Source organism: Methylobacterium sp. BI1, assembly GCF_056680125.1.
Genome location: NZ_CM155267.1, coordinates 1937183 through 2051580, shown reverse-complemented (window position 1 = coordinate 2051580; position 114398 = coordinate 1937183). Strand labels below are relative to the sequence as shown.

Below are 114398 nucleotides of genomic sequence, written 5' to 3'. Positions count from 1 at the left end.
CTAAAAGTTCGAGGCGATTAATCTTCGCCTAAGTATTAATACTATGTAAAATATATGATTTTGTAGCGTTTGTGATTTTTTTTGTTGGATATTACACAATACCATCAGTAGAGTACGTCAGCGCTCAATCCTTATCTGAAGAGAGGGATGCTCAAAAAGCTCCCCGCTCAAATCTCGAAGGAGATCCAGAGCGATTATCTGATCATTTTGATTTGACATACACTTAGGCAGCTTCAAATTGACACAGATTATTCTGTTGATGCAGGCTAAGAATGGCCGATAATCACAGCACTTCATAGGTGTTTTGATTATGCTAAGCCATTGTCTCAGAGTAGTTGTGTCCGAACGGATGCTCGCGGCCATCCATGAACTTGTAGAACGGCGTAATGCCGAAGCCATGGGGACACGCCACTCGACTTCGAGTGTCGTTCGCGAGGCAGTGGAGAGGCTGATCACTGCGTCTGATTGCAACCAGTTGCAAAAGGAGGCCGGTCGTGGCCGTTAAACTCATCCAGGTGGCCAGCAAAGCCGACAATACCAGCGCTGATGCGCGCCGGTCCACTGAGAATGCCCGTAAGGGCGACAACATCGATTTCGCTCTGAACGCGTTCAGAAGTTCCATCGCACAGAAGTCCGACATCGCCCCGGTCGTTCGGTCCTCGAACGGCACCCAGAGCGTGCTAGGCGGCGCCGGCCTCGACATGATTGCCGCGCCCCGCACTCAGGTTGCCCGGAAAGCCGATCTTGACCGCACCGCACTGGACCCGCGTGTCCAGAAGATCGACGGTCTAAGCGATGACGCTGCTCGCCTTCTCGACCTGATACTGAAGGCGCACGAGAGGTCGTCCAGCCGTGAACCCGTCGATGCCACTTCCACCGACATCGCTCGTGCTCTCGGCATAACCAACACACAGGCTGAAGTCGCCCGAAATGAGTTGTCGATGCGGGGGCTTATCCGCGAGGCGCTGAATGGATTTGGCTCCCGCGAAGGATGGGTCCCGCGCTTGCCCCGGTAATTACGGACACCGATGCCGCTGTTTCCCTCGTCGTTCCATCTTGGAGCGAGAGCGGCATTGGTTAGGGGAGCCATGGTCGCTCCTCATTGCCATGGCTCCCCGCACCCATCGTACCTGCGCCCCGTGACACCGCAGGTACGATGAGAAGGTCTTGCACAGCCCGCCGCCGTAGGACCTCCTCACATCCTTTGAGGTCGCCCCCGTCTCAGGACAGGGCGTCAGACGCTGGCACTGCCGCGAAGCTCGTCACCCTCCCCGGTGCCAGCGTCTTTCCCAATCCCTGCACGCATCAGCCCCCGGCCCGTTGCAACGGGTTGCACTCAGCACCTGCGTCCGGGTCCGCAGCAATAAGACCGATAGAGAGTAAGATGATTAGAGACTTCCAATACCTGTCGCCCCTGGCAGCGCTGCAACCCGTTGCATTTCCTACTGAGAGCTTGTCGATGCCTATCGACCGGACCAAGCCGGTGAACCGGCACAATAGCTGGCTCATGCGCGAGTACCTGGGCATCGAACCGGTTGCGCTGGACGACGTATGCTGGGAGAACACCTGCATCTCCCTCATCGAACTTGGGCTAGACCACGATTGCATCGAAACGCGTGCAGCCGCGCTGATGCTACCTCCGGGGACCCCTCTCGACAGCGATCAACTGTCTGAAAGTGGCCTGAGCCCCGAGATCGTAGACCGCCGGCAAAAGTGGCTCGGCCTTACAGGCAAGACTGATCCTGCCCTTGCGCTCCGTGACACGCTGATCGCCAAGGAGCGTTGCCAGCGCGGCTTGGGGTTGGTCCCTGACATGATGCCTGCGGATGCGGCTACGCCAGCATCTCGGCCTGTCGCATCTGAGCGCGGCCCATCCATTGCTGGATCACTGATGCAACCCGTTGCAACGACCATCGACACCGACCTGAGTGAGCACGACCTACGATGCCTGGATACCCTTGCACGTGTGCGCCAGGGTGCAACGCACGTGACGCTGGCCGAGGCATTCGGGAAGGACCCTCGGACGATCTCTCGGTGGATTATCCGCGCCCGTGAAATCGAACGTAATCACCTCAATGCAGCGCGACCGGCCGATATCCTCGCTGATACGAACGCGACCATGGAGGCTAAGTGCGCCGATCTCGAACAGTTGTATGCCAACGCACTTGCGGCAGGCTCTGTTTCCCAGGCCGTGGCGCTCTCCCGCGAGTTGCGTCGATGGCACCGAATGCGGTTCGACCTCGCGCACCGTTCAGGATTGTTCAATGGCTACATGCACCCCGCTGTCTCAGCGTCAGATCATGATGCTGAGATGCAATCGAGTAGGGCTCTTTGACCCCTCTCCGCAGTGAAAGCCATCACCCCTCTTGGTAGTCTGGCCAGGACCGAAACAGGGTGATGATGTCCGGCAATGTCCGGATTAGCAGAAATCTTCGTGTCCGGTCTCGGACTGCCAGCCCGCTTATTGCAACCCGTTGCAGCACGCCGGCACCCCGTGCCTCTATAGAGCAACACAAGATGACCTTGCAGAGCACGAACACCAGCACGAGCAGCGCGTCTCTGCCCATCATTCGCCTACGCTCACGCACCGGCATGAAGAATATCCGCTCCCACAGCACAGCCGTTCTATTCGCGGCTGGCGATGCGCGGCACGATAGGATTAAGGCCAGCTACACGGCACGCGTGCTGGTTGACCCCGCGTCCATGCCGGACATGCTCTCCGAGATCGGACCCCGCGATGATGAAGGCCTTTTCGTGGGTACGGTCCTACCGAACAGCCTCAACATGCGCCTTCGGCCTCGTCTCAATGCGTCTCGCAAGCCCATGTGGCTCGTGAATGGGCGAGGCAACGCAAGGTGCCGGCCCGAGGCCGGCTTCATCGACATAGACCTGGAGCTTGACCTGAACCCAACGCGCTTCCTCGCGCACCAGCCAGATCCATCGCTTGCCGCTATCTCAGAGCGCGACCCTTTCGAGGCCCTTCGGGTTAACTCATTCACACGCCGCCAGCTTGCTCTCACGACGCTTGACGGCAACGACAACATCTTGGTTGGGCTAGATCGGCTCGGAGGCGAACGCTTCGAACGTCGAGCCATGCAGTGGCAACATGTCCTAAGTGCCTATCTAGCCCATCTGCGCTTGGCGCTGCATGCCACGATCATGCCCGAAGGCTTCGCGACGGCGCTGGACCAGGAGAAGCTGACGCTCACACAGGTCGAGACCTACTACGAGTTCAGTGCCGCCGATGCTGTGTCCACGGTAGGCGACCTGTCCAGATTGCTCATGTCAGCCGATGGAGCGGGCCGGCTGTTCCAGCGTTCCGAGATCGGCGGCACCTCGAATGCACGATGGATGAAGCTGCCCCTGACGGAGGACATCGTCGCCAAGGTCTACGCCAAGACCCACAACCGTGTGCGCGTCGAGATCACTTACACCAGCAGGGTTGAGCAGGTCGTGGAACGCGCTGGCGTAGCTCGGGATGCCAGTCCGATCGTCAAGCTGATGACCCTCAATACCGACGCGGCGCGCCGCCTCGAAACGTTCTGGGACGCCCTCATGACCCTCGATGCCTTTGATGCTTCCGCTACCGACGTGTGCGATTTTATGGCGCGCCTCAACCGCGCAGTGCCGGAGGCCAACCGACGGCTCATGCTGTCCCTAATCGCCAACAACCGAGGTGTGACCGCCACGGCCAGTGAAGGGTTCGCGCCGCCAGCCGTATGCCGTGCGCTTGTGCGTGAGGGCATTCTGACCCCAGCGAGGGCGCGGCAGCGCGCCGAGGCCAGGTTTGCGCTCACGCCAGCGTGGTCAGGCATGTTCGACCGGCTTTTGGACCGGGCAGACGCGTCCCCACCACGAGCCTTCCATTGATCCGGTGCAACGGGTTGCAAAATGGGTCCCCCACGTTCATGCACTGCGCGAGTGGATCAAATCAGATGTTTGGTATCACCGTAGAAGGTCCGCTGCGGGTGTATTTCCGCCAGTCCGCTCTCAGGCAGCAAACGTTCGAAGCAGGCGTTACGCGGTCACCCCAAGCGAGCGCTCCTAAGGGTTCGCTTGTCACCTACCGAGCACACAGACCCGGAAAGTCTCGAACCGGCATTGACGCTGTGTCGCCTGATGAGGCTCCTTGTGCCTGACGGTTCCTCCTTGGAGGATCAAAAGGGAACGCGGTGAGGGCTTTGGCCCGATGCCGCGGCTGCCCCCGCAACTGTAAGCGGCGAGCCCATCATCAACACGTCACTGGATCTGCGAGGATCTGGGAAGACGATGAGAGGGCTGTGACCCGCGAGCCAGGAGACCTGCCGTCAGTCGTGGTCACACGCGAAACGCATCGGGCGGGGTGTCCTGGTGGGTGTCGAGGCGTTCGCATGTCGCGGGCGGACCGGCGTCTTCGCGGTGACGTGCCACAGACGTCGCCCGAGGTCCTATGTCGCCCATTCGTTCACGGCCCGCCTACCAAGCCCTTCTGCTCGCATCCTGCGCCAGCCTCGTACCCTACAGCGCTCAGGTTCAACGAGCCTCTTCCCAGGCAGCGGAAGCCAATCTTGCCGAACTCTCGGTGACGGCGGAGGGGCCACCCACCAATACGACCGGGCCTGCCGCGAGCGCAGGGTACGTCGGCGGTGTCACCGGCATCGGGGGTAGCCTCAGAACCGTCGATGCGGCGAGCGCTGGAGTGATTTCAGGCGCACAGATCAACAGCCGCCCCATCACACGACCCGGCGAGGTGCTGGAGAGCGTGCCGGGCCTAATCGTTACCCAACATTCCGGAGAAGGGAAGGCCAACCAGTTCTTCCTGCGCGGGTTCAACCTCGACCATGGCACCGACATCGCCATCTCGGTCGACGGCATGCCGGTGAACATGCGGACCCATGCCCATGGGCAGGGCTACGCCGACCTCAACTTCCTCATCCCCGAACTTGTCGGCGCGGTCGAGTTCCACAAGGGGCCGTACTTCGTCCGCGACGGCGACTTCGCCTCGGCCGGGTCGGTGCGGATTGATTACCTCGACAAGGTGGACCGTAACCTCGCCCTGACCTCGTTCGGCTCCTTCGGTTTCAAGCGAGCGTTGACCATCGCCTCCGCGCCGCTCGGCCAGGGCACCCTCCTCGTGGCCGGCGAGGCCCAGACCTATGACGGTCCGTGGGACGTGCCGGACCGCCTACGCAAACTCAACGGCGTCGTCCGCTACAGCCAGGGCACGGCGCTGGACGGGTTCTCGCTCACCGGAATGGCCTACTGGGCCAAGTGGAATGCCACCAACCAGATCCCGGAGCGGGCGGTCTCGGAGGGCATCCTCGGCCGCTTCGGCACCCTGAACCCGACCGACGGCGGCGACACGGGCCGCTTCTCGCTCTCTGGGCGCTGGAGCCAGACCAGCGATATCGGGATCACGCGGGCCAACGCTTACGTCATCCGCTACCAGATGAACCTCTTCAACGACTTCACCTACTTCCTCAACGATCCCGTCAACGGTGACCAGTTCCGCCAGCGCGACAGCCGGGTACTCGGCGGCGGCGAGGTCGGCCATACCTTCCAGGGCGACCTGTTCGGGATGCCGATGGAGAACGAAATCGGCGTCCAGACCCGAACCGACAGCATCCGGGTGGGCCTGTTCAACACCACGAACCGGCAGTATCGCTCGACCGTCCTCGACGACCGCGTGCTGGAGGCGAGCGGGGCGTTCTACTACGAGAACCGGCTACGCTGGACCGACTGGCTCCGCACCAGCGTCGGCTTCCGGGCGGATACCTACTACGCCGACGTCGTATCCGACACGGCGGCAAACTCCGGCAAGGCGCACGATAGCATCGTCAATCCGAAGCTCGGCCTCGTGCTGGGTCCCTGGTTCGATACCGAGTTGTTCGTGAACTACGGCGGCGGCTTCCACTCGAACGACGCTCGCGGCGTGACCGCCACCGTCGATCCGGCAAGCCCGCTGTTCAACATCAGCCGCTCGCCCTTCCTGGTGCCCTCGACGGGGTCTGAGATCGGCCTGCGCAACCGGACCATCGCCGGCCTGGAGACGGCGGTGACGCTATTCCAACTCGACTTCGCCTCCGAGAACCTGTTCCAGGGCGACACCGGCACCACCGAGCCGAGCCGCCCCACCCGTCGCTTCGGCGTCGAGTGGACCAACCGCTACGCGGTCACACCCTGGCTTTCGCTGGAAGGGGACCTGACGGTCACCAACGCCCGCTTTGCGGACCGGGACCCTGCCGGCAACCGGGTACCCGAGGCCCCGACCACCATCGCGTCGGCCGGGTTCACCTTCGGCGAGGGCCTGGGCTGGTTCGGCTCCATGCGTTTTCGGTACTTCGGACCGCGCCCCCTGATCGAGGACAACTCAGTCCGCTCCAAGCCGACAGCGCTGCTCAACGGCCGGGTCGGCTACAATTTCGAGAACGGGATCAGCCTGTCCCTCGACGTCCTCAACCTCACCAACGCCAAGGCCGACCAGATCACCTACTTCTACACCTCGCGCCTACCCGGGGAGGCAGCGGACGGTGTCGCCGACCGGCACTTCCATCCGGTCGAGCCGACGGCGGTAAGGCTGACCCTGGCGGGTCGGTTCTAGCATCTTCGAACGTCCGATATCGGGGAGGACGGAGATGGGCTACTTCGCCCGGGTCGGGTCATGAGCAGCCCCCTCGCGTGGTCAAGCCGATTAAGTATTGCCCCTTCCCCGGAAATCTTATCAGAACTGCGATGACGCCTAACTTAAGTTACTGATATACATAGTTTTTTATGGACGAACACTTGGGAAGCTGTAATATCAGGTTCAACGTTCGTTGAGCCAAAGTTTGCAACCCGTTGCAATGGCTGGCATCGCAGCGGGAAGCAGGATGGCAGGGACTTACGTCTCATATCTTCGGGTCTCGACTGACCGGCAGGGCCGCTCCGGCCTCGGCTTGGAAGCACAGCGTCGGGCAGTGACAGATTACCTCGATGGGGGACGATGGACCCTCATCACCGAAATGGTGGAGATCGAGAGCGGCGCCCGTAACGATCGGCCCTGCCTCGCCGAAGCAATGGCCCTCTGCCGCCTCTACGGCGCCACCCTACTCATCGCCAAGCTCGACCGCCTCAGCCGCGACGCGCACTTTCTCCTTGGTCTTCAGAAGGCTGGCGTCCGCTTCGTGGCGGCTGACATGCCGGAGGCCAACGAGATGGTGGTTGGCATCATGGCTGTTGTGGCCCAGGCCGAGCGCAAGATGATCTCAGCCCGCACCCGCGCGGCACTCGTTGCGGTGAAGGCCCGCGGCAAGACCCTCGGCAATCCCGCCAACCTAACGAACCAGGCTACCGGCCGGGAGCGTAGTGCAGCCGTTCGCATTGAAATCGCCGATAGGCGGGCTGCGGACCTGGCGCCGATCGTGGCCAGCATCAAGCAGGCAGGGGCCGCTTCCCTCCGCCAGATTGCAGCGCACCTCAACGAACGTGCCATCCCAACAGCACGCGGAGGCGCATGGTCCGCCGCCCAGGTGCAGCATCTGATAACCCGCATCGAGCAGGCTGGCCGGTGAGCCCCGATTGCAACCCGTTGCAACGGCGCCGCCGCAACCGGCTGACGCCCTTCGGTACGATCGAGGCGACCCCGCACCGGGGCACGCTCCTGGCTAACCGCGGTGATCTACACGCCCCAGATGGCAGTGTCCGTCATCTCTGGCGTCGGCCAGCCTGGATAACGTGCACCCTCGCGGAGGTGTTCGGCCAGCGGATCACCTTCGACACGCCAGGCCACTACACGCCGTTGTTCGCCCTCGATGAGGCTGTCGCCCTCGCGGCCGGTCACCGGCCCTGCGCAGCCTGCCGGCGCCGCGCCTTCGACTGCTTCGTTTCGTGCTGGAAGGCCGCTCACGGCATCCCTTCCGATAGCTTCATCGGTGCAAAGAATATCGACCGCGTACTCCACCGAGCTCGCATCGTTCACAGCCAACAGCAACGCTATAATTCCAAGGGCGAGGACTTGCCCGATGGCACGTTCGTTCTGCTCTCAGAAGCTCAGGAACGCCCCGCGCTGCTTTGGCGGGGATGCGCTTATCCCTGGGACCACAGGGGCTACGGTGAACCCGCCAAGCGCCTCGCAGGGGCAACGGTGACTGTACTTACCCCTGCCCCCACGGTTGCAGTTTTAGCTGCTGGCTACCGGCCGATGATCTCTATAAATGCTATTCCATGATCGGCCGCATCGTACCCGCTGTCTGCGTTACACTCGTATCCATCGCGGACTTGTGTGCGCAGAGTATGATGCTCGACCCGGCAAGTCCCTCGGTGATGCCCGTACCCGCCTCTGAATACGAGGAGCTCGACCATAGTCCGCCCTATACTAAGGGCCACAATGCGCTTGGACTGCGGGCCGACGATACCGAGGACGTGCGCTCTTGCCAAAAGTACGAGGCCAGGATGGCCATCGTACAGGGCAAGGAGCCAGAGGCTTGCGCCATCCGAAAGTGCGCCATCCGAAAGATCTTGCTTCGTATCTGGCACTGCTAAGGAGTAATTTGGGCATACGTTGCAACCCGTTGCAATGCCATTTTAGCGATCCAGTTTGATTGCTGGCACCCATAGCAGTTGCTGCTCTTCCCCTCGCTCTGACAGTCCATCCGTGTGGGTGCAATGTATGTTGCCGACCCGAAACAAACATTCGAACCACTAGCGTCGAAGGTCCGGATGGGGGGCAAAACGGAAGTTGGATGACTTCCAGTTTCAAACATCCGCAATCGGCTTCGGGAGACGAACGCTAGCCCTCGTCGCGAGAGAGCGACCCAATGGCGTCGAACGCTGAGCCGTGTGCCGCTGACCGCGCCCCGCTTCAAACCGCCTGGAGCGCGCCGCCCCCCCCCCTTCGCATCAAGGATTTTTTCTGAAACAGCCTCGATAGTGTCGCCAGTGTCACGACCGGCCAGGGAAGCCTTTCGCTTGGTCGGCCTGGGGTTGGTCCGCACTTGAGCTTCGGCTTGCTGCGGGTCTTATACGCTGGGGACAGGGCGCCGGACCGGCGCCTCGATGGAACAGGTTCGGCTGGATCGGCACCGCGATTGAGCGTAAGGTGCCGCATGGAGCGCTGATTGAATGCCGAACAAGAAAATCCTTCTTTTGGAGCCGGGATACCGGAATAAGTATCCGCCGCTGGGTTTGATGAAGATCGCCCAGTACCATGGGCCGAATGGCAAGAAGGACCAGGTCCATTTCGTGAAGGGCGTTGACCGCTCGCTCATGGCGACGGCGTGGGATCGCATCTATATCACAACGTTGTTCTCGTTTGAGTTCAAGGCGATTGCGGAGACCGTCGATTTCGCGGTCGACCTCGTCCAGGGGCAGACGCAACGGATCTTTGTTGGCGGGATCGCTGCATCCCTGATGCACGAGCGGTTTCTTGCCGAGCCGAGGTGGCGCGGCATCCGGTTCATCAAGGGCCTTCTAGATAAGGCGCCCGCCACCTCCCTCGACCTGGACGCCTTCGACGGAGATTTCTACGCCGACGACACCGCGGGCAAGCCGATCGAGGACCTCATCCCCGATTACGACATCCCCGAACAGTCGAGCTACAAGTACCCGGTCCGGGACGCTTACTTCGCCTACGCGAGCCGCGGCTGCATCCGGAAGTGCCACTTCTGCGGTGTACCGAAGCTGGAGGGCGCGCAGAGGGACGCGACGGCGTTGACTGAGTTCGTACGCGGAGTTGACGCCATGTACGGACCGAAGCGCGACCTTATTCTCATGGACAACAACGTCGTCGCCTCAGCGCGCTTCAAGGAGATTATCGCCGAGATCCGCGACCTGGGCTTCCTGCCAGGGGCGAAGCTCAAGCGCGAGGGTGAGCGGGTCCCCTCCCAGCGGCGGGTCGACTTCAACCAAGGCGTCGATGCTCGCATTCTGAGCAAGGACAGGATGTACCTGCGCGAGCTATCCTCAATCTGCCTCAGCCCCCTCAGGATCGCATTCGATCATCTCGGGCTGAAGGACCCCTACGAGAAGGCGGTCCGCTACGCGCACGAGTTCGAGCTGAACGACCTCTCGAACTACATGCTCTACAATTTCCACGACAGCCCACAGGACTTGTTCGAGCGCATGTTTCTGAACGTGCGCCTCAACGAGGAACTCGGCATCCGGATCTACTCGTTCCCGATGCGATACCAGCCGACGAACCTGCCGGACCGTTCCCACATCGGAGCCAAGTGGAACCGGTACTACCTACGCTCGGTCCAGACGGTGCTTCAGGCCACACACGGCGTGGTCTCGGGGGAGCCGGACTTCTACAAGGCTGCGTTCGGGAGCAGCCACGAGGCCTTCGAGGAGATCCTCTCCCGCCCTCACCACATGATCTTCAACCGCCACTACTACGAGAAGTACGAGGGCCAAGGCGAGTTCAACGAGTTCCAGGCTGCGTCCGCGAAGCTCTCCCCCTCGGAGCGTACGGAGCTTCTCGCCTTCCTATCGGCCCGCAACCCGGCAGAGTATGCCCGAGACCTGAGGGACCTTCCGCCGAGCATCGCGCGCGTCGCACGCTTCTACCCGCCCCTTTCAAAGGACCGGGAACTTGCGATCCGGCTAGTGCAGAAATCGCGCCTAAAGAACGAGCCCGTGGTCGACATCCGCCTCACCGTCGAGGAGGTCGTGGAGGACGCGGGTCTAGACGACGACGGCATCCTGCCGGCAGAGACCTCACCGCCCGAGACGACACGCCGCCGGCCGAGGCAGGCAAAGGAGGCCGCCTAATGAAGCCCAGCGTTGTTCAGGGGCGGGACCCCGCCCTCACGCCGACGCGCGTCGAGGAGGACGTCGTCCGGATCGGGAAGGACGTCATCGAACTCATCACGTCCGGGATGTACGTCTCGCCGGTCACGATCTACCGTGAGTACCTCCAGAACGGCGCCGACGCCATCGACGCGGCTCGGAAGGCGGGGTTGCTAGCCCCCGATCAAAGGGGCGACGTCGACATCAAGATCGACCACGGCACCCGCTCGGTCACCATCCGCGACAACGGGGTCGGCATCCTCCCCAAGGAGGCCGTCGCGGTGCTGCTGGCGATCGGCGGCTCGCCCAAGCGCGGAACGTCCGCGCGCGGCTTCCGAGGCGTCGGCCGCCTTTCTGGGCTTGCCTATTGCCGTGAGCTAGAGTTCCGCACGAAGGCCGCCGGTGAGACCTCAATCGTCTCGGTCACCTGGGATTGCCGGCTCCTCCGCAGCCGGCTCGCGGACGGGACGTTCGGCGGCGATCTCCGGCGGATCGTGGCCGAGGCGGTCTCGATCCATTATGAGATGGCCTACGAGCCCGACGACCACTTCTTCGAGGTCGTCATGCGTGACGTCGCCCGGCACCGCCAGGACATGCTCCTGAACGAAAAGCTGATCGGGCAGTACCTCGGCCAGGTCGGTCCCGTACCCTTCGATCCCGGCTTCTCTTCAACGGAGATCGAGGCGCACCTCGAGCGATATGGGGCTCGGGTCCCCCCCGTGAACCTCACGATCCAGGGCGAGCCGGTTTACCGGCCCTACCTCGACGAGTTGATTGTCCCGGGGACGACCGTCCCGCTTCGGATCGAGAACATCGAACTGCTGGAGTTCGCCGATGTCGATGGCGAGGTCGGAGCAGTCGGATGGCTCGGACACCATGGTTACACCCGCAGCATCCCAGTTGGCCTCGGCGTGCGAGGCCTCCGAGGCCGGATCGGGGACGTCCAGATCGGCGAAGCCAACCTCTTCGAGGACGTTTTCAAAGAGACCCGATTTAACGGCTGGACCATCGGCGAGATCCACGTCCTGGATCGCCGCATCGTACCCAACGCCCGACGCGACAACTTCGAAGTGACCCACCACTCCTACAATCTGCTCGCGCAGATCGGCCCAGTCACGTCGCAGATCGCTCACCGATGCCGAACCTCGTCCGTGTCTCGGAATGCTGCGCAGATCATCCGGAACGTGCTCGCGGAGGTGGATGCCCGCTTGGCAGAGGACAGGCCGTTCGACCCGGCCGAGGCGTCACGGCTTCGCTCTTCGGTTATCAGAGCTGAGGTCAAGCTGAAGGGGGTATTCGAGGAGGATGACCGCACGGAACTGGCAGCCGGCCTCGCCGACGCTAGCTCCGAGTTGGCCGCGATCCGCCCCGCCGCCGGCGCGTCGGTGATCGCACTCGACGAGGCGCTCGCGCTCATCACCAAGACGGTCACCAATAGGGAGCAAGCAAAGAAGCTGGCGGAGCTGTTCCGCCAGCTTTGCGGATAAGCCCGGCGGCTACTCGGCCGCAGCCTGCGTTGCGCCGGCATCCTCCTGAGCAGGCTCCGAAAGGTATCGCTTGTTCGGAATGAGCTTTTCGCCCCCAGCGATGTGGGTTTTGACGAGCTCGTACACCTCTCGAACGAACGCGACCTCGCTCTTCGAGAGTGGGCCCTTCTCTACGTGGTGGGTTACGTTCCTGGCTTTGTTCAAACGTCCAAGCCAGCGGGGGAGCAGCGTTTTCTTGCCCTTTCCAATGAAGTTGTAGTGATCTTTGAAAAGATCCCAATTGTCGCCATTGATAACGATGTCGGAGTAGTTAGAGAAAGTCAGGTAACGCCACCGCTCCAGCTCCCCCTGCTGGTCGTTGCAGCGACTATCGCAGTCTTTACGGATGGACGTGGGGACGCCCTGGAACCACCACTTGTCGCCGGCGAGCCCGTACTTCTCCTGCAGGCGATGCAGCACGTCCTCGAAGATCACGGTGTTCATGTAGTCGATCTTATCTTTAGCGTCCTTCGTTCCTTGAACGTCGCGGTTGGCCATGTGCGCGGCCACCTTCGGCGGGTTGAAGTCATTCTTTACCTCGGAAACGAGGCTCATCATGTAGAGACAGTTCTCAGTCACGCTCTGGAGAGAGCTGCCGCGCCGCCTGTACTCGTTGATGCTGGCAGCATCTGAGTTCTTAAAGAAGTCGACGACAGGTTGCGTGTAGGGTTCCACAAGCTCGACGATGTCCTCGGCTGTCAAACTCTCGCAGCTCACGCTCTCCTTGTGCTCGATAAAAATCATGAGTTCCTTGAAAAGCTCAAGCAGCGCACGGATCCCATTATTGGTGCACAGATAGCCGCCCTTGGCATCCCCTAGCAGCCAGTGCTCCTGCAACTGCGACGCAAAGATATTCAGGTATTGTGAGATGGCCGACACGGCCTTCTCCATCGTAGCCTCGGAGGCTCCCGAGAGGTCGGAAAGCCTGCCGCCCTTGATCGAGGTCGAACTCTTGTGAGCAGACCCGAGCATTGCCTGGTGGCCTATCCCGTCGGAGATCGAGACCAATGAGAGGCACCGTTCACTCGACTTGTCCTGGCCGATCGTGGCGATCCTGCCGCGTATGGGGGACATTTTATGCTTATTGAGCTGCAGGGAGACCCTGGCTAGTAGGGCGTCTAGGCGCTTTTTCGGATCGACGTCGTCGATGTTCAACCCGGAGATGATTTCCTCGACGAGGCCTCGCTGGACGCGAACCTGTTGGGTATTGATGTCAACGAATAGTTTGATCTCCTCTCTTACCGGCAGATTTTCGTAGGCGAGCACTGTCACCACCGACTTGTCGTTCTGCGCTTCACGGCTCGCGTGGGCGTAGCCGTAGAGCCGGTGTTGCCCGTCAATGACCCACGCGGATCCGTATAGCCCCGGGAGCGACAGAGAGCCGGTGGCGGTGTCGTCAAAGCTCTCCTTGCGATCAAAGTTTAGCTTCCCATCGACCTTAAGGTTCACCACGATGTTGGTGGGGAACTTCCCCCCATCGTCGATGTACTCGCCGATCGCCTTCAACCGCGATGCCTTGACCATGCGCTGATAGGTCTTGAAGTCGTCGTTGGATACGGCAGACCGGTGGCTGATGTAGGCGATTTTGAGCAGATCATGCGGGGACATGAGGAAGTTGTAGAACGGCTTGCCACCCATGAAGCCCCTTGTGGCGGGGACCTTGGTGCGCAGTCCCTCGATCCGCTCGCCGGCGAAATAGCGACCCAAGAACTGATACCGTGCTGCGTGCTTCAGCAAGCCGGTTAGATCCGCGAAATATTTAAGATCCGCATCGTCGATTATGGCGATCCGGTTCTCGATTGCGCGCTCGCGGTCAGCTTTGCGCCAATCGACGTTTCGCGTCGCTATCGCGAACTTGACCTTTAATTTTGGATCCTTCCCGAACTGCTTGTGAACCGCAGCGATGACCTCGTCACGGAAGCCGCAAATCTTGTCGATGAGCGCTTTGACCGACTTCGGCCCCACCTCCTTCGAATGGGTGCACTCGACGATAATGGCTGTCTCGTCATCTTTGGCAAAGACGTCGAGTTGGCGAGCAGGTGCCATCGGTCCGGTCTGGACCAGAAACTGCCGCCCCTCGTTCAGCGCCTTAAACCCCATGCGGTAGAGCAGGCACCAGACATCGTCTTCCAGCTGCCTGTCGATCGGCTTGGACTTATGCAGACGCGTCGATCTCGCGTTCCGACGCAAGACAGACCAACCATCTGCCTCCTCGCCTGCAACCTTCAGCTCAAGCGCCTCTGAACTTCCTGCAGATACAGTCTTTTCATCACTCGACTTAGACTTGAGGTTATAGGTTTTTTGCAGCGCCTCACCTTCGACGAGGCCGACCAACGCGTCTTGCATAAAACGACCCTTGTCTCCACGGTGCGACACTCGCGTCCGCTTGGCCCGCAACCTCAGATGTAAAGCTTCACGAGGCGGATGGCGCTGGTCTGTGGCAATGGATCCACAACGAACATCGTTTCGCGGGAAAGGCAACTCGGCGCCCGTTATCCGGCCGCGTTGCTTGGTCGTCCGCCCCTTCAGGCTGTTTTCGTGCTGAGGCCAGGGTTCCGGCAACTGTTCCCGAAATCGGACTTCGCCTGCTCGGACGGCTCAGGGCATCGTGACCCTCCATCTGCAGGGATCAGCCGTTCGCCATCGGTACGCTTGGCTAGATAGGCGTCCATAGCCTTGACGCGCCAGGTCACCGCCTCCATGAGCGCGACCACGATCTCCTAGCCGTCCCCAAGCACCCCCTCCCGGAACCGATTGGCCAGGGCATTCGAGCGGGCACCTTCGGGAAGCGCGAGCGCCCCAGGAAGCGCGAAGGACCGCCGGTGGGAGGGAGTGCCCTCGAAGACGGACAGTTGCTGCCGCCAACTGTCGTCCGGCCTGCGCCCGAGCAGCATCCGCAGCGTTTTCACATGAGTTCGAAACGGCACGCGACCGCTAGCGCACGGTAGTAGATAAGTGCTTTCGTTCCATCCGAACCATGGTTGACAAACGTTTGGACAGCCGACGTACTGAGCCCGAAGGCAGGTACGGTGTCCACGTGCCTGCTACACAATAGCGCTCCACACCTTCGGCTAAGTCCCTCAAAAAGCTCCGTTTTATAAGATGAATGGAGTTTCCTGCCGGGCCCACCACTCTCCCCGTGGGATACCGCGCGAGCTGGCGCGGCTGCCGCAGCGGTGATCGGGTGCGTCCGGCTAGCGGGCTGTTCACCGATCGTTGTGGAGGCTCAGATCTCCGATACGCGTGGGCGGTATCTCTATCCCGGCGATCGATGAGCACTGCCCAGCATCGGAGGGACACGAGCATGGCGGCGGCTGCGCCCCGATGGACGCGCCGGGTCGACGCGGTGATACTTTCCAGAAATTTTCCGTTTTGGTTCGTGCGGGCGCGGACGAGTGTGTCGATGACGCGATCGCGTGCCCTGACCCCCTCGTCCGCACTCATATCCGGATCGGCCTGAACCCAAAGGGGTTCGCTTACATCCGGTGGCCGCGGTGGTGGCCCATCATGTGGCCGCGATGGTGACGGTGGCCCATCATGTGGTTGCGACGGTGATGCCGCATCATGTGGCCGCGCATGTGGCGGTGACCCATCATGCGCCCATGGCCGCGATGACCGTGCATGCCGTCCATCCGGACCTCGGTGACGGCGGTCGGTGTGTCGACCGCGCCGATCATGCCGGGGGCGGCAGAGGCCGGAGCCGCCGAGATGGCGCCCAGGGTTGCCAGGATGGCGGCGGCGAACAGAGACTTCCTCATGGGCGTCCTCTCAGGCATGTTGCCGGCGCGACCTCGGGGCTGACGTCGACCGGGATGATGGAACGGCTCAGCTTCGAATACCGTTCCGCGCAGTTCGCCATTCTCCGTATTCTACGCGCCAGAGGAGATTCCTTTCGGCGGACGCCCGCGGGGGCCTTCCCCTCGCCCTGACGGCTGGGCGGGGCATCGGACCCCGCTCCGGGCTGGAAGCCGGCGCAACGCATCGGCGTCTCCGCGACAGCATTCGACCGAGGCAGCGACGTACCCGGTCGATCTCCCGCCGCGGGATCCGGGGCCGGTACGAACCCATGGTCGATCGGACGGCTTCGCCACCGTGAGGGCCGAGGCCGTCCGATGCGCGGACCAGCCTGGATTGCTGGTCCGCACAGTGTGAGCGGGGCATTTGCGCGCCGAGCGGATCCGGGATCGAATTGGTCATCGCGGGGGTCGGGACACCCACATGGGGATGTTCCGACCCTTTCATTCATCTGGCATCCGAGGGTGACGGGCTACCGCGTCCGGACATCGTAGCGGTCGAGCATCATCACCTTGTCCCAGACCTTCACGAAATCCTTCGCGAACCGGGCTTCGCCGTCGCTGCCCGCATAGACCTCGGCGACGGAGCGGAGCTGCGCGTTCGACCCGAACACCAGATCGCAGCGCGTCGCGGTGAATTTCGCCGCGCCGCTCGCCCGGTCGACCAGCGCGAAGGTCATGCCCTTCTCGTCGGTCTTGCGCCACTCGAGGTCGACGCTGGTCAGACTGACAAAGAAGTCGTTCGAGAGGACGCCGACCCGGTCAGTGAAGATGCCGTGCTTCGAGCCATCGTGGTTGGCACCGAGCGCGCGCAGGCCGCCGACCAAGGCGACCCACTCGGGGGCGGTGAGGGACAGGAGATAGGCCTTGTCCAGGAAGAGCTCTTCCGGCGAGACGCGACCCGACGTGATGGGCGCATAATCGTCGGCCACGTAGTTCCGGAAGCCGTCCACGACGGGCTTCAGCCACGTGAACATCTCGATGTCGGTGAGCTCCTGCCGGGTGTCGACGCGACCCGGCGTGAACGGGACCATCGCGGGATGGCCGCCGTCGGCGAGCGCCTTCTCGACGGCGGCACACCCGCCCAGCACGATGAGATCGGCCAGCGACACGCGCTTGCCGGCCTGACGCCCGTTGAAGGCGTCGGCGACCTGCCGCAGGGCGGCCACCACCGGGACGGTCCGGCGGTTGATCGACCAATCCTTCTGCGGGCTGAGCGCCAGCCGCCCCCCATTGGCTCCGCCGCGCTTGTCGCTGTCGCGATAGGTCGAGGCCGCCGAGAAGGCCGTGAAGGCGAGATCGGACACCGACAGGCCGGTGGCCAGGATGTCCCGCTTCAGCGCGTCGACGTCGCCGTCGTCGATGAGGTCGTGGTCGCGGGGCGGGATCGGGTCCTGCCAGAGCAGGTCGTTCTCGATCTTGACCTCGGGGCCGAGGTATCGCTCCTTCGGACCCATGTCGCGGTGGGTCAGCTTGTACCAGGCCTTCGAGAAGGCCAAGGTGAAGGCGTCGAAGTCGTTGAGGAACTTCTCGCAGACCTTCCGGTAATCCGGATCGACCTTCAGGGCGATGTCGCTGGTCATCATCATCAGGCCATGCATCTGGCCCGGGAGATGCGCGTCCGGGGTCTTGGGTGCGTCCGGATCGGCCGGCGTCCATTGCGACGCGCCGGCCGGGCTCTTGGTCTGAACCCATTCGAACTTGAAGAGGTTCTCCAGGTAGGCGTTGTCCCACTGGGTCGGGTTCGGCGTCCAGCTGCCTTCGATCCCGTTGGTCATGGTGTACTGCGCGAAACCCGTGCCTTTGGGATTGTGCCAGCCCAGGCCCATCGCCTCCATCGGGGCGATCTCCGGCGGAGGCCCGACCTGATCGGCCGAAACCATGCCGTGGCTCTTGCCGAAGGCATGACCGCCGGCGATCAGCGCAACGGTTTCCTCGTCGTTCATCGCCATGCGGGTGAAGGTCGTGCGGATGTCGCGCGCCGACCCCATCGGGTCTCCGTTCGCGTAGGGGCCTTCCGGATTGACGTAGATCAGGGCCTGGTGCGAGGCGGCCAACGGATTTTCAAGGTCGTAATCCGCATCACCGTTCTGGCCGCGCCAGCGCTTGTCACGGGTCACCATGCTGTCGAACGACGAGACGTCGTTCGGGTCCCAGATCTCGGGCCCCCAGTAGGTCGCATTGTCGGCTTCCCACGCGTCCTGGCGTCCGCCGGCGTAGCCGTAGGTCGGGAAGCCCATGATCTCCAGGGCGCAATTGCCGGTCAGGACCATCAGGTCGCCCCACGACAGGGCGCTGCCGTACTTCTGCTTGATCGGCCAGATCAGGCGCCGGGACTTGTCGGTGTTGCCGTTGTCCCACCAGCTGTTGATCGGCGCGAAGCGCTGGAGCGCCTCGCCGGCTCCGCCCCGGCCGTCCGCGATCCGGTAGGTGCCCGCCGCGTGCCAGGCCATGCGGATCATCTGCGGACCGTAATTGCCGTAATCCGACGGCCACCATGCGACGGATGTCGTGAGGAAGGCCTTGATGTCCTGCTTCACCGCATCGAGATCGAGCGTCTCGAACGCAGCCTTGTAGTCGAAGTCCTCGCCCAGGGGATTCGCCTGAGGGCCGTTCTGATGAAGGAGCTCGACCTTCAGGCGGTTGGGATACCAATCCGACAGCATTGGCGGACTGCCCACGGCGCCCCCGATCCGGTCGCCGCCGAAGGGGCATTTCCCCTGCATCTCGAAGGTCTTGGTGTTCAGCTTGCTGGAATCGGCGATGGTCAACGCGGCGTCCTCTTCCTCGTCGTCGGGAGCGTTTTGTCGAAATCGCTCCCGACGGAAAACTCCTCTGGAGGGGTTCCGGCTTGTTGAGAGCTAATAACGCGAGGAATTATAGGGTAGCCGCGAAGGACTGACACACCATCACGGCGATTTGATAGATTGTGTATTCAGATCAAGATTTCGGCAATATTATCCCAATGGAACAGAATTCGCCGAATAATTCGGCACGTCGCTCAGGGTTGTCCGTCGAACCGGGGCCATGATCCGCGGTCGATGGAGACGGCGATGCAATGTTCGCGCGGCGTCATGCCGTCGACGGTGCCGACCGCGGAGCGCCTCGACCGATCTGCACAGGATCGATGAAGGCGGGCCGCGTGCGGATCACACCGCCGAAGAGCCGTCCGGTCCGATGGGCGGAGGATGGAGCGTTCTGAGGACTCATCCGGGTCGTCGCCATGCGCGCTGCGGCCCTCCCTGCACGCGGACATTCTCCCCTCCCCGCGCTTGTCTCGACGATGCCCGATTTCGTTCTCGCCGATGATGCAATTTCCGAGCTTCCGGCCATTCTGATCTTCGCACCTGGTCCACCGGACGCCCCGACGGCCGCCGCGAACGTCACGCAATGCGGGATGTTCGCGTGCTGAACGGGCTCTACGGAGCGCCGCGCGCGCGCCTTGCCGTGGGCGTCCGATCCGGGAGGATCTCGGTCCGGCCGGGAGCGACGGAAACGTCTGCGTCCGCTCCCGGCGATGGAGCGACGGCCCTATCGGCTTCATCCGGCCATTGGCCCCCGCCCCGCGCAGCGGACAGGGGGGGACTCCCTGTCCGCAGAACCGCTGTGCGGTCTCGGCGATCCGCTCAGAGAGACGGTTCCGGCGCGGGCTCGCCCCAGGCCTTCACTGGAAAGGTCACGTCGTAGGCCAGGTTGAAGACGAAGGCGTAGGCCACGTAGAAGGCTGCGATCGCGAGATCCATGAAGAGGGCCTCGGTGAAGCCGATGCCGAGATACCAGGCAATCGGCGGCAGCAGGATCACGAGCAGCCCCGCCTCGAACAGCACCGCATGCGCCGCCCGCAGCAGGAGGCTCTTGCGGGTATGCCCGACGAGCCGCTGCATCGCCCGGTCGAAGCCGAGGTTGTAGAGGTAGTTCCACATCGTCGCCGCCAGGGCGCTGCCCACGCCGATCACGCCCATGGCCGAGGCGTGCAGGCCGAACAGCAACGTCCCGAGCGGGATGATCAGGACAAGCCCCAACACCTCGAACAGGATGGCGTGGCGGATACGGTCGCGGGTCGTACGCATGGTGTTTCCTGAACTGGTCCTTTGGATCCGCCGCCTTCTATCTGGCATACCGCGATCAGCAAGTTGGAACGTATCGGAAAATCGGATAGATGGCAGTCTCGCTCGATCAACTCCAGGCGTTCGTGGCGGCCGCCGAGGCCGGCTCTTTCTCGGGCGCGGCCCGCGCGTTGCGCAAAGCCCAGTCGGCCGTCAGCACCCAGGTGTCGAACCTGGAGGCCGATCTCGGCGTCACCCTGTTCAGCCGGGCGGGCCGCAATCCCATTTTGACCCCGGCGGGGGAGCGGCTGCTCTTGGAGGCCCGCGTCGTGATCGAGCGGCGCGAGCACCTCGTCGGCGTGGCGCGCAGCCTGGAGCAGCGGGTCGAGAACCGGCTCGTGGTTGCCATCGACGAACTCTATCCTGAGCACGCGCTCGGCGCGCTGTTCGCGGCCTTCGCGCGCCAGTTCCCCTTCGTCGAGCTGGAACTACTGTTCCCCCTGATGGAGGATGTCAGCCGCATGGTGCAGTCCGGGGCGGCCGACCTCGGCGTGATGTGGCGCCAGGAGGTGTTGCCCACGGAACTCGGCTTCCAGACCATCGGCTGGGTGCCCCTGAAGCTCGTCTGCGGGCGTGACCATCCCCTGGCCAAGGCCCGGGTGGAGTGGGAGGAGTTGAAGCGGCATCGCCAGATCCTCGTCGCGGCGCGCAGCGACGGACCGGAGAAGCGCCGCCTGCGGGTGGCTGCCGAGGTCTGGTGGGTGGAGAGCCACTGGGTGATCCTGGAGATGGTCAAGCACGGGATCGGGTGGGCTTTCGTCACGGACCACGTCATCGCCGCGTCGCAGACTGCGCCCGATCTGGTCACGCCGGACCTGCAGTTCGATCAGGGGGACTGGCCCATCGCCCTGGAACTCGTCTGGCACAAGCAGCGCCCGTGCGGCCCGGCCGCGGCTTGGCTGCGCGAGCGCTTCGCAGCGGAGCGGATCGGCAACCCGTCGGGTGCCGGCCGGACGTCGTGAGGACGAGATCTGAGATTTGCGTCCGTTTCCGATCTCACTCGCGAGGCGTCTGCCGACCCGATGGCGTCCCGGGTTCCGCCCGATCTGGCTCCGCGGCCGATCGTAGGCACCGCGTTGCGATTCCGTGCGCACGGAGCGGTGCGACGACGACGTGCCGGATACGCGCAGCGAAAACTGGCATGAAGCGTCGCGGAAGCCGTCGCGGACCGGTTCCATCGCCGTGCGGGGATGCAACCGTCCGATGCTCATGCCCGGGAGGGTTTTGGCGGTGCGCGGGTGGAGCCGTCGAAAGCGCACGAGCGGTGGCGAAGCGGAGGAGGATGGGTCGTGCAGCGCGGATCGGAGGATGACGGACCCGTTGCAGGGAGCGGGTCGGCGCCGGCCGTCCTGGCCGGTGGCGGCACGATGGCGGCGCGGCTGCGCGCGCATGACTGGTCCGGCTTCTCCCTCGGGCGCCCGGAAATCTGGCCGGCCGGTCTGCGTTCGATCGTGAGCCTGATGCTGGAGTCGCGCTTCCCGATGTTCGTGGCCGCCGGAAGCGAGTGCGCGATCCTGTACAACGACGCCTATGCTGAGATCCTCGGCCTCAGGCATCCGGCCGCCCTCGGCCGGCCCTTCCGCGACGTGTTCTCGGATGTCTGGACCCATGTCGAGCCTCTGGTCGAGCGCGCCCTCGCCGGCGAGGCGACCTGGTCGGAGAACATGCCGTTCGTGCTCGATCGGCGCGGCTACCCGGAGGCGGCGTCCTTCACGTTCTCCTACTCGCCCCTGCGCGATGACGCCGACCGGGTGATCGGCCTGTTCTGTGCCTGCGCCGAGACGACGGCGCAGATCGCCGCGCAGGCGGACCTGAGCGAGGCGGAGGCGCGCCTGCGCCTCGCTACCGAGGCCTCCGACATCGGGTTCTGGGACGTCGACGTCGTGAAGGACACGGCCTACTGGCCGCAGCGGGTAAAGGCGATGTTCGGCATGTCGTCGGACGCGCCGGTCTCGGGCGCCGAGTTCCTCGCCGGCCTGCATCCGGACGACCGGGAGTCGACGATGGCGGCCTTCGCGGCCGCGCTCGATCCTGCGCGCCGCGCCGTCTACGACGTCGAGTACCGGACTGTGGGCCAGGTGGACGGGCTCGTCCGTTGGGTCGCTGCCAAGGGGCGCGGTCTCTTCGAGGGCGAAAGCTGCGTGCGGGTGCTGGGCACCGCCATCGAGATCACCGACCGCAAACGGTCCGAGGCCGCCCTGCGCGCCAGCGAGGAGCAGTTCCGGGTCCTGTCGCAGGTACTGCCCAATCTCGTCTGGACCACCGATGCGTCCGGCGCCGCCGACTGGTTCAACGAGCGGGTCTACGCCTATACCGGCCTGGGGCCGGGCGACCTGGACGCGGCCGGATGGCTCGCCATCGTTCATCCCGACGACCAGGCCCTCGTGGCCGAACGATGGAGCGAGACCGTCTCCGCTCTCTCGGAATACCAGTGCGAATATCGCCTCCGGCGTGGGGACGGAACCTATCGCTGGTTCCTCGCACGGGCGCAGCCGGTGCTGGCCGGAGACGGCTCCGTCCTGCGCTGGGTCGGCACCAGCACAGACATCGACGACCAGAAGCGGGTGATGGCCGAACTCCTGCGCTTCAACGAGACGCTGGAGCAGCGGGTCGCCGAACGCACCGCCGAGCGCGACCGGGTCTGGCGCAATTCGCGCGACCTCCTCGTCGTCGTCGGGGCCGATGGCATCTTCCGGGCGGTGAACCCGGCCTGGGAGGCGATCCTGGGCCAGCATCCGGCGGACGTCATCGGTCGCAGCCTTCTGGAGTTCGTCTGGCCGGACGACGCCGACCTCACGCGCGAGGGACTGGCTCGGGCGGCTTCGGCCAACGACCTCACCAACTTCGAGAATCGCTACCGCCACGCGGACGGCACCCCCCGCTGGATCTCCTGGCGAACCTCCGTGGAGGGGGACCTCGTCTACGCCTATGGGCGGGACATCACCGCGGAGAAGGCGCAGGGCCAGGCGCTGCAGCAGGCCGAGGAAGCCTTGCGCCAGTCCCAGAAGCTGGAGGCCGTCGGGCAACTGACCGGCGGCGTCGCGCACGACTTCAACAACCTGCTGACGATCATCCGCTCCTCGGTCGACTTCCTGCGCCGGCCGGACCTCGCGGAGGAACGCAAGGCCCGCTACCTCAACGCCGTGTCCGACACGGTGGACCGGGCGGCCAAGCTGACGGGACAGCTCCTCGCCTTCGCCCGGCGCCAGACCCTGAAGCCGGAGACGGTGGACGTCGGCAATCGGTTGCGCAGCGTCGCCGAACTGCTCGACACCGTCACGGGCGCGCGCATTGCGGTCCGGACCGAGCTGCCGGACCATCCCTGCTGCGTGCGGGTGGATGTCAGCCAGTTCGAGACCGCCCTCGTGAACATGGCGGTCAATGCCCGGGATGCGATGGAGGGCGAAGGGACCCTGATCCTGAGGCTGGATTGCGGCGTGCCGCTTCCCTCCATCCGCGGCCATGCCGGCGCCCCCGGGCCCTTCGCGGCAATCTCGCTCTCAGACACGGGCGCGGGTATCGCCGCGGACGTCCTGACACGGATCTTCGAGCCGTTCTTCACCACCAAGGAGGTCGGCAAGGGCACGGGCCTCGGCCTGTCGCAGGTCTTCGGCTTCGCCAAACAGTCGGGCGGCGACGTGGCCGTCGCCAGCGCGCCGGGGCATGGCACGACCTTCACGTTGTACCTGCCCGAGGCGGAGATGGACTTCGTCGCGGCCGGCGATGGTGCCGAAACGGCGGGCCTGGAGCCGGGCGGTGCCGGCCAGCGTGTCCTGGTGGTCGAGGACAACATCGAGGTCGGTCGGTTCGCGACCCAGATCCTGCAGGACCTCGGGTATGCGACGACCTGGGCGGCCAACGCGGAGGAGGCTTTGGACCGCATCGGTCCGGATGGTGGCGGTTTCGACGTCGTCTTCTCCGACGTGGTCATGCCGGGCATGGGCGGGATCGAGCTCGCCAAGCTGCTGCGGCGTCGGCTGCCGGATCTGCCGGTGGTGCTGGCCTCCGGCTATAGCCACGTGCTGGCCGAGGAAGGCGCGCACGGCTTCGAGCTGCTCCAGAAGCCCTACTCGGCCGACCAGGTCTCCGCCATCCTGCGTCAGGTGGTCAGGCGCAGGCCGGGCCGTATGGGCCGCGGAACGTCCGCGGCGCCAAGCTGGGACCCGGGGCTTGCGAACCGCTGAGATGGCGGAGGAACCGGCTCGCCGATCCGGTGCCCGCAGCAACCCGGCATCGCGGCCGACGCCTTGAGGCGACGTCGGCCTCGTCGCCGGCGGACCTCAGGCCGGACGGCCGTCGGCGGCGTAGCGGTCGATGGCCGAGGGCAGCTCGCGCGAGAGCCGGGAGAGGAGCGCGCCACGGCTCAGGCCGGTCTGCTGGGTCAGGTGGTCGAGGGTGTCCGAGCCGATGGCCCGCTCCAGGTCCGCCTCGGGGATGTCGCGGTTGGGGCCGTGGTTGACCCAGGAATTCGCCGTCTCGCCGTGGCCGCCCTTGGTGAAGTGGTCGACGAGTTCGCTCAGGCCGCTGGCGATCAGGCCGCCGACCCCGGCGGTGCCGACGCCGCCCAGAAGCCCGCCCAGGCTGCCGAGGCCGCCGCCGGAGGGGGCGCTGGACGCCGTGTTCGGGATCGGCGGGAGGGTGCGCTGCGGCGCGCCGGCCTCGTGGCCCTTCAGCAGCTCGGCGAGCTTGTCGCGGTTCTGGTAGCCGGCCACGGCCAGAAGGCCCAGCAGCGCGGTCATCGACGGGTAGCCCTTGCTCATCGTCTATCCTGGGGTTCGGGGTCTGCAAGAAGCGGGACGTCCGCGGGAGAAGCTCGCCCACCGGTGGGATCGCCATCGGCGGAGGGTCCGCGCGTGTCGAAGGAAACGGTGACGGGGTACCGACGGATCCCGTGGTCCGGTCCGGGGTGGCTTCCCGAGGTCTTTAAACTCCGGAAAATCTTGTGCCGGATCGCGGATCAGCGCCGGGACCGGGACAGCCAGCCTACCGCGAACGCGACGGCGGCGAGGCCGAGGAGCGCGGAGGTGCGGTTGTCGTTGGCGTAGCGCGCGGCCTGTCGGCCGTAGGTCGTGCCGCGCTTGGCCGCGTGACGGGCGAAGTCCCGGCCGTCCGAGATGAGGGTGCCGGCGCGGTCGCGGGCCTCGTCGACGTAGTGCCGTCCGTCCTCGACCAGGTCGCCGGCGCGGTCGCGCACCTCGTGGGCGAGGTGGCGGCCGTCGTCGACGAGGTCCTCGGCCCGGTCGCGGGCGCGGCCATAGGCGTACTGGGCGCCCCCGGCCACCTGGTTCACGGCGCCGCGCACCTGGCGCGCCGGATCACCGGTGAGACCGCCGACGACGGTCTGGGCACGGCCCTTGAGGTGGCGCGAGGCGCCGCGGAATTGATCGCCGTTCATGAGGAACTCCCGTGTTCGCGGATGATGGGGGTGACGGGTGCCCGGTGGGGGCGCCCGTCACCGGCGCGGATCAGCGCTTACCGGTGACCTTGTCGACCACGGAGGCGACACCGTCCTTGGCCTCGCCGACGGTGCGCTGGGCCTCGCCCTTGAGTTCCTGGGCCTTGCCTTCGACCACGAGCCTGTCGTTGCCCGTGACCTTGCCGGCGGCCTGCTTGACGTTGCCGGCGGCCTCGTTGGCGAGGCCCTTCAGCTTGTCCGTGGTGCTGCTCATGGGATGTCTCCTTGCGTTGGGAGGATTGGGATGGGCCGATCGGCCGGTCGCGGGGACCGGCCGGGACGAGGGCTCAGGCGCGGCGGGCGTCGTAGCTGTCGGCGAGGGTGTGGCGCTTGGGGGCGCCGAGGCGGCCGCCGAGGAAGCCGGCGAGCGCGCCCAGGATCAGGGCGAGCGCGCCGTAGAAGGCGCCCTGGGTGGCGGCCGACTTGGCGGCGACGGCGGCGGCCTCCGCCTTCTGCTTGGCCGTCGCGACGGTCTCGTCGTACTGCTTGCGGTAGTCCTGGATCTGCGCCTTGGCCTGCTCGACCGGGATGCCCTGGGCCTTGGCCAGGGCGTCGGCCGCGCGGGTCTCGGCCTGGGCCTTCTGGGCCGGATCCCCGGTGAACAGGGCGCGGATGGCGGCCACCGCCGCGTCCTTGGCCGCCTGCGGGTCCTGGCCGGCGGCCTGGTTGCGCACCGACTGCTCGATGCCGTCGAGGGGATTGGAGATCTTCGACAGCGACGGCGCGGCCGCCTGGGCGGCGGTCTGCACGGTGCCGCCGACGAGCGAGCCGGCCCCGCCCAGCGTGCTGGTCACGCCCGAGAAGGCGCCCCCGATCAGGCCGCCGGCGGCGGAGGTCAGGAGGTAGAGCACCACCAGGGTGGTCACCGCCCAGGAGACGAGGCCGTGCAGGCCGGCCGCGCCGGGGACGGGCTTGCCCGAGAGGCGCCCGGCGATGAGGCCGCCGGCCAGGGAGGCGAGTACGCCCGAGCCCACGAACCAGAGGCCGGCGCTCAGCGAGAGGGTCGAGGCGGCCGGGTTGTCGGCGGCGTTCGCGCCGACGCTGGACAGGCCGACGCCGACCCCGACCATGTTGAGGATGACCTGGGTCACGAGCGCGGTGACGGCGCCGGCGAAGATGGCGCCCCAGGACACCTGGTTCAGCAGCACGGTGCGGGTGTCGGCCGAGGCGGCCGGGGTCGCGAGGATGGGGGAAGTGGACACGTGACAGGTACTCCGGGTCGTCGGTCGTCCGAGATGTTCGGTCGTTCGAGGGGGCAGTCGGGGGTGGAACTCAGGAGGCGGGGGTGGAACTCGAGGGTCCGACCACGCGGTCCCGGCGCGGTCGGACCGATCGTGGACGCGGGTCAGTCGCGGCCGTGGATGAGCAGGCCGAGGCCGTAGCCCAGCAGGCCGGCCACCAGCAGGGCGGCCACGGGATGCTCGGCGATCTGGCTGGTGGCTTCGCGGCCACCCTGGCGCAGGTATCGGCCCCCGTTCTCATAGGCGTCCTCGGCCCGGTCGTAGGCCTCGCGACCGGCGCTGCGGACCGAACGCTCGGCACGCTCGTAGGTGTCGCTGGCCGCCCCCTGGGCGCGGCGGGCGCGGTCCTCGACGTCGTCGGACCCGATCAGGTCGCCGACCGTGTCGCGGACCTTGCCGCCGATGTCGCGGGCGGTGTCGGCCACCTGCTCGGCGGCCTCGCGCACGCCGTCCTTGGCCTGGCCGTAGAGGGTCTCGGCGGCGCCCTGCGCCTCGCGGGCCCGGCCCTCGAGCGGGTCCCGCTTCGAACCGGTGAGGTCGCCCACCGCGCCTTGAACCTTGCCGCCAAGCTCCTTGGCGGTCCCCGTGATGCGATCCGTGTCGACCATGCTGATTGTCCTTGCTGTGCGCGTCTCGTGACGCAGGAGTGTGTGGCTGGGTGCGGCGGGAACCGCCGTGGCCGGCCAGGCCGTCCCGAGCGCCGGGCCGATCCGGGTGGTATTGGCCTGAGTGAATGCCGATCCGGTCCAAACCGCTGACGGTGGCAGTCATGTCTCGTCCGCTGCGTTCTTTCCGCTGCGTCCTTGGTCCGGCGTTCCTGATCCGTCAGATGGCCGCTCCCACCAACGCATCAATAGTCAAAACGTACCGGTAAGACGGGTCTTCTTACCCGGATGATGCTGTCGGGAATCCATTGTTGCGTCCCCAGACGATGGCTTCGGAACGCTTGTGCACGTCGAGCTTGCGATAGAGCGCTGCCGCGTGGTTGCGCACGGTATTCTTCGAGAGGTTCAACCGCTTGGCGATGATCTCGTCGGAAAGTCCGGCGCAGATCAGGTCCAGGATCTGACGCTCCCGCACCGTCATGTTGGGCGAGACCGCATCCTGGTGCCCGGCGCCGGGTTGGCGCAGGTGGGCCAGCTTCTCGATCAGTCCGCGGCTGAACCAGGAGGTGTCGGCCATCACCGCCTCGATCGCCTCGAACAGTTCGCGTTCGGTTCGTTTGCGCTCTGTGATGTCCTGCAGCACCAGGAGGGCGAAGGCCTCCGCGCCGATCTCGACCCGCTCGGCCGAGACCAGGCAATCGAGGTTGGTCCCGTCCTCGTGGCGCAGGCAGACCTCCAGGCCCAGGACGTAGCCTGTGCGCGCCAGGGCCGTCTCGAACCGGTCGCGCTGCGGCTCGGAAACCCACAGGTCGAGATCGCCCGGCGTGCGGCCGGTGATCGTCTCGGGTCCAAAGCCGAACACGCGGGTGAAGGCGTCGTTCACCCCGGTGATCGCCAGACCCTCGGCGCGGACCAGCAGGGTGGGCACGGGCGTGAGGCGGAACGCCTTGGCGAAGCGCTCCTCGCTCTGGCGCAGGGCGGTCTCGGCCTTCCGGCGCAGTTCGAGGTCGGCGAAGGTGAAGAGCATGCAGGGCTCGTCACCCAGGTCCATCGGCTGCCCGGCCACGATGACGAAGCGGGTGCCTCCGTCGGGCAGGTCGAGGCACGCCTCCATCTGCGGAATGGTGCCGCCGCTGTTGAGGCGGGCGATCGCCAGGTCCCGGTTGCGGGCATTCGCCAGGACATCGACCTCGTAGACGCTGCGGCCGATGACGGCATCGCGGGTGTAGCCAGTCATCTCCAGGAAGCCGAGGTTAACCTTCACGAACCGCAGGTCGGCGAGCCGGCAGATCACGGCGGGCGCGGGGTTGGCGTTGAAGGTGGCCTCGAAGCGTGCCTCGGCTTCGAACTGGTCGGAGACGTCCTTGAGGATGAGAGCGAGGCAGCTCGGCTGGCCCTCGCGGTCGGTCGCAACCAGGCTGCGCAGCGAGTGGACGAAATCGGCATCGGGTCGGTCGGTGCGCGTGACCTCGACGATCACGTCGTGGAAACGCTCGCCCGAGACGACCCGCTCCATCGGATACTGGTTCGGGGCGTGGTTGTTGCGGTAGCGCAGGGCGAAGCGCTCGCGGTAGGCATCCACGGTTCCGCCGAGTTCCTCCAGGCTTTCGGCCCCGTGCATGGCCAGCGCCGCCGCGTTGGCATAGGCGATCGTCTGGTCCGGCTCGACCAGGATCACGCCTTCGCTCAATCCGGCAACGATCTGCTGGAGTTCATGCCTGTCGACGCCGAGTGTCACCGGAACTGCCATCCGCTTCGATTAAGTCCGGCCGTAACCGGTATCCGCGAAGGCCGGTTCCGGTCGAGTCTAGCGAATGTCTGGTATATCCGGATCATTGACGTGAACGTGATCGATCATCTGGCGTCACGCCGAGTGCACCCGCCTTCGACAGCTTGCTGGGGACGGAGTTGGGCGGGGCGTCCATCCACGCGTACGCCAGCCGAAGCGCCGCCATCGACTGCTCGCTGACGGTCGTCTCGCGTCGCCGCCCGGTGGAACCGTCGCCGCCGCCAACCGCGATTCTTGGGTTCCGATCGGCCAGGGCCGCGATGAAGTCCGTGGGACGCATCACCATTTTTACGTCGTGCACGAGACGCGCAGCGGCCTCGAAGTCATGGCGTTGCGGCGCATGCCGCGCCGGTGCGGCTGGGATGGTGCAAGTCCTCGCGAGACACCACGGGACACCCTCGGAACCCTGAAAAATGCGGGAGGATGGTGGCAGATTGCGCGCCTCGTCCCACAGAGCCTTCGAAGCACTCCGGTGATTGCAACGAAGGTTCAGCGCGATGACGGTGACGACGACCTTTTAGGAATCCGGTTCGGCGAACGGTCCGCGGCGTGGGATGGCCCTGGCGATCACAGGCCTGATCCTGATGGGGACGGTCGCGATCGCCACGCCGGCCGCGGCGCAGACCACGGAGGCGCCGGCCGCCCCCGTGTCGGCCAGCGTCGCGCCGGCCGAAGGCGCGCCGGTCACCCCCACGGTGTCCGCGCCCATGACCGTGTCGGCGGAACCGAGCGCGACGAGTGCGCAGCTTCCGGCTGCCGGTAAGGCCGCCGGCGCCGCACACGACTTTTCGCCCATGGGGATGTTCCTCGCCGCGGACATCGTCGTCCAGGCGGTGATGGTGACGCTCCTCCTGGCGTCGGTGGTGACCTGGGCCATCCTCCTGATGAAATCCCTGAGCTTGGCCCTCGCCAAGCGGCAGATCCGGTCGAGCCTCACGGCGCTGCGGTCGGTCGCCAACCTGCCGGAGGCGAACGAGCAGGTTCGCCGCGGCGTCGGGGCACTTCTCCTGGTCGAGGTCGATGGGGAGGTCGGGCTCTCCCAGGGGCTGCCGAGCGACGGCATCAAGGAGCGGGCCGCCATCGCCCTCACCCGGATCGAGGCCAGGGTCGGCAAGCGGATGGCATCCGGCACCGTGATCCTGGCGACGATCGGTTCGATCGGCCCGTTCGTCGGCCTGTTCGGCACCGTCTGGGGCATCATGGGCAGCTTCATCGGCATCGCCAACTCGAACACCACCTCCCTCGCAGTGGTGGCACCCGGCATCGCCGAAGCGCTGCTGGCCACCGGTATCGGCTTGGTCGCGGCGATCCCCGCCGTGGTGATCTACAACGCGCTGACGCGCTCCATCTCCGGCTATCGCGCCCTGGTCGGCGACGCCGTCGCGCTCATCATGCGCCACCTGTCGCGCGACCTCGACATGCGCGAGGGGGTCACCTACGGCCGCCCGTCCAATCTGCGCCTGGCGGCGGAGTAGGCGCATGGCCGTCAACCTGGGATCCAACGACGGCGACGATCTCGTCGAGAGCGCCGAGATCAACATCACGCCGTTCATCGACGTGATCCTGGTGCTGATGATCATCTTCATGGTCGCGGCGCCGCTCTCGACCGTCAGCGTCCCTGTCGAGTTGCCGACCTCCTCAGCGCCGCAGCAGCCGCGGCCGGACAAACCGGTCTATGTCAGCATCAAATCCGATCTCTCCCTCACCTTGGGAGAGGACGCGGTGCCCCGGCCGAATCTCGGCGCGGCCCTCACCGAGGCGACGAAGGGCAACAAGGACGAGCGCATCTTCCTGCGTGCCGACAAGGGTGTGGCGTACGGTGAACTGATGCAGGTGATGAACCTGTTGCGCGGCGCAGGCTACCTCAAGGTCGGCCTCGTCGGTCTCGAGGAGACGGCCGGCGGAGCGCAGCCATGATGCATCCGCCGCCTGAAGCGTTTCTTCGGGCTACCGAGCTACGTCGCGCGGAGCTGGAAAGGTCCGAGTCCTCCGCGCCGTTCCGATTCCTGGGATGGACGGTGGCCGTCCTCCTGATGGTCACCGTGCATGTCGGGCTCTACATCGCCCTGACGCAGAGGTCCGAGAAGCCCTCCCCTCCGCAGGAGATGCCCGCGGCGATCATGATCGACATGTCGCCCGAGCCCACTGTCGCGAAATCCGTGGTGGACAACGACAAGGACGGTCCGGTGGCGACGGATTCGCAGGAAGCCGAGCCGGAGCCCCCGGAAGAGACTCCGCCGCCGCCCGATCCCGAGGCCGTTCTCGAAGCGCCGCCGCCGCAGGTCGTACCACAGGCGGTTCTCCCTCCGACGCTTCCGAAGAAAGTGACGCCGCCCGAACCCAAGCCGCGCGAGAAGCCGCCTGAACGCAAGCCGCCCGAGAAGCCTCGGCCTCTCAAGAAACCAGTCCAGAAGAAGCCACATCCGAGTGCGGCGACTCGGAGCGGCGGTGGTCCGAAGTCGGACCAGCAGAACGCGAACCGGACCGCCGCCACCGCTGCCGGCTCGGCGGTCAGCCAGGCGTCCAGCGCGAGCTGGCAGAACGAGATGCGCGCCCGGATCGTCCGTTCGAAGCGCTTTCCGCCCTCCGCGGCCGGCGCCGTCGGAGTGTCGGTGGTGAGCGTCACGTTCGCAGCGAACGGCAGCGTGACGGGCGCGCGCCTGATCGCATCGTCCGGCAATGCGGCCCTCGATGCCGAGGCGGTGGCCGTGATGTACCGGGCGGCGCCCTTCCCGCCGCCTCCGGGCGGCAAGGCAATCACGCAGACGATCCCGCTGAACTTCAACCGCCGATAGCCATCCAGCCTCGGCCCGGGATCGGATCGCAAGATCCGGTCCTTCGCCCAGCCCCCATTCTGAACACGAAACGAGCCGCCATGCCTTCGAATTCGGCCCCTCTTCCGCCCGCTCCGGCGGCGCCGGACACGGCCATCGCCGTCTCGGAGTTCAGGCTCGAGAACGGGATGCAGGTCGTCGTCATCCCGGATCGCCGCAGCCCGATCGTCACCCACATGGTCTGGTACCGCAACGGCTCGACGGACGATCCGCCCGGCAAGTCCGGACTGGCCCATTTCCTCGAACACCTGATGTTCAAGGGCACCGAGCGGTATCCCGCCGGTACCTTCAGCGACACTCTCGCGGCGCTGGGCGCCGAGGAGAATGCTTTCACGGGTTGGGACTTCACCGCCTACCACCAGCGCATCCCCAACGAGTACCTCGCGACCTGCATGGCCTACGAGGCCGATCGCATGCGCAACCTCGTCCTCGAAGAGTCCATCGTGAGCACCGAGCGGGGTGTCGTCCTCGAGGAGCGTTCCATGGTCGCGGACGCCAATCCCGCGGGACTCCTCGGAGAGGCGCTGGCGATCAGTGCAAGCCCGACCCATCCGTCGGGTCGCCCGATCATCGGCTGGCGTCACGAGATCGCCGGTCTGACCCGGGACGATACCCTGGCCTATTATCGGCGCTTCTACACGCCTGAAAACGCGCTCCTCGTCGTAGCCGGCGATGCCGAACCTGAGGCGGTGCAGGACCTCGCCGCCAAGATCTACGGTGTGATCCCGGCGTCGGGCGCGCCTCCCGAGCGCCGGCACCTGCAGGATCCACCGAGCCGTGCCCACCGACAGATCACCCTGGCCGAGACCACCGTCGGCGACCCGCAACTGACACGGCTGCACCGGGTCCCCTCGCCCGTTGATGCGGCCCCGGGCCAAGCGGAAGCCCTGGAAGTCCTCGCCTTCCTGCTCGGCGGCGGCACCACCTCGATCTTCCATACGCAGCTCGTGGTCGCACAGACCTGTGCAACCCGCGTCGAGGCCTCCTACTGGTCTTCCTACTTCCGTGGCCCTTCGCGCTTCTACATCCAGGGGTCACCCGCGTTCGGAACCACCCCCGAGGATCTCGACCGCGCGATCGATGCGCTATTCGACGCGCTGCGGGGCTCGGGGTTCGAGGAGTCGGCTATCGCGCGCGCCAAGACGCAGCTCGTCGCCAGCGCCCTGTACGCCCGCGACAGCCAGGTGAGCCTCGCCAACTGGTACGGCATGGCCCTGTGCTGCGGCTCCACACTCGCCGATCTCGCGACGTGGCAGGCCCGCATCGAGGCGGTCGACGCCGACGCGCTCCGGCAGGCCCTTACCCTTCTGGAGCGGCCAGGCGGCGTCTCCGGCCATCTCATCCGTTCTCAAGCTGCCTGACCGGAAAAGGTCTCTCGTCATGACGATTCACGTCACGCCTGCCGGCAAGCTCGACTCCTCGATCCCGCCGAACCCCGTTGGCACGTCCCTCGCCACCCGTGTGCGGGTTCTCCGAAGCCCCGGGGGCATCGAGGCCTGGTTCCTCGAGGACCATACGGTGCCGATCCTGTCGATGCAGTTCGGGTTCCGCGGCGGACCGGCGCTCGATCCAACCGGCCGGGGTGGGACAGCCCGGATGCTCGCCAACCTGCTCACCGAGGGCGCCGGATCGTTGGACGGCGGCGCGTTCCGCGAGGCCCTCGCCGACCGTGCGATCCAATTATCCTTCTCGGTCTGGAGCGACAGCCTGCGCGGCGAACTCAAGACGCTCGCCCGTGAGACGGAGGCCGCCTTCGAGCTGCTGGGCCTCGCCCTGCGCGATCCGCGTCTGGCCGAGGACGATATCGTGCGGGTTCGAAGTGCGATGGAGTCGGATATCCGCACCGGCCTTAACCGGCCGGATCCCGTCGTGAACCGGACCTTTGCCGCGCGCGGCTTCGCGGGTCATCCCTATGGCAGGCCCACCGGTGGAGATCTCGACAGCCTTCCGCTAATCGCGCATGCGGATCTCGCGGCGCTACAGACGCGGATGATGACGCGCAAGAACCTGCGGGTCGCCGTGGTCGGTGCGATCGGTCCGGAGGCCCTCGGCCTTGCACTGGATCGCGCCTTCCTCGAACTTCCGACGGGGTCGCCTGTGCAGACGCCGGCGACCGTCCTGCAGGGGCTCGGCGAGCGAATCGTCACCCGGCTCGAGCTGCCGCAATCGACGATCCGCTTCGGACGGCCCGGCCTCTCCCGCCAGGACCCGGACTTCGCTGCCGCCACCGTGGTCAACCACTCCCTGGGCGGGGACATGTCCTCGCGTTTGTTTGGCGAGGTCCGGAAAAAGCGAGGGCTCTGCTACGCGATGGCCACAGCGCTGCAAATGGCCGATGGCGCCTCGACCCTGGTGGGGAGAACGGCCACCCGGAACGATCGCGCCGCCGAGGCGCTCGGCGTCATCGAGGCGGAGCTTCTCCGCCTGTCCCGCGACGGTCTCGAACCCGACGAACTGGAGCGGAGCAAGGGCTATCTGATCGGCTCGTCCAAGCTGCGCCTCGACACTTCGTCGGCCATTTCCGCCCTGTTGCTGGGATTGCAGCTCGACGGGCGCCCTCTGGACTGGCTGGACACCCAGAACGCGCGCGTCGCCACCGTGACCGCCGAGGACGCGCAACGCGCCGCGGCGCGCCTCATCGGCGACGGTCGCCTGCTGGTGGCGATTGCCGGAGATCCGTCCGGGCTGTGAGCGCGCCGGCGTATCCCGAGCCCGCAAACCCGGCGGGTCTCCGCTTAGGGGCAGCGGAGCTCGATTTTCTTCGTGGGGATATTCGGGCGGCACCGTCGCCCGATCTGGAGGGACGGGACATGAGATCCATCGTCGTGCTGAGCCTGGGGCTGATCCTCGGGGCACCATTCACCGCCGAGGCGCAACCGCTTCCGGGCGGGACGACCCTACCGGCCGCACCCGGCGCGGCCCCGCTCGCTAAGGGGCGGGACGGCGCCGCGAGTGCCACCCTCCTGGCCGATCCTGCGGCCGCCGCTCCGGGGCCGCGGGGCTTCGACCCGCCGGGGCAGAAGCCGCCGCGGCCGGACACCGCGGTCGGACCCGATCTCCTCGCCTACATCTTCGCCCCGGTCGGTGGAATTGTAGGACCCATCACCGAGGGCATTCACGTTTTCGACGCGGCCCTCGCACCCGTCAACGCGGTTTTGCTTCCGTTGACCGGTCCCCAGGGCGTCGTATCCGCGGCCTCGTCACCTCCCTCGGTGGTGCCGCCGCTGGTGGAGGCAGAACCCACCGGGCGGCCGCCGCGCAAGTAACGCTTCGCATTGCCGTGGGCATGGGCCGGTCCGCCTCCGCGGATCCGGCATCGGACCGGAACGGCCGAGCCCTACGCGGCCAAGCTCACGCGGCCGAGCCTTGAGCGGCCAAGTTCCACGCGGCCAAGTTCCACGCGGCCAAGTCCCACGCGGCCAAGTCCCGCTCGCCATAGCGGCCAGAACAGGTAGTCACCTATGTCCTCTTCCGAGCTGCTCGTCGGCGATCCCGCTCCTGCCATAGCAGTCGAGACGTTTCTGAAAGGCGAGCCGATCACGGGCTTCGCTCCGGGCCGCGTCCACGTAATCGAATTCTGGGCAACGTGGTGCGGCCCCTGCGCAGCCAGCATTCCGCACCTGACGGAACTTCAGGCGCACCATCCGGCCGTGCTGATCCTCGGGATCGCCGTCGGCTGGACGGAACTGGAAACGGTGCAGGACTTCGTGCGCGACTGGGACGACCGGATCGGCTACCGGATTGCCGTCGACCGCCGGCCCGATCAGGAGATCGGCCGCAGCCTGATGCGCGCTGCTTGGTGCGACGCGGCCTATCAGCAGGGGGTGCCGACGGCCTTCATCGTCGATGGCACGGGTCACATCGCCTGGATCGGGCATCCGATGGAGCTGGATGCGCCGCTCGCCGCGGTGGTCGAAGGACGCTGGGATCTCGCGGCGTCCGCCGAAGCGCACCGGAAACAGCTGCTGCAGGACAAGGTCCGTGAAGCCCGAGCTCTGGAGCGGGCGGTGCGCGCCTGCGCCGATACGGGCGACCGGGACGCCATCTTGCGGGTCTACGACAAAGCCTTTGCGGACGAGCCGGCCCTGGAGAGGACGTTCGGCTTCGGAAAATTCAAGCAATTGGCGGTCGGCAGCGAGGCGGCCCTGACCTACGGACGTCACCTCGTCACCGAAGTCGGCTCGGATGACATCAACATGCTCTTCAAGATGGGGCTCGCCCTGACGCAGCAGGGCGAAGCTCTGAAGGAGCCGATGTCCGTTCCCGTGGCAGCCCTGGCGATCGAGGCTCTGGACCGGGTCTGGTCGCTGGTCGGGAGTGAGCCGAATCAAAGACTGCGGGGACGCCTCGCGGAGGCCTACGCGAAGGCACTGCTCACGGCCGGCCGTCCCGAGGACGCCGCCGCCTACGCCAAGACCGCCTGGGAGGCTGCAGAGGCGCTCGATATGGGTGAAGACACGAAAGCGGGTCTCGCAGCGCTCCAGGAACGCTGCCGTGCGGCTGCGCCCGCGATCGACGCTCCACCTCCAGCGATGGTCTGCGACGGCGACAGCTGCCGTCTCGCCGGTCCCTGACAGCCGCGCCGATCCTTTTCCCACCGCCTCCGTGCTCTTGTGCTCGTCTCGGACGACGCTGCGCGGCGGAAACCATCCCGCCCGGTGCGAGCCGCCTTCCCCGGCAGGCCGCAGCGGGCCGTCGTCGTCAGCCGCTGCACCGTGCATCGGTTTCCCACGCTTCCGGTTCCTCGCATGACTGTCCAGACTTGGCTCGCCTTCGTGGCCGCATCCACCGTCGCGCTGGCGCTCCCGGGCCCAACCGCCCTCATCATCCTCCGATACGCCGCCCAGCCAGATCGCAGCGCCCTCCCCTTCGTCGTCGGGGGGGCCGTTCTGGGCGACACCTTCGCGCTGACCATTTGCAATTTCGGATTAGGCGCGCTGCTCGCCGCCTCCTCCAATTTCCTCACGGTTTTTAAGATCGTGGCGGCGCTTTACCTGATCGGCCTCGGCTTCTCGACCCTGTTCGAAAGACGTTCGGTCCGGGCGGCACCGACGCCCCAGAATCGCCGCCCGTTCGTCAGCGTCTTCCTGGTCACGGCCTTCAATCCCAAGGGCATCATCTTCTTCTGTGCCCTGCTGCCTCAGTTCGTCGACGCAGATGAGCCCGTGATGCCACAACTCGCCCTCTTGCAGGCGACGTTCTGCGTGCTCTCCCTGGTCGCGGCCGTCACCTGGGTCAGCGCTGGACGCCTGCTGCGCCGGACGGCCGACCGCCTGATCCGGCGCGCGACGGGTCTGCTCCTCATCGGAGTGGGTGTCGCGCAGGCCACCGGACGGCTCGCATGAGCCGGATCACCAAGGAACCAAGTCCCGGGGCGTCCCCTGTAGGCGTCGTGCCCCCGTCAGGCCTGCAGACACGGGCAGGTCTGCAGACACGGGCCTGGGTCGCGCGCGCCATCGAGACGATCGAGGCCGATGTCAATCGATCTGCAGATACGCACTTGGTCCGCGTACCGCTGCCCACCTGTCCCGGGATCAACTTCTATATCAAGGATGAGTCCACGCACCCGACCGGTAGTCTGAAGCATCGCTTGGCTCGCTCGCTGTTCCTCTACGCTCTTTGCAGCGGTCGCATTGGTCCGGACACCACGATCGTCGAGGCTTCGAGCGGGTCCACCGCGGTCAGCGAGGCCTACTTTGCGCAACTGCTCGGATTGCCGTTCATCGCTGTGATGCCGCGCGCCACCTCCGCGGAGAAAGTGGCCCAGATCGCCCGCTATGGCGGACGCTCCCACTTCGTGGAGAGCGCAGGTGCGGCCTACGGCGAGGCCGAGCGGCTCGCCGCCGCTCATCGCGGCCACTACATGGACCAGTTCACCTTCGCCGAGCGGGCTACGGACTGGCGCGGCAACAACAACATCGCCGAGTCGATCTTCGCCCAGATGGCGCGTGAGACCCATCCGATCCCGGCCTGGGTGGTAGTGGGCGCCGGCACGGGCGCCACCTCCGCCACCATCGGCCGATTCATCCGCTATCGACGCCTCGCAACCCAGCTTTGCCTCGCCGATCCGGAGGCTTCGGTCTTCCACCGCCACCTCGCCGACCGGTCTGTTCGAACCCTCGAAGGGTGCGCGTCGATCGTCGAAGGCATCGGGCGGGCACGGTGCGAGTCGTCGTTCCTGCCGGATCTGATCGACCGCAGCGAGGCGGTTGCGGACGTGGCGAGCCTCGCCGCTGCGCGCGTCCTCTCCGAACGGATCGGCCGCTCTTGCGGAGCCTCCACGGGCACGAACATGTGGGCGGTGGCGCGGATCGTTTCCGGCATGGTGTCGACGGGCAGGGCTGTATCGGCGCTGAGGGTGCGATGACCGGTCCAGGTGATGGTGCGGGGCTGGCCGGAGGCGGTGATGGCGGTGTCGCCGATCCGCAGATCCTCGACGGTGACTTCGCCCCGCGTCGTCAGGATGTGAGTGCCAGACCCGAAGCAGAGCACGAAGGCATCGGGCAGGACCGTCATCGGTGTCGAGGGATCATAAATATCGTCCGAATACAGGGAGTAGGAGTCGCCTCTCGCACCTGATACACGAACGACGACGCCGGTCGAGTCTTTGAGCTGACCGAAATAGACCCGATTGGTGAACGTCTTTGTTACGGAGTCTGTGGTCTCTACAGTTTGCATCTTGTCGTTGGAAACGTCTCCCAGGACGTTGGGATCGTTGGAGCCATCACTAGAGGGAAGATCGCTAAGAACGAAGGTGCCGGGCGTGCCTCCTGAAGCGATCAACGGGTTGATGAAGCCAAAGCCGGACGATCCATCGAGTGCGCTCAAGCTATAAACGTGTGAAAATGTTTTGGTCGATGCCATGATATGATCCTCACCGAGATCGTAGTTCGAGGAGTGAAACGAGGCACATTTGCTTCACACAAATGCGCTCATGCAGCTTCTGCAGTGCGCGCCTGCGAGCGATCTACAGATTCTGTCTTAGATCTTCGAGTTCCGCTGAAGTGGCGCACTGATCGCACTTGGACACCGACCGTGGCGTGACGGGCTGTTGATCGGTGTCCAAGTGTCGCCGAGTGTTTCGCGGAGTCATCGGTCGCGAGATCTTGGGCCTAATCCGGCTGCGAAAGCGAAGTGGCTTGCGTCATTGCTCCAGGCGCAGTCATCGACTAGGTTTTGGGCGAAGACAGCCGCGAGGCGGTGCCGCTCGGCCTCGACCAGGGGACCGTCGAGCGCGACGGGCCGGCATCGGGCCGACAGGCCCGGCGGGACGAAGTCCGGGTTGTGCAGCGCGTGGTCCGAGGCCTCTTCGAAGAAGGGCCGGCATCCGAAATCGAGGAAGCTCTCGGCGGCCAGGCCCTCGGCCAGGAGGATGTCGTGGGTATCGAGCTCGACGTGCCAGTAGGTGACGCTCGCCATGCGGGTGCGGGCGATGGTGGTGCCGTTGACCAGGGTCATGACCGGCAGGAGCACGCCACCCTGTCCGTCGGCATCGGCGCCGACGAGGACGGGATGGCCGGGGGAGAGGAGCAGGTCGCGGGTGGGCCGTCCGTAGCCGAAGGCGCCGGCGCGGATGCGGACGGGGGCCTTGTCGACGGGCAGGGCTGTATCGGCGCTGAGGGTGCGATGACCGGTCCAGGTGATGGTGCGGGGCTGGCCGGAGGCGGTGATGGCGGTGTCGCCGATCCGCAGATCCTCGACGGTGACTTCGCCCCGCGTCGTCAGGATGTGAGTGCCAGACCCGAAGCAGAGTACAAGGGAGGATTGGCTCACAGACGAAGCCGGAAATTCATCGTTGAATTTGTAGGTGCCGTTCGTGAGAAGAAGATAGACCTGCGTCCCGGCGGGCTTTGAAGGTTCGTCGGCTGGAAAGCTTACGATGGCGTCGCCGTTGGTAATTTTTCCGTAGTAAAATAGATTTTTTGGATACGCCGAACCATCGGGCTGAATAAGATTGACACGCTCCTGCGGTGTATCCCCAAGCACGCCGATATTGTCGCCTGGGCCAGTGCTTGCAGCTTCCGACAGTGTATAGCCGCCTGCTTCCGGTGCACCGCCGCTGGATAGAAATCCGCCGTCGGGGGAGGGTCTAAGTTCGACGAGAGTCGTGTAATGAATCGATGGACTCGGACCAGATGACATCTTCGTGCTCCGTATGAGAATTGACTTTAGATGTCTTTCGCCTTTTGCTCCAGATTCTAGGAAAACCATCAGAGCTTTTGTCGAATATTGGTCATATCTGCTGTATAGGGCTGGTTTGTTATGATGTCGGCTCGTTTAAAGGCTTTCGATTAGGCCTCTGCGAGCGCGGGGAACGGCAAGTTGAGAAGGCGTCGTCTCCTGCGATCTGGTGCTTCTCAAACGCCTGTGGGACGGCATTCGAAACTTCACACGCTGGCACGCCTATTTTTTTCGGCGGATCTATTCCGGGCGCCGAAGCGGCTCGGTGATCGCTGCCTCGGCCTCAAAGATGCGGGGGGCAGACGAGGGTGAACTCCCGATCTCTGCCTCTGGTCACGCCCAAGACGAGGTTGATGATCTATGTCGATCGGGGCTGCGCGCCGTTTGTTGGCTCGATCAACACGTCGGACAAACCGACGGCGGCGTACACAGATGTCAATCAGTCCGTGTTGTCGTTGATCCGAAGCCTGCGAGGCGCGGATGGACGAGATCTCTGTTCCTGCCCACACGGATCGAGGGGGGCGGATCTCCCGGCCGCCGAATCTCGGATCTGCGGCCCTCTTCGCCGAAGACGACCCAGTCCGTTCGACGCGCGAAGCCCTCGTATGATCGGATCATCGGTTCCGCGGATAGCGTTCACCACCCGCATCCGGCTTTTTGGATTGTTCGTCCCGGGGGTCAGTTCCAGGATCACGCTGACACCCACAGTGGTGAGCGTGGACAAGACTCCCTCGGCCGACACCAAGTCTCGTTCGCCGGGGGGTCTTTCGCGTGGGCGCTCGATGCTCTGGCGGCCGAGTCAGGATGAGCGGTTGAGGGCGGCGCCGATGTAATTGTACATCGCGGTCGTCTGGTCGGCGAAGAACCGCATCGCCGTCACGATCGCCAGGAAGACGAGAGCCATGATCAGGCCGTACTCGAGGGCCGTCGAGCCGGACGTGTCGCTGAGAAAGCGGCGGATCAGGATCTGACGATCGTGCCGCGCCGGAGATCCGCACAGACCCCTGGCGTGTTCGAGATCCAGTTCGGTCATGGCCCCAGGATATCTTTCGCGGACGTCGATCGAGGGGGACGGTACGCTATCTTCCTTGCGGAGGACTTAAACGGATTGTCGACGTTCGGAGAGGAATGTCCGCGTCGACCCGGGAGCGGCAGCCCCCGGGTCTTTGGTCAGGTCCGTCCGATCCTCTCGGATTGCCAACCCGGGCCGGAAGCCGCTCGCGCTACGCTCAGGCCTTGCCGGATCCCTTGCGCAGGGCGTCGATCCGCTGGGATGCCTCGGCCTTGTCGAGATCGGGATCGAACGCCTCGGGGTCCTTCGCCTCTTCGGACAGGGTCTTGAGGTAGGAGGCCTGGGCGCCGGTCATCGGCTCGCCGCCGGTGGTCCACTCGCTCGGATCCTTGATCTGGTTCGAGACGTCCTTCGGATCGGTCTTGGGATTCTCGTCGGATTTCGAGGTCTGGGACTTCGAGGTCTGGGGCTTCGAGGTCTCGGACTTCGCCTGGGTCTTGCTCGCCTGGGTGCCGGCCATGTGGAATTCCTTCGGTTCACGAAATGTTCTAGTGAACGCGGGCCTCCGGACGCGGTTCCTGCGCGCGCATTGGCGAAGGCCGGTGATCCCGTGGTCAAATGTCTCACGGGTTCGCGATCTTCGGATCGGAAGACGGCTGCTGGGTCCGGCCGGGACGGTCGGCGGAGACATGGCTCGGTCGGCCGTCACCCGTCGTGGCAGTCCGAGGCTTGACGGGTCGCGTCGGGGCTGGAACATGTCAACATCACTGACGTAAATCGAGGTCGTCCGAGACGTGACTGCCCACGCGATGCGAGATGCCGACGCCGATGCGGCGCTGCCGTCCTCCGGTTCCGGCGACGACCTCATCGAGCTCCTCTTTTTCGCCTATCGGGATTTCGTCGGCGATCCCGACCGCATCCTGGCCCAGTACGGCTTCGGCCGGGCCCATCACCGGGTGCTGCACTTCGTCGACCGCTATCCGGGTCTTACGATCGCCGAACTCCTGGATATCCTGCGCATCACCAAGCAGAGCCTGAATCGGGTGCTGAAGGATTTGATCGAGCAGGGCTACATCGCGCAGAAGACCGGCACCAGCGACCGGCGCCAGCGGCTGCTGTACTGTACCTCAGCCGGGGCGGACCTCGCCGGCGACCTCATGCGGGTCCAGAGCCGACGGGTGGCCCGCGCCCTCGCGGCGTCTGAGCGCGGCGGCGAGGCGCCCCTCTCCGCCGAGAGCTTCCTCTTCGGGATGATCGAGCCGGACGCGCGCGCGGCCGTTCAGCGCCTGATGTCCCGGCGCACCGGCAAGGCTGCCTGATGGCCACGCCCGGGACGCGCCCGACCGCAGACCTCCCCGATCATGCACCGCACATCCTGGTGGTCGACGACGATCGCCGGGTGCGGGAGCTGCTGTCGCGCTTCCTCTACGAGCAGGGCTTTCGCGTCACCGCCGCCGGGAACGTGCCGGAGGCCCGCACCAAGGCGCAGTGCTTCGTCTTCGATGCCCTGGTGCTCGACGTGATGATGCCCGGCGAGAGCGGCTTCGACTACGCCCGCGAGGTGCGGCAGACCTCGCGCGTGCCGATCCTGATGCTGACCGCCCGCTCGAACCCCAACGACCGGGTCATGGGCCTGGAGATCGGCGCCGACGACTACCTGCCGAAACCCTTCGAGCCGCGCGAACTGATCCTGCGCCTGTCGAACATCATCAAGCGGCGCAGCGAGGCCGGCGGGCGCGCCCAGAGCCACGACACCGTGACCTTCGGCCCCTTCGCCTACCGCATCGACCGGGGTGAACTGCGCCGCGAGGACGAGCTGATTCGGATCACCGAGCGCGAGCGCGAGATCCTTACCATCCTGGCCCAGGCCGCCGGCGGCAACGTCGAGCGCGAGGCCCTGGCCGGCAGCGGAGGGCTCGCCGCCGAGCGCAGCATCGACGTGCAGATCAACCGCCTGCGCCGCAAGACCGAGGTCGATCCGGCCAATCCCCTGTTCCTGCAGACGGTGCGGGGCGTCGGTTACCGCCTCGCGGTCGATTGAGCCCATGGCGGCCACCGGCCTCCTCCAGCGCACGGCGACGCGCCTCGCCGCCCTGCCCCGGCCCGGTCGGATCTGGCGGATCGTCAGCCGCGCCATCGGCGACGTCCTGCCCAAGGGCCTCTATGCACGCTCGCTGATCATCATCATCGCGCCGGTGGTGCTGCTCCAGTCGGTGATCGCCTACACCTTCATGGAGCGCCACTGGCAGCTCGTGACGCGCCGCCTGTCCTCCGCCGTCACCGCCGACGTCGCGGCGCTGATCGACATCTACGAGAGCTATCCGCAGGACAAGGATTCCGAGACCCTGACCCGGATCGCCAACGACCGGCTCAACCTCGACGTCGACATCCTGAAGGGGGCCAAGCTCCCCCCGGCCGGGCCGCGGCCGTTCTTCTCGATCCTGGACGAGGCCCTGTCCGAGGAGATCCGGCGCCAGATCCGCCGGCCCTACTGGATCGACACCGTGGGCCGCTCCAGCCTGATCGAGATCCGCGTCGCGATTCCCGATGGGGTGATGCGCGTCACCGCCCGGCGCAGCATGGCCTATGCCTCGAACTCGCACATCTTCCTGCTCTGGATGAGCGGCTCGTCCCTGGTCCTGCTCGGCGTCGCGATCCTGTTCCTGCGCAACCAGATCAAGCCGATCCTGCGGCTCGCCGCCGTGGCCGAGAGCTTCGGCAAGGGCCGCGAGATCGAGTTCCGGCCCCGCGGCGCCCGCGAGGTCCGCCAGGCCGGCCACGCCTTCATCGAGATGAAGCGGCGCATCGAGCGGGCGATGGAGCAGCGCACGACGATGCTCAACGGGGTCAGCCACGACCTGCGCACCATCATCACGCGGTTCAAGCTCTCCCTCGCCCTGGTCGAGCAGACCCCCGAGGTCGAGGACCTGCAGCGCGACGTCGACGAGATGAGCCGGATGCTGGAGGCCTACCTCGCCTTCGCCCGCGGCGATTCGGGCGAGGTGGCGGTGCCCACCGACATGCGCGCGCTGCTGGAGGACCTGCGCACCGACGTCGAGCGTCTCGGCGCTCACGTGGAGGCGGTGGAACTCGAGGACCATCCGCAGCTGACCCTGCGGCCCGACGCCATGCGACGCTGCCTCTTCAACCTCGCGGCCAACGCGGCCCGCTACGGCGAGACCGTCGCGATCACGGGCCGGCGCGAGGCGCGCGCCTTCCTGGTCTCCATCGACGACGACGGCCCGGGCATCCCGCCCGACCAGCGCGAGGAGGTGTTCAAGCCCTTCGTGCGCCTCGACGACGCGCGCCAGGACGCGGGCGGCTCCGGCCTGGGGCTCTCCATCGCCCGCGACATCGCCCGGGCCCATGGCGGCGATGTCAGCCTGCATGACAGCCCGCTCGGGGGCCTGCGCGCCACGGTGCGGATCCCGGCCTGATCCGGGCTCATCGACCGCAGGAAAGCGTGGCCGATCCAGCTTGGCGCCGGGTGCGGGGCGATGCTATGAGGGGCGCAGCAAACGCCACAGGGACCGGTGAACCGGGTCCGACAGAAGTTGAGAGACCCGCCCATGAACAGCCCGCTGACCCCCCTTCTGATCCTCCTGCTCCTGCCGATCACCGCCATCTGCGCCGTGCTCTACACGGATGCGGGCATCGAGCCGGCGCTGTTCTACGCCACCGTGAAGACCTTCGTGGTGCTCTTCATCGTCGCCGGCGGCCTCTGCTTCGCCGCGAGCCGCTTGGCCGCGCGCAGCGAGGGCTGAGCGCACCCGTCCTTTCCAGGACGCCAAACGAAAAGGCCCGGACCGTGAGGTCCGGGCCTTTTCGTTTGGAGGCCCTGCATCGGCTTACTCGGCGGCGATGCGCGGCGGCAGGATCGGCTTGGGGTCGTTGGCCGAATGGGTCGGCGGCAGCGCGAACGCGCCCTCCGTCGGCTCGTCCACGCGTCCGACGAAGCGGCCGAAGACGCGCACGAACAGGCGCGACAGGTCATCGACGAGGACGAAGATCGCCGGCACGAAGACCAGCGACAGGCCCGTGGAGACGATCAGGCCGCCGATGACCGCGATGGCCATGGGCGCGCGAAACTCGCCGCCGATGCCGAGCGCCATGGCCGAGGGCACCATGCCGGCCGCCATGGCGATGGTGGTCATCACGATCGGCCGGGCGCGCTTGCGGCCGGCATCGATGATCGCGGTGGCGCGGTCCACGCCGCGGGCCATCTCTTCCACGGCGAAGTCCACCAGCATGATGGCGTTCTTGGTCACGACGCCCATCAGCATCAGGATGCCGATCACCACCGGCATCGAGATCGGCTTGTTGAAGATCAGGAGCCCGAGGATCGCGCCGCCGATGGAGAGCGGCAGCGAGAACAGGATGGTCAGCGGCTGCAGGAAGTTCCCGAACAGCAGCACCAGCACGCCGAACACCATCATCAGGCCGGCACCCATAGCGAGGGCGAAGCCCTCGAAGACCTCGCCCATCACCTCCGCGTCGCCGGTCTGCCGGATCGTGACGCCCGGCGGGAGATCCTTGGCGGTGGGCAGGGCGAGGACGGCGCCGATGAGCGCGCCGAGCGCGTCCGAGCCTTCCATGTCGGCCTCCAGGGCGACGCGGATCGACCGATCGTAGCGGTCGATGGCGGTCGGGCCGCGGCCGAGGCTGAGATCGGCCACGGTCGAGAGCGGCACGGCCGCGCCGCCCTTCACCGGCACCTTGAGGGTCTCGATCTGGGAGAGATCGCCGCGCAGGCGCTCGGGGAGCTGGACGCGGATCGGCACCTGCCGGTCGATGGTGTTGAACTTGGCCAGATTCGCCCCGATGTCGCCGATGGTTCCGACCCGCACGGTCTCGGCGATGAGGTCGGTCGTGACGCCGAGATCGGCCGCGACCCCGGCCTTCGGGCGGATGCGGATCTCGGTGCGGTCGAGGGGCGCGGTCGAGAGGACGTTGACGAGGTGCGGCACCCCCGCGGCTTCCCGCTGGAGCTTGGCCGCCGTCTCGGCCACCACCACCTTGTCGGGTCCGGACACGATCAGGGTAACGTCGCGCTGGCCGCCCTCGCGCAGGGCCCAGAAGCGGATGTCGGGGACGTCGTGCAGGATCGCCCGGATGGCGATGTCCACCTGCTTCTGGGTCCGGTGGCGGGTGTTCTTCGGCGTGAGGTTGATGGTGAAGGTCGCGAGCCGGACCTCCTTCTTCGCGGGCAACTGGCGGCCGCCATCGACGAAGACGCTGCGCACCTCCGGCAGGGCCCGGATGCGCTCCACGAGGCCGTCCGTCACCTGCGTGGTGTCGGCGAGCCGGGCCCCCGGCGGCAGTTCCACCACGAAGATGGTGCGGGCGGCGTCCTCCGCGGGCAGAAAGCCCGCCGGAAGCAGGCCCGTCGAGAGGATCGAGCCGGCGAAGCAGGCCAGCCCGAGCACCAGGGTGATGAACTTGTGGCGCACCGACCAGGCGACGACGCGGGTGTAGCCCCGCATCACCGGTCCCTCGCGGCTGTGGTCGGGGCCGTGGTCGCGCAGGAAATAGGCGGCGAGCAGGGGCGTGATCAGGCGCGCCACGAGCAGCGACATGAACACCGCCGCCGCGATGGTGAGGCCGAACTGCTTGAAGTACTGCCCTGCGATGCCGCTCATGAAGGAGACGGGTGCGAAGATCGCCATGATCGTCGCCGTGATGGCGATGACGGCGAGGCCGATCTCGTCGGCAGCCTCCAGGGCGGCGCGGTAGGGGGATTTCCCCATGCGCATGTGCCGGACGATGTTCTCGATTTCCACGATGGCGTCGTCGACGAGGATGCCGGTCACCAGCGTGATCGCCAGCAGGCTGACGGCGTTCAGGGAGAAGCCGAGGCTGCTCATCACCCAGAAGGTCGGCAGCACCGAGAGCGGCAGGGCGATCGAGGCGATCAGGGTCGCGCGCCAGTCGCGCAGGAACAGGAAGACCACGATGACCGCCAGGGTGGCGCCCTCCACCAGGCTCAGCATCGCCGAATGGTAGTTGCCCACCGTGTTGGTGACCGAGGTGTCGATCAGGTCGAAGCGCACGCCCGGATGGCGGGCGCCGAGTTCCGCGATGCGCTTGGCCACGCCGACAGCGACCTCCGCGTCGCTGGCGCCGGTGGAGCGCGAGATCGCGAAGGCCACCACGGGCTCGCCGTTGAAGCGCGCGAAGGTGCGCGGCTCCTCCGAGCCGTCCACCAGGGTGGCGAGTTCGTCCAGGCGGACCTTGCGCCCGCCCGGCACGACGATCGAGGTTTCCGCCAGGGTGTCGAGGCTGGCCGCCCCGGCCAGGGTGCGGATGGACTGTTCCTGGCCGCCGAGCTCGCCGCGTCCGCCCGCCATGTCGGCGGCGGTCAGGCGCAGCTGCCGGTTGACGTCGGCGGCGGTGATCCCGAGCGCCAGCAGGCGGTCGGGCTTGAGGGTCACGCGGACCTCGCGGGCGACGCCGCCGAGGCGCTCGACGCCGCCGACGCCCTTCACGCTCTGGACCTGCCGGGCGATCACGTCGTCGATGAGCCAGGACAGGTCCTCCGGCGTCATCGCGGGCGCCGAGGCGCCGTAGATCATGATCGGCAGGCCCGCGATCTCGACGCGATTGATGATCGGCTCCTCGATGGTGCGGGGCAGGTTCACCCGCACCTTCGAGATGGCGTCCTTCACGTCGTTGACCGCCCGGTCGCTGTTCACCTCCAGGCGGAATTCGATCGTGGTGCTGGAGAGCCCTTCCGAGATCGTCGAGATGACGTGCTTGACGCCCTTTACCCCTGCCACCGCATCCTCGACCACCTTGGTGACCTGGGTCTGCAGCTCCGAGGGCGCGGCTCCGGATTGCAGCACCTGGACGGAGACGATGGGGATGTCGATGTTCGGAAAGCGCGTGATCGGCAGCGCGCGGAAGCTGACCAGTCCGAGGACCACCAGCACCAGGAAGAGGACCAGGGAGGGGATCGGCTTGCGGATCGCCCAGGCCGAGATGTTCAGGCGCATGGGTTCGTCCGATCAGCGAGGGGCGGCATCGGCCGCCGGGGGCGTCGCGGCCTCGGCCGCCTTGATGGGGGGAACCACGGGCCGGACGCGATCGCCGTCGCGCAGGAAGCTGCTGGCACGGGCCACCACCACCTCGCCGGCCGTCACGCCGGAGCGGACTTCCAGCACACCGCCGGCGGCGAGGCCGGGCACGATCCGACGGGCCTCGACGTGGTCGCCGGAGACGATGAAGACGCTCGCGCCGCCATCCGCACCGTAGAGCACCGCCGAGAGCGGAACCGCGACACCGGTCCGGCGCGCGACCTCGACCTTGCCGCGGGCGAAGGCGCCGATGCGCAGGCCCGGATCGGGGTCGAGGCTGACGCGGATGCGCCCGAGGCGCGTCGTGCGGTCGATCTCCGGATCGATGCGCCGCACCCGCCCCTTCAGGGTCCGGCCCTCGTCCCAGTCCAGGCGGGCCGGGTCGCCCACATGGAGCCGCGGCATCCAGACCTCCGGCACCTCGCCCTCGAGTTCGATCTCGCCGCGGGCGATCAGCCGGAACATCGGCTCGCCGATGGCGGTCGCGGTAGCGCCCACCCGGGCGGTGCGCCGGTTGACGATCCCGGCCTCGGGCGCGCGGATCTCGGTTCGGGCGCGCCGCAACGCGATCTCGGAGGCCTGGGCCCGCGCGGTGGCGAGATCGGCCTCGGCCAGCTGGAGTCCGCCCCGCGCGGCCGCGAGCCGGCCCTCGTTCCCCTGGGCGGCGGAGACGCGCTGCTCCAGGGTGACGGCCGTGGCGTTCCCGGTGCGGATCAGGCTGCGCGTGCGCTCCAGGGCGAGGTTCGCCTCGACCTGGGCCGCCTCGGCCTGCACGATCTGGCTCCGGGCCTGGATGATGGCGGCCTGCGCCTTGGCGACGGCGGCGGCATTGGCCGCCTCCTGGGTCGCGATCATCTCGAGGGAAAGCCGGGCCAGGGTCTGGCCCTGGGTGACCTGGGCGCCCTCTTCCACCAGCAGTTCGGTGATGCGAAGGCCCTCGATCTCCGGCGCCACCAAAATCTCGTCGCGGGGCACCAGCGTGCCGGTCACGACGGCGAATTCCACCACTTCGCGGGTGAGCGCCGATGCCACCGTCACGGCCGGGGCGACGGCGGCCGGGTCTGGAACCGCCGCCGGCTCCGCCGCGCGCGCGACCGAGGCGAGCGACGCAGCGGCAGCCAGTATCGCCAGCGTCAAACGAAGCCGTTGTCCGAGCGGCGCGGGCCGAGAGGGTCGCATGACGGGGCGCTCGACAAGGGCGGGGAGCACGGGCTTGCGGGACGAGACCGGCGATTTCATGGCGCACCTGTTGGGCGACGTCTGCGTCGCCTCACCTGTTTGGCGACGTCCGCGTCGCGTCTGGAATCCACCCCGCCCGGTCCGAGGGTCGGCAACTCTTTGCCTGCCGTCACGTTAGGGCAACTATAGACCTTTCCTGGCAGAGGGTTAACGAATCATGAGCATCTTCGAGGTCCGTCAGCAGTCGAATGGCGCCGTGCTCTGGACCGGCAGCGCGCTCGACGAAGTCTCTGCCCTCGATGCGATGGCGCGTGAAGCCGGTTACATCGACTTCCAGGCGCTTCCCGAAGAGATCCGAGCGGCCCACCCGGTCGCCCGTCCGATCGCGTAGTGGTCTCCTGCGCCCCTCGCTGCGTGCCCGATCCCGTACCCAAGCCCATGCGTCCGTCCGGACGTGTGGGTTTTTTTCGTCGCGGCATCCGGCGGACGTCGCCGGGCGGAGATCAGTGTCGCGCGTGACGGCCGGCGGGGCTGATGCCCGCCCCGGGTTCGCGGCACAGCGCCCGCGGAGTCATTCCGCCGATGTCGAGTGTCGGGTTGGCCGGGCGAAGGGGGGCGTCGCGCAGGATGCGTCGGAGCGGAGCTTGCCTGGTCCACCGGAGGGCGACGATGTTCGTCGGGATCGGCCGTCCGGGTCGCACGCTAGCGGAAGGTCGCGGAGTCCAGCGACAGGTAACGGGGATCGAAGCCCGCGAGGGTCGTCAGGCGCTGGACGTTCCGGATCGTCAGGATGCGGGAGCGCAGCTCGATCAGGCCCTGACGTTTCAGGTCCTGGAGCGTGCGGTTGACGTGCACGGTCGAGAGACCCGTCGAATCCGCGAGGTCGAGCTGGGACACGGGAAGATCGTAGCCGTCGTCCCGGGCCAGTCCGATCGCCCGCAGGCGCATCAGCAGTTCCAGGAACAGGTGGGCGATCCGCTCGATGGCCGAGCGCGAGCCGAGATTCACCAGCCACTCGCGCAGGGTCGCATCGTCGACCAGGTTCGCCTGCCGCAGAGTCTTGATCACGGGCGCCTGCTCCCCGACGAGATCCCCGAGGGCCGCGAAATCCATGCGCCCGAACCGGCAGGCCGAGAGGCTGGCGATGGCATGATCCCGGCGATCGACCAGGCCGATGTCGATGTCGCAGAAATCGCCCGGCACGAGATAGGCGAGGATCTGCCGGGTTCCGTTGGCCCGCAGCCTGTAGCGGCAGGCCATGCCTTCGAGGAGGACGAAGACGCCGTCGGGGCGCTCACCCTCCCGCGCGATCTCGGTTCGCGCTCCGACGGACCCGATGGGGATGCAGAGGCGGGTCAGGATCGCCTGATCGTCCGCCGACACCGCACCGAACCGCTCGAGCTTCCGGGTCAGCGGGGCCGTCACATCGTCGTCATCGCACACGGCTAAGCGGCGAGGCAGCCCCGGACCGGAGGCCGACGGACTCATGGGCGCGGCTCCGGCGCCCGTCGACGCGCGCGATCCCATCGTCCCGCGTTCAGCCAACCCGTCACCGCGTCCTGCTCCTCCTGTGGCCGATTCCGGGCTCCTGCGCTTGCGCGTGAAGCTGACGGGCGTGACGGCAGGAGCCTCGGCCGAGAGCGGCCGGACCCGTGCGCCACCGCCCAGCCCCTCGGTTTGGTGCGATATTCCCTGAACCGTGGCGTTAATAAATCCCAAAACGCTAGGTCGGACAGGACTCTGCGCCTTTGGTGTGGTGCCCGACATTTGGGGAATGTCGACTACCCGACAGATCGCAGGGCGGGCTTGCCTTTGTCGCGCATCGTACAGATAGTCGAGAAATCGCTTGTATATATTCCTGAGTATGGGTCCGTAAGAGACTATTTGTGCTCTTGCCCCAAGGGACAGGGCCGTGTCGCTGCTAGAGCAATCTGCCGTTCGTAACCGCTTGCTCAAACGTCTCTCGCCAGGCGATTACCGGTTGCTTCAGCCGCACCTGCGTTCGATGCCGACGGAGTTGCGCCAGGGCTTGATCTATCCGCATCGACCGATCCAGGATCTCTACTTCCCGGAGGCCGGCTACGCGTCGATCACGACGTCCGGAACGAGCAAGGTCGAGGTCGGCATCATCGGGCCCGAAGGGGTCGTCGGGGCCGCCCCGGTGCTCCTGGGGAGCGACCGCACGCCCTACGACCACTTCGTCCAGAACGCCGGGGAGATGCTCGCCATCGACGCCGCCGCCCTGCTGGCCGCCACCGAGCAAAGCCTCGCGCTGCGCAACCTTCTGCTACGGTTCGTCCAGACGCTCCTGGTCCAGACGGCGCAGACCGCCTTCGCCAATGCGAGCTACAACATCGAGGTCCGACTCGCCCGCTGGCTGCTCATGTGCCACGACCGGGTCATCGGCGACGAGCTCACCGTGACCCATGACTTCCTGTCGTTCATGCTCGGCGTCCAGCGCACGACGGTGACCCTCGCCCTGCAGCTCCTGGAAGGCAACCGCCTGATCAAGGCCCGGCGCGGGCGGATCGGCGTTCTCGACCGCACCGGCCTGCTGGCCGTGGCGGGGGACAGCTACGGCGTCCCCGAGGCCGAATATCTCCGCCTGATCGAGGGCGCCTGACCCGAGAGAGCGCGCCCGGCCGATTCTCGAGTCGACGGGGCGCCCGCAGCGGCGCCCATGTTCATGCTCGGTCTTGGACGGTGGACGGACGTGGTCGCCATGTCGCGGTCGCGCGGCAGTGAACATTCTCGCTTCTGCCGGGTTGAAGGACTACGCATGAAGCGTTCCTCCCTGGATTCGACCCGTCCGGCACTGGCCGTGGCGGGTTCTTTGCGTATTGCCGAAAAGAATTTCCGCTGCGAAACTTTGCCGTTCTCTGGTTATATTCAGACTTTGACGTACGATTTCGTGCAAAATTCTTTGAATGTCTTCCCATTAACCTGTGTTGATGCGAGTGAGTTCCTCGTTTTGCACACTCTCTCGGACCTGATGGGGTCGGGCTCACGCCTTTCCCGGCCGAATGAGAAGACACTGGATGACATCGCAATCTGGACCCGATGCACCGACCCGCCTCGTTACCGAGAACGCCCCTCCGCTGACGCCGTCGATCCGGCAGACCCTCGGGCAGCACCTGCGCGCTGCCTACGCTTCCCTCGATGACGACCAGCCCGACCGGTTCGCGGTCCTGCTCGCGCGCCTGGAGGCAGTACTCGCGGCCCGTGGCGAGACCCTCACGGCCGAGGTCCGGCAAGGCCTCCAGGATCATGCGCCGGGCCTGCGCAAGTACGCGCTCTCGCTGACGCGCGACGCCGCCCGCGCCGACGATCTGGTTCAGGACACGATGCTGCGGGCCTGGATGTACCGCGAGAGCTTCACGCCCGGCACCAACGTGTGCGGCTGGCTGACCATCATCATGCGCAACACGTTCTATTCCGGCCAGCGCAAACGCGTGCACGAGGTCGAGGACAGCGACGGCAGCTACGCCGCCCAGCTGGTGACCCTGCCGGCGCAGGGCGCCGTGCTCGACCTCGAGGACGTCAACGCCGCCATCGGCCGGCTCTCGACGACCCTGCGCCAGGCCCTGACGCTGGTGGCCATCGACAACATGACCTACGACGAGGCCGCCACGGTGATGGGCTGCAAGATCGGCACGGTGAAGAGCCGCGTCTGGCGGGCCCGCGAAAGCCTCGCCGCCCTCGTCGGCTATTCCGCCGACGAGATCGGGCCGGACCGGCTCGCCACCTCCGTGCTCGGCGACCTGAGCCTCCGGCCCCGGGCCTGAGGCCGCCTAGAGCAGCGTCCCGCGCAGGATCAGCATCGCCACCGAGAAGTAGATGACGAGGCCCGTGACGTCGACGAGAGTCGCGACGAAGGGGGCCGAGGCGGTGGCGGGATCGAAGCCGAGGCGCTGCAGCAGGAACGGCAGCATCGAGCCGGTGAGCGAGCCGAAGGTGACGATGCCGACGAGGGCCGCCCCCACGGTCGCCGCCACCAGCATCCAGTGCTCGCCGTAATCGTACAGGCCGGTCTTCTGCCAGACCACGATGCGGACGATGCCGATCGCGCCGAGGATCGTGCCGAGCACGAGGCCGGTCGGCACCTCGCGCAGGGCCACCCGCCACCAGTCGCGCAGGCGCACCTCATGCAGGGCCAGGGCGCGGATGAGCAGCGAGGTGGCCTGGCTGCCGGAATTGCCGCCCGAGCTCATGATCAGCGGAATGAACAGGGTCAGGACGATGGCCTTCTCGAGCTCGCCCTCGAAGCCCTGCATGGCGGTGGCGGTCATCATCTCGCCGAGGAACAGCGCGCAGAGCCAGCCGGCCCGCTTCCGGATCATCGTGCCGAAGGCGATATCCATGTAGGGCTCGGGCAGAGCCTCCATGCCGCCGAAGCGTTGCACGTCCTGGGTCTGCTTCTCGACCATGGCGTCGATCATGTCGTCCACGGTGACGATGCCGATGACGTGGCCCACCGCGTCGATGACGGGGAGCGCCAGGAGGTCGTATTTCGAGATCAGACGGGCGGCCTCCTCGCGGCTCGCCGTGGGCGAGACCGCCAGCGGCCGCCGGTTCGGCGCCACCGAGAGCACGTTGTCGCCCGGGTTGCCCGAGATCAGCCGGCGCAGGGGCACCGCCTTAGTCAGGGCACGGGTGCGCGGGTCGAGGACGAAGATCGCGTAGATGGTCTCGCGGGTCTTCTCCACCTGGCGAACGTGGTCGAGGGTCTGCTGCACCGTCCAGTTGCCCGGCACGGCGACGAACTCCGTCGTCATCAGCGAGCCGACGGTCTCCTCTCCGTAGGTGCTCAGCCGGTCGACGGCGCCGCGGGTCTCGGCGTCGAGGCGGGCGCGCAGGTCCGAGCGGCCGGGCTCCTCGATCTCGCGGAAGAGGTCGGTGATGCGGTCGGCCGACATGCCCGACAGGTAGGAGGCGACCCGGTCGCGCGGCAGCATCTCGATGATGTCGGCGGCGCAGTCGAGTTCGGGCTGGTCGAGCACCTCGATCGCCCGCTCGACGGGCAGGCCCAGCAGGATGGCGGCGGCGACCTCCGGGGCCTCGTCGTTGAGCGCCTCGACGATGTCGGGCGCGCGCTCGTCCGACAGGCGGGCGGCGAGCACCGCCGGATCGATGCCGGTCGGGAAGGAAGCGATCTCGTTCATGGGCTCACCTCGCAGGGCGCGCGATCCGGCCGTGAGGGGCCGTCCCGCGCCGGGCCGCCGGGGCCCGGTCAGCGGGGCGTCAGGCGGAGGGAGCGGAGGCAGCCGCGCACGGCGCGGGCGATCGGTCTGGATTGTCGCTGGGCATCGGAATCGTCGAGAGGGAGTCGAAGCGCGCGCCGCGAGGTGAGTCGTAACCCCCGCGCAGGCCCGTTCGGCGGCGCGTCAGTGCGCCTCCCCTCCCCGGGGCGTCAAGCCGAAACCGGCGGCGGCCGGATCTTTCCTGCGCGGCCGTGGCACCTCTGCCGCCCAGGCCGGTCCCGCGCCGGCGATGCCTCCCTCGCAAATCCCGCGTTCCGGCATCATATCTCTGCTTTCCAGCCCTTTGGCTGGGGCTTCAGGCGACGCCCAGGGGCCGGATCGGCACTTTTCCCGCGATCCTATGAGAAATATAAGTGTAGCGCCCACTTGTATTGTGCCCAACACAACGGCATATCAAGGGCGTCGAACACGAAGGAGTTTCCCATGAAGTGGTCCGCCCCCGTCGTCCAGGAAGTCTGCGTCGGCATGGAAGTCACCAGCTACGAGTCCGCCGAGATCGATCCCTTCAACTAAGCCGCGGCCCCTCGGGGCACGGTCGTAGTCTGAAGGTGAATCGAACCCATCCGGGTTCGGCTTTCACAACCCCAAACCAACCAGGAGAGACGTCATGAAGTGGTCTGCCCCCATCGTCCAGGAAGTCTGCGTCGGCATGGAAGTGACGAGCTACGAGTCCGCCGAGATCGATCCCTTCAACTAAGGGAGATCGCGGGTCCCGCTCGCGGGACCGGCTGATCCGAGGGGGCGCTATCCGAGAGGGTGGCGCCCCTTTCGTTTGTCCAGATCCAACGCGTCTATGTCCGGATCAGAGGCCCAGGCCGAGTTGGCGCGGCTCGGGAGCTGGCCCGTGCTCCAGGCCTGAGAGGGAAACCCCGAGGAGGCGCACGCTACGCCGCAGGGGGAGCAGGTCGCGCAGGAGGGTGAGCACGGTCTCCTCCAGGGCGGCGTGGTCCGGCACGAAGCCGGGCAGCGAGCGGGCCCGGGTGATCTGCTCGAAATCCGCGAACTTCACTTTCAGCGTCACCGTTCTGGCCCGGACGTCCTTTGCGGTGGCGGCGCCCCAGACCTTGTCGAGGATCGGCGTCAGGCGCTCGGCGAGGACCGCGTAGTCGGCCGAATCCTCCGAGAAGGTATTCTCGGCGCCGATGGATTTCCGGATCCGGTTGACCCGGACCGGACGGGCATCGATGCCCCGCGACACCCCGTAGTAATAGGGCGCGGAGGCCCCGAACCGCTTCGTCAGCGTCTCCAGGCTGAGGGCGCGCAGGTCGCGCCCGGTCAGGATGCCCAGCGCCTTCATCCGTGCCTCCGTCACCGGACCGATGCCGTGGAAGCGCCCGATCGGCAGGTCCTCGACGAAGGCCGGCCCCATGGCGGGGGTGATCACGAACAGGGCGTCGGGCTTGCGGAAGTCGGACGCCACCTTGGCGAGAAACTTGTTGTAGGAGACGCCTGCCGAGGCCACGAGACCGGTCTGCGCGCGGATCGCGGCCCGGATCGCGCGGGCCACCGCGGTGGCGGTCGGCAGCCCCTGCCGGTTCTCCGTCACGTCGAGATAGGCCTCGTCGAGGGCCACGGGCTCGATCAGGTCGGTATGCTCGGCGAAGACCGCCCGGATCTGCTCCGAGATCGCCCGGTAGACCTCGAAGCGCGGCTTGACGAAGACGAGGTCGGGGCAGAGCCGGCGCGCCGTGACGGAGGGCATGGCCGAGCGCACGCCGAAGGCCCGCGCCTCGTAGCTCGCCGCCGCCACCACGCCGCGCTCGCGCGATCCGCCCACCGCCACCGGCCGGCCCCGCAACACCGGGTCGTCGCGCTGCTCCACGGAGGCGTAGAACGCGTCCATGTCGATGTGGATGATCTTGCGGATCGTCCCCGCGTCGTCCGGGTCCATCGCGGACGCTTCTCCGATCGTTCGGGCGTTGGTGTTCGTGGTCTGTTCGCAGAATCCCGGTCCGGGCCCGGGAATCAAGCCCTGCCCGTGCGCGATCCACCGCGGAACCGACGCGGCCCCGCGATGGGCGCGCCACGGGGGGGCTCGCCGCGAACGGGGCCGTGACGCATAAGGGCGCCCAGGACAGCCGAAGCCCGCGCTTCGCGATTCGCCCGAGGACACGGACTTGAAGATCACCCAGCTCACCCACCACGACCTCGACGGCTACGGCGCCTCCACGGTGGTCGGCCAGTTCGCCGACGTCGCCCGGATCGTGCACGTGCCGCGCTATTCCGATGTCGGGCCGGTGGTGGAGACCGAGCTGAAGCGCCTCGGGAAGACCCCGGCGCCCGAGATGATCCTGATGACCGACCTCGGCCTCGAGGCGGTGGCCGTGACCTTCATCCGCAACTTCGCCGCCCTGAACCGCCGCCGCGAGCCGGAGGCGCGGCATCACCTCGTCGTCCTCGATCACCACGCCTCGTCCATCGACCAGCTGCGCGAGCAGGGCCTCCCCCCGCAGGCCGATCCGGCCGCGCCGAGCCTGCAGCGCTTCGACCTGGACGATCCGAACATCGTCGTGCTCATCGACGAGGTCTGCTGCGCCACCCGCATGGCCTACGAGCACCGGGCCCTCTACGCGACCCGCGCCACCGGCGAGGACCCGATCCTCGGCGCCCTGGTGACGGCGGTCGACGCCGTCGACCTCTGGCGCAAGGACCGGCCGGCCTTCCGCAGCGGCCTGAGCCTCGACGAGATGTTCTGGGACAACGTCTCGAACCTCGTGCCCATCGGCCATCCCTGGCACGACCGGTTCGTCGGCGACCTCCTGCTCGGCGCGGCCCGCCTCCTCGGCGACGGCGCCTCCCCGGCCGTGATCGAGGGTCAGGTGCCGGCCCTGCGCAAGGCGATCCTCGACGGCTACCTCGCCGAGGATGCGGAGGACGATCGCAGCCTCACCACCCGCATGCGCATCGCCCGCGTGCTCGCCCGCTCGGACCTGTTCCACCCCCTGTCGGACGGCACGCTGATGTCCTTCGGGCTCGATTCCGGCACCTTCCAGCGGGTCTCGGATCTCATCATGGAGAGCGGCCGGGCCAAGCGCGTCCTCAACGTGCAGCGGGCCGGGACGATGTCCTTCCGCTCCAACAACGAGACCGCCCTCGACGGCGCCCGGCGCTTCCGCGGCGGCGGCCACAAGGACGCCGCCGGCGGCAAGCTGACCAGCGGCTCGGCCTTCTCCCTGGCCGACGCCATCGCCCAGGTCGAGCCGGTGCTGAACCCGCCGGCGGCCGATCCGGCGCTGAGCCCCTTCGCGGCGTTGAAGAACTGGAAGGGCTGAGACGCACGATCCCGCCGACGCAGACGATGCGTCGGTGGGAGGGACCCGGATTGCCCTCGGTGCACAGGCGCGGCAGTCTCGCCGGGGCACCGGCTCGCGGGGCCGTCCGGGTGGTTCTCGGCCGGCGGCGGACCTCGTGGGACGTGCGGGCGTCCCGATCCCGATGCCGGAGATCGTCCGGCGCGACGGGGCGGGCGCTGCACGCGAATGGCCGAAACCGTGCTGCGTAGGGATCAGGACCTCATGCCGCCGACCGACATCCTCGACCGCGGGCCCTGCCCGTTCCTGTCCGGCTTCGATCTCGCCGACGTGGCGCTGCCCGACCTCCGCCTCCGGGTCGCCCTGTCCCCCGGCGGTGAGCGGATCCCGCTGCTGCTCCTGCACGGTCATCCCCAGACGCACGTCACCTGGCACGCGGTGGCGCCCCGGCTTCGGGAGGCCGGCCATCCGGTGGTCGCCCCCGACCTGCGCGGCTACGGCGACTCGGATCGACCGGAGTCCACGGCCGACCACGCGCCCTATGCCAAGCGGGCCATGGCGGCCGATGCGGTCGCGCTGATGCGGGCCTGCGGCTACGCGCGCTTCGCCGTGGTCGGGCACGATCGGGGCGGGCGCGTCGCGCACCGCCTGGCCCTCGACCACCCCGCCGCGGTGGACCGCCTCGCCGTCCTCGACATCGCGCCGACGCAGACGATGTACGCCCGCACCGACCGCGCCTTCGCGACCCGGTACTTATGGTGGTTCTTCCTGATCCAGCCGGCGCCCCTGCCCGAGCGGATGATCGGCGCCGACCCGGAGGCCTATCTGCGCCATCACCTCGCCGGCCAGAGCCGGACGCCCGGCATCCCGAGCGAGGCACTGATCCGGGAGTACCTGCGCTGCTACCGCACCCCCGGCGGCATCCACGCGATCTGCGAGGATTACCGTGCCGCGGCCGGGATCGACCTCGACCACGACGCCGCCGACGACGCGGCCGGGCGCCGGATCACCGCGCCGCTTCTCGCCCTCTGGGGCGCCCAGGGCACGGTCGGCGAACTCTACGACGTCGCCGCCACCTGGCGGGAGAAGGCCGACCGGGTGGAGGGGCACGCCCTCCCCTGCGGGCACCTGCTGCAGGAGGAAGCGCCGGACCTGGTGCTGGATCGCCTGCTCCCGTTCCTGGCCTGAACGCCCGCGTCGAGCGACTCGCGGTCGCGCCCGGATCGGCCGGCCCGGAACGGCGGTTACTCCTGTCGTGAGGCGAGGAGAGCCCGATGCCGAGACCGACCGACCTGCGCGATCCCTCGGCCTGGCTCGGGCATCCGCATCCTCGTGTGGAGGGCGGCGCCAAAGTCACGGGCGCGGCGGTCTACGCCTCCGACACCCGCCTGCCGGGCCTCGCCCATGCCGCGCTGGTCACCAGCACCATTCCGCGCGGACGGATCGCCGGCTTCGACCTCGCCGCCGCACAGGCGGTCCCGGGTTGCCTGCGGATCTTCACCCATCGGGATTTCGCCGGCGCGATCCGCCCGGTGAAGCACCTCATGGCCGGGGGCTACGCCAACAGCAGCCACCTGCCGCTGGGCTCGGACGCGGTGGCGTATGCCGGCCAGATCGTCGCCCTGGTGGTGGCGGACACGCTGGAATCCGCCCGCGCCGCGGCGGCCCTTACCCGCGTGCACTATGCGGCCGGGGCCTTCGCCGACGGCTTCGACGCGCCCCGGGCCGAGAGTGTGCGTCTCGCCGACCTGAAGCCGGATCACCACGACCCGCGGACCGGCGATGCCGACGACGCCCTGGCGCGGGCCGACGTGACGGTGACCGCCCGCTACGCGACGCCGATCCAGCACCACAATCCGATCGAGCTGTTCACCACCGCCTGCGCCTGGGACGGTCCGCGTCTCACGGTCCACGAGCCCTCGCGCTACATCGGCGCGGTGCGGCACGGCCTAGCCGCGCAACTCGGCCTCGATCCGGCGGATATCCGCGTGGTCTCGGGCCTGATCGGCGGCCATTTCGGCGCGAAATTCGCCCTGTCGCAATACACGGCGCCGGTCGCCCTGGCGGCCCGCGCCCTCGGGCGGCCCGTCTCCCTGGTGGCGAGCCGGCGGGACGGCTTCACCATCGCCAATTACCGTCCTGAGAGCCGGCACGACCTTCGCCTCGGGGCGAGCCGCGACGGGCGCTTCACCGCCCTGGTGCACGAGGCCTCCGTCGTCGCCTCGCGCTTCGATCCCTTCGCCATGGAGGGCACCGACGTCACCGCGAGCCTCTATGCCTGCCCGGCGGTCCGCACCGACGAGCGCGCCGTGCGGGTCGACCGCAACACCCCCGGGCCGATGCGGGCGCCCCCCGAGGTGCCCTACCTGTTCGCCCTGGAGAGCGCCGTCGACGAGATGGCGGCCGCCCTGGGGATCGATCCCATCGCTCTGCGCCGGCGCAACGACACCGCCACCGATCCGATCTCCGGCAAGCCGTTCTCCTCGCGCCCGCTGATGGCCTGCTTCGATGCCGGCGCGGAGGCGTTCGGCTGGGCGACGCGCGATCCGGAGGCGGGGCGGGTGCGCGACGGCCCGTGGCGGATCGGTCTCGGCTGCGCCGCCTCGGCCCGGCCGGTGAAGATTTCCCCCGCCACCATGCGGATACGGCTCGAGGCCGATGGCCGGGTCGCCGTCGCCACCGCCCACCACGAGATCGGCAACGGGATCACCACGCTCCTCGCCCTGGGCGCCGCCGAGTGGCTCGGGACGACGCCCGAGGCCGTCACGGTCTCCCTGGGCGATACGGCGCTGCCGGCGGCGGGGCTCTCCGGCGGCTCCTCCACCACGACCAGCCTGCTCCACACCCTGGCGCAGGGCTGCGAGACGCTGCGGGCACGCCTGTCTGCCACGGCCATCGAATCCGGTCCCCTCGCCGGTACCGATCCCGCCGCGCTGCGCCTGCAGGCGGGCCGCCTCGTCGCGCCGGACGGGCGGACCGCTCCGCTGGCGCTGCTCGTCGCGGGCCTCGACCCGAGCGGGATCGAGACCGTAGCGGCCTTCACCCCGGCGGGGTCGGGGCCGGAGGCCCTGGAGGCGATCGAATCGGGCAAGATGGCCCTCGGCACCGGGGCCGGCAGCGAGGCCCTGTCCTGGGCCTTCGGGGCGCAGTTCGCCCGGGTGATGGTTCATGACGAGACGGGCGAGATCCGGGTGCCGCGCCTCCTCGGCGCCTTCGCGGCGGGGCGCGTCCTCAACCCGCTGACCGCCCGGAGCCAGCTCACCGGCGGGATGATCTGGGGGCTCGGCTCGGCGCTCCTGGAGGAGACGATCCTCGACCGCGGCCATTACCGCAACGCGGACCTTGCCGAGTACCTCGTCGCCACCGCCGCGGACGCGCCCGAGGTCGAGGCCTTGCTGGTGCCGGACCCGGACGAGACCGTAAACTCCCTGGGCCTGAAGGGCCTCGGCGAACTCGGGATCATCGGCGTCAACGCGGCCATCGCCAACGCGGTGTTCCACGCCACCGGCCGCCGGATCCGGTCCCTGCCGATCCGGGTCGAGGATATGCTGTGACCGATCGCGCGCCACGTCGTCCGGTCCGCCGCTGACGCGGTCGTGATCGCGCCGCCCGTCCCGCGTGCGCGGCCCCGGACGGTCTCCGAGCGTGGCCGCGCTGGACGCCCGCCCGCCGATCCTGTCTGATCGGCTCGATAGAGGGGGGGAGCGCGTCATGTCCGACGACCGGGACGATCAGGGCCGGCTCACGCGTGCGGCGAGCTTCGTCTTCCTGCACACCGAGCACGCGATCTACGCCGCGCTCGGCATCCTCCTCGCCCTGACCGCCCTCGTCGCCCTGATCGACGCCACCGCGCTGACCTGGGAAGCCGTGCGCCACCTGGGCGGGGCCGACCAGATCCTCGAGGTGGTCGACCGGCTGCTGTTCCTGCTCATGCTGATCGAGATCCTGCACACGGTGCGGGTGTCGATGCGCTCGGGCAAGCTGACCTGCGAGCCGTTCCTCATCGTCGGGCTCATCGCGTCGATCCGACGGGTTCTCGTCATCACCCTGCAATCGTCGGAGATCACCCACGCCAAGGACTGGTCGCCCGAGAAGCAGGCGCTGTTCCAGGCCTCGATGATCGAGCTCGGCGTCCTCGCCGCCCTGATCCTCACGATGGTGTTCGCGATCTTCATGCTCCACCGCGCCCGGGACGACGGCAAACCGGCCGGGGAGGAATCGTCCGAGCACGCGGGCTCCTGACCGGGCCGCGATCGAATCGGAACCCCCGGAACGCGAACAAGCCCGGCGAGCCGGGCTTGTGGGGTCGTCGCGGTCCTCGGCGACCGGCCTCAGAGGCGGTAGCGGATCTGGTCCGTCCAGAAGCGCTCCAGGCGGCTCAGCGCGGTGTTGAGCCGGCCGAAATCGTCGTCTGAGATGCCGCCGATCGGCTGGATGGTGCGGGCGTGCTTGTCGTAGAGGCTCTGGATGATGTCGTGGACTTGGCGGCCCTTGTCGGTGAGGCTGATGCGGACCGAGCGGCGGTCGGTCTTCGACCGGGCGTGGTGCAGGTAGCCGGCTTCGACGAGCTTCTTGACGTTGTAGGAGACATTCGAGCCGAGATAGTAACCCTTGGTGCGCAGCTCGCTCGCGGTAAGCTCCTTGTCGCCGATGTTGTAGAGCAGCAGCGCCTGGACGCTGTTGACGTCCTCGCGGTCGCGGCGCTCGAATTCGTCCTTGATCACGTCGAGGAGGCGGCGGTGCAGGCGCTCGACGAGGTGCAGGGCCTCAAGATACGAGCCATGGGCCGGAGCGGTCTCGGGAGCGGTTTCGGTCTTGCTAACCTTGGCAGCCTGGGACTTCATCATGGGCCTCATCAGGTTTCTGTGTTTCAGGGCCGGTGTTCTTCGCCACCGCTCATGAAGCCAACCTAGGAGTCGCAGATGAAAGACGGTTTAAGCGATAGGATGAATTTGCGATTTACCTCTCTCGGTAAATGCAAGATGAAGCGATCGTCGTAACCCGGCGTTTACCGGACTTCCCGTGCCGCCAGGAAAGACAAGATAAAATACAACGCAATAATTCCGGCCTGTATTGCCAGGTATACGGGCGCTATTGGCAGGAGCTGCGGTGTCAGCACCGCCAGGGTGAGCGCGCTGGTGGCGGCCAGCAGCCAGACCACGCCGCCCCAGGCGCTGGTGAGCCAGAGCCCCACCGCCGCCATCGGGTCGATCACCGCGAAGTAGACGATCACGCTCTGGCGCCCGAGCGTCTCCGATTCGAAGGGACGCCCGCCGGGCAGGATGTCGAGGATGCCGGCCCAGGTGGCAACGGCCTTCGCGAGCCAGAACAGGGCGGTGAGGCGCATGAACCAGACCAGCACCACGTCCCAGCCGGTCTGCGGCACCTGGGGCGCCCGCTCGATCCGGTCGGCGCCCCCGTCCTGATTGCGTCCGCGGATCTCGCGGGAGCCTGGGACCTTCGTCAATCCGCGCACGCCGGACCTCTTCCCATGCCTTGGATCAGGACTCGGATCATCACTTGGACGATCCGGTGAAGGACGGCTCCGGGCCGCCTGTGGGCGCGAAGGCCGCGGCGACCGTTGCGGGGTCGACGGCCTCCAGGGTAGCGGGCATCCAGGCGGGCGCGCCGTCCTTGTCGATGACGGCCGCGCGCACGCCCTCGAAGAAATCGTGGCCGCGCATCAGGGCGCTGACCATCCGGTATTCCATCCCCATCGCCTCGGGGAAGCTCAGGGCCGCGCCCCGCCGCATCTGCTCGCGCACCAGGACCAGGCTGGTGGGCGAGCGCGTGCGCATCAGGGCGGCGGTCTCGGTCGCGAAGGGGGAACCGTCCGCATCGAGTCGCGCCAGGATCTCCGCGACCGTGTCGGCCGTGAAGCAGGCATCGATCACCGCCCGCGCATCCACCAGATTCCCCGGTTCGGGCAACGCTCGCGCCCGCCCGGCGAGCACCGCCTCGACCGGGACGCCGGTGGCGAGGTCGTCCACGATCCCGTCGAAATCCGCCGCCGCGGCGTGATGGGTGGCCAGACCCACCGCATGGGCGTCGCCGGGTCCGATGCGGGCGCCGGTCAGGGCGAGGTAGGTGCCCGTGCATCCGGGCAGGCGTGGCAGAACGTAGGTCATGCCGACATCGGGAAACAGGCCGATCCCGACTTCCGGCATGGCGAAGCTGTAGCTCTCCGATGAGACCCGGTGGCTGCCATGGACCGAGATGCCGTTGCCGCCGCCCATGACCAGGCCCTCGATCAGGCTGACCACCGGCTTCGGGAATCGTTTCACCGTGGCGTCGAGGCCGTACTCGGCCCGCCAGAAGGCATCGACGGCGGCGTGCTCGCCGGCCTTGGCAAGGGCGTAGATCTGGCGGATGTCGCCGCCGGCGCAGAAGGCCCGCCCGCCCCGGCCGCGCAGCACCACCTGCGTCACCGCGGCATCGCCGGCCCAGGCATCCAGCTGCGCCTGCATCGCCCCGAGCATCGCCAGGGACAGGGCGTTCAGGGCGCGCGGCCGGTTCAGCGTCACGAGGCCCACCGCCCCGCGCCGCTCGAACAGGATCTCCGCTTCGCCCGAATCCGCCATGGGTCCTCCCGCCTTCGGCATGGGGTCTCCAGCCTGGATCGCCTGCTTAGACGAGGTTTTGGCGCTTGGCGTCAATCGGATGGGCATGGTCGTCGGCCCTTGCGCTGTGAGTGCGGCACAGGTCTGCCGGACACGAAGACCCGCCGTCCCTGCGTCGGCGTCACGGGTTTCGGAGGCTTTTCCGGATGTGATAGGCCCGTGCTCGTCCGCCCGGGTCAGGCCCCGGGCAAGACCCCGGCTCCGACCCCTGCTAAGGCTCCGGCCGAAAACCATAGAGTGCGACCACGATGACCAACGAACCAGCGACCCCGCGTCCCCTGGCGGTCGAGACGGCCCAGGAAGCCGCTCGCCCGGCCGCGCTCGGCATCACCCAGCGCCCGCGCCGCAACCGCAAGGCCGAGTGGTCGCGCCGCCTCGTGCGCGAGCATACCCTCACGGTGGACGATCTGATCTGGCCGCTCTTCGTGATCGAGGGGTCCGGCCGGCGCGAGCCCATCGCGTCGATGCCCGGGGTCGAGCGCCTCAGCGTCGACGAGATCGTCCGGGACGCCGAGAAGGCCGCCCGCGCGGGCATCCCGGCGATCTCGTTCTTCCCCTACACCGAGCCGAGCCTGCGCGATCCCACCGGCTCGGAATCGCTCAATCGCGAAAACCTCGTCTGCCGGGCGGTGCGGGCCGTGAAGAAAGCGGTGCCCGAGCTCGGGATCATGACCGACGTCGCCCTCGATCCCTATACCAGCCACGGCCATGACGGCCTGCTGGAGGACGGCGCGATCCTCAACGACGAGACCGTGGCCCTCCTGGTCGAGCAGAGCCTGATCCAGGCCGAGGCCGGCACCGACATCATCGCGCCGTCCGACATGATGGACGGGCGCGTCGGCGCGATCCGGGCCGGCCTCGACCGGGCCGGCTTCCGCGACGTGCAGATCATGGCCTACGCCGCCAAGTACGCGAGCGCCTTCTACGGCCCGTTCCGGGACGCCATCGGCACCCAGGCGGCCCTGGTCGGCGACAAGCGCACCTACCAGATGGACCCCGGCAATTCCGACGAGGCCATCCGGGAGGTCGCCCTCGACCTCGCGGAGGGCGCGGATTCGGTCATGGTGAAGCCCGGCCTGCCCTATCTCGACATCATCCGCCGGGTGAAGGACGAGTTCGCCGTGCCGACCTTCGCCTATCAGGTCTCGGGCGAGTACGCGATGATCGAGGCGGCCGCCCGCAACGGCTGGCTGGACGGCGAGCGGGCCATGGTCGAGAGCCTGCTGGCCTTCAAGCGCGCGGGCGCCGACGGCGTGCTCACCTATTACGCGCTGCGGGTCGCCGAGCGGCTGCGCGCCGGCGCGTGAGCCTCGGGTCCACCGCGCGCCGGCTCCGCGCCGCGCTCGCCGGCGGCGTCGCTCTCCTCGGCCTCGGCGGCTGCGAGAGCTCGGTCGACCGCCAGCGCGCCATGATCTGCCGGCGGGTCGTGCCCGCGCTCGCTCCCGCCGACACCGCGGTGAAGCTCCTGCGCATCGGCGGGGGCGCGACGCCGGACGAACTCCGCGTCGACTACGCGGTGGCCGGGCGGCCCGGCCAGGCCGCGCGCCAGCGCTGGGTTACCTGCAGCTTCGGCCCCGGCGCGGAACTCCTCGGCCTCGCCACCGAGGGCGGTCCGGTCAACGGCGCGCGCCTGTTCCTGCTGCGCCACTACTATCTCGAAACCCCCGAGGCCGCCGCCGCGGATCCGGGTGCCCAGGCGGCGCCGGCCGACCGCCCGAGCCAGTGACCCGCGGAACCGCGCGGCCGCGGCGATCTCGCGGGGCCGGCTTGAGTCTCGCGGGGTGCACGCCCATCTCTCCGCTCAGAACGCCGCCGCTCCGTCCGCGAGCGCGATTCAGGAGCGCCCCATGCGCGAGACGCAAAGCCCCTACGCCGATCGCTTCCAGACCGGCTACGCCCCCCAGTTTCCGGTGCCCTACGTCCGGGGCAGCCTCGGCGCACGCTTCGTCGCCTATCTTCTCGACATCCTGTTCATCTTCGGCTTCACCGCCCTCCTCACCCTGGTGATCACGGTGATCGGTGTCCTCACCTTCGGGCTGGGCTGGACCCTGTTCGCGATCCTGCCGGCGAGCGGCATCCTCTACAGCGCGATCACGGTCGGCGGTCCGGGCCAGAGCACCTGGGGCATGCGGATGATGGGCCTGCGCGTCGTCGCGCCGGAGAGCGGCGCCCGCGTCGACTACCTCACCGCCGCGATCCACGCGCTGTTGTTCTACGTGGCCGTGGCCTCGGCCTTCCTGCTCTGGGTGCTGGATGTCGGCATCGGACTGGTGCGGGCCGATCGCCGCCTCGGGCACGACCTGCTCCTCGGCCTCGCGGTGGTGCGCGCCGGCTGACCCGGTCCCCGCCAGCGCGCGTCGCCGCAAGTCTTTCTCGACGCCTCGGTCGAGGCCGCTGAATTCGGCTGAACAAGACGCTCCGGGTTTCGCACGAAATTGTCGCGGAACCCTCAGAGGGTGTTGAGCCCGCCCGCGTTGCGGATACACTCAAGTCTTGGGGTGCGCCGGGCGTACCCGGCGCGCGGCGGGCGACAGACAAGCGTGACGAGCCATTCCCGGGACACCCCGCAATTCTACCTGACGGCGCCCTCCCCGTGCCCCTACCTGCCGGGCCAGGAGGAGCGGAAGGTGTTCACCCACCTGGTCGGGCGTCGCGCCCGCGACCTCAACGAGATCCTGACCCAGGGCGGCTTCCGCCGCTCGCAGACCATCGCCTACCGGCCGGCCTGCGAATCCTGCCGGGCCTGCATCTCGGTGCGGGTGGTGGTCGCCGATTTCCATCCTTCGGCCAGCCAGCGTCGCATCCTCCAGCGCAACGCCGACTTGGTGGGCAATCCGGAGCCGAACCGCCCGGCCTCCGAGCAGTACGCCCTGTTCCGGCGCTACCTCGATGCCCGCCACGGCGACGGCGGCATGGTCGACATGACCGTGCTCGACTACGCCATGATGATCGAGGACAGCCACGTCGACACCCACCTGGTGACCTATCGCCGGCGCGGCCCCGACACCGCGATCAACGGGCGCGGCACCGGGCCGACGGTCGCCCTCTGCCTGACCGACGTCCTCGCGGACGGGTTGTCGATGGTCTACTCGTTCTACGATCCCGCCGAGGCGAACCGGTCGCTCGGCACCTACATGATCCTCGACCACATCCGCCGCGCCGCAGATCTCGGCCTGCCCTACCTCTATCTCGGCTACTGGGTCGAGGGCTCGCGGAAGATGGACTACAAGGCCCGCTTCACCCCGCAGGAACGGCTGATGGGCCCCGGCTGGCAGCGGGTGGAATGATCCCACCCGCCTGTTGTCCCGGGACGCCCCGACGTCTCAGAACTTGGCGATGATCTGCGCTCGGATCGTGCGTGGCGCGCCCGGTGTGATGTTCTGGTTGTTGTCGGCGGTGTAGATGTAGCGCCGGTCGAACAGGTTCTCGATATTCACCTGCGCCCGGACCGACTCGGTGACCTGATAGAACAGCCCGAGGTCGAAGCGCGTGTAGCTCGGCAGCCGCACCGTGTCGTCCGAGGTGGCGAAGGTGTGGGTCTGGTGGATCACGCCGATGCCGATGCCGAATTCGGGCGTGATGTCGAACTTGTTCCAGAGAGAGACGCTGTTGAACGGCACGAGCCCGACCGTGTTGCCCTTCACGATGGTTGTCGAGACGGCGCTGTCGATCCGCGCGTCGGTGAAGGCGTAGCCGCCCGCGATCTGCCACCAGTCGGTGAGGTAGCCGTTGGCGCCGATCTCGGCGCCCTGCGTGTTGGTCTTGCCCGACAGGATGAAGAAGCCGGCATTGTTCGGGTCGGCCAGGCGCTGGTTGGTGCGGTCGAGGTTGTACAGGGCGCCGGTGACCTGGAAGGTCGGGGTGACGTCGTACTTCACGCCGACCTCGAGGTTCTGGAAGCCTTCCGGCTTGGCGATGGCGAGGCCCGGCGAGAAGGTGCCGATCTGGTCGCCCGAGGACGGCAGGTAGGACACGCTGTAGCTGCCGTAGAAGGCGAGGTTTGCCAGCGGCTTGATCACGATGCCGGCCCGCGGCGAGACGAGGTTGTCGACCCGCTCGTTGATCAGGCCGGTGACCCGGCCGCGCGACGAGAAGTCGAAGTAGTCGTAGCGCAGGCCGCCGACGATCTGGATGTACTCGTTCAGGTCGATCTGGTCCTGGGCATAGGCCGCGGCGAGACCGAGGTCGTAGCGGAAGTTGGCGTCGGTGGTGCCGTTGTTGCGGAAGGTCACCGGCGCGCGGGTGATCGGCGCCATCGGGTTCACCACCACGCTGGTGACGAGGCTGCTGCCGGTGTTGAAGAACGCCGATTGCCGGAAGGCGAGGCCCTCCTGGTAGCCGAGCTCGAACCCGGCCAGCAGGGTGTGCTTCACGTCGCCGGTGAGGAACTTGTAGGTGAAGTCGTTCTGGCTGAAGTAGTTCGTCCGGTCGGTCTCGTTGCGGTAGCCGGTGATCGACACCTGCGTCCCGGCGGCGTTGACCGGCGCCCCCGGCAGGGTGTTGGCGTAGAAGCGGTTGTAGTCGGCGAAGCGCAGCTGGTTGCGCATCTGGACGCCGGACTCGAACGTGTGGTCGAGGGTCGCCGTGGCGATGTTGGCATCGACCCGGGTGGTGTTCACGTCCGGGTTGCCGAAGAAGGTGCGGATGTTGTTGCGGTAGTTGTACGGCCGGCCGTTCTGCGAGGGGATGCCGCGATCGGGGAAGCGGTCGTCGTGGAAGAACTCGTAGGAGAGCTTCAGCGTCGTCGCCGGGCCGAGCAGGAAGGTCATCGTCGGGTTGATGCCGTAGCGCTGCAGCTCGCCGAACTGGCGGTAGGTCTGGCTGTCCTCGAACACGCCGTTGAGGCGGAAGAACACGCTGTCGCTGATCCGGTCGCCGACATCGAGGGCCACGCGCTTCTGGTTGAACTGGCCGACGCCCGCCACGACCTGGCGCACGCGCAGGCCGTCGGCCTCCTTGAGCACGCGGTTGATCACGCCGCCGCCGCCGCCGCGGCCGAAGATCAGCGAATCCGGGCCCTTCAGCACCTCGATCCGCTCGATGTTGTACAGGTCGCGGTAGTACTGCACGTCGTCGCGTACGCCGTTGACGAAGAAGTCCGCGTTGGTCTTCTGGCCGCGGATGACGACCTCGTCGCGGTTGCTCTCGCCCTGGGCCGGGATCACGCCGGGCACGTAGCGCAGCTGGTCGGTGAGGTTCTGGAAGTTCTGGTCCCGGATCTGCTCCTGGCCGACGATGGTCACCGATTGCGGGGTGTCGAGGAGCGGCGTGTCGGTCTTCGTCGCGCTGCGGGTGGCGCGGGTCAGGTAGCCCACGGTGTTGCCGCGGGCGCCCTCGACGCTGAGCTGGTCCAGGGTCACGGCCGTGCCCTCGGGCAGGAGCGCCGGCTGCGCCCGAGCCGTCGTCGCCAGCGCCGTCCCGCACAGGAGGGTTGCGAGGACCCGGGATGCTGCTCCAGTGTTCATGATCGTACCGCCCGTTCCAGAGACCGTGTCTTGTTGGTTTTGCGCCCCGAAATTCAGTCACGGGGCGTGGCGCAACCCTTGAAGGGCGGCTAAGACAGGAGCAAGCGAAGCGGGCGGCGTTTCCTGAGCTTTGTTTTACAGGGTTTCTAAGAAGCGCTCGAAACAGTGAGCCAACGCCTTCGCAACATTCGGCAAAATTACTACGGACTTTAATCCTGGAAATGTTCCAGGGTGGGGTGATCCGGCGGAGCCTGTGGTAGGAATGCCACGCTCGGGTCGCGCCGTCGGTTCGGGTCGGCCCCCGGTTCCGCGGGTACCGCCCCACGCGCGCCGCGGCCGATCGGGTGTTGGCAGCCGGACTGTTCCGCCCCGCCCGCGTTGAGCGCCACCGCCGCCCATGCTAGGCGCGCCTGATCCCGCTGCCCTTTCCGACGCGTTGACCGAGGCGCCCGCATGATCCCCCGCTACAGCCGCCCCGAGATGACCGCGATCTGGTCCCCCGAATCGCGTTTCCGGATCTGGTTCGAGATCGAGGCCCATGCCACCACGGCCCTGGCCGAGATCGGCGTCGTCCCGAAGCAGGCCGCCGACGCGATCTGGGAGAAGGGCCGCGACGCGGTCTTCGATGTGGCCCGCATCGACGCCATCGAGGCGGTGACCAAGCACGACGTCATCGCGTTCCTGACGCACCTGGCCGAGATCGTCGGCCCCGAGGCCCGCTTCGTCCACCAGGGCATGACCTCGTCGGACGTGCTCGACACCTGCCTGAACGTGCAGCTGGTCCGGGCCGCCGACCTTCTGATCAAGGACGTCGACGCCCTGCTCGCCGCCCTCAAGCGCCGGGCCTTCGAGCACCGGATGACGCCGACCATCGGCCGCTCGCACGGCATCCATGCCGAGCCGGTGACCTTCGGCCTCAAGCTGGCGCAGGCCTATGCCGAGTTCGAGCGCAACCGCGCCCGCCTCGTCGCCGCGCGGGAGGAAGTGGCCACCTGCGCGATCTCGGGCGCCGTCGGCACCTTCGCCAACATCGATCCGCGGGTGGAGGAATACGTCGCCAAGGCCATGGGCCTGACGCCGGAGCCGGTCTCGACCCAGGTCATCCCGCGCGACCGCCACGCCATGTTCTTCGCGGTGCTGGGCGTCGTCGCCTCGTCGGTGGAGCGCCTCTCCATCGAGGTCCGCCATCTCCAGCGCACGGAGGTGCTGGAGGCGGAGGAGTTCTTCTCGGAAGGGCAGAAGGGCTCGTCGGCCATGCCACACAAGCGCAACCCGGTGCTCACCGAGAACCTGACGGGCCTCGCCCGCATGGTCCGCGCCTACGCCCTGCCCGCCATGGAGAACGTCGCCCTCTGGCACGAGCGCGACATCTCGCATTCCTCGGTGGAGCGCATGATCGGGCCGGACGCCACGGTCACCCTCGACTTCGCCCTGGGCCGCCTCACCGGCGTCATCGACAAGCTGCTGATCTATCCCGAGACCATGCAGCGCAACCTCGACAAGCTCGGCGGCCTCGTCCACTCGCAGCGGGTGCTGCTGGCGCTGACCCAGGCCGGGGTCTCGCGCGAGGACGCCTACCGCCTCGTCCAGCGCAACGCGATGCCGGTCTGGCGCGGCGAGGGCGACTTCCTCGCCCTCCTCAAGGCCGATGCCGACGTCACCGCCGCGCTCACCCCCGCGCAGATCGAGGAGTGCTTCGATCTCGGCTACCACTTCAAGCACGTGGACACGATCTTCGCGCGGGTGTTCGGCGCAAGCTGAGCCCGCGCACGAATCCTGCCTGCCCCGACCCGCATCCCCCGGACCGAAGAGGTAACCCCGTGTCCCAGGCCCGCATCGTCTACCTGAACGGCGACTTCCTGCCCTTCGCCGAGGCGCGCGTGCCGATCATGGATCGGGGCTTCCTCTTCGCCGACGGGATCTACGAGGTCTCGGCGGTGCTCGACGGTCGCCTCGTGGACAACGAGGCCCACCTCGCCCGCCTCGACCGCTCGCTCGGCGAGATCGACATCGCCAACCCGCACAGCCTGACCGAGTGGATCGCCCTGCAGACCGACCTCGTCGCCCGCAACGGGCTGACCGAAGGACTGGTCTACATGCAGGTGACGCGGGGCGTGTACGAGCGCGACTTCGCCTATCCGCCCGCCGGCACCGCGCCCACGGTGATGATGTTCACCCAGGCCAAGACGATCGCGGCCAATCCGCTCGCCGAGACCGGCGCCAAGATCATCACGGTGCCGGACCTGCGCTGGAAGCGCCGGGACATCAAGTCGGTGGCCCTCCTCGCCCAGGTGCTGGCCAAGCAGCAGGCCGCCGCCGCCGGCGTCGCCGAGGCCTGGATGGTCGAGGACGACGCGGTCACCGAGGGCTCGTCCTCGACCGCCTTCATCGTCACCAAGGACGGCGCCCTGGTGACGCGGCCCCTGTCCACGGCGCTCTTGCCCGGCATCACCCGCAAGGCGGTCTTGCGCCTCGCCGAGGAGGCCGGGCTCGGCCTGGAGGAGCGGCTGTTCAGCGTCGCGGAAGCCCTGGCGGCGGCCGAGGCCTTCTACACCAGCGCCTCGGCCTTCGTGATGCCGGTGGTCTCCATCGACGGCCACGCGGTCGGCGAGGGCCGCCCGGGCGCGCACACCCGCCGCCTGCGGGAGCTTTATCTCGCCATGGCACGCGAGAGCGCCTGAGGCGCCTCTCCCTCTCCCCGCCGCGGGGGAGGGAGAACCCCCCGGGATGGCCCCTTCCCGAAGCCCCCGCCCAATTCCCTGCCAGGACCATCGTCCCATCACAGGACCGATGGAACAGGAACGCTTCGGCGCCCGGCCTGTTCTCCCTGAAACCTCGCATCCGAGACAGGGAGACCCTATGCGCTCGATCCTCACCCTCGCGGTCGGCCTCGGCCTGATCGCCGGCACGGCCTTCGCGCAGTCCCCCGACGCGCCCCTGAAGGGCCGGGACACCGATCCGGCCCTGCCGCCGCCGAACCAGACCATCCCCGACAAGATCCGTCCCTCGGACGGACCTGCCGACAAGGGCACGTCCGCCGACAAGGGCACGCTCAGCGACAGGCTCGAGAAGAGCGACGGCGTCATCAAGCCGCCGGGCAACTCCGCCCCCGGCATGATGGTGACCCCGCCCGACCCGAATCCCGGCTCGATGCCGGTGATCAAGCCCGGCGACCTGCCCGGCCGCCAGCCCGGGACCGAGGCCCGCTAGGCGCCGCGCTCGGCCGGGTCGGCGACAGGCCGGACGTCGGTCCCGACCCGGCGGCATACCCGCTCATCGGGGCGCAGACGGGCCCCTTGCTTGATTTCCGCGCACGGATCGCGGAAAGACCCGAGGACAGCGAAAGCGGTCCGCCCGTCAGGTCGGACCGCTTTCGCGCGGGTTACGGCACAGGTCTTGAGTGAATGGCAAACGTCGTCGTCGTAGGCGCCCAATGGGGTGACGAAGGCAAGGGCAAGATCGTCGACTGGCTCTCCGAGCAGGCCGACGTCGTCGTCCGCTTCCAAGGCGGCCACAATGCCGGCCACACGCTCGTGGTCGACGGGGTGACGTACAAGCTCGCGCTGCTGCCGTCGGGCGTGGTGCGGGGCGGCAAGCTCTCGGTGATCGGCAACGGCGTCGTGGTCGATCCGTGGCACCTCGTCGACGAGATCGCCCGGCTCCAGGCCCAGGGCGTCGAGATTTCGCCCCGGACCCTGCGCATCGCCGACAACGCCACCCTGATCCTGCCGCTGCACCGCGAGCTCGACCACTTCCGCGAGACCTCGAACGCCGGACTGAAGATCGGCACCACGAAGCGCGGCATCGGCCCGGCCTACGAGGACAAGGTCGGCCGCCGCGCCATCCGGGTCGTCGACCTTGCCGATGAATCGACCCTCGAAGCCAAGATCGAGCGGGTGCTCACCCACCACAACGCCCTGCGCCGGGGCCTCGGCATCGCCGAGGTGGATGCGGGCGCCCTGCTCTCCGAGCTCAAGGCGATCGCGCCGACGATCCTGCCCTACGCCGATACCGTCTGGAAGCTCCTCGACGACGAGCGCCGCGCCGGCAAGCGCATCCTGTTCGAGGGCGCCCAGGGCGCGCTCCTCGACGTCGATCACGGCACCTATCCGTTCGTGACCTCCTCGAACATCGTGGCCGCGCAGGCCGCCACCGGCTCCGGCATGGGCCCCTCGGCCATCGGCTACGTGCTCGGCATCGCCAAGGCCTACACCACCCGGGTCGGCGAAGGCCCCTTCCCAACCGAGCTGTTCGACGAGATCGGCGAGACCATCGGGGCCCGCGGCCGCGAGTTCGGCGTGAACACCGGGCGCAAGCGCCGCTGCGGCTGGTTCGACGCGGTGCTGGTGCGCCAGACCGTCCGGACCTCCGGCATCGACGGCATCGCCCTGACGAAGCTCGACATCCTCGACGGCTTCGAGTCGATCAAGGTCTGCACCGGCTACCGCCTCGACGGACAGGTGGTGGACCACCTCCCCGCCAACCAGGCGGCCCAGGCCAAGGTGGAGCCGATCTACGAGACCATCGAGGGCTGGTCGGGCACCACGGCCGGAGCCCGCTCCTGGGCCGACCTGCCGGCCCAGGCGATCAAGTACGTGCGCCGGATCGAGGAGCTGATCGGCGCGCCGGTGGCGCTGCTCTCGACCTCCCCGGAGCGCAACGACACCATCCTCATGCACAACCCCTTTGAGGACTAGGGCGGTTTCCGCTTGATGGGCGCGCGGCCGCGTGGGGATGATGCGCCCATGACGGCCCCGCGGCGGTCGGTCGGCTCCGCCCGTCCGCGGGACTGCGGGACGAGGCGGCGGGTCGGTCGCCGGTGAGAAGGCGGATCTGAGGCACGATGGCCGACTATTATCCCCTGCTGGCACGGGCGCTCGACGCGATGCCCGACCGCTCCCCGGCCCTGCGCCAGGCCGTCTACGAACGCGCGCGGGGTGCGCTGATCGGGCAGCTCCGCTCCCTCGATCCACCCCTGTCCGAGGATGACATCGACCTCGAGCGCAACGCCCTCGAAGCCGCCATCCTGCGCCTGGAGCGCGACCATGGCGGTGCCGCGGCGGCGCCCGAGCCGGCCCCGCCGCCGGAGCCGCCCGCCCCGGAGCCGGAACCGCTCCGGCCGCCGCCGCCGGCCAACGATCCCGTCGACCTGCCCGAGCCGGCCCCGCCGGAACCGCTCCCACCGGCGCCGCTCCCACCCGAGCCGGTCCCGCCGGCGGCGACCCTGCCGCCCGCGCCGCCGCCGAATCTCGGCGTGCCGTTCGCCGGATCGCCCGGGAACGCAAAGTCCGGGAACGCACCGTCCGGGAACGGTCTGCCCGAGGAAGCCCGGCCGGAGAACGCTCGGCCGGAGAACGCTCGGCCGGAGAACGCTCGGCCGGAGCATGCCCGGCCCGATGACGAACGGTTCGCGCCCGCTCCGCCGGCACCCGAGGCGGTGCCCCCGATCGCGGTCTCGCCGCCGGTGCCGCGGGATAGCGCCGGTCCGGCGGCCGAGAGCGGGACCGACACGATCCCGCCGCCGGTCCGCATCCAGGCCCGCAAGGCGAAGAATCCGCCCTTCCTGGCCGCCGACGGGGCGGACGAGGCGGCCGCGCCGACCCCGCCCCCCGAGGCGGACGGCAGCGAGGTGCCGCCCCCGGATGGCGGCCAGCGCCAGCGTCCGCGCATCGAGGTGGTCGGGCCGCGGGACGGGCGCTCGCGCCTGCTGCGCAACGTCCTCGTGGGCAGCATCCTGATCGCGGTGATCGGCCTGATCGCCGTTGCCGCCTTCCTCCTGCGCGACAAGCCGGCCGACCTCCAGCCGATCGCCACCGAGCAGCAGGATGCAGCGCCGGACGGCGCCGATTCGAAGTTCGCCGACCGGGTCGGCGGCGACGCGGCCCCGGCCGAGCGCGCGGCGCCGGCCCGGCGTCCCACGCCCGCACCGACGCCGTCCCCGACGCCCGCCGCCCCGGCCCAGGCCCAGCCGGACCTCGCGGTGACCCAGCGCGCGATGCTCTACGAGGAGAACATGGGCGGCGGGGCCAACGCCACGCCGACCACCACCCAGGGCCGGGTGGTCTGGCGCCTCGACACCGTGCCGGGCGAGCAGGGCCAGCCGCTCGAGACCGTGGTGCGGGCCACGGCCGAGTTCCCGGATGCGGGGCTGACCCTCGCGATGACCGTGCGCCGCAACCTCGACGCCACCCTGCCGGCCTCGCACACCATCGAGCTCGCCTTCACGCCGAGCGGCCCCACGGCCGCCCGCCACAACGTCCAGGATATCGGCCTGCTCCAGGGCAAGGACGAGGAGGGCGCCCGCGGCTCCCCCGTGGCCGGCCTGCCGGTGCGGGTGCGCGAGAACCTGTTCCTCATCGGGCTCTCGTCGCTGCCGAACGACATCGAGCGCAACACCGACATCCTGCTGCACAAGAACTGGTTCGACATCACACTGAAGTTCGCCGCCGGCCCCCGCGGGATCATCGCCTTCGAGAAGGGCACCGCCGGGACCCAGGTCCTGCAGAGCGCCTTCGACCAGTGGCGCTAGGGCGGCGTGCGCCGCGTCCGGCCTGAGGGCGCGGCGGGCAAGCCCCTCGGCTGGTGGTGACGCTCCGGGCCGTCGACCTGCCCCGGAACGCGAACAGCCCCCCGGCACGGTGACCGGAGGGCTGTTCTCAATGTCGGCGAAGGCCGGCTCGGCGGCTCAGGCGTGGGCCTCGACCCGCGGGGCCTCGCGGGTGGCGAGGTTGCGCTTGACCGCCTCCTGGATCTTCTCGAACGCGCGGACCTCGATCTGGCGGACGCGCTCGCGCGAGACGCCGAACTCGCCGGAGAGGTCCTCCAGGGTGATCGGGTCGTCGGCCAGGCGGCGCGCCTCGAAGATGCGCCGCTCGCGCGGATTGAGCACCGAAAGGGCGTCGCGCAGGGCCGAGAGGCGGTTCTGCCCCTCTTCCTCGCGGGCGAGCACGGTCTCCTGGCTCGGGCTGTTGTCCACGAGCCAATCCTGCCACTCGCCCTCGCCCTCCTCGCGCAGAGGCGCGTTGAGAGAGGTGTCGCCCGACAGGCGGCGGTTCATGTCGATCACCTCCTGCTCGGGGACGCCGAGCTTGGTGGCGATCTGCGCGACCTGATCCGGCTTGAGGTCGCCCTCGTCGAGCGCCGAGATCCGGCCCTTGGCCTTGCGCAGGTTGAAGAACAGTTTCTTCTGGTTGGCGGTGGTGCCCATCTTCACGAGCGACCACGAGCGCAGGATGTATTCTTGGATCGCCGCCTTGATCCACCACATGGCGTAGGTGGCCAGCCGGAACCCCTTGTCCGGCTCGAAGCGCTTGACCGCCTGCATCAGGCCGACATTGCCCTCGGACACGACCTCGCCGATCGGCAGGCCGTAGCCACGATAGCCCATGGCGATCTTGGCGACGAGGCGCAGGTGGGACGTGACGAGCCGATGGGCCGCGTTGCGGTCGCCCTTCTCGCGCCAGTCCTTCGCGAGCGTGAACTCCTCGTTCGGCTCCAGCATCGGGAACTTGCGGATCTCGTCGAGGTAGCGTGAGAGGCCACCTTCGGTGGCGAGCACTGGCAATGCGCCGGCCATGATCTTACCTCCTTGAAAGGACCCCCTGAGGGCGGTCCGGAGCGAACCGCCGCTCCCTTGAGCCGACCGTTCGATTCCCCAAGTCTAGCGGGAAACCGGCGGGAACGGAAAGGCGACGCGTGGGACGCGTCCGGCATCAACGCGCGGGATCCCGGTTGGGTCTCTGATGACACGAAAGGCCGCAGTCCGCCGTGTCCTGGCGCACGCCCGCGGGGTCTTGACTGTGTCGCGCCCGCTACGTTCCGGCCCGCAGCGTGGCCACGAGCGCCTGCAGGTCGGCCGGCAGCGGGCTCTCGAAATGCAGGGTCTCGCCGGTGCGCGGATGCGCGAAGCCCAGCACGCTGGCATGCAGCGCCTGTCGCCCCAGGGTGTCGAGAGCGGCGCGCGCCTCCGGCCCGAGCCGGCCCGCCTTGGTCTTGAAGGCCCCGCCATAGACCGCGTCGCCGAGCAGCGGATGGCCGCGATGGCTCAGATGCACGCGGATCTGGTGCGTGCGCCCTGTCTCCAGGGTGCAGCGCACCAGCGCCACCGGCGCCTCGGTGCCGAGCACCGCCTCCACGCGATAATGCGTGATCGCGTGCCGGCCGCCCTCCCCGCGCACCACCGCGATCTTCTCCCGGTTGCGCACGCTGCGGGCGAGGTTGGCCTCGATGGTGCCGGCGCGGGGCTCGGGCACGCCCCAGGCCAGGGCGAGGTAGGCCCGCTCCAGGGGCCCCGTGCGGCCGTGGTCGGCGAACTGCGCCGTCAGCCCCGCATGGGCCAGGTCGTTCTTGGCCACCACCAGCAGGCCGCTGGTGTCCTTGTCGATGCGGTGGACGATGCCCGGCCGGCGCACGCCGCCGATCCCCGACAGGCTCTCGCCGCAATGGGCGATGAGGCCGTTGACCAGGGTTCCCGACTCGTGGCCGGGCGCCGGGTGGACCACGAGGCCGGCGGGCTTGTCGATGACGATGAGGTCGTCGTCCTCGTACACGATGGCGAGGTCGAGGGCCTGGGCCACGGGCTCCGCCGCCACCGCCTCCGGCATCACCACGGCGAGCTCGGCCCCGGGGCCGACCTTCGCGGAGGGGTCGCGGCTGACGGCGCCGTCCCGGCACACCTGTCCGGCGCGAATGAGATCCTGCAGGCGTGAGCGCGAGACGTCGGGGAAGGCCCGGGCCAGGGCCCGGTCCAGGCGCTCTGTCGCGGCGTCCTCGGGGAGCGTCGTGCGACGGTCGGCGGACCCTGCCCGATCTTCGAGTCCCGGCAGATCTACGAGTCCAGGCACGGGGCGTTCCTTCGATTTAAAATGACGCGTCCGGGCCGACGGGGCGATTTCAGCCCTTGTCGTGCCGCGCGACCCTCGCTATACGATCGCCCATCGGCCGGGAAGCACGGATCGCAGCAGCGATGACCACGTGCCTCCCGCCGGTCCGCGCCCATCGTCTAGCGGTTAGGACAGGTCCCTCTCACGGATCAGACCGGGGTTCGATTCCCCGTGGGCGCGCCAAGCACTTCCCCCTCCCCGTTTTGCGCTTCGTTCACTGCCTGCGCGTTCGCTCGCGGACGCCGCCTCCCGTCAGTTCGGACGCGGAGCCGGGGCCCCCAGGCAATGGGCGGCGATGGCGTTCAGGCGGTGGGCCGTGATCCGCCGGAGGGGTTGCGGCTGCGCCTCCGGGCCGATGCGCAGGTAGCCCGGGTCGAATTCGGCGAAGGCGGACAGGGCCGCGAGGTTGGGGATGGTGAGGCGCCGGTCCCGGAGCCCGATGAGCCCGTTGCCGCGCAGCTCCTGCAGCACCCGGTTGACGTGGACGTTCGAGAGACCGGTCGCATCCGCCAGATCGCCCTGCGTCAGGGGCAGCGCGCAACTGGTCCCGATCGTCCGTCCCACCCGCTGCTGGCGCACGAAGAGTTCGCAGAACAGGTGGGCGATCCGCTTCACGCCGGGCTGGCAGCCGAGATTGACCAGCCATTCGCGCAGGGTCGCCTCGTCGACCAGGGTGCCGAGCCGCAGGGCACAGGCCACCGCCGGGACGTTGTCCAGGATGTCGGCGATGGTCTCGGAGGCGAGGTGGATCACCTTGCACGGCGAGAGGGTGACGATGCTGTGGTCCATCCGGTCCAGAAGGGAGACGTCGAGGTCGCAGAGATCGCCGGGCAGCAGGAACGCCAGGATCTGTCGCCCGCCGCTCACCCGCGTCTTCTGGCGGCACGCCACCCCGTCCTGGATCAGCCAGAGACCGTCCGGCTTGTCGCCCTCGCGCACGAGCGGGGTGTGCGGTGCGACGCTGCGCCGTTCCGCGCTGATCCGTTCCAGCATCGTCCGGTCCGCATCCGACAACTCGACGAAGCTTTCGAGCTTTCGCGCGAAGGGATTGGGCAAACGAGGGGGCGAGTTGTCCATCCGGGCCATGCAGTCTTCACTCGCGTGTTCTGCTCGATGACAGCACTTAAGTAGAGCTCAAGTCTTCAAATGCTAACGGTTGAATTTAGAGTATTCAATCATGTATTGCGAACTGTCGGCAAGCGTACGTTTTATCTTGTGTTAAAATCCTCGCGAAACCGTGATCGGAAGCGCGATGATGGGCATTCGAAAACACACAGATACTGTCAGGTAGTCGATTGATTTCTCGAATTTGTGGCTCAGATCGGCACCGCTACGGCGCGGAAGCGGGCCGAAACCGTTGTGGCGCCGCCGCGGAGCATCGCAGGACCGCGTTCCATCAGGTTCACCAGCGGCCCGGCCGCGGTACGACAAGCTGTCCGGCTGACGGCCCCACCCGCGCCATGCGATGAGCGGGCATGATCCGGGTCATCAAGCACATCCTCGTCGAGCCCACGGCGGACCAGCTCCCGCGCCTGCGGCGGATCCAGGCGGCGGTCCTCGCCCGGTTTCCGGATGCCACCACGGAGATCGTCCCCGGCCTGCTCGACGATGACCTCGTGGTCGAGGTGCGGCTTCCCCTCGTCCATCTGCTGGCCTGGCGCGGTGCCCGGGAGGCCTGGGGCGACTTTCGCCACGCCCCCGACGGCACATCCCCCGGATCTCCGGCCGCGGCGGGCGATGTCGGCCCGGATTGAATCGGCGCGGGGGTCGAGCGCCGTCCCCAGCGGAGTCTTCACGCTTGCGCGAGGGTCGACGGACAAGCTTGCTCGCTGCAGGGCAGCAAATGTTCATCCGGATGCCAAGTCGACCGCCCCGATCATCAAGCTGAGCCGAGCAACGCGATGGATCGGGGCCCGCTGCGCTACAAAAGCCATACGTTAAGATTTTGCTAACAGGACCCGTTTGGCGTGATTGACAGGGGCAAGGAATTGCAACTTTGATGAATCCGTGTCGTGGGTTGCCCGCCACGAAAATGGATCGCAGAAATGAGCTGGCTTTCGCTCCGCAAATTAACCGCAAGTGAAAGCAAGGCGCCGTCTTCTCAACAGGCCGATGCATTGTTGCGCGCTCCAATACAGGACGTGCCTTTTATCCGTGTCGCCGATGATGTGGAGACGACAGAGCCTTCACTGGACAACGAAGACCTTTCGCTGGATTCGCTTGGACAGCACAACGAGAGTCTGCGGTTCCGCGTGACGGAAATGTCCGAGCGGCTTGATGACCTGAAGTCGCTTCAGGCCGATTTCTCCGCCCTCCTGGTGCCGATCGTGGCGATCACCGAGGAGCTGCCGCGGGCCAAGGTCCGGACGGCGGAGCTCGAGACTCTGCTGGCGATGGAGCAGGGCAATGCTGCGACCCTGCGGCGCGATCTCGCCGACGCCACCGGGCGCCTCGCGGCGGCGACCAACGACGTGGCGGCCGCCAAGATCCAGCTGCACCACCTCGAGACCAGCCTCCAGGCCCGCGACACGGCGGCCGAGGAGGTGCGCATCGCCCTGCGCGACAAGACCCTCCAGGCCGAGAACCTGGAGCGACGCCTCTTCGCCGAGACCGAGCAGAGCCGTGCCCTGCAGGGCGAGAGCAAGGCCCTGCGGGTGGAGGCCAAGGCCCTGGATCAGGCGCTGGCCCGCTCCGACAGCGAACTGCAGGACCTGCGCGAGAGCCGGCACGCCCTCGACCGGGACAATCTTCGGCTCCAGAACCTCAGCGAGGCCCAGGCGGCGCAACTCGCGGAGCTGACCGCCCGCGCGCAGGACTTCGAGGGCCAGGCCGAGACCGGCCGCATCGCCCTGCACAACGTCGAGCAGCAACTGGCGGCCGAGATCGCCGCCGCCCAGAAGGCGGAGGCCCAGTACGAGGCCGAGGTCGCCAACCATCGCACCGAGCGGGCCAGCCTCGCCATGCGGGTGGAGGCCGCCACCAGTCGCCTCGCCAGCACCGAGCAGATGCTGGCCCAGCTGCGTACCCAGCTGCGCGAGCGCGACGAGGCCGGCCGCTCGGCCGAGCGTGGCCTCAAGGAAGCCTCCATCGAGCGCGTCACCCTGGAGCGGCGGCTGGAAAGCGCCCAGGCCGACCTTGCCCGGCAGAACGAGCGCTTCCTCGAGATGCAGCGGGCCCGCTCGGAGTTCGAGCACCGCTGCGAGATGCTGACCAAGGCGATGGCGGCCAAGGACGCCGCCCTGGAGCAGGCCCTGGGCCGGGTTTCCAGCCTGTCCGACCGCATCGACCATCTCGTCCACCGCCAGGAGGTGGAGCGCGCGGATTTCGAGACGGTGAACCACCGCCTGATCGAGGAGCTCCAGCACGAGCGCTCCGAGCGCAAGCTCGCGCAGGGCGCCCTGGACATCGCCCGCGAGAGCCGCGTCGCCCTGCAGAAGCAGCACGAGGCCCTGCGCCGCTCGGCCCGCAGCTTCGCCGGGGACGAGGGGGCGCGAAGCGAACCGGCCCCTGCCCCGGCGCCCCCGCCGGAGCCGAGCAACGTCCGTCCCTTCACGCCTCCGCCCGAGAAGTAGCGCCCGACCCGACCGATCCAGCCTCGCCGACCCGACCCCTCCACCCCATCACGAGACGGCGCGGCGGAGACCCCGCGCAGGGATGCCCAGATGTCCGAGACCGCGCTTCGCGACCGAGAAACTTCTTCCGCCGGAGCCTGGCTGATGCGCAGCCTGCCCAGCCCCGCACGCGGGTCGGCTGTGCCCGAACCGGCGCAGCAGTCCCAGGGCGACGAGACCCTGCCGGCTGCCACCGGGACCGGGCCGAAGCGGGACTGGTCCGCCTCCCTCGACCTCATCCACGAGGCGACGGCCGCGATCCGCATCAGCGAGGAGCGGGCCGCCGAGCTGGAGCAGGAGCTGGAGCACACGGTCGCGCGGGCCCTGGAGCGGGCCACCGCCCTGGAGGCGCAGGTCGCCGCCGCCCAGACCCGCGCCGACCTCGCGGAGCGTCGGGCCGACGAGGCGGAGGAGTGGCTGGCCCGCCTGCACGACGCCGTGGTGGAGGGCTTCACCCGCCGTGCGCCGGCGGACGCGGCGAATCCGGCCAGGGTCCCTACGCCGTGAGCGGCCGGGGCGTCGGCGGCGGACCCGATCTCGGTGGTCCTGCCGCCCGCCCGGGATCCTGCGCAACGACCGTCATCCTGATCGTTTTCCCGTCCGGGTCCCCGCCCCCATGTCAGCTGCACACATGTCCGCTGCCGCCGCCTCCGTCCTGTCGCCCGTGATCGATCTCGCGCTCGCCCGGTTGCCCGTCCGTCACGGGGTCGAGGCCTCCGAGGTGCGCGAGTCCGACCCGCGCGACACGGAAAGCCTCGAGCGGAGCGGCAGCCAGGCGCTCGCCCTGGTGCCCGCGCCGGCGATCACGCCGACCTCGGAACTCGGCGCCACCACCCTGCGCCTGGTCGAGCACAGCATGGAGACGATCCAGGCGCTGCACGAGCGGGTCGATACGATCTCGGCCCAGGCGCGGGACCTCATCCGCCTCACCCACCGGGAGCGGGTCGAGCAGCAGGCCGAGCTGGATCGCGCCCGCGCCGAGGCCGCCGCCTGGCGGCGTCAGGCCATGGAGCTGGAGATCCGGATGCGCGAGGCCCAGCTTCGCGTCCGGGAAGCCGAGATGGCGCGGCGCGAGGCGGATCAGGCTGCCCTGGATGCGCGGGAGCGGGCCCGCTCCGCCGAGGGCGAGGTCCGGGACCTGGAAGCCTACCTGCGCAAGATCAGCGACTACCTGCAGACCAATCTAGGCCGCCCGCCCGCCCGGCCGACGCGGGACGCCTGAGGGGCAAGCTCAGCGAGGCGCGGCTCCGGAGAATCAGGCGCGGCGAAGACCCGGCCGCCCCTGGTGCCGGAAACGGGCGAGGAGAGGCGGAACGGGTCCCGCGGGGACCCATCCTCCCCTAGCGATGATGGTGCGGCGCAAGCGTGGCCATTCGTTGAGAAGGCTCGGGCTTTTCCGGCTTTGGACTGATATACCAAGTTCCTCGCTGCGCTGCGGGATCGATTTATCAGGTTCGGACCGGCCGAGGACTTGCGTAGTCTGAACCGACGGTTAATGTTTCCACTCCGCCAAAATCATATCGCGTCTAACCTTTTTTGACGGGGTGACAGCCATGACCAACGTGATTCGCGTGAAGCCGACGCACGACGGTACCTATACGGTCTACCGTGGCGGGGCCGTGCTCGTGAGTGGCCTGACCCGCCTGCAGGCGGAGCGCTACCAGGCCAGCATCGCCGCCCAGGCGAAGGTGCTGGAGGACGCCTGAGCCATTCGAACCGGAGGCGGTGCCCGCGCGGCGTCGCCTCAGGACCGGGCCAGCGACAGGGTGCCGAGATCCGCGATGGTCCCGGTCTCCGTCAGGCCCCGCTCGATGCCCGCGACGGCGTAGCCCGTCGCCTGGCGCGTGATCGTGTAGAGGTGGTAGCTCGCGCGGTGGTGCCGGGCATCCCCCCGGGCCGACGCCGAGGCGGCCCCCACCACCGGAATCGACGTCCCGCCCGGGCCGGACACGAACGCGACGCTGCGGACGTGGTTGTGCCCGTGCAGGATCAACTCCGCGCCCGCATGGGCGACCATGGCGGTGAACGCCCCCGCATCCTTCAGCTCACGCCCCGACGAGGTGCCGCCGGGATGCGACGGGTGATGGATCATCACCACGCGGAAGGGCGGCTCGGGTTCGTTGCCCAGCGTCCGCAGCAGCGCCTCGGTGGCGGCGATCTGCTGCGGCCCGAGGCGGCCGCTGGCCATCAAGGGCTTCGTCGGCACCGCCGAGGACAGGCCGATCAGGGCCACCGGCCCGCGCCTTCGCAGGTACGGGAAATGCCCGTGCGTGCCGTCGTCGCCCGCCGTCCAGGCGCCGCAGGCCAGCAGCAGGCCCTCGAGGGAGCCGCGCACGTAGGCGTCGTGGTTGCCCGGCACGAAGCTGACGCTGTCCGGCGACCCGAGGGCTTCGAGGAACACCTTAGCGGTCGACCACTCGCTCGGCAGGCCGATGTTGCAGAGATCCCCGGTGCAGGCGATGTGGTCGTGGCCCTGCGTCTGGAGGTCGGCCACCAGGGCGGCCAGCACCTCCATGTCGTGGGCGTCCTTGCGGCCGCGCTGCCAGTTCACGTAGCCGGTGGCGCGCTTGCTCAGGAGCTGGCGCAGGCGCGGGCGTGTCAGCGGCCCCACATGGGGGTCGGTCAGGTGGGCGAGGCGGAACATCATCCCCCAATGCGCGGTCGATGATCGGGATTTCGCGCCCCGCATCGCCCCAACCGGGGCCGGGGGTCAACCCTCGGCCCGCGATTCCGCCCGTCGTCCCTCAGGCGCTGCCGATGGCGATTCCGGCGAGGAGCACCAGGGCGCCGCCGAGCACGACCTGCAGCGCCGCGCGCCAGAACGGCGTCGCCATGTAGCGGGTGCGGATCGCCGCGATCGCCAGCAGTTCCACCACCACCACCACGATCGCCAGGGCCGTGGCGATGCCGAAGGCGTTCGGCCAAGCCGAGGGGATCGCGTAGGGCAGCGTGTGGCCGAGGCCGCCCACCGTGGTCATCACCCCGCAGACGAGGCCGCGCATCCAGGGCGTCCCGCGCCCGGTGATCTGCCCGTCATCCGAGAGCGCCTCGGTGAAGCCCATGCTGATGCCGGCGCCGATGGAGGCGGCGAGCCCCACCAGGAAGGTGGCGCCGTTGCTGTGGGTGGCGAAGGCGGCGGCGAAGATCGGCGCCAGGGTCGAGACCGAGCCGTCGATGAGCCCGGCGAGGCCCGGCTGGACGTAGCGCAGGACGAAGGCGCGGTGCGCCTCGGACGCGGCGGCATCGATCGCGGCCATCGGTTCCGCGGCGCCCTGGGCGGGGGAGATCATCATGCTGCGCGTCCTGTCCTGACCGGCTCGTTTCGGGGCGGTGTCCTCTTTGGATCCATTCCAATCTATAGCTTGGAATAGATCTAAACAAGCCGCCCGTGCTGGGTTTCGCCGCCGAAACGGCGGATTCGGCCGCCACTGCGCCGTTGCGCCGGCCGCGCGATCGGAGCTAGACAGCCGGCGGCCCGTCCGGTGCGCCGGGCGGGACGGCTCCGTGGACACTCTCCTCGAAGGCCCCTCCTCGAAGGCATCGCCGGCCCGTCGGCGCCGCGACGCGAAAGCGAAGTGATGAGCCTCGTCAAACGCATCGGCCGCGCCCCGGCGGTCCAGCAGGCCCTCGGCATCCTCGCGGGCGGCTACCTCCGCCTCGTACGGCGCACCAACCGCTTCACCGTGGAGCCGGCCGCGCCGGATGCCTGGCTCGACGACCTCGGCCCCTTCATTGCCGGCATGTGGCACGGCCAGCACACGATGATCTCGTTCATGCGCCGGCCGCACGACCGGATCGCCACGATCATCTCCCGTTCCCCGGACGGCAACATCAACACCATCGCCCTCACCCGCATGGGCGTCCGGGTGATCCGGGCCTCCGGCGCCCGCGGCCGGGTCCTGCGGGACGCCAAGGCCAAGGGCGGGGCCGAGGGCTTGCGCGCCATGCTGCGGGCCCTGAAGGACGGCGAGAGCGTGGCCTTCAGCGCCGACGTGCCGAAGGTCTCGCGCCGGGCCGATGCCGGCATCCTCACCCTGGCGCGCTTCTCCGGCCGGCCGATCATCCCCGTGGCGGTGGTGACGAGCCGGCACTGGCGCTTCGACAGCTGGGACCGCGCCTGCCTCGGCCTGCCCTTCGGCCGGGGCGCGATGGTGTTCGGCGAGCCCGTCTTCGTGCCGCGGGACGTGGAGCCCGAGGTTCTGGAGGCGCTGCGACGGCAGCTCGAGGCCGAGATGAACCGCGTCCACGACCGCGCCTACACCCTCGTCGGACGGCCCGACCGGGTCGGCCCCCACGACCGCGTAGCCCATCCCGACCGGGTCGGGACGGACGGCCGGGTCGGGGAACCGGCGTGAGGGCCATGGCCAAGGCCCCGCCCCTCACGGCGATCCTGCGGGCCTACCGCACCGGGCTCTATCTCGGCGAGCCGGCGCTGGCCGGCCTGCTGGCTTGGCGCTCCCGCCGGGGCAAGGAGGATCCCGGGCGCCTGGCCGAGCGGCGCGGGCTGCCGGGCCGGGCCCGGCCGACGGGCCGCCTCGTCTGGATGCACGGGGCCAGCGTCGGCGAAGCGCTCTCCCTGGTGGGCCTCGTCGACGGCATGATCGCCCGGGGCTTCTCGGTGCTGGTGACGACGGGCACCCGCAGCGCCGCCGAGCTGATCGGCCGGCGCCTGCCCGCCGGGGCCGTGCACCAGTACATGCCCCTCGACGCCCCGCGCTGGGTCGACCGCTTCCTCGCCCATTGGCGCCCGGACCTCGCCCTGGTCGCGGAATCCGAGATCTGGCCGAACACCGTGATGGGCCTGCACCGGCACGGCATCCCGCTCCTCGTGGTCAACGGGCGGATGTCGGAGCGCTCGTATCGGGGCTGGGCCCGCACCCCCCGGACCGCCGAGGCGCTCCTGGCCCGCATCGCGATCTGCCTCGCCCAGACCGACGAGGATGCCGACCGCTTCCGCCGCCTCGGCGCCCCCCGGGTCAGCATCGCGGGCAACCTGAAATACGATTCCGAGGTGCCCCCGGCGGATGGCCAGCAGCTCGCCCACCTGCGCGACCTCGTGGGCGACCGGCCGGTCTGGGTCGCGGCGAGCACCCATCCGGGGGAGGACGCCATGGCGGCCCGGGCCCATGCCCGCCTCAAGGACCGCTGGCCGCGCCTCCTCACCATCGTGGTGCCGCGCCATCCCCATCGCGGCGGCGACGTCGCCGCCTGCGCCGGGGCCGAGGGCCTGACCAGCGCCCGGCGCGCGCAGGGCGGGCGCCCCCATGGCGGCGTCGAGCTCTACGTGGCCGACACCCTGGGCGAGCTCGGCCTGTTCTACCGCCTCGGCCGCATCGTCTATCTCGGCGGCTCCCTGGTGCCCCATGGCGGCCAGAATCCGATCGAGCCCACCCGCCTGCGGGCCGCGGTGCTGCACGGGCCGCACATCCACAACTTCACCCAGGTCTACCACGCCCTGGACCAGGCCGGCGGCGCCCTGCCGGTGACCGATTCCGACGCCCTGGCGACGACCCTGGATTCCCTCCTGGCCGACCGCCCCCGCATCGAGGCGATGAGCCGGGCCGGGGCCGCCGCGCTCCAGCCCTTCGAGGGCGCCGTCGCCCGCACCCTGGCGGTGCTCGATCCCTTCATCGCCCAGATGACGCTCAAGGCGATGGCGGCCTCGTGAGCGCCGGCTGATGCGCCCCCCCGCCTTCTGGGACGCGGAGCCCGGCCATCCCCTCGCCCGGTGCCTCGCCCCGGTGGGCGCCCTCTACGGACGCCACACCGCCGCGCGCATGGACAGGCCCGGCGCCGCGGCCCCCTGCCCCGTTCTCTGCGTCGGCAACGTCACCCTGGGCGGCGCCGGCAAGACCCCGACCGCCCTGGCGCTCGCCGCCCACCTGCGCGCCCTCGGGGCGAACCCGGCCTTCCTCACCCGCGGCTATGGCGGGCGCCTCGCCGGACCGGTCCGGGTCGATCCCGCCCGCCAGACGGCCGGGGAGACCGGCGACGAGCCGAGGCTCCTGGCCCGGGTCGCGCCGACGATCCTGTCCCGGGACCGCCCGGCCGGAGCCGCCCTCTGCGTCCGGGCCGGCGCCGACGTCATCGTCATGGATGACGGCCTGCAGAACCCGAGCCTTGCCAAGACGCTGTCGCTCGCCGTGGTCGATGCCGGCGCCGGCCTCGGCAACGGACGACCCTTCCCGGCCGGCCCCCTGCGGGTGCCCCTCGCCCGGCAATGGCCCCACATCCACGGCCTCGTGCTGATCGGGACCGGGCCCCGGGGCGAGGCCGTGGCCGCGGACGCGCAGGCCCGGGGCCTCCCGGTCCACCGCGCCCGCCTGATCCCCGGCGCCGACCTGACAGGCCGCCGCATCCTCGCCTTCGCGGGCATCGGCCGCCCCCAAAAATTCTTCGACAGCTGCGAAGAGGCCGGCGCCACCCTGGTCGCGACCCGCGCCTACCCGGACCACCACCCCTACGGCCCCGCCGACGAAGCCACCCTCGCGGCCGAAGCCACCCGCCTCGGCGCCGACCTCCTCACCACCGAGAAGGACCACGTCCGCCTCTCACCCCCGTTCGCCGTCGGCGTCGGGGTGTTGCCCGTGACGCTGGCGTTTGATGATGTAGGGGGGGTGTTGGGGCAGTTGCGGGGGTTGATTGGTCGAGGGATGAAATAATGAAGGGGACAAGGCAGAATATTTTTATGATCGATTACCAACAAAAAATGGAAAGATTAAAATCTATTATTTACTTTAGTTTGTGAATACTCCTACATAGCCGACCATATTTGGAAATGATTCGAATTTAAATTACGAAAATGTTTTATGAATAAGTTTTGGAGTTAAATCTCTTGAAGCGAGACAATATGTATAAGGTATAAAAATTTCTACTTGATATTAAGTCATGGTTGTTTTGGTACAAAGGGTATTATTTCGTCGTGTTTCAGTTCTATTACTTCCATCGCACCAAATAGATGAGTGATGTTTCTCAATGCAGCTTGTGAAAGCGTTTGAGTGGCAAGCACAGCAAGTCTTGTCATGGGACGAGATATTGATACGTAAAAAAGGTTGCGTGAGCGGTAGTAGGCTTTCAGGTTTTTGGTTTCGATTTTTTTGTTGTCCAGAAGCTCAAATAGCTGCGGCCAATTGTAGTGATTCCAACCCCCACCAAGCACGACCAAAACATTCTTAAACTCAGCGCCCTTGACACTGTGCTGTGTTGCGAAGGGGGTAAATCCATCAATAAATTTTATAGCATCCACAACCTGAGAATAGGGAACCCTCCGAAGCCCTTCATGCCTTATCAACTGTCCCATATCATCGGGGATCGGCTCCCCATTAAGCGCTGCTAGTTCCTCCTCCCTTTTAACAATGCGAGGACTGAGAGCGGGACGGCTTGTAATTTTCAAATGATCAATTACTTGTCCGACAGTTCCATCTATACGTAATCTGAGAAGTTTATCCATATCATCACGCCAAATTATCTTGTCTCCGTGACAACGGACTGCCGGACCGCTCCCGTATATACGAAACATCTCGCCATAATTTCCGGACGAGTATGCTGCGCACATGGGTTCTACGATTTCAGCTAAAAGACTGAAGACTGGATCTTCCTTTTTAACGAACTGATCGTTCTTTCCCTTAAAAACTTCCACGACACCTGGATAGCCCTGCTCTGCCGCTAGAGCGCTATGAGTAAGCATCAAAATTTTAGTTTCTTCCGGTACCCAACCTTCGTCTTTGAGACGTGACATCAGATTGATCCTGGCGGCTTTTGCCATTTCGGAAGGAAGGTCGTTTTTAGAATGGGACGTCTGAGTTCTTTGTCCTTTGTAAGCATTGGTATGAAAGAAACGAGCCTCGCCGTCTTGATCTGGATGGCTGACCGCCTGAGGCAATGTCGGGCGGAGACGGTTGAGCACTTCAACAATCGGTCGCGCTGAGCGAAAATTCGAGCCTTTGTCTATGCCATGGATGGAATACTGAGCGAGTTCGTATTCGCTACGATAAATCGTCTGCCAATGATCGCCGAACAATCCAATCAGCGGTCCCCCCTTGCCTCGGAAAATATGCTCGTCAAGCGCTGACATAAAGTGGCGATCAGTGTCCTGATATTCGTCTATAAAAATAATTGGAAATTGCTGTGTGAGAAGACGCCTGAATTTTTCCAGTGATAGCAACTTAGCCATAATAATAGGTACGTCGTCATGGGCTAGTGATACTTCATCGTCGGCGATGCGAAAAAATCCTCGATTATAAGTTATCGGCTTGCTACCGATGCCGCCGGCGTCTTTTATAGCATTGTCTCTGTTTTCTAGATCTGGAAGAAATGTTTTCAACGCAGATTGGAATGGGGCCATGAAACTCCAAGAAAAGGAGTGAATTGTTTGTACAAGTATAGCGGGGTGGTCTTCCACTTCCCTAACGATCTCATCGCGCGCTACCTCGGTGTAGGTGATGCAGGCCACGCGCTGACCTTGCTGAACGAGGGAGCGACCCCGTTCTGAGATTACGTTTTTTAGAGCAGACACTAGCGAATAAGTCTTTCCCGCGCCGGCGCCTGCTTCGAGGCGAAAGTGTCTTCCGTCAGCAAGACACTCATTGACCTTAGCCTGCGCCTCTTGCGCTGCGGCGATTGCGGGATTTTCATTGATTGTTGTCACGATTCAATCCCCGATGCTTCACCGCCACTTTCTTGCGGGACAATTAGCGGGGGTTCCGCTGTCGGGGGCGGAGGTTCCGCAAGCCAGGATAGACCTTCTCGGATGTAACGCGGTGCTATCCAATTCTTTTCGCGGATTGCGAACTGTAGAGCCGTGTTCGCCTTTCCCATATCCTCAGCCAATTCCCACGCTTGGGATGCAATATTCTCATTTTCATCAATACTGAAATGTTTGAGATTTGCTATTATCAGAGCATCTTCAAAGCTACGTGCACAAGCAGATGACTCTTTTGACTCTGGAACTTGAAATGCTATCCGCCGAAATCGCGTTGTTTTTTCAGCATCTGACTTTGCGATCAGGTTTAATGGTTTTAGTTTCGGTAAATTTTTGCCAGAGCTATTTTTAAACCAATGTTTTATTGCGGAATTGCTTGTATTATCACCATCGGCCACAATGCATTTTTTGTATTTAGTTGTTCCTTTGTCATTTTTAGTCGCTTGAACAGAATCAATGTCAGTTATGACAAGTGTCTTAAGCTCAAGGAAATCAATTAGAGGATAAAACAGGTGGGCGTATGCGCCTCCAACCTCCAAGGTCGTGACATACTGTCGGGCTAATTGATACTTAGCCTTAGGATCTTTATCCGCCAAATCGCACAGCCTTGGTATGAGAATACGCTCTGTCGTTCCTTCGACCATAATCGCCTTATCTGCAAAATATAGATCACATTTTGTAAGGGTCATGTATTGATGCAGAAAGTCTTTATCGGCGTCATCGATCTTTTCCATGCCCTTCTTGAAATCTTTAATCTTTGTTTGTCTTGTGTCGGAATTGGTCGAACCGTCGTTTAAGAAATAGCGAACTGCTTCAAATGTTGCCGCATTAGCAACATGTGGCGAGTGCGTAGTGATAACAAATTGGACTTTCCATGGCTTCTCGTTAGGATAATCTTCGGAGAGCTTCGCAACAGCCTTATGGAGTTGGGCAATGAAAACTTCTTGCATTTGTGGATGCAGATGCGCCTCCGGTTCCTCAATGAATATTAGATGCGTATTAGGTGTAACGGCCCTCGCCCTATACTCTTTATGAAAAGTTTGGAGTTGCAAAAGCATGTATATTAAATTGCGGGTTCCAAGACCGTTATAGCCTTCCGGAAGATGCACTCCGTCGTTGCTGGCATAGACTATTTTGGTGTGATCATTCAGCAATGCTTCGACATTAAGAGCGGTTTCCGGCTTCAGTTGCGAGTCGTTGGCACCTGGAAAACCGAGTACGTCCATTGCTGGAAGTAGACCTGTCAAAACGGTGCCGAATTCATTTTGTACATCTCGCTCGATTTCTTCAACAGATAATCTCAACTGTGCTGCAAGTTCTTGATCGGCAGCAGTCGCTGTGGGAGCTTTCGCTGTCTTGTAAAGATCGCTTAAAAGCTTGCCGATAACATCAGCATCACCGTGGCGGGAGTGGTCAAGGGTTCGCTGTGCACGCACTAGGTCCCATTTCAATAACGAGTGTAGATGTTTGAGATCCAAGAGTCTCCGATTTTCACGTGCCGTGGGGTCAATTGCCCAGACTTCCGTTTCGTAAACAGAAGCCAAGGTTTGTTTAATATGCCGAAAGAATTCTACTGTGGAGTTGGCATCGGTTAAATCGCCTTCGTATTCTAAAAGCGACGAAAGGCCTGACATCCGCGGCGCGTAAACGATATGTGCGATCACAGTATCGGAGTCTGCATCAAGATCGATTACATAAGCCGACATCGGGCCGATATCAGGCGCCGCTTTATCGTACGCCAGTGTGAGCGTGATCGAGATTTTTGGCAGCATTTCTAGCACGGATTGGGGTGCAATACCCTTTGCCTTAGCATTCCGAGCTGTGATGAACTTCGAGCGCTCTGCCGCTGAAAAATCCTGCAATCTAAACGGTGTACCTGCGACCCCGAAGCACCGAAAAACATCCGTCAGTGAAGTCTTGCCGCTGTTGTTGCGGCCAACAACAACAGTCGCCGTATCCTCAAGTATGAGCTCGATATCACGCAGCAGCCGGAAACCTTGAACTCGAACCTTCTTGACCCGCACCGCATCCTCCGAATCGATCGGTTTTCTAGCGGATATGGTTTCCCATAGACAACCAACGATTGTCGATACGGTTTCCGTCGAATTTTTAATGTCGGGGGCTGGCTCAGAAAGTCTGGCACAGTCGTCTGCTCATGGACAGGCGCGCAAACTCCAAACCTGACCACTTGTTTTGTAAATGCAGCGGTACGCTTGACGCGACGATGCGGACGCGCGTTACGCGATGCTATATCAGTGTTTGGTTCAAAATAATTTTTCTAATAAATAAAATGGCAGTGCTATCAGATTTAAATTAATTCCTGTTCCTTCAGCGGCTTCCTGTGTAATTAATCCGGTAAAAATGTACTTAGTACCAAGCATTTTCAATTTAGAAAAATATTCTTTCTGTGTGCTTCGAAGTCGTGAATCTTCAAAAATCTAGATTTACGGCGAGTTGAGTAAGTTTTATAATTGAATTAACGATGCTAATCTGCAAACCTTGCAGCCACGTCCGATCAATCACCGCAGATCCAATTATTTAGCGACTACTCCGGCCGTCCAGTCTCCGCGAGGCGCTGCATCGCGGCCTCGGGGCTGGCATAGGCCTCCTGCCGGGTCGCGCTCCAGTAGCGCAGGGCGTCGAGGGGGATCGCCTCGCCGGTCACCGCGCAGCGCACGAAGCTGCCCGGCTTGATCACCCGCATGGTGCCGTCGCCGTACTCCACCACCGCCTCGCCGGAGGCTCCGCGCTCGAAACGTCCCAACATGATCCCTGGCCTCCCGGCTCGTCTCCCGTCCGCCCCGTCTTAGGAGCCCGGGGGCGCGCTGTCGATGCGTCCGCCGCGCCGGCGCCGGGCCTCGACAGCCCCGCCACTTGGTGCCTAAGTCGCGCGATGCCGTGCCGTGTCCCGCCCCGATGAAACCGGATTCCCCTGCCCAGGACCCGACGATCCCGGACGCGTCGGGTCCGGACCTGTCCCGCCTGTTCGCTGCCGCCCGGGCCGCGCAGGACCGCGCCTACGCCCCCTACTCGCGCTTTCCCGTCGGGGCGGCGCTCCTCGACGAATCGGGCGCCCTCCATGCCGGCTGCAACGTCGAGAACGCCGCCTATCCGGTGGGGACCTGCGCCGAGGCCGGCGCCATCGCCGCCATGGTGGCCGCGGGCGGCCGGCGCATCGCCGCCCTGCTGGTCCTCGGCCCGGGGCCGGGCCTCGTCACCCCCTGCGGCGCCTGCCGGCAGCGCATCCGCGAATTCGCCGGTCCCGCTATCCGGGTCCACGTCGCCGACCCCGTCGCGATCCGCGCCGCCTTCACCGTCGGGGCCCTGCTGCCCGACTCCTTCGGCCCGGACAATCTGGGCGCCGCACCCGGGGGGACCGATGGGGGATGAATCCGTGCGTGAACCGGAGCCGGGGGTCCAGGCCGCCGCCGGTCTGCTGCGCGCGCAGGGGTTCGGCGGACCCTTCGCCTGCGCGATCGTCACCGGCACCGGACTCGGCGGCCTGGTGCGCGACCTCGACACGACCCTCTCGGTATCCTACGGGCAAATTCCGGGGTTTCCGGCGCCGGGCGTGAGCGGCCATGGCGGCCGTCTCCATGCCGGGTATCTGGCCGGACGGCGGGTCCTGGTCTTCGAGGGCCGCGCCCACGCCTACGAGAGCGGCGACCCGGCCGTGATGCGGGTGCCGCTCGGCGTCGCGCAAGTCCTTGGTGCAGAAGCGCTCCTCCTCACGAACGCCGCCGGCTCCCTGCGGCCCGCCGTCGGCCCCGGCAGCCTCGTCGCCCTCACCGACCACCTCAACCTCGCGGGCCTCAACCCGCTGATCGGCGAGGCCAGCGACGCCCGCTTCGTGCCCATGGTGGGTGCATACGATGCCGCCCTTCGCGCCCATCTCCTTGAAGCGGCACGCGAATCCGGTGTCACCCTGCACCAGGGCATCTACGCCTGGTTCTCCGGCCCCACCTTCGAGACCCCCGCGGAAGTCCGCATGGCCGGCCTCCTCGGGGCCGACCTCGTCGGCATGTCGACGGTGCCCGAGGTCATCCTCGCCCGCTTCTACGGGCTGCCCGTCGCCGCCCTCTCCGTCGTCACCAACCTCGCTGCCGGCCTCGACGGCGGCGATCCCCATCACGCGGAGACCAAGGCCGTCGCCGCCCGCGCCGGCGACGCCCTCGCCCGCCTGGTCGCCGCCTTCGTCGCCCGCCTGCCCGCGAGTGCTCTCTGATGACCGACGACGCCTCTATCGCCCGGCGGGCCCTGCCGCTCCTCGACCTCACCGATCTCGGCGAGTCCTGCTCGGAGTCCGCCATCGATACGCTCTGCCGGGACGCCCGGGCGAGCGCCGTCGCCGCTGTCTGCGTCTGGCCGCACTACGTGCGCCACGCCGCCCGGCTGCTCGCCGGCGCCCCGGTGCGCGTCGCCACCGTTATCAACTTCCCCGCCGGCGGCGACGACATCGAGCGCGCGGTGGAGGACACGACCGAAGCCCTGGCCGACGGCGCCCATGAGATCGATCTCGTCCTGCCCTATCGCAGTTTCCTCGCCGGCGAGACCGGCACCGCCCGGGCCATGTTCGCCGCGATCCGCGACATCTGCGACGGCGATCGCCTGCTGAAGGTCATCCTCGAGACCGGGGTCCTGGCGACCCCGGACGCCATCACGGCCGCGAGCCGCCTCGCCATCGAGGCCGGGGCGGACTTCCTCAAGACCTCCACGGGCAAGAGCGCGGTCTCCGCGACCCCGGAGGCCGCCGAGGCGATGCTCCACGCCATCCGGGATCACGGGGCGGGGCATCCCGTCGGCCTCAAGGTCTCCGGGGGGCTGAAAACTGTTGCGGATGCCGGCACTTACCTCGCCCTGGCGGACCGCATCATGGGACCGGGCTGGGTCTCCCCCCGCACGTTTCGCCTCGGTGCCAGCAGCCTGCGCACGGCCCTGGTCGCGGCGGCCACCGGGGCCGGCCGATGAGGCTGCCCCAGGAACTCATCCGCACCAAGCGCGATGGCGGCACGATCCCGGCCGAGGACATCGCGGACTTCATCGCGGGCCTGACGGACGGGCGTGTCACCGAGGGACAGGCCGCGGCCTTCGCCATGGCGGTGTTCTTCCGGGGCCTCTCGCGCTCGGAGCGCGTGGCGCTGACCCGGGCCATGACCGAGTCCGGCACCGTGCTGCGGTGGGACCTGCCCGGACCCGTCCTGGACAAGCACTCGTCCGGCGGGGTCGGGGACGCGGTCAGCCTCGCGCTCGCACCGATGGTCGCGGCCTGCGGCGGCTTCGTTCCGATGATCTCCGGGCGCGGCCTCGGGCATACCGGAGGGACCCTCGACAAGCTCGCGAGCATCCCGGGCTACGACACGATGCCGGGACTCGACCGCTTCCGGAGCGTGACCGCCGACGTGGGCTGCGCGATCATCGGGCAGACTGCGGACCTCGCGCCCGCGGACCGGCGCCTCTACGCCATCCGCGACGTCACGGGCACCGTCGAATCCCTCGACCTGATCACCGCCTCCATCCTGTCGAAGAAGCTCGCCGCCGGCCTCGACGGGCTGGTGATGGACGTGAAGGTGGGCTCGGGGGCCTTCATGGCCGAAATCCCGGCGGCCCAGGGACTCGCCCGCAGTATCGTCGATGTGGCGGGCGGTGCGGGTCTTCGCACGGTGGCGCTGATCACCGACATGGACTCGCCCCTCGCCTCGTCGGCCGGGAATGCCCTGGAGGTCGCCTACGCCCTCGACTACCTCACCGGGCGCGCTTGCGAACCGGCCTTCCATGCCGTGACGCTGGCGCTGGCCGCCGAAATGCTGGTCGCCGGCGGCCTCAGTCCCGACGTCGCGGACGCCTCCGCGCGCCTGGAGAGCGGGCTGGCGTCAGGACGCGCGCTCGAGGTCTTCGCCCGGATGGTCGCCGCCCTCGGGGGGCCGGTCGATCTCATCGAGCGCACCGGGCTCTACCTGCCGGCGGCCCCGGTCATCTGCCCTGTCATTGCGGAAACCGGTGGCTTCGTCGCGTCGATCGCGACGCGAGAATTGGGACTCGCGGTGATCGGCCTGGGCGGTGGTCGCACCCGAACGCAGGACGAGATCGATCCCCGCGTCGGCCTGACCGGGCTGCCCAGGATCGGAGACAGGATCGAGCCTGGCCAAACGCTTGCGATGATCCATGCGGCCGATGCCGTTTCCGCCGAGCGGGCCGAAGCCGCTCTGCGGGCCGCCTACCGCATCGCCTCGACCCCCCTGGAACCGACGCCCGCGATCCTGGAGCGGATCGCGGGATAGGCCGGTGCAGGCTCCGGCTTCGAGACCTGGAGCCAACCGGGTCTTTCAGTAGTCGTAACGGTCGTGGCCGTGGTGGTGATGATGGCGGTGGTGACGGCGCTCCCAGCCGCGGTGATGACCCCAGTCACGATCGCGGTGCCCCCAACCGTCATGCCGACGGTGGTAGCCATAATGGCGATCCTCGTGCCGGTGCGGATGATGCCCCCAGTCACCGTGCCCGCCCCAGTACTGCACGTGGCTGATCGCGGTGTCCGAAGCAGCCTGGGCGGGCGCCACGAAGGGCGAGGCCTGTGCGCTGGTCACAAATGCGAGGCTGCCGGCAAAGCCGATCGCGGCGATCAGAACGTTCACTCCCGTCCGGGAGCTTCCGCGCGAGCTGGTCATCGTTGAGTTCCTATCTCGACTGCCGAGGCGGATATCGCCCTCGGCATCAGGGATAGGATCACGGCACTGAACGCGTTCTGAGACGGCCCTTCAGCTGGCGTTCGGGAAGCCTGCGCTGGCGTTCAGGGCCGGCGATAGACCCAGACGCGGGCGGGCGGGAGATTGAGCCAGACTCGGTTCGAACGACTAGCCGTGTAGGTGCCCGCATCGCACCGGGCCGGGATCGGCGGAACCACCGCGTAAGTGAACTGCACGAACGGTGCGCTCGGATGCATCATCTCGTGAGCGGCGTTCAGGAGATCCAGGCGCTGCTCCAGCGCCTTGGTGAACAGCGGCAGGCTGGAGACCATGGCCGCCGCCTTCTCGCTCAGCATCGTGCCGAACGTCTCACGGATATTGTAGGCGTCGCCGCGCAGGATCGTCGCGCGGGGAAAGCGCTTCTGCAGCAGTTTGCAGAAGTCGGGATTGTACTCGACGAGGATCAGCCGCTCCTGCTCGACGCCACGCCGGATCAAAGCCTCGGTCACCGGTCCGGTCCCGGGACCCAGTTCGATCACAGGTCCGCTGACGCGCGGATCGACGTATGAGGCCATCGTGCGGGCGAGCATCTTGCCCGATGGCGTCACGGCGCCGGTGACGAGGGGTCGCTCGAACCAGGAACGCAGGAAGCGTGCCTCGTCCTCCAACGGGTCCCGCCGCGTACGGTTGGCACCGGATGCGAGGTCGGCTTTTGCGCTGGAGCGGCGTAGCGGCGGCAAGACCCTATGTCCTCAGATCACGGGTTGGGAGGGAAAGGCTAGACGACGAAGCTCTCCGGCAGTCAAGCTTGCAACCATCGAACGTGCCGGGGCGCGCACAAGGATTGCCCAGGCGGTGCCCGACCGCCACATGCGATAACCGTGGCCGAACGTTTTTGATCCGCAAGATATTGCAAGTCTACGTCCTGGCTGCTCCACCGAGGCCGTCGAAGAAGTCTTTTACCTTGGAGAAAAAGCCTGCGCTCTCCGGATGGTTCTCGTCGGACGCCGACTGGTTGAACTCCTGGAGCAACTCACGCTGGCGTTTCGAGAGGTTCTGCGGCGTCTCGACAAACACCTGGATGTAGAGGTCGCCGACGTCGCGCGAGCGCAGGACCGGCATGCCCTTGCCCTTGATACGAAATTGCTTCGCCGTCTGGGTGCCGGCCGGGATGCGCACCTGGGTCTGCGAGCCGTCGATCACCGGCACGGTGATCTCGCCCGAAAGCGCCGCGGTTACCATCGAGATCGGTACCCGGCAGAATAGGTCGGCGCCATCGCGCTGGAAAAACTCGTGCGGCTTGATCGAGAGGAAGACGTAGAGGTCTCCCGCCGGTCCGCCACGCAGACCCGTCTCGCCCTCGCCGGCCAGACGGATCCGCAGGCCGTCGTCGACGCCGGCCGGCACGTTGATAGACAGCGTCCGTTCGCGTGTCACACGACCTGCGCCGCTGCAGGCGCTGCAGGGATCGTCGATCACTTCGCCACGGCCGTGGCAGTTCGGGCAGGTGCGCTCGATGGCGAAGAATCCCTGCGCCGCCCGCACGCGTCCGTAGCCGCCACAGGTCTGACAGGGCCGCGGCTTTGATCCGGCCTTGGCACCGGAGCCAGAGCAGACCTCGCAGGTGACCGAGGTCGCCATCTTGATGGTTTCGGCTTTACCGCTGAAAGCCTCCTCGAGGGAGATCTCAAGATTGTAGCGTAGATCGGCGCCCCGCTCGCGGGTGGGGCCTCCGCGCGCGCCCCCTCGCCCAGCGGCGGCGCCGGCCCGGCCGTCACCAAAGAAGTTGTCGAAGATGTCCGACATGAAGTCGCCGAACTCGTTCCCGAAGCCGGGACCGCCGCCTCCGCCCTGCTGGAAGGCAGCATGGCCGAAGCGGTCGTATGCAGCACGCTTCTGACCATCCGAGAGGCACTGATAAGCCTCGTTGATTTCCTTGAACTTTAGCTCGGCCTCGGCATTTCCCGGATTGCGGTCCGGGTGATAGCTCATGGCGAGCTTGCGGAAGGCGACTTTCATTTCGCCGTCGGTCGCGGTCTTGGAGACGCCCAGAATCTCGTAATAGTCCCGCTTCGACATTCCCGTCCTCAAAGTCCCCCGGCGCGCCGAACCGACCGGCCAGCGCCGTCCTTCTCAAACGCCGATGCGTTCGAAACTCCGCCCGTCCCGTTCACTGGGACAAGCCGAACATGGCTCGGGGCCGGATCGCTCCGGCCCCGAGTTCAGATGCAGGGGTTATGCCCGCTTCTTCTGGTCCTTGTCATCGACTTCCTGGAAATCGGCGTCGATGACATCGTCCTTCTTCGCCTCGCCGGTGCTGGCGTCGGTCCCTGCCTCACCGGCTTGGTTGGCGGCGTACATCGCCTCCCCGAGCTTCATCGATGCCTGCATCACGTCCGTGGTGCGGGCCTTGATGACCTCGACATCGTCGCCCTCGAGGGCGGTACGGAGTGCAGTGATCGCCGTCTCGATGGCGCCCTTGTCATCCGCAGAGACCTTGTCGCCGTACTCCTTCACCGATTTCTCGGTGGCGTGGATCAGGCTCTCGCCCTGGTTCTTCACCTCGACGAGTTCGCGGCGCTTCTTGTCCGCCTCGGCATTCGCTTCGGCGTCCTTGACCATGCGCTCGATGTCGGCATCCGACAGGCCACCGGAGGCCTGAATGCGAATCTGGTGCTCCTTGTTCGTGGCCTTGTCCTTAGCGGTCACGTTCACGATGCCGTTGGCATCGATATCGAAGGTCACCTCGATTTGCGGCATGCCGCGGGGAGCCGGCGGGATGCCCATCAGGTCGAACTGGCCGAGCAGCTTGTTGTCGGCCGCCATTTCGCGCTCACCCTGGAAGACCCGGATGGTGACCGCGTTCTGGTTGTCCTCGGCCGTCGAAAAGGTCTGGGACTTCTTGGTCGGGATCGTGGTGTTGCGGTCGATCAGACGGGTGAACACGCCACCCAGCGTCTCGATGCCGAGAGACAGCGGGGTCACATCGAGAAGCAGCACGTCCTTGACATCGCCCTGGAGCACGCCGGCTTGAACCGCCGCGCCGATGGCTACGACCTCATCCGGGTTGACGCCCTTATGGGGCTCCTTCCCGAAGAAGGACTTCACGACCTCCTGGATCTTCGGCATGCGGATCATGCCGCCGACCAGCACCACCTCGTCGATCTCCGACGCCGAGACGCCAGCATCCTTGAGGGCCTTGCGGCAGGGCTCGATCGTGCGCTGGACGAGATCGTCCACGAGGGATTCGAACTTCGCGCGGCTGAGCTTGAGCGCGAGGTGCTTCGGGCCCGTGGCATCCGCCGTGATGTAGGGCAAGTTGATCTCGGTCTGCGTCGCCGAGGACAGCTCGATCTTGGCCTTCTCGGCCGCTTCCTTAAGGCGCTGAAGGGCGAGCTTGTCCTTCGTGAGGTCGATGCCCTGTTCGCGCTTGAACTCACTGGTCAGGTACTCGACCACGCGGTTGTCGAAGTCTTCGCCGCCTAGGAAGGTATCGCCGTTCGTCGACTTCACCTCGAACACGCCGTCACCGATCTCGAGGATCGACACGTCGAAGGTGCCGCCCCCGAGGTCGTAGACCGCGATGGTGCCAGCCTTCTTCTTGTCGAGACCGTAGGCGAGTGCCGCCGCGGTCGGCTCGTTGATGATGCGCAGCACCTCGAGACCGGCGATCTTGCCGGCGTCCTTGGTGGCCTGACGCTGGGCGTCGTTGAAGTAGGCAGGGACCGTGATGACGGCCTGCGTCACCGGCTGACCGAGATGCGCCTCGGCCGTCTCCTTCATCTTCTGCAGCGTGAAGGCGGAGATCTGCGAGGGGGAGTACTTCTTGCCGTCCGCCTCGACCCAGGCATCGCCGTTGTCGCCGCGCACGATCTTGTAGGGAACCAGGCCCTTGTCCTTCTGCGTCATCGGATCGTCGTAAGTCCGACCGACGAGGCGCTTGATGGCGAAGAAGGTACGCTCGGGGTTCGTGACAGCCTGACGCTTGGCCGGCTGGCCGACGAGCCGCTCACCCTCGTCGGTGAATGCGACGATGGACGGCGTGGTGCGCGCACCTTCCGAATTCTCGACGACCTTGGGCTGCGTGCCTTCCATGACGGCCACGCAGGAATTCGTCGTGCCGAGGTCGATACCGATTACCTTACCCATGGTGGGATCCCTCTGTTGTCGTTTGGTCAAGCAGACCGCCGAGCCCCGAAGCAGCTCGGCCCATGGCTTTGCAAAACTGAGTGTGTGAGAACGGGTTGGGAAACCGGTTCGCGCCCCGGAACGGTGCAGAGCCGGGTCTTAATCCCGCGTCTCGGCCGATATAAGAAGGGTGTCGCGAGGCCGCAAGGCAGTGCCCGGTGCGGAGGTGCATCGGATTGGGCAGAACCGCGTTATCCCTTCCCTCGGCCTCGGATTCGAGCGGCCGTCCAAGTCGCCAGCCGCGGTTTCCGTAGCGCCAGCGGCGTCTTCGATGTCACCTTGTCGAGAAGGGACATCGCTGCTGTGGTGCATCGCTCGTTGCATGGTAAGTGGTGTGTGAACGTGCTTGCCTGCGCATCACGCCGCCTCAACGGATATAGGCCTGAAAGTTTCGATGCGTCTGACCCGCGTGCTTCTTCTTCTACCGGTGCTGGTATCGGTTCCTCACGCGGCCTGCGCGCAGTCGTTCTTCGAAGAGTTGTTCGGGATCGGGCGGGCGGCCAAGCCGCCTGTTCCGCCACGGGGCGTTCCCACTGCTCCGCAGGCACCGATACCGGGCGCGCCGGGCGAGGGGGCGCCGCCAGCTGCCTCCGACGTTCCGAAGGCGCCACCGGTTCCACGTCAGCCCGTCGTCCTCAAAGCGCCTTCAGAGGACAACGTGATGGGCCAGGACCTGATGCTGAACGGGCTCACCGGGAGCCTGAAGCTGGAACGGTCCGGTGCCGGCACCACCGCTCGCATTGTCCTGCCGGGTAATAAAATCTCGCAGCCTGTCGAAGCCTGCAAAGTGCCTTTGAACGGCGGCGCACCGGTTGCGGTCTCATCGGAGGGCCGCCCGGAGGGCGTCGGCCGCTTCGAGGTCACGGGGGGCGAGTGTCCCCTCCGATTCGACGTGCTCGACGGCGCCGTCCTGGTTCAGTCCTTGTCGGGCCCGGTTTGCACCTTCGCAGCAGCCGATTGCGCCACCACCCCGACGGGTCTGTGGGGACCGGCCGCTGCGACGCTCATACCGCGGGCGAGCGAGTTCGAAGCCGCACGCGGCGGCGCCGACCGAGCCGTGCGCGAGAATTACAAGCTGATCAGTCAGCGCCTGCGCGGCCCCGAATTGCGTCCGGTGGTCACGGAACAAGCGGCCTTCTCATCGGATCGCGAGCAGATGTGCCGAACCTACGCTCGCGAAGGAGCGCATGGCTTCTGCAACCTACGCTTCACCGAGGCGCGGGCCTTGGCGCTCGCCACCCGCCTGGGGGTCAACACCAGCACTGCGGCACCGAGCGCTTCGGCGTCCCCGCCACGGCCGCGCCGCAAACCAGCGGTGGAGGGTATGAACCCTGATACGGGGGGCGCTCCCTTCGCCGATCAGTAGCGCGAACGCTCAGCTATGGCCGGCGATGACAGACAGCATCGCGAGGTCGATCCCGTTGTTGCGCAACGTGCGCTCGTACTTTGCTTCGAGAGCTGTGTGGAAGATCATGTCCGGGTCGGCTGGGCAGACCAGCCAGCCATTGGCCAGGATCTCGTTCTCAAGCTGCCCCGCCTGCCATCCGGCATAGCCGAGTGCCAGGACGGCACTGGCCGGTCCGTCGCCGGCCGCGATCGCCCGCAGGATGTCCACCGTCGCCGTGAGGCAGATTCCATCGTCAATGATCAGCGTGGACTGATCGATATGGAAATCATCGGTGTGGAGCACGAACCCGCGCTTGGCATCGACTGGGCCGCCCATCAGCACGGGCATGTGACCGACGCGCTCTCGAAGCCGGATCGCATCGGTCTCGCTCGCGATATCGAGCTGAATCAGCAGATCGGGCATGTTCAGGTCGGAGACGGCCTTGTTGAGAATGATCCCCATGGCTCCATCTGCCGAGTGTGCACAGAGATAGATGACCGACCGAGCGAAGCGCGAATCCGTGAGGCCGGGCATGGCCACGAGAAACTGACCGTCAAGATAGGCGGGATCGCCCGTGCGGGCTTGTGAACGCTGCATTCTCACATGCTACGCGGGAAGGCGCCTTTGTCCAGGGCGCCGCCTGTTCCACGAGGGGATATCCGCGCCAGCGGGGGGGGCGGAAACTCGACAGGCTAACCCCTGCGGGCTAGACGATTTTTCGCGAGCGGGTCCGGTGTGCCGACCGGGAACGGCGCAGGGACAGTGCTCAAGGATCCGGCAGTTCGGATGCCCTGGCGATCTTCAGGAGACGACGGATGACCATTCAGGTTGGCGACCACCTCCCCCAGGTCACGTTTCGCGTGAGTGGGACGGACGGACCGGAAGCCAAGACCACTGACGACCTCTTCAAGGGCCGCCGCGTCGTCCTGGTCGGGGTGCCCGGTGCCTTCACGCCGAGCTGTCACCGCAATCACCTGCCCGGCTTCGTGGAGAAGCAGGCCGAGATCAAGGCTTGCGGCATCGACACCATCGCGATCACCTCGGTCAACGACGTGTTCGTGCTCGACGCGTGGCAGAAGGCGAGCGGCGCCGAGGGCCTTGAGTTTCTCGCGGACGGCAACGCCGAGTTCGCGAAGGCGATCGGCCTCGATATGGATGGCGCCGGGTTCGGCCTCGGTACCCGTTCGAAGCGCTATGCCATGCTCGTCGAGGACGGTGTCGTGCGCGTTCTCAACGTGGAGGATTCGCCGGCCAAGACGGAGCTGTCCGGCGCCGAGGCCCTGCTGAAGGTCATCTGACCGACCCTGCCGGCGGCTGCCATGCATCCGCCGGCGCTATCGTGCCTTGCGATCGAGCACGCTAACCGCTCCCGGCATCAGACCTGGTTTGCTTCGGATGACGATTCGGCCGATGGTCCCGGGCCGGCCCATCCGTAATCCCGCGCGTCCGTAGCGGTGCGATGGAACGTCAGCCTGCGGTCGTATTCGAGCGGATCCTTCGGCTGGACCAGGGCTCCGGCCGGCACATTGAGCCAGTCGACGAGTCGCGTCAGCATGAACCGCAGAGCCGCGCCACGGCACAGGATCGGCAGGGCCGTGATCTCCGCCAAAACCAGGGGGCGCACCGCCTCGTAGCCCGCGATCAGCGCCGCACCCATGTCGCGATGGAAGCTGCCGTCCGCCTCGAAGCACCAGGCGTTGAGGCAGATCGCCAGATCGTAGGCGAAGGCGTCGGTGCAGGCGAAGTAGAAGTCGATCAAGCCCGACAGCTCGTCTCCGATGAAGAACACGTTGTCGGTAAAGAGGTCGGCGTGGATCACGCCCGACGGCAGGCCCGAGGGCCATGACGTCTGCAGCACCGCGAGGTCGCCGAGAACCCGATCTGTGAGACCGGGTGAAACGACGTCGGCGTGAGGCTCTGCAAGGCGGAAGAGCGGTTCCCAGGCATCCACGGAGAGATTGTTGGCGCGCCGCATCCCGAAATCGGCCCCCGCCGCATGCAGCCCGGCGAGTGCGCGACCGAGGGCATGGCAGTGATCGATGCCGGGTCGCTTGACCGAGACGCCGTCGAGGAAGGTCACAATTACGGCCGGTCGGCCGCAGAGCTCACGCAAGGCGACGCCGCCCCGATCACGGATCGGCTGTGGGCACGCAAGTCCTCGGGCGGCGAGGTGCTCCATCAGGTTGAGGAAGAACGGCAAGTCGTCCGCCCGGACCCGCTTCTCGTAGAGGGTCAGGATGAACGAGCCGCCGGTGGTGTGGAGATAGAAGTTCGTATTCTCGACGCCCTCGGCGATGCCCTTGTACGAGAGCAGCGTACCGATGTCGTAGGCCGCGAGAAAGGCGGTCAGCGCCGCGTCGGAGACCTCGGTGTAGACTGCCACGGTACGTTCGCTTGAATTCTCGGGGCCAAAAAGGACAGGGGCGCCGAACGGCGCCCCTGTTGAAACGTGCCGCGTTGGGGGCGCAGTCGGCCTATTCAGCGGCTTCGCTGCGCAGTTCGCGCGGCAACGGGAAGGACATGTCCTCGACCACCGTCGAGACCGTATCCACCGTCACGGTGTAGCGCGCTGCGAAGGCGTCGATGATCTCTTCCACCAGCACTTCCGGTGCCGAGGCGCCGGCCGTGAGCCCGAGCTTGCGGATGCCCTCGAAAGCGGGCCAATCGATTTCCTCGGCCCGCAACACCAGGCGGGTAATCGGGCAGCCGACGCGCTCGGCGACCTCGCGCAGGCGCTGCGAGTTCGAGGAATTCGAAGAGCCGACAACGATGACGGCATCGACGAGCGGCGCCACCTGCTTCACCGCCTCTTGGCGGTTGGTGGTGGCGTAGCAGATGTCGTCCTTATGCGGACCGGTGATCGTTGGGAATTTCTTCTTGAGCGCTTCGACGATATGGTGCGTGTCGTCCACCGACAGAGTCGTCTGCGTCACCCAGGCGAGGTTGTCGCGGTTCTCAGGCTCCAGGGCGGCGATCTGCTCGAGATCCTCGACCAGCGTAATCGAGCCCTTGGGTAACTGGCCCATGGTACCGACCACCTCGGGATGACCGGAATGGCCGACGAGCAGCACGTGGCGTCCGCGCTTGTGGTGGATCTCAGCCTCGCGATGAACTTTGGTCACCAGCGGGCAAGTGGCGTCGATGGTGGTGAGACCGCGAGAATCCGCATTGTGCGGCACCGTCTTGGCGACGCCGTGAGCTGAGAAGATCACCGGAGCAGAACCGTCCGGAACCTCGTCGAGTTCGCGGACGAACACAGCGCCCTTCCGCTTCAGGCTCTCGACCACGTACTTGTTGTGGACGATTTCGTGACGGACGTAGACCGGGGGCCCGTAAATGGCGAGAGCGCGCTCAACCACGTCGATTGCTCGCACAACGCCTGCGCAGAAACCACGCGGTGCACAGAGCAGGATCTCCAGAGGTGGCTTGACCGTGTCACCGGAGGCAGAGGAAGTCGTCAGATTCGCGTCGCTCATGATAGCCGGGATGTGGCGAGGCGGGGACGCCCCTGTCAACCTGTCATAGCCGAAATCTCCCGCGCGGGCACCTGCAGTCCGGCGAAAGCGGGCCCGCGTGGCGCACAGGACCCGAAAAACCTCCCGAAAGCCTTGTCTCATGCTGCCTGCTCAGGTTGCGCCGCCGTGCATTCGGCGAGGGCAGTCTCCAGCATGGAGATCATACGCGGGTCTGTGCACTGGGCTACGTTGAAGCGCAGGAAGCTGTTGCCGAGCGACGAGGGGCTGAACGCGCCTCCAGGCGCGAGGACGAGGCCGTGCGCCAGAGCATGCCGGGCGACGTTCGCCGAGTCGATCCCATCCGGCAGGCGCATCCAGAGGAAGAAACCTCCGGAGGGCTCCAGCCACGCCGTGAGCCCGCATCTTTCGAGCCGCCGAAGGGCCGGCGCCATCGCTCGTCCCAATTTCTCGCGGACCTCGGCGAGGTGCCGACGGTACGTGCCGTCTGTCAAAAGCCCGTGCATCAGACTCGCCGACAGATGACTGTTCCCCAGGCTCAGGGCGAGCTTGAGATCGGTCAGAGGCTCTACCCAATCTTCGCGCAGAGCGACGAAACCGCAACGGATGGCGGCTGAGAGCGTCTTGGAGAAGCTGCCGATCTGGACGACGCGCTCCAACCCGTCGAAGCCTGCGAGGCGCGGGGACGGCTCTCCTTCGAAATCTCCGAAGATGTCATCCTCGATGATGAGCGTGTCGTGCGCTTCGGCGAGCTTCAGGATGCGATGCGCGATGGCCGGCGCCAGGGTGGAGCCGGTCGGATTCTGGAGCGCGGAATTGATGACGTAAAAGCGGGGCCGATGCTCGGCGAGATGGGTGGCGAGAGCTGCGAGATCCGGACCGTTTGGTGTCATCGGCACGCCGACGACACGGGCACGCTGCGCCCGCAGCAGGCCGTGATAATTGAAGTAGCAGGGATCATCGACCAGCACTGTATCGCCAGGTTCAAGCAGGAAACGGCAGAGCAGGTCGAGGGCCTGTGTCGCCGAGTCGACCAGGACGATCTGATCCGCACCGGCCTCGATCCCCTTCTCTGCCAGCCGTCGGGCGATCTGCGCACGTAAGGGTGGAAAGCCGAGAGGCTGATCGTGCGAGACGAGGTTGGCCTCCGCACCGCGTGCGAGTTGTCGAAGGCCGCGCCGGATCGACTCGTCGGGCATCCAGGAGGCCGGCAGCCATCCGGAGCCTGGCATCACGAGATCCGGACCGGCTTGCATGGATTGCCGGGTGATCCAGAGCGGATCCACGGCACGGTCGAGTTGGGGTCCCACCGTTTTGAGGCAGAGCGGGCGGGTCTTACCTGCCACGTAGAAACCTGAGCCACGCCGCGCCACGATCGCACCCTCGGCCCCGAGCCGGTCATAGGCCTCGACGACAGTGGACTTCGAGACCCCCATGACTTCTGCGAAGGCACGGACCGAGGGCAGGCGCGCACCGGGCATCAGTTGGCGTCTGGCGATCCGCTCCGTGATCGCTGCCGCGACTGTCTCGACCAGGGTGAGCTTGGGCTCGGAAGACGCTTTCATCTGTCCTGATCCCGGTACCGGACAATTCGCCACGATCGTACTGAAGTGTGCCTGTCCTGACCATCCCCCCTCCCTGCATTGTCAGTACATCGGCACGCGCATCAGGGAAGGACGCGCATCATGGACGGTTTTACCACGCCCACCGCAAGACCTGTCACCCTCGGCAGAACCCTAAAAGTCATCTTGGCGGCAAGAACTTGGTTTCGAACCCTGTTAGCCACTACGGCCAGCGGGATTTCACGCGCAGCGATCAATCGCCGGGTCGTCCGTCAACTGACGGCGATGTCGGATCGCGAACTCCGGGATATCGGGCTCAGCCGCCAGGACGTGTGGGATGCCGAATGCCTGCTGCCCGAAGGCGACGCGTCGAGTTTCCTGGTTGGCCGCCGGAGCGAGCGCCGGGCCGGCGGCCGGCGCGTTCCGCGTGGACAATGGCCACGGTCACCGCAGCGCGACTGAAGTCGGTTTCAGGAAGGTGCCGATTCACACCGTCGGCGGCGCGCCTGGGCATTTGCGATGAGCTTCCTCTCTCCGCTGGACGTGACGGTAGCGCTTCCACTGGTTAAGACAGGGTTGCCTGGCACGCTTGGACTTCTCCGAACGGGGTCGACCATCGCCGTCTTGGATTCGCATCCAACCTCGGATTTTCATGGCAAGCGCCGCGACCCACGTCAGCTTTCTGCCGCCCGTGCTGACGTTCCTGTCGGCGGCGGTGATCGGCGTGCCGATCTTCCGGCTCATCGGCCAGAGCGCTGTGCTCGGCTACCTCGTCGCCGGTGTGGTCATCGGGCCCTTCGGCTTTTCGCTGATCGCGGAGCCGGAGACGGCGGCAAGCGTCGCCGAACTCGGCGTGGTGCTACTGCTCTTCATCGTAGGTCTCGAACTCCAGATCTCGCGGCTCGTCTCGATGCGGCGGGATATCTTCGGCCTCGGCACCGCCCAACTCGTTGTCTGCTCAGCCGCTCTGGCAGGCGTCGGGATCCTGATGGGGGCCAAGCCCTCGGCGAGCCTCGTGATCGGCATCGCGCTCGCCCTCTCGGCCACAGCCGTCGCACTGCAATTGCTGGAAGAGCGCGGCGACATGGGCACGCCCTATGGCGGGCGGGCCTTCGCAGTGCTGCTGTTCCAAGACATTTCCGTGGTCGCCATCCTGGCACTGATGCCGCTCGTCGCCTCATCCGGCACGGGTGGCGGCGATGGTTGGCTCCTTTCGGCCCTACAGTCCACCGGTACGGTGGGCGCGGCGATCTTCGCCGTGGTGTTGGTCGGGCGCTACGGCCTCAACCCATTCTTCGGCTTGCTGGCGGCCAGCGGTGCCCGCGAGGTCATGACGGCGGCTGCCCTCCTCGTGGTGCTCGGCACCGCGATGCTGATGGAACATGTCGGGCTCTCGATGGCGATGGGCGCGTTCCTGGCCGGCGTACTCCTGGCCGAGTCCAACTTCCGCCATCAGCTCGAGGCCGATATCGAGCCGTTCCGCGGCATGCTGCTCGGCCTGTTCTTCATGAGCGTGGGCATGTCCATCGACGGCGGTCTGCTCAGGGCCGAATGGCCGACCCTCCTGGGGGCGACGGCCGGCGCGATCCTGCTCAAGGTCGCGTTGGTCGCAACTCTGTTCCGCCTGTTCGGCTCGCCCTGGCTCGACGCTGTACGCGGCGGAGCCATCCTGGCGCCGGCAGGTGAATTTGCCTTTGTGCTGCTGCCGGCGGGCAGCGAACTCGGCCTCGTCGATCCGGGCAGCACCCGTTTCGCAGTCGCGCTAGCGGCACTGACCATGCTGGTCGGTCCGGTGGCGGCGAAGGCACTCGACGCCGTACTGGCTCGACGTCCCGAAGGGCCCGAGGCCATGCCGGAAGCTATTGAGAGCACAGAAGCCCGTGTCCTCGTCATCGGCTTCGGCCGCTTCGGTCAGATCCTGACCCAAGTGCTGCTCGCCGAAGGCATCAGCGTCACGGTGATCGACAAGGACGTGGAGCAGATCCGCAGTGCAGCCCGCTTCGGGTTCCGCATCTATTATGGAGACGGGACCCGACTAGACGTGCTGCGCGCGGCCGGCATCGGCCGGGCCGAACTCGTCTGCATCTGCATCGACGACAGCGAAGCCGCACTCAAGATCGTCGATATCGTCCACGAGGAATTCACGAGCGTGCGCACCTATGTGCGGGCCTTCGACCGCATGCATTCCGTCGAGCTGTTGAACCGGGACGTCGACTTCCAGCTTCGCGAAACCGTCGAATCCGCCCTCGCCTTCGGCCGTGCGACCCTGGAGGGTCTCGGGCTCAGCACGGAGGCGGCTGCGGCCATCGCCGAGGATGTGCGCAAGCGTGACGTGGCCCGCCTCGTCCTGCAGCAGGCGGGCGCACTCACAGATACCATGAGCTGGGCCCGTGGCCTCAACGAGATCAAGCCAGAGCCGCTGACGGAGCCGAAACGGCCTTCCCGCGCGCTCAACGCGGAGACGCGCGACATCATCGGATCGCAGAGGCGCGAGGCGGCGACCCGTACGCTCGAGACCGACGAAGCCTACCAAGCCCGGCAGCAGGACGCGCGGACGGATGCCTGAGTCGACATCCGGGGCGGCGCGGTTCGTCGAAGGATCGATCCTGCGCCACGTGGTGACGATGAGCGCCACCGGCTCGATCGGGCTGATGGCGATCTTTGTCGTCGATTTTCTGTCCTTGCTCTACGTCTCCAAGCTCGGAGATCCGACCATGACGGCAGCGGTGGGCTTCGCCACCATCGTCCAGTTCTTCGCCATCGCCATCAATATCGGGCTGATGATCGCCGCCGGTGCGCTCGTTTCGCGGGCTATCGGGTCCGGGGATGAAGAGGGCGCGCGGCGCCTCGCCACTTCCGGAACCATCCAGGGGATCATCGTCTCCGGCCTCCTTGTTGTGGCGATGCTGCCGTTCCTGCCCACCTTCCTCGGTTGGATCGGCGCCGATGCCGAGACCCTTCCGGTGGCGACACGCTTTCTCTGGATTACGCTGCCCTCCAACCTGCTGATGGGGCCGGGCATGATGTTCTCTGGACTGCTGCGCGCGGTCGGGGCTGCCCGTCAGGCCATGTACGTCACCCTCGGGGGCGCCATCGTCACCGCCGGCCTCGACCCCCTGCTGATCTTCGGTGCCGGGCTCGGCGTCGACGGAGCAGCCATCACGACCTGTTTTGCCCGCGCCACCTTCGCGGTCATCGGCCTGTGGGGTGTCCGACAGCATCGAATGCTCGCGCGACCGAAACTCGCTGACGTCATCGCGGACGCGCCCGTCGTGATGCGGATTGCGCTGCCGGCGGTGCTGACGAACCTCGCCCCCTCGGTCGCGAGCGCCTTCATCGCTCACGCGCTCGCACAGTTCGGTGCGGTCGCCGTGGCTGGCAACGTGGTGGTCGACCGCCTGACCCCGGTGGCGTTCGGTGGCCTCTTCGCGATGTCCGGGTCGATCGGACCGATCCTCGGTCAGAACTGGGGTGCAGCGCGCTTCGATCGCATGCGTGGCGTTCTGCGTGACGGCGCGCTGGTCACTGCCGTCTACGTGGTGGTCGTGTGGACGGCCCTGATCCTGGGAGCCGGCCCTCTGACGCGCCTCTTCGCGCTTGAGGGCGTTGCCGCCGACCTGTTCGGCTTCTTCTGTCTCGTCAGCGGTGGTGTCTGGTTCTTCACCGGGCTGCTGTTCCTGGCCAACGCCTCGTTCAACAATCTGGGATTCCCGTTCTATTCGACTGCTCTGAACTGGGGGCGCGCCACCCTGGGCACCGTACCACCAGCCCTCATCGGCGCGCATGTCTTCGGACCCAAGGGTGTCATCGCCGGCGTTGGACTCGGCTCCGTCCTGTTCGGCCTCGCCGGGATCGCCCTCGCCTTCCGCACCGTCGTCTCCCTGGAGCGACGAGCCGGTGTGCCGCATGCCCCGGCCGAGGCCGTGGAGGCTCCGAATGCCGGCGTGGATGCCACCCACGCCGCCGCACCGGCGCAGTCCGGCGCCCTGGTCTGACTGACGGAGAAAGGCTGGGTCGCCACCAAGGTTGACCTCCGCGGGATTTCGGATGAGGCGATGGCAGCCGCGACCGAACCCTGTCGCGGAGGGAGTCCAGCCTCGATGTCCTCACCTTCCTGGGTCCTGTGCGACACCAGCGTCATTCCCGGAAGCTCCGCTTCGCTGAATCTGCTGCGGCAGGGAGATGCCTACTCGATCCAGGTCGGGACAGCGGAGCTCATGACGAACCTCGATCGTGGCTCGGAGAAGGCCCTCGCCACCATCACCTGTGAACGCCTCGCGGGTCGCGCAGCGCCGCGTATCCTGATCGGCGGATTGGGCATGGGCTTCACCCTGCGCGCTGCCCTTGGCGCCCTCGGACCGGATGCGAAGGTCGTTGTCGCCGAACTGATCCCAGCCGTAGTGACCTGGGCTCGTGGTCCCCTCGCCCATCTCTTCGGTGACAGTCTCGACGATCCACGGGTGGAGATCGTCGAGGCGGACGTGAATCGCCTGATCCAATCGGGACCCGAGCGCTTCGATGCGATCCTGCTGGATGTCGACAACGGCCCGTCCGGGATGACCCGACGGGAGAACGACCGACTTTACGATGCCTGGGGTTTGCGGCGGGCCCATTACGCCCTGCGAAGCGGCGGAATCCTCGCAGTCTGGTCGGGCAAGCCCGACCGACGCTTCAAGGCCCGCCTGCGCGTGCATGGCTTTGTCGTCGACGAATACCGCATCCACGCCAATGGCGGGGCGGACGGGCCACAACATGTTCTCTGGATGGCGACGCGCCCCGCCGCTCCGCTACGGTTCGCGTCGCTCGGGAGCAGGACCTGAGTTCGCTGGTCTCAGGTCCGGGGCCGGTTTCAGTAGCTGTAATTGCGGCGCGCCGGTCCCTGGTACTGCCCGTAACCCGCACCGCGGGGCTCCACGCGCGAACCGTAGTCGATCTCGCGCTGCCGCTTCGCCTGACGGTTCGCCAGGTAGCGCCCGCCGAGGCAGCCCGCGACCGCTCCGACGACCCCGCGCTCGGCGAGGTAGTGTCCAGCGATTCCGCCGATGATCGCGCCCTTGATGCAGCCCTTGGCCTCGGCCGCTCCGACGCTTCCGAAGGTGAGGAGGGCGAGGGCCGACGCTGTCGCAATGATCCGCATGTTCAATCTCCCGGCTGATGCGTCAGAGAAACCGCCCCACACCGCGGCCGTTCCGACCGGGAGAGACGGATCCGGAAATTTCCGATGCAATCCGTTCAGGTCCTCCCTCGTTCAGGAATCTGTGCTCTTAATCCATCGGCAGCGTCATTTTCTCGATCTGTGTCTCATCGGCAGCAGGCAGGATCAGCGTAGCCGTGTCTAAGCTGATGAAGTGGGTCCACCAGTCATCCGGTCGGGGGCCGAAGCAGGATTTCGCCTGATGACTGTCGGTTGCGTGCGTCCGATCATGTCCATCCTCGGTATGGTCGTGGCGCTGTCGTCGATAGCTCTGGGCGCCACTGAGAAGGCCCCCCCCGAAACCGCAAATTCATCGGTTAAGGCAGGGACGGACCGTAAGTCCGGCCCTGCCCGAAAGGATACCGCGCTAGAGAAGGGCCAAGCGAAGCGGGCCGATTCGAAGGCGGAGAAGCAGAAGCAGAACGACAAACACACACAAGGCGACCAGGGCGCCGGTAGCGGCGGCAAGTCCCAGGATGTCGACACCGAGCATCTCTTCGGCTTCACCGAAGGCTCCGATGCGGGTGAGAAGGGGGAGCAGGAGGTCGTCGTCGATACGATTACCCGCCTGGGCAAGCGGCTATC

Annotated in this window: 100 protein-coding genes, 1 tRNA gene, 2 pseudogenes and 1 riboswitch (2 of these 104 running past the window's edge); of the genes and pseudogenes, 61 read left to right on the top strand and 42 right to left on the bottom strand. The window is 66.8% G+C overall.

Features of this window, described 5'->3' with window-relative positions:
* The 6 genes from AC1MGR_RS09580 to AC1MGR_RS09555 form a co-directional block, all read left to right on the top strand.
* Window positions 1–21, top strand: the end of a protein-coding gene (locus tag AC1MGR_RS09580; RefSeq protein ID WP_480234437.1) for a DUF6538 domain-containing protein. Its footprint begins 1722 nt before the window's first position; only the last 21 of its 1743 coding nucleotides appear in the window; the start codon falls outside the window, past its left edge; the stop codon is at window positions 19–21.
* A 473-nt stretch (window positions 22–494) separates the two neighbouring features.
* Complete coding sequence (locus AC1MGR_RS09575) at window positions 495–1016, top strand: hypothetical protein (protein WP_480234436.1); 522 nt, start codon at window positions 495–497, stop codon at window positions 1014–1016.
* 368 nt (window positions 1017–1384) lie between these two features.
* Window positions 1385–2335: a hypothetical protein gene (locus AC1MGR_RS09570; RefSeq protein ID WP_480234435.1), complete on the top strand. Its 951-nt coding sequence runs from the start codon at window positions 1385–1387 to the stop codon at window positions 2333–2335.
* 182 nt (window positions 2336–2517) lie between these two features.
* Window positions 2518–3870 carry a hypothetical protein gene (locus AC1MGR_RS09565; protein ID WP_480234434.1) on the top strand — a complete coding sequence of 451 codons (1353 nt, stop codon included), beginning with the start codon at window positions 2518–2520 and terminating at the stop codon, window positions 3868–3870.
* Window positions 3871–4122: 252 nt separating this feature from the next.
* A riboswitch (cobalamin riboswitch) is annotated at window positions 4123–4323 on the top strand.
* A gap of 106 nt (window positions 4324–4429) precedes the next feature.
* Window positions 4430–6580, top strand: coding sequence for a TonB-dependent receptor (locus AC1MGR_RS09560; protein ID WP_480234433.1), 2151 nt, complete (start codon window positions 4430–4432; stop codon window positions 6578–6580).
* A gap of 268 nt (window positions 6581–6848) precedes the next feature.
* Window positions 6849–7529 (top strand): recombinase family protein, encoded by a 681-nt coding sequence (locus AC1MGR_RS09555; protein WP_480234432.1) that lies wholly within the window; start codon window positions 6849–6851, stop codon window positions 7527–7529.
* Window positions 7530–7636: 107 nt separating this feature from the next.
* On the opposite strand, the gene AC1MGR_RS09550 is transcribed toward AC1MGR_RS09555, so the two are convergent.
* A complete protein-coding gene (locus AC1MGR_RS09550) occupies window positions 7637–7948 on the bottom strand; it encodes a hypothetical protein (RefSeq protein ID WP_480234431.1) in 312 nt (103 codons plus the stop codon).
* Between the two features lie 1130 nt (window positions 7949–9078).
* Between AC1MGR_RS09550 and AC1MGR_RS09545 the strand changes: the two genes are divergently transcribed.
* On the top strand, window positions 9079–10725 hold the full coding sequence (locus tag AC1MGR_RS09545) for a radical SAM protein (protein WP_480234430.1): 1647 nt from the start codon (window positions 9079–9081) through the stop codon (window positions 10723–10725).
* Window positions 10725–12230, top strand: a complete 1506-nt coding sequence (locus AC1MGR_RS09540; RefSeq protein WP_480234429.1) for an ATP-binding protein — start codon at window positions 10725–10727, stop codon at window positions 12228–12230. Before AC1MGR_RS09545 ends, AC1MGR_RS09540 begins: the two co-directional genes overlap by 1 nt.
* A 9-nt stretch (window positions 12231–12239) precedes the next feature.
* Here the strand turns inward: AC1MGR_RS09540 and AC1MGR_RS09535 are convergent, their stop codons facing one another.
* The 4 genes from AC1MGR_RS09535 to AC1MGR_RS09520 form a co-directional block, all read right to left on the bottom strand.
* A complete protein-coding gene (locus AC1MGR_RS09535; RefSeq protein WP_480234428.1) occupies window positions 12240–14615 on the bottom strand; it encodes a DGQHR domain-containing protein in 2376 nt (791 codons plus the stop codon).
* A 1130-nt stretch (window positions 14616–15745) separates the two neighbouring features.
* The gene (locus AC1MGR_RS09530) at window positions 15746–16027 is read right to left on the bottom strand and encodes a hypothetical protein (RefSeq protein ID WP_480234427.1); all 282 of its coding nucleotides are present in this window, start codon (window positions 16025–16027) and stop codon (window positions 15746–15748) included.
* A 509-nt stretch (window positions 16028–16536) separates the two neighbouring features.
* Window positions 16537–18789 (bottom strand): catalase/peroxidase HPI, encoded by a 2253-nt coding sequence (gene katG, locus AC1MGR_RS09525; RefSeq protein ID WP_480234755.1) that lies wholly within the window; start codon window positions 18787–18789, stop codon window positions 16537–16539.
* A 900-nt stretch (window positions 18790–19689) separates the two neighbouring features.
* Window positions 19690–20133 (bottom strand): PACE efflux transporter, encoded by a 444-nt coding sequence (locus tag AC1MGR_RS09520; RefSeq protein WP_480234426.1) that lies wholly within the window; start codon window positions 20131–20133, stop codon window positions 19690–19692.
* A gap of 89 nt (window positions 20134–20222) precedes the next feature.
* Here AC1MGR_RS09520 and AC1MGR_RS09515 point away from each other — a divergent pair, with 89 nt between their 5' ends.
* A complete protein-coding gene (locus AC1MGR_RS09515; protein WP_480234425.1) occupies window positions 20223–21131 on the top strand; it encodes a LysR family transcriptional regulator in 909 nt (302 codons plus the stop codon).
* A gap of 405 nt (window positions 21132–21536) precedes the next feature.
* Window positions 21537–24353 carry a hybrid sensor histidine kinase/response regulator gene (locus tag AC1MGR_RS09510; protein ID WP_480234754.1) on the top strand — a complete coding sequence of 939 codons (2817 nt, stop codon included), beginning with the start codon at window positions 21537–21539 and terminating at the stop codon, window positions 24351–24353.
* Between the two features lie 96 nt (window positions 24354–24449).
* Here the strand turns inward: AC1MGR_RS09510 and AC1MGR_RS09505 are convergent, their stop codons facing one another.
* The 7 genes from AC1MGR_RS09505 to AC1MGR_RS09475 form a co-directional block, all read right to left on the bottom strand.
* Window positions 24450–24929 carry a YidB family protein gene (locus AC1MGR_RS09505; protein WP_480234424.1) on the bottom strand — a complete coding sequence of 160 codons (480 nt, stop codon included), beginning with the start codon at window positions 24927–24929 and terminating at the stop codon, window positions 24450–24452.
* Between the two features lie 197 nt (window positions 24930–25126).
* Window positions 25127–25564: a CsbD family protein gene (locus tag AC1MGR_RS09500; RefSeq protein WP_480234423.1), complete on the bottom strand. Its 438-nt coding sequence runs from the start codon at window positions 25562–25564 to the stop codon at window positions 25127–25129.
* Between the two features lie 70 nt (window positions 25565–25634).
* Window positions 25635–25838, bottom strand: a complete 204-nt coding sequence (locus AC1MGR_RS09495) for a CsbD family protein (protein WP_480231872.1) — start codon at window positions 25836–25838, stop codon at window positions 25635–25637.
* A 73-nt stretch (window positions 25839–25911) separates the two neighbouring features.
* Window positions 25912–26826 carry a PhnA-like protein gene (locus tag AC1MGR_RS09490; RefSeq protein ID WP_480234422.1) on the bottom strand — a complete coding sequence of 305 codons (915 nt, stop codon included), beginning with the start codon at window positions 26824–26826 and terminating at the stop codon, window positions 25912–25914.
* Between the two features lie 143 nt (window positions 26827–26969).
* On the bottom strand, window positions 26970–27473 hold the full coding sequence (locus tag AC1MGR_RS09485) for a CsbD family protein (RefSeq protein ID WP_480234421.1): 504 nt from the start codon (window positions 27471–27473) through the stop codon (window positions 26970–26972).
* 277 nt (window positions 27474–27750) lie between these two features.
* A complete protein-coding gene (locus tag AC1MGR_RS09480; protein WP_480234420.1) occupies window positions 27751–29208 on the bottom strand; it encodes a helix-turn-helix transcriptional regulator in 1458 nt (485 codons plus the stop codon).
* A gap of 94 nt (window positions 29209–29302) precedes the next feature.
* On the bottom strand, window positions 29303–29545 hold the full coding sequence (locus tag AC1MGR_RS09475; RefSeq protein WP_480234419.1) for a hypothetical protein: 243 nt from the start codon (window positions 29543–29545) through the stop codon (window positions 29303–29305).
* Between the two features lie 268 nt (window positions 29546–29813).
* Here AC1MGR_RS09475 and exbB point away from each other — a divergent pair, with 268 nt between their 5' ends.
* The 9 genes from exbB to AC1MGR_RS09430 all read left to right on the top strand — a co-directional run bounded on the left by exbB (window position 29814) and on the right by AC1MGR_RS09430 (window position 38460).
* Window positions 29814–30734 (top strand): tonB-system energizer ExbB, encoded by a 921-nt coding sequence (gene exbB / locus AC1MGR_RS09470; RefSeq protein WP_480234418.1) that lies wholly within the window; start codon window positions 29814–29816, stop codon window positions 30732–30734.
* A gap of 4 nt (window positions 30735–30738) precedes the next feature.
* Window positions 30739–31176, top strand: coding sequence for a TonB system transport protein ExbD (gene exbD / locus AC1MGR_RS09465; protein ID WP_480234417.1), 438 nt, complete (start codon window positions 30739–30741; stop codon window positions 31174–31176).
* 101 nt (window positions 31177–31277) lie between these two features.
* Complete coding sequence (locus AC1MGR_RS09460; RefSeq protein ID WP_480234416.1) at window positions 31278–32054, top strand: energy transducer TonB family protein; 777 nt, start codon at window positions 31278–31280, stop codon at window positions 32052–32054.
* Window positions 32055–32134: 80 nt separating this feature from the next.
* The gene (locus tag AC1MGR_RS09455) at window positions 32135–33454 is read left to right on the top strand and encodes a M16 family metallopeptidase (protein WP_480234415.1); all 1320 of its coding nucleotides are present in this window, start codon (window positions 32135–32137) and stop codon (window positions 33452–33454) included.
* A gap of 157 nt (window positions 33455–33611) precedes the next feature.
* Complete coding sequence (locus AC1MGR_RS09450) at window positions 33612–34784, top strand: M16 family metallopeptidase (protein WP_480234414.1); 1173 nt, start codon at window positions 33612–33614, stop codon at window positions 34782–34784.
* Window positions 34785–34903: 119 nt separating this feature from the next.
* A complete protein-coding gene (locus AC1MGR_RS09445; protein WP_480234413.1) occupies window positions 34904–35359 on the top strand; it encodes a hypothetical protein in 456 nt (151 codons plus the stop codon).
* A 195-nt stretch (window positions 35360–35554) separates the two neighbouring features.
* Complete coding sequence (locus AC1MGR_RS09440; protein ID WP_480234412.1) at window positions 35555–36667, top strand: TlpA family protein disulfide reductase; 1113 nt, start codon at window positions 35555–35557, stop codon at window positions 36665–36667.
* A 174-nt stretch (window positions 36668–36841) separates the two neighbouring features.
* Entirely contained in the window at window positions 36842–37438 is a 597-nt protein-coding gene (locus tag AC1MGR_RS09435; RefSeq protein WP_480234411.1) for a LysE family translocator, read from the top strand.
* Complete coding sequence (locus AC1MGR_RS09430) at window positions 37435–38460, top strand: PLP-dependent cysteine synthase family protein (RefSeq protein ID WP_480234410.1); 1026 nt, start codon at window positions 37435–37437, stop codon at window positions 38458–38460. The genes AC1MGR_RS09435 and AC1MGR_RS09430 overlap by 4 nt, the downstream gene beginning before the upstream one ends.
* Here the strand turns inward: AC1MGR_RS09430 and AC1MGR_RS09425 are convergent.
* The 4 genes and pseudogenes from AC1MGR_RS09425 to AC1MGR_RS09410 all read right to left on the bottom strand — a co-directional run.
* Window positions 38451–38609: pseudogene (locus AC1MGR_RS09425) on the bottom strand (Hint domain-containing protein); the annotation flags it as partial. The gene AC1MGR_RS09430 and the pseudogene AC1MGR_RS09425 sit on opposite strands and share 10 nt — an antisense overlap.
* Before the next feature lie 573 nt (window positions 38610–39182).
* Window positions 39183–39866, bottom strand: a complete 684-nt coding sequence (locus AC1MGR_RS09420) for a Hint domain-containing protein (RefSeq protein WP_480234409.1) — start codon at window positions 39864–39866, stop codon at window positions 39183–39185.
* 1207 nt (window positions 39867–41073) lie between these two features.
* Complete coding sequence (locus AC1MGR_RS09415) at window positions 41074–41307, bottom strand: Flp family type IVb pilin (protein ID WP_480234408.1); 234 nt, start codon at window positions 41305–41307, stop codon at window positions 41074–41076.
* 196 nt (window positions 41308–41503) lie between these two features.
* Complete coding sequence (locus AC1MGR_RS09410; RefSeq protein WP_480234407.1) at window positions 41504–41806, bottom strand: DUF3072 domain-containing protein; 303 nt, start codon at window positions 41804–41806, stop codon at window positions 41504–41506.
* A 289-nt stretch (window positions 41807–42095) separates the two neighbouring features.
* On the opposite strand from AC1MGR_RS09410, the gene AC1MGR_RS09405 reads away from it, so the two are divergent.
* From AC1MGR_RS09405 to AC1MGR_RS09390, 4 genes are all read left to right on the top strand, one after another.
* Complete coding sequence (locus AC1MGR_RS09405) at window positions 42096–42605, top strand: MarR family winged helix-turn-helix transcriptional regulator (protein WP_480234406.1); 510 nt, start codon at window positions 42096–42098, stop codon at window positions 42603–42605.
* Window positions 42605–43327, top strand: coding sequence for a response regulator (locus AC1MGR_RS09400; protein WP_108036705.1), 723 nt, complete (start codon window positions 42605–42607; stop codon window positions 43325–43327). The genes AC1MGR_RS09405 and AC1MGR_RS09400 overlap by 1 nt, the downstream gene beginning before the upstream one ends.
* Window positions 43328–43331: 4 nt before the next feature.
* Entirely contained in the window at window positions 43332–44723 is a 1392-nt protein-coding gene (locus tag AC1MGR_RS09395; protein ID WP_480234405.1) for an ATP-binding protein, read from the top strand.
* Window positions 44724–44855: 132 nt separating this feature from the next.
* Window positions 44856–45050, top strand: coding sequence for a hypothetical protein (locus AC1MGR_RS09390; protein WP_056213650.1), 195 nt, complete (start codon window positions 44856–44858; stop codon window positions 45048–45050).
* A gap of 84 nt (window positions 45051–45134) precedes the next feature.
* On the opposite strand, the gene AC1MGR_RS09385 is transcribed toward AC1MGR_RS09390, so the two are convergent.
* Window positions 45135–48278, bottom strand: coding sequence for an efflux RND transporter permease subunit (locus tag AC1MGR_RS09385; protein WP_108036701.1), 3144 nt, complete (start codon window positions 48276–48278; stop codon window positions 45135–45137).
* Between the two features lie 12 nt (window positions 48279–48290).
* Entirely contained in the window at window positions 48291–49538 is a 1248-nt protein-coding gene (locus AC1MGR_RS09380) for an efflux RND transporter periplasmic adaptor subunit (RefSeq protein ID WP_480234404.1), read from the bottom strand.
* A 217-nt stretch (window positions 49539–49755) separates the two neighbouring features.
* Between AC1MGR_RS09380 and AC1MGR_RS09375 the strand changes: the two genes are divergently transcribed.
* Window positions 49756–49929 carry a hypothetical protein gene (locus AC1MGR_RS09375; RefSeq protein ID WP_181259671.1) on the top strand — a complete coding sequence of 58 codons (174 nt, stop codon included), beginning with the start codon at window positions 49756–49758 and terminating at the stop codon, window positions 49927–49929.
* Window positions 49930–50240: 311 nt separating this feature from the next.
* On the opposite strand, the gene AC1MGR_RS09370 is transcribed toward AC1MGR_RS09375, so the two are convergent.
* Window positions 50241–50963 carry a Crp/Fnr family transcriptional regulator gene (locus AC1MGR_RS09370; RefSeq protein ID WP_480234403.1) on the bottom strand — a complete coding sequence of 241 codons (723 nt, stop codon included), beginning with the start codon at window positions 50961–50963 and terminating at the stop codon, window positions 50241–50243.
* A 487-nt stretch (window positions 50964–51450) separates the two neighbouring features.
* On the opposite strand from AC1MGR_RS09370, the gene AC1MGR_RS09365 reads away from it, so the two are divergent.
* Window positions 51451–52161: a Crp/Fnr family transcriptional regulator gene (locus AC1MGR_RS09365; RefSeq protein WP_108036697.1), complete on the top strand. Its 711-nt coding sequence runs from the start codon at window positions 51451–51453 to the stop codon at window positions 52159–52161.
* A gap of 415 nt (window positions 52162–52576) precedes the next feature.
* Window positions 52577–53323, top strand: a complete 747-nt coding sequence (locus tag AC1MGR_RS09360; protein WP_480234402.1) for a sigma-70 family RNA polymerase sigma factor — start codon at window positions 52577–52579, stop codon at window positions 53321–53323.
* A 6-nt stretch (window positions 53324–53329) separates the two neighbouring features.
* Here the strand turns inward: AC1MGR_RS09360 and mgtE are convergent, their stop codons facing one another.
* Entirely contained in the window at window positions 53330–54700 is a 1371-nt protein-coding gene (gene mgtE / locus AC1MGR_RS09355) for a magnesium transporter (protein ID WP_108036693.1), read from the bottom strand.
* 522 nt (window positions 54701–55222) lie between these two features.
* Here mgtE and pqqA (AC1MGR_RS09350) point away from each other — a divergent pair.
* Together pqqA (AC1MGR_RS09350) and pqqA (AC1MGR_RS09345) are read left to right on the top strand one after the other, a co-directional pair.
* Window positions 55223–55312, top strand: a complete 90-nt coding sequence (gene pqqA / locus AC1MGR_RS09350) for a pyrroloquinoline quinone precursor peptide PqqA (protein ID WP_019902976.1) — start codon at window positions 55223–55225, stop codon at window positions 55310–55312.
* Window positions 55313–55406: 94 nt separating this feature from the next.
* Window positions 55407–55496 carry a pyrroloquinoline quinone precursor peptide PqqA gene (gene pqqA / locus AC1MGR_RS09345; protein ID WP_056213663.1) on the top strand — a complete coding sequence of 30 codons (90 nt, stop codon included), beginning with the start codon at window positions 55407–55409 and terminating at the stop codon, window positions 55494–55496.
* 105 nt (window positions 55497–55601) lie between these two features.
* On the opposite strand, the gene dinB is transcribed toward pqqA (AC1MGR_RS09345), so the two are convergent.
* Window positions 55602–56690, bottom strand: coding sequence for a DNA polymerase IV (gene dinB, locus AC1MGR_RS09340; protein WP_480234401.1), 1089 nt, complete (start codon window positions 56688–56690; stop codon window positions 55602–55604).
* 226 nt (window positions 56691–56916) lie between these two features.
* On the opposite strand from dinB, the gene AC1MGR_RS09335 reads away from it, so the two are divergent.
* The 4 genes from AC1MGR_RS09335 (at window position 56917) to AC1MGR_RS09320 (ending at window position 62292) form a co-directional block, all read left to right on the top strand.
* The gene (locus tag AC1MGR_RS09335) at window positions 56917–58071 is read left to right on the top strand and encodes a dimethylmenaquinone methyltransferase (protein WP_108036689.1); all 1155 of its coding nucleotides are present in this window, start codon (window positions 56917–56919) and stop codon (window positions 58069–58071) included.
* A 243-nt stretch (window positions 58072–58314) separates the two neighbouring features.
* Complete coding sequence (locus AC1MGR_RS09330; protein WP_480234400.1) at window positions 58315–59238, top strand: alpha/beta fold hydrolase; 924 nt, start codon at window positions 58315–58317, stop codon at window positions 59236–59238.
* An 86-nt stretch (window positions 59239–59324) separates the two neighbouring features.
* Window positions 59325–61604, top strand: a complete 2280-nt coding sequence (locus AC1MGR_RS09325) for a xanthine dehydrogenase family protein molybdopterin-binding subunit (protein WP_480234399.1) — start codon at window positions 59325–59327, stop codon at window positions 61602–61604.
* A 157-nt stretch (window positions 61605–61761) separates the two neighbouring features.
* A complete protein-coding gene (locus AC1MGR_RS09320; RefSeq protein WP_108036685.1) occupies window positions 61762–62292 on the top strand; it encodes a phosphate-starvation-inducible PsiE family protein in 531 nt (176 codons plus the stop codon).
* Window positions 62293–62381: 89 nt separating this feature from the next.
* Here the strand turns inward: AC1MGR_RS09320 and ldtR are convergent, their stop codons facing one another.
* The 3 genes from ldtR to AC1MGR_RS09305 form a co-directional block, all read right to left on the bottom strand.
* Window positions 62382–62894: a transcriptional regulator LdtR gene (gene ldtR, locus AC1MGR_RS09315; RefSeq protein ID WP_108036765.1), complete on the bottom strand. Its 513-nt coding sequence runs from the start codon at window positions 62892–62894 to the stop codon at window positions 62382–62384.
* 164 nt (window positions 62895–63058) lie between these two features.
* Window positions 63059–63526 (bottom strand): DUF6163 family protein, encoded by a 468-nt coding sequence (locus AC1MGR_RS09310; protein WP_480234398.1) that lies wholly within the window; start codon window positions 63524–63526, stop codon window positions 63059–63061.
* Window positions 63527–63566: 40 nt separating this feature from the next.
* Window positions 63567–64652 (bottom strand): enoyl-CoA hydratase/isomerase family protein, encoded by a 1086-nt coding sequence (locus tag AC1MGR_RS09305; RefSeq protein WP_480234397.1) that lies wholly within the window; start codon window positions 64650–64652, stop codon window positions 63567–63569.
* A gap of 266 nt (window positions 64653–64918) precedes the next feature.
* Between AC1MGR_RS09305 and hemB the strand changes: the two genes are divergently transcribed.
* From hemB to AC1MGR_RS09285, 4 genes are all read left to right on the top strand, one after another.
* Window positions 64919–65977 (top strand): porphobilinogen synthase, encoded by a 1059-nt coding sequence (gene hemB / locus AC1MGR_RS09300; RefSeq protein WP_108036679.1) that lies wholly within the window; start codon window positions 64919–64921, stop codon window positions 65975–65977.
* Window positions 65974–66396 carry a hypothetical protein gene (locus AC1MGR_RS09295; protein WP_480234396.1) on the top strand — a complete coding sequence of 141 codons (423 nt, stop codon included), beginning with the start codon at window positions 65974–65976 and terminating at the stop codon, window positions 66394–66396. The genes hemB and AC1MGR_RS09295 overlap by 4 nt, the downstream gene beginning before the upstream one ends.
* 121 nt (window positions 66397–66517) lie before the next feature.
* Window positions 66518–67006, top strand: a complete 489-nt coding sequence (locus AC1MGR_RS09290; RefSeq protein WP_108036675.1) for an RDD family protein — start codon at window positions 66518–66520, stop codon at window positions 67004–67006.
* Between the two features lie 204 nt (window positions 67007–67210).
* Window positions 67211–67957 carry an arginyltransferase gene (locus tag AC1MGR_RS09285; protein WP_108036673.1) on the top strand — a complete coding sequence of 249 codons (747 nt, stop codon included), beginning with the start codon at window positions 67211–67213 and terminating at the stop codon, window positions 67955–67957.
* 36 nt (window positions 67958–67993) lie between these two features.
* Here AC1MGR_RS09285 and AC1MGR_RS09280 read toward each other — a convergent pair whose 3' ends face one another.
* Entirely contained in the window at window positions 67994–70135 is a 2142-nt protein-coding gene (locus tag AC1MGR_RS09280) for a TonB-dependent receptor (RefSeq protein WP_480234395.1), read from the bottom strand.
* A gap of 453 nt (window positions 70136–70588) precedes the next feature.
* Between AC1MGR_RS09280 and purB the strand changes: the two genes are divergently transcribed.
* The 5 genes from purB (at window position 70589) to AC1MGR_RS09255 (ending at window position 76664) form a co-directional block, all read left to right on the top strand.
* On the top strand, window positions 70589–71896 hold the full coding sequence (gene purB / locus AC1MGR_RS09275; RefSeq protein ID WP_480234394.1) for an adenylosuccinate lyase: 1308 nt from the start codon (window positions 70589–70591) through the stop codon (window positions 71894–71896).
* 59 nt (window positions 71897–71955) lie between these two features.
* Window positions 71956–72816 carry a D-amino-acid transaminase gene (locus tag AC1MGR_RS09270; RefSeq protein WP_480234393.1) on the top strand — a complete coding sequence of 287 codons (861 nt, stop codon included), beginning with the start codon at window positions 71956–71958 and terminating at the stop codon, window positions 72814–72816.
* A gap of 178 nt (window positions 72817–72994) precedes the next feature.
* Entirely contained in the window at window positions 72995–73345 is a 351-nt protein-coding gene (locus AC1MGR_RS09265) for a hypothetical protein (RefSeq protein WP_480234392.1), read from the top strand.
* A gap of 194 nt (window positions 73346–73539) precedes the next feature.
* Window positions 73540–74832 (top strand): adenylosuccinate synthase, encoded by a 1293-nt coding sequence (locus AC1MGR_RS09260; protein ID WP_108036663.1) that lies wholly within the window; start codon window positions 73540–73542, stop codon window positions 74830–74832.
* 146 nt (window positions 74833–74978) lie between these two features.
* Window positions 74979–76664 carry a histidine kinase gene (locus AC1MGR_RS09255; protein ID WP_480234391.1) on the top strand — a complete coding sequence of 562 codons (1686 nt, stop codon included), beginning with the start codon at window positions 74979–74981 and terminating at the stop codon, window positions 76662–76664.
* Between the two features lie 156 nt (window positions 76665–76820).
* Here AC1MGR_RS09255 and rpoH read toward each other — a convergent pair whose 3' ends face one another.
* Window positions 76821–77711, bottom strand: coding sequence for an RNA polymerase sigma factor RpoH (gene rpoH, locus AC1MGR_RS09250; RefSeq protein ID WP_108036659.1), 891 nt, complete (start codon window positions 77709–77711; stop codon window positions 76821–76823).
* A gap of 235 nt (window positions 77712–77946) precedes the next feature.
* Window positions 77947–78978 carry an RluA family pseudouridine synthase gene (locus AC1MGR_RS09245; RefSeq protein WP_480234390.1) on the bottom strand — a complete coding sequence of 344 codons (1032 nt, stop codon included), beginning with the start codon at window positions 78976–78978 and terminating at the stop codon, window positions 77947–77949.
* 147 nt (window positions 78979–79125) lie between these two features.
* Here AC1MGR_RS09245 and AC1MGR_RS09240 point away from each other — a divergent pair.
* Window positions 79126–79200: transfer RNA gene (locus tag AC1MGR_RS09240), tRNA-Glu, on the top strand.
* Between the two features lie 69 nt (window positions 79201–79269).
* Here AC1MGR_RS09240 and AC1MGR_RS09235 read toward each other — a convergent pair.
* Entirely contained in the window at window positions 79270–80103 is an 834-nt protein-coding gene (locus tag AC1MGR_RS09235; RefSeq protein WP_108036657.1) for a Crp/Fnr family transcriptional regulator, read from the bottom strand.
* A gap of 389 nt (window positions 80104–80492) precedes the next feature.
* Between AC1MGR_RS09235 and AC1MGR_RS09230 the strand changes: the two genes are divergently transcribed.
* The 5 genes from AC1MGR_RS09230 to AC1MGR_RS09210 all read left to right on the top strand — a co-directional run bounded on the left by AC1MGR_RS09230 (window position 80493) and on the right by AC1MGR_RS09210 (window position 84334).
* On the top strand, window positions 80493–80771 hold the full coding sequence (locus AC1MGR_RS09230; RefSeq protein WP_108036655.1) for a hypothetical protein: 279 nt from the start codon (window positions 80493–80495) through the stop codon (window positions 80769–80771).
* Between the two features lie 507 nt (window positions 80772–81278).
* The gene (locus tag AC1MGR_RS09225; protein ID WP_108036653.1) at window positions 81279–82589 is read left to right on the top strand and encodes a coiled-coil domain-containing protein; all 1311 of its coding nucleotides are present in this window, start codon (window positions 81279–81281) and stop codon (window positions 82587–82589) included.
* Between the two features lie 144 nt (window positions 82590–82733).
* On the top strand, window positions 82734–83135 hold the full coding sequence (locus AC1MGR_RS09220) for a hypothetical protein (RefSeq protein ID WP_108036651.1): 402 nt from the start codon (window positions 82734–82736) through the stop codon (window positions 83133–83135).
* 124 nt (window positions 83136–83259) lie between these two features.
* The gene (locus AC1MGR_RS09215; RefSeq protein WP_108036649.1) at window positions 83260–83850 is read left to right on the top strand and encodes a hypothetical protein; all 591 of its coding nucleotides are present in this window, start codon (window positions 83260–83262) and stop codon (window positions 83848–83850) included.
* A 331-nt stretch (window positions 83851–84181) separates the two neighbouring features.
* Window positions 84182–84334, top strand: a complete 153-nt coding sequence (locus AC1MGR_RS09210; protein WP_181259670.1) for a hypothetical protein — start codon at window positions 84182–84184, stop codon at window positions 84332–84334.
* A 38-nt stretch (window positions 84335–84372) separates the two neighbouring features.
* Here AC1MGR_RS09210 and AC1MGR_RS09205 read toward each other — a convergent pair whose 3' ends face one another.
* Complete coding sequence (locus AC1MGR_RS09205; RefSeq protein ID WP_480234753.1) at window positions 84373–85272, bottom strand: metallophosphoesterase family protein; 900 nt, start codon at window positions 85270–85272, stop codon at window positions 84373–84375.
* A 100-nt stretch (window positions 85273–85372) separates the two neighbouring features.
* Window positions 85373–85849 (bottom strand): annotated as a pseudogene (locus tag AC1MGR_RS09200) (VIT1/CCC1 transporter family protein); the annotation flags it as partial.
* 357 nt (window positions 85850–86206) lie between these two features.
* Between AC1MGR_RS09200 and AC1MGR_RS09195 the strand changes: the two are divergent.
* Genes AC1MGR_RS09195 through lpxK form a run of 3 tightly spaced genes read left to right on the top strand, consistent with a single transcriptional unit; the run spans window position 86207 to window position 89290 of the window.
* Complete coding sequence (locus tag AC1MGR_RS09195; RefSeq protein ID WP_108036647.1) at window positions 86207–86983, top strand: lysophospholipid acyltransferase family protein; 777 nt, start codon at window positions 86207–86209, stop codon at window positions 86981–86983.
* A gap of 5 nt (window positions 86984–86988) precedes the next feature.
* Window positions 86989–88296, top strand: a complete 1308-nt coding sequence (locus AC1MGR_RS09190; protein ID WP_480234389.1) for a 3-deoxy-D-manno-octulosonic acid transferase — start codon at window positions 86989–86991, stop codon at window positions 88294–88296.
* A gap of 10 nt (window positions 88297–88306) precedes the next feature.
* Window positions 88307–89290: a tetraacyldisaccharide 4'-kinase gene (lpxK, locus tag AC1MGR_RS09185; RefSeq protein WP_480234388.1), complete on the top strand. Its 984-nt coding sequence runs from the start codon at window positions 88307–88309 to the stop codon at window positions 89288–89290.
* Window positions 89291–89514: 224 nt separating this feature from the next.
* Here the strand turns inward: lpxK and AC1MGR_RS09180 are convergent, their stop codons facing one another.
* The 3 genes from AC1MGR_RS09180 to AC1MGR_RS09170 form a co-directional block, all read right to left on the bottom strand.
* Window positions 89515–91275 carry a UvrD-helicase domain-containing protein gene (locus AC1MGR_RS09180; protein WP_480234387.1) on the bottom strand — a complete coding sequence of 587 codons (1761 nt, stop codon included), beginning with the start codon at window positions 91273–91275 and terminating at the stop codon, window positions 89515–89517.
* On the bottom strand, window positions 91272–93353 hold the full coding sequence (locus AC1MGR_RS09175; RefSeq protein ID WP_480234386.1) for an ATP-dependent nuclease: 2082 nt from the start codon (window positions 93351–93353) through the stop codon (window positions 91272–91274). Before AC1MGR_RS09175 ends, AC1MGR_RS09180 begins: the two co-directional genes overlap by 4 nt.
* Before the next feature lie 521 nt (window positions 93354–93874).
* Window positions 93875–94096 carry a DUF2093 domain-containing protein gene (locus AC1MGR_RS09170; RefSeq protein WP_103709114.1) on the bottom strand — a complete coding sequence of 74 codons (222 nt, stop codon included), beginning with the start codon at window positions 94094–94096 and terminating at the stop codon, window positions 93875–93877.
* 149 nt (window positions 94097–94245) lie between these two features.
* Here AC1MGR_RS09170 and AC1MGR_RS09165 point away from each other — a divergent pair, with 149 nt between their 5' ends.
* Genes AC1MGR_RS09165 through deoA form a run of 4 tightly spaced genes read left to right on the top strand, consistent with a single transcriptional unit; the run spans window position 94246 to window position 97607 of the window.
* Window positions 94246–94719 carry a cytidine deaminase gene (locus AC1MGR_RS09165; protein ID WP_480234385.1) on the top strand — a complete coding sequence of 158 codons (474 nt, stop codon included), beginning with the start codon at window positions 94246–94248 and terminating at the stop codon, window positions 94717–94719.
* A gap of 4 nt (window positions 94720–94723) precedes the next feature.
* Window positions 94724–95554: a purine-nucleoside phosphorylase gene (locus AC1MGR_RS09160; protein WP_480234384.1), complete on the top strand. Its 831-nt coding sequence runs from the start codon at window positions 94724–94726 to the stop codon at window positions 95552–95554.
* On the top strand, window positions 95554–96297 hold the full coding sequence (deoC, locus tag AC1MGR_RS09155; RefSeq protein WP_480234383.1) for a deoxyribose-phosphate aldolase: 744 nt from the start codon (window positions 95554–95556) through the stop codon (window positions 96295–96297). Before AC1MGR_RS09160 ends, deoC begins: the two co-directional genes overlap by 1 nt.
* Entirely contained in the window at window positions 96294–97607 is a 1314-nt protein-coding gene (deoA, locus tag AC1MGR_RS09150; RefSeq protein WP_480234382.1) for a thymidine phosphorylase, read from the top strand. Before deoC ends, deoA begins: the two co-directional genes overlap by 4 nt.
* Before the next feature lie 45 nt (window positions 97608–97652).
* Here the strand turns inward: deoA and AC1MGR_RS09145 are convergent, their stop codons facing one another.
* The 4 genes from AC1MGR_RS09145 to dnaK all read right to left on the bottom strand — a co-directional run bounded on the left by AC1MGR_RS09145 (window position 97653) and on the right by dnaK (window position 102158).
* Entirely contained in the window at window positions 97653–97991 is a 339-nt protein-coding gene (locus tag AC1MGR_RS09145) for a hypothetical protein (protein ID WP_480234381.1), read from the bottom strand.
* Between the two features lie 122 nt (window positions 97992–98113).
* A complete protein-coding gene (locus AC1MGR_RS09140) occupies window positions 98114–98749 on the bottom strand; it encodes a class I SAM-dependent methyltransferase (RefSeq protein ID WP_480234380.1) in 636 nt (211 codons plus the stop codon).
* 178 nt (window positions 98750–98927) lie between these two features.
* Complete coding sequence (gene dnaJ, locus AC1MGR_RS09135) at window positions 98928–100088, bottom strand: molecular chaperone DnaJ (RefSeq protein WP_108036625.1); 1161 nt, start codon at window positions 100086–100088, stop codon at window positions 98928–98930.
* A gap of 156 nt (window positions 100089–100244) precedes the next feature.
* The gene (gene dnaK, locus AC1MGR_RS09130) at window positions 100245–102158 is read right to left on the bottom strand and encodes a molecular chaperone DnaK (RefSeq protein WP_480234379.1); all 1914 of its coding nucleotides are present in this window, start codon (window positions 102156–102158) and stop codon (window positions 100245–100247) included.
* A 433-nt stretch (window positions 102159–102591) separates the two neighbouring features.
* On the opposite strand from dnaK, the gene AC1MGR_RS09125 reads away from it, so the two are divergent.
* On the top strand, window positions 102592–103563 hold the full coding sequence (locus AC1MGR_RS09125) for a hypothetical protein (protein WP_108036621.1): 972 nt from the start codon (window positions 102592–102594) through the stop codon (window positions 103561–103563).
* Window positions 103564–103572: 9 nt separating this feature from the next.
* Here the strand turns inward: AC1MGR_RS09125 and AC1MGR_RS09120 are convergent, their stop codons facing one another.
* A complete protein-coding gene (locus tag AC1MGR_RS09120) occupies window positions 103573–104181 on the bottom strand; it encodes a YqgE/AlgH family protein (RefSeq protein ID WP_108036619.1) in 609 nt (202 codons plus the stop codon).
* Window positions 104182–104399: 218 nt separating this feature from the next.
* Between AC1MGR_RS09120 and AC1MGR_RS09115 the strand changes: the two genes are divergently transcribed.
* Window positions 104400–104882 (top strand): redoxin family protein, encoded by a 483-nt coding sequence (locus tag AC1MGR_RS09115; RefSeq protein ID WP_480234378.1) that lies wholly within the window; start codon window positions 104400–104402, stop codon window positions 104880–104882.
* Between the two features lie 77 nt (window positions 104883–104959).
* Here the strand turns inward: AC1MGR_RS09115 and thrB are convergent, their stop codons facing one another.
* From thrB to AC1MGR_RS09100, 3 genes are all read right to left on the bottom strand, one after another.
* The gene (gene thrB / locus AC1MGR_RS09110; RefSeq protein ID WP_108036615.1) at window positions 104960–105967 is read right to left on the bottom strand and encodes a homoserine kinase; all 1008 of its coding nucleotides are present in this window, start codon (window positions 105965–105967) and stop codon (window positions 104960–104962) included.
* Window positions 105968–106058: 91 nt separating this feature from the next.
* Window positions 106059–107060 carry a 4-hydroxy-3-methylbut-2-enyl diphosphate reductase gene (gene ispH, locus AC1MGR_RS09105; protein WP_108036613.1) on the bottom strand — a complete coding sequence of 334 codons (1002 nt, stop codon included), beginning with the start codon at window positions 107058–107060 and terminating at the stop codon, window positions 106059–106061.
* 137 nt (window positions 107061–107197) lie between these two features.
* The gene (locus AC1MGR_RS09100) at window positions 107198–108622 is read right to left on the bottom strand and encodes an aminotransferase-like domain-containing protein (RefSeq protein ID WP_480234377.1); all 1425 of its coding nucleotides are present in this window, start codon (window positions 108620–108622) and stop codon (window positions 107198–107200) included.
* Between the two features lie 120 nt (window positions 108623–108742).
* On the opposite strand from AC1MGR_RS09100, the gene AC1MGR_RS09095 reads away from it, so the two are divergent.
* From AC1MGR_RS09095 to AC1MGR_RS09080, 4 genes are all read left to right on the top strand, one after another.
* Window positions 108743–109081: a DUF1127 domain-containing protein gene (locus AC1MGR_RS09095; RefSeq protein ID WP_480234376.1), complete on the top strand. Its 339-nt coding sequence runs from the start codon at window positions 108743–108745 to the stop codon at window positions 109079–109081.
* A 190-nt stretch (window positions 109082–109271) separates the two neighbouring features.
* Entirely contained in the window at window positions 109272–111185 is a 1914-nt protein-coding gene (locus AC1MGR_RS09090) for a monovalent cation:proton antiporter-2 (CPA2) family protein (RefSeq protein WP_480234375.1), read from the top strand.
* On the top strand, window positions 111178–112614 hold the full coding sequence (locus AC1MGR_RS09085; RefSeq protein WP_480234374.1) for an MATE family efflux transporter: 1437 nt from the start codon (window positions 111178–111180) through the stop codon (window positions 112612–112614). Before AC1MGR_RS09090 ends, AC1MGR_RS09085 begins: the two co-directional genes overlap by 8 nt.
* Window positions 112615–112674: 60 nt before the next feature.
* The gene (locus tag AC1MGR_RS09080) at window positions 112675–113439 is read left to right on the top strand and encodes a spermidine synthase (RefSeq protein WP_480234373.1); all 765 of its coding nucleotides are present in this window, start codon (window positions 112675–112677) and stop codon (window positions 113437–113439) included.
* Between the two features lie 29 nt (window positions 113440–113468).
* Here the strand turns inward: AC1MGR_RS09080 and AC1MGR_RS09075 are convergent, their stop codons facing one another.
* Window positions 113469–113756 (bottom strand): hypothetical protein, encoded by a 288-nt coding sequence (locus AC1MGR_RS09075; protein ID WP_480234372.1) that lies wholly within the window; start codon window positions 113754–113756, stop codon window positions 113469–113471.
* Window positions 113757–114015: 259 nt separating this feature from the next.
* Here AC1MGR_RS09075 and AC1MGR_RS09070 point away from each other — a divergent pair, with 259 nt between their 5' ends.
* Window positions 114016–114398, top strand: the beginning of a protein-coding gene (locus AC1MGR_RS09070) for an acid shock protein (RefSeq protein ID WP_480234371.1). Its footprint extends 709 nt past the window's final position; 383 of the gene's 1092 nt are visible here — the first part of the coding sequence; it begins with the start codon at window positions 114016–114018; its stop codon lies off the right edge, out of view.

Excerpts from the sequence above, each read along its gene's own strand:
- AC1MGR_RS09165 (WP_480234385.1), top strand. The coding sequence starts at position 94,246 with ATGAAACCGGATTCCCCTGCCCAGGACCCGACGATCCCGGACGCGTCG.
- AC1MGR_RS09225 (WP_108036653.1), top strand. The coding sequence starts at position 81,279 with ATGTCCGAGCGGCTTGATGACCTGAAGTCGCTTCAGGCCGATTTCTCC.
- AC1MGR_RS09330 (WP_480234400.1), top strand. The coding sequence starts at position 58,315 with ATGCCGCCGACCGACATCCTCGACCGCGGGCCCTGCCCGTTCCTGTCC.
- AC1MGR_RS09305 (WP_480234397.1), bottom strand. The coding sequence starts at position 64,652 with ATGCCGAAGGCGGGAGGACCCATGGCGGATTCGGGCGAAGCGGAGATC.
- AC1MGR_RS09280 (WP_480234395.1), bottom strand. The coding sequence starts at position 70,135 with ATGAACACTGGAGCAGCATCCCGGGTCCTCGCAACCCTCCTGTGCGGG.
- ldtR (WP_108036765.1), bottom strand. The coding sequence starts at position 62,894 with ATGAAGTCCCAGGCTGCCAAGGTTAGCAAGACCGAAACCGCTCCCGAG.
- AC1MGR_RS09530 (WP_480234427.1), bottom strand. The coding sequence starts at position 16,027 with ATGAGGAAGTCTCTGTTCGCCGCCGCCATCCTGGCAACCCTGGGCGCC.
- AC1MGR_RS09500 (WP_480234423.1), bottom strand. The coding sequence starts at position 25,564 with ATGAACGGCGATCAATTCCGCGGCGCCTCGCGCCACCTCAAGGGCCGT.
- AC1MGR_RS09510 (WP_480234754.1), top strand. The coding sequence starts at position 21,537 with ATGGCGGCGCGGCTGCGCGCGCATGACTGGTCCGGCTTCTCCCTCGGG.
- AC1MGR_RS09400 (WP_108036705.1), top strand. The coding sequence starts at position 42,605 with ATGGCCACGCCCGGGACGCGCCCGACCGCAGACCTCCCCGATCATGCA.
- rpoH (WP_108036659.1), bottom strand. The coding sequence starts at position 77,711 with ATGGCCGGCGCATTGCCAGTGCTCGCCACCGAAGGTGGCCTCTCACGC.
- purB (WP_480234394.1), top strand. The coding sequence starts at position 70,589 with ATGATCCCCCGCTACAGCCGCCCCGAGATGACCGCGATCTGGTCCCCC.
- AC1MGR_RS09555 (WP_480234432.1), top strand. The coding sequence starts at position 6,849 with ATGGCAGGGACTTACGTCTCATATCTTCGGGTCTCGACTGACCGGCAG.
- AC1MGR_RS09210 (WP_181259670.1), top strand. The coding sequence starts at position 84,182 with ATGACCAACGTGATTCGCGTGAAGCCGACGCACGACGGTACCTATACG.
- AC1MGR_RS09205 (WP_480234753.1), bottom strand. The coding sequence starts at position 85,272 with ATGTTCCGCCTCGCCCACCTGACCGACCCCCATGTGGGGCCGCTGACA.
- AC1MGR_RS09440 (WP_480234412.1), top strand. The coding sequence starts at position 35,555 with ATGTCCTCTTCCGAGCTGCTCGTCGGCGATCCCGCTCCTGCCATAGCA.
- AC1MGR_RS09475 (WP_480234419.1), bottom strand. The coding sequence starts at position 29,545 with ATGGTGATGCGTCCCACGGACTTCATCGCGGCCCTGGCCGATCGGAAC.
- AC1MGR_RS09505 (WP_480234424.1), bottom strand. The coding sequence starts at position 24,929 with ATGAGCAAGGGCTACCCGTCGATGACCGCGCTGCTGGGCCTTCTGGCC.
- AC1MGR_RS09390 (WP_056213650.1), top strand. The coding sequence starts at position 44,856 with ATGAACAGCCCGCTGACCCCCCTTCTGATCCTCCTGCTCCTGCCGATC.
- AC1MGR_RS09415 (WP_480234408.1), bottom strand. The coding sequence starts at position 41,307 with ATGACCGAACTGGATCTCGAACACGCCAGGGGTCTGTGCGGATCTCCG.
- AC1MGR_RS09125 (WP_108036621.1), top strand. The coding sequence starts at position 102,592 with ATGCGTCTGACCCGCGTGCTTCTTCTTCTACCGGTGCTGGTATCGGTT.
- AC1MGR_RS09265 (WP_480234392.1), top strand. The coding sequence starts at position 72,995 with ATGCGCTCGATCCTCACCCTCGCGGTCGGCCTCGGCCTGATCGCCGGC.
- AC1MGR_RS09485 (WP_480234421.1), bottom strand. The coding sequence starts at position 27,473 with ATGGTCGACACGGATCGCATCACGGGGACCGCCAAGGAGCTTGGCGGC.
- AC1MGR_RS09235 (WP_108036657.1), bottom strand. The coding sequence starts at position 80,103 with ATGGCCCGGATGGACAACTCGCCCCCTCGTTTGCCCAATCCCTTCGCG.
- deoA (WP_480234382.1), top strand. The coding sequence starts at position 96,294 with ATGAGGCTGCCCCAGGAACTCATCCGCACCAAGCGCGATGGCGGCACG.
- AC1MGR_RS09570 (WP_480234435.1), top strand. The coding sequence starts at position 1,385 with ATGATTAGAGACTTCCAATACCTGTCGCCCCTGGCAGCGCTGCAACCC.
- AC1MGR_RS09145 (WP_480234381.1), bottom strand. The coding sequence starts at position 97,991 with ATGACCAGCTCGCGCGGAAGCTCCCGGACGGGAGTGAACGTTCTGATC.
- AC1MGR_RS09290 (WP_108036675.1), top strand. The coding sequence starts at position 66,518 with ATGCGCGAGACGCAAAGCCCCTACGCCGATCGCTTCCAGACCGGCTAC.
- AC1MGR_RS09170 (WP_103709114.1), bottom strand. The coding sequence starts at position 94,096 with ATGTTGGGACGTTTCGAGCGCGGAGCCTCCGGCGAGGCGGTGGTGGAG.
- AC1MGR_RS09230 (WP_108036655.1), top strand. The coding sequence starts at position 80,493 with ATGATCCGGGTCATCAAGCACATCCTCGTCGAGCCCACGGCGGACCAG.
- AC1MGR_RS09320 (WP_108036685.1), top strand. The coding sequence starts at position 61,762 with ATGTCCGACGACCGGGACGATCAGGGCCGGCTCACGCGTGCGGCGAGC.
- AC1MGR_RS09360 (WP_480234402.1), top strand. The coding sequence starts at position 52,577 with ATGACATCGCAATCTGGACCCGATGCACCGACCCGCCTCGTTACCGAG.
- AC1MGR_RS09435 (WP_480234411.1), top strand. The coding sequence starts at position 36,842 with ATGACTGTCCAGACTTGGCTCGCCTTCGTGGCCGCATCCACCGTCGCG.
- AC1MGR_RS09540 (WP_480234429.1), top strand. The coding sequence starts at position 10,725 with ATGAAGCCCAGCGTTGTTCAGGGGCGGGACCCCGCCCTCACGCCGACG.
- AC1MGR_RS09405 (WP_480234406.1), top strand. The coding sequence starts at position 42,096 with ATGCGAGATGCCGACGCCGATGCGGCGCTGCCGTCCTCCGGTTCCGGC.
- hemB (WP_108036679.1), top strand. The coding sequence starts at position 64,919 with ATGACCAACGAACCAGCGACCCCGCGTCCCCTGGCGGTCGAGACGGCC.
- AC1MGR_RS09080 (WP_480234373.1), top strand. The coding sequence starts at position 112,675 with ATGGCAGCCGCGACCGAACCCTGTCGCGGAGGGAGTCCAGCCTCGATG.
- katG (WP_480234755.1), bottom strand. The coding sequence starts at position 18,789 with ATGCAGGGGAAATGCCCCTTCGGCGGCGACCGGATCGGGGGCGCCGTG.
- AC1MGR_RS09565 (WP_480234434.1), top strand. The coding sequence starts at position 2,518 with ATGACCTTGCAGAGCACGAACACCAGCACGAGCAGCGCGTCTCTGCCC.
- AC1MGR_RS09560 (WP_480234433.1), top strand. The coding sequence starts at position 4,430 with ATGTCGCCCATTCGTTCACGGCCCGCCTACCAAGCCCTTCTGCTCGCA.
- AC1MGR_RS09190 (WP_480234389.1), top strand. The coding sequence starts at position 86,989 with ATGGCCAAGGCCCCGCCCCTCACGGCGATCCTGCGGGCCTACCGCACC.
- AC1MGR_RS09430 (WP_480234410.1), top strand. The coding sequence starts at position 37,435 with ATGAGCCGGATCACCAAGGAACCAAGTCCCGGGGCGTCCCCTGTAGGC.
- AC1MGR_RS09395 (WP_480234405.1), top strand. The coding sequence starts at position 43,332 with ATGGCGGCCACCGGCCTCCTCCAGCGCACGGCGACGCGCCTCGCCGCC.
- exbD (WP_480234417.1), top strand. The coding sequence starts at position 30,739 with ATGGCCGTCAACCTGGGATCCAACGACGGCGACGATCTCGTCGAGAGC.
- AC1MGR_RS09535 (WP_480234428.1), bottom strand. The coding sequence starts at position 14,615 with ATGCAAGACGCGTTGGTCGGCCTCGTCGAAGGTGAGGCGCTGCAAAAA.
- AC1MGR_RS09380 (WP_480234404.1), bottom strand. The coding sequence starts at position 49,538 with ATGCGACCCTCTCGGCCCGCGCCGCTCGGACAACGGCTTCGTTTGACG.
- pqqA (WP_056213663.1), top strand. The coding sequence starts at position 55,407 with ATGAAGTGGTCTGCCCCCATCGTCCAGGAAGTCTGCGTCGGCATGGAA.
- AC1MGR_RS09545 (WP_480234430.1), top strand. The coding sequence starts at position 9,079 with ATGCCGAACAAGAAAATCCTTCTTTTGGAGCCGGGATACCGGAATAAG.
- AC1MGR_RS09100 (WP_480234377.1), bottom strand. The coding sequence starts at position 108,622 with ATGAAAGCGTCTTCCGAGCCCAAGCTCACCCTGGTCGAGACAGTCGCG.
- AC1MGR_RS09375 (WP_181259671.1), top strand. The coding sequence starts at position 49,756 with ATGAGCATCTTCGAGGTCCGTCAGCAGTCGAATGGCGCCGTGCTCTGG.
- dnaK (WP_480234379.1), bottom strand. The coding sequence starts at position 102,158 with ATGGGTAAGGTAATCGGTATCGACCTCGGCACGACGAATTCCTGCGTG.
- mgtE (WP_108036693.1), bottom strand. The coding sequence starts at position 54,700 with ATGAACGAGATCGCTTCCTTCCCGACCGGCATCGATCCGGCGGTGCTC.
- ispH (WP_108036613.1), bottom strand. The coding sequence starts at position 107,060 with ATGAGCGACGCGAATCTGACGACTTCCTCTGCCTCCGGTGACACGGTC.
- AC1MGR_RS09445 (WP_480234413.1), top strand. The coding sequence starts at position 34,904 with ATGAGATCCATCGTCGTGCTGAGCCTGGGGCTGATCCTCGGGGCACCA.
- AC1MGR_RS09385 (WP_108036701.1), bottom strand. The coding sequence starts at position 48,278 with ATGCGCCTGAACATCTCGGCCTGGGCGATCCGCAAGCCGATCCCCTCC.
- dnaJ (WP_108036625.1), bottom strand. The coding sequence starts at position 100,088 with ATGTCGAAGCGGGACTATTACGAGATTCTGGGCGTCTCCAAGACCGCG.
- AC1MGR_RS09090 (WP_480234375.1), top strand. The coding sequence starts at position 109,272 with ATGGCAAGCGCCGCGACCCACGTCAGCTTTCTGCCGCCCGTGCTGACG.
- AC1MGR_RS09115 (WP_480234378.1), top strand. The coding sequence starts at position 104,400 with ATGACCATTCAGGTTGGCGACCACCTCCCCCAGGTCACGTTTCGCGTG.
- pqqA (WP_019902976.1), top strand. The coding sequence starts at position 55,223 with ATGAAGTGGTCCGCCCCCGTCGTCCAGGAAGTCTGCGTCGGCATGGAA.
- dinB (WP_480234401.1), bottom strand. The coding sequence starts at position 56,690 with ATGGACCCGGACGACGCGGGGACGATCCGCAAGATCATCCACATCGAC.
- AC1MGR_RS09120 (WP_108036619.1), bottom strand. The coding sequence starts at position 104,181 with ATGCAGCGTTCACAAGCCCGCACGGGCGATCCCGCCTATCTTGACGGT.
- AC1MGR_RS09215 (WP_108036649.1), top strand. The coding sequence starts at position 83,260 with ATGTCCGCTGCCGCCGCCTCCGTCCTGTCGCCCGTGATCGATCTCGCG.
- lpxK (WP_480234388.1), top strand. The coding sequence starts at position 88,307 with ATGCGCCCCCCCGCCTTCTGGGACGCGGAGCCCGGCCATCCCCTCGCC.
- exbB (WP_480234418.1), top strand. The coding sequence starts at position 29,814 with ATGGCCCTGGCGATCACAGGCCTGATCCTGATGGGGACGGTCGCGATC.
- deoC (WP_480234383.1), top strand. The coding sequence starts at position 95,554 with ATGACCGACGACGCCTCTATCGCCCGGCGGGCCCTGCCGCTCCTCGAC.
- AC1MGR_RS09410 (WP_480234407.1), bottom strand. The coding sequence starts at position 41,806 with ATGGCCGGCACCCAGGCGAGCAAGACCCAGGCGAAGTCCGAGACCTCG.
- AC1MGR_RS09075 (WP_480234372.1), bottom strand. The coding sequence starts at position 113,756 with ATGCGGATCATTGCGACAGCGTCGGCCCTCGCCCTCCTCACCTTCGGA.
- AC1MGR_RS09195 (WP_108036647.1), top strand. The coding sequence starts at position 86,207 with ATGAGCCTCGTCAAACGCATCGGCCGCGCCCCGGCGGTCCAGCAGGCC.
- AC1MGR_RS09515 (WP_480234425.1), top strand. The coding sequence starts at position 20,223 with ATGGCAGTCTCGCTCGATCAACTCCAGGCGTTCGTGGCGGCCGCCGAG.
- AC1MGR_RS09495 (WP_480231872.1), bottom strand. The coding sequence starts at position 25,838 with ATGAGCAGCACCACGGACAAGCTGAAGGGCCTCGCCAACGAGGCCGCC.
- AC1MGR_RS09520 (WP_480234426.1), bottom strand. The coding sequence starts at position 20,133 with ATGCGTACGACCCGCGACCGTATCCGCCACGCCATCCTGTTCGAGGTG.
- AC1MGR_RS09085 (WP_480234374.1), top strand. The coding sequence starts at position 111,178 with ATGCCTGAGTCGACATCCGGGGCGGCGCGGTTCGTCGAAGGATCGATC.
- AC1MGR_RS09260 (WP_108036663.1), top strand. The coding sequence starts at position 73,540 with ATGGCAAACGTCGTCGTCGTAGGCGCCCAATGGGGTGACGAAGGCAAG.
- AC1MGR_RS09095 (WP_480234376.1), top strand. The coding sequence starts at position 108,743 with ATGGACGGTTTTACCACGCCCACCGCAAGACCTGTCACCCTCGGCAGA.
- AC1MGR_RS09220 (WP_108036651.1), top strand. The coding sequence starts at position 82,734 with ATGCGCAGCCTGCCCAGCCCCGCACGCGGGTCGGCTGTGCCCGAACCG.
- AC1MGR_RS09255 (WP_480234391.1), top strand. The coding sequence starts at position 74,979 with ATGGCCGACTATTATCCCCTGCTGGCACGGGCGCTCGACGCGATGCCC.
- AC1MGR_RS09325 (WP_480234399.1), top strand. The coding sequence starts at position 59,325 with ATGCCGAGACCGACCGACCTGCGCGATCCCTCGGCCTGGCTCGGGCAT.
- AC1MGR_RS09455 (WP_480234415.1), top strand. The coding sequence starts at position 32,135 with ATGCCTTCGAATTCGGCCCCTCTTCCGCCCGCTCCGGCGGCGCCGGAC.